Below are 115343 nucleotides of genomic sequence, written 5' to 3' on the forward strand. Positions count from 1 at the left end.
GCCCGAAGCGAGGCGGCGATCGTCCGCATAAGAAGACGACGTTCGGATCTGTCCTTGCGCACCTTCTGATTCACCTCGATGTGGATGAACTCCGCACCCCTGGCGCGGGCGGCGACGGCCTGCACGTTGGTGGTCGCGGCGAGCGCCTTGCACTTCTTCCCGTCGTAGGTGCAGGTGTCGAATCCCTCGTCCTCGAGGTCGGACGCAAGTCGACGCAGGGTCGGCGACGGTTCCGCCACCGAGTTCGAGAGGACGACGTCGCCGAAGTCGTCGTGATTGTCCGAGGAGAACCCGTGGATCTGCACGACGGTCATTCCCTTCTGGACCACCGCGTCATTGACCGCCGCGAAGGTGGAGTCACTGCGATGTGCCACATCGGCGCTGTCGTCGCCGGCATTGCGATGAGCGCCCGCCATCATGAACAGCCGCGCGCTGGACTGTGCGAACAACTGCGTGCCCATGTATTCGGAGTACCGGTCGGCGACCGGGTGCGGGATCTGCACGACCAGCTGCGACGTCGGTGCGCGACGCACGATGTACAGGCCGTTGCCTGCGGTTGGGTGGCCGCGTTCGACGAGTGCGACCACCGAGTCCGAACGTCCGTCACGCTGCTGCCCGGCGTTCGGCAGTTCCACCGGCACCTGGTCGTATGACTCCAGACTCGCCCGACCGGTGTTCATCAGCTCAGAGACCCCGGCGGCGATCGCCTGCCCAACAGCGGGTGACGGTGGCGCGTAGCTCGACGATTCGCGGTCGGGCGACGCCTTGATCACTCGGGACACCACCGAGCTGAGCTTTTCGGGCCGCACCTCGGGCTGCGTCTCACCCGCCCGCTGGCCACACGCGGTCGCGACCGTCATGATGATCACTCCTGCCGCCCTTGGTACCGAAGCCCGGCCCCCTCCACCGTATCCGACTGTCGGCCTGCAGGATTGCCGTGAGCCAATAAAATCTCGCGTTCATTGCCCCTCGATGGAACCGTCGCGCCGTGCCCGACGATGTCAGTCCTGCTGCGCACTCGGCAACCGCCACCCGAACGTCGCCGTCGGCGGCGCGTCCTTGGAATACAGTCGCGCCGGCCGTCCTCCGCCGACGCGGGTCGCGGGCTTGCCCTCCGCGTCGATCTCCGCGGCCAGCAGGGGTTGCACGCGACGATTGAACGAGTCGCGCATCAGACGGCGGCCCAGGATCGCCTCGTGGAGTTCCCTCAGCTCCGAGAGTGTGTACGGCTGGCGCAGGAGATTGTCCGGGTCGGGCTGGTCCTCGTAGCGCTCGCGCAAGTTGTCGGTGGCCGCTGCAATGATCTTCTCGTGGTCATAGAGCAAGCGCTCCCCTGACGTCAGGTGCCCGTCCGACGTCACCGGCTCGAGCTCGCCGACGACGTCCGACAACTCGTCAGCCGGTAGGGCCACGGCATGCGCGATCGAGATCGTCCACCCCCGGGGATCTCGGTCAGGATCACTGAAGACCGCGAGGAGATGCGGTCGGACGTGGTCGGGCGAGAGCCCCAGTTTGAGTTCGAGGACCTCCCGAACCGTCTCCTCGACGGTGTGGTGTTCCCGGACGAATCGTCCCGGCAACGCGACACCGTCAGCATCCTGACCGTGTTGGACGACGACGCGTAGTGCCCCGCCGATGACGGTGAGGACCGCGATGTCGACGGCCACGCTCGGACGCGGATAGTCGCTGAGCTGAGTGCGGGATCGAGCGCTCACAGACAAACCCTATGCGAATGTCTGCGCAAAGTAGTAAACTCACAAATGCGAAAAGTCACCGCCTCGGTCGGATGCCGGGTGGGAGAAAGGAATCACGATGAAACTCTCCGCCGCTCTCGACGTCGAGGTCGTGGCCCACGAGGCCGCCGACGAAGTCACCCTGCTGCTGGAACTGCAGGCTCCGGCCGGCGAGGTCGCCGACCGCACACCCACCGCCCTGCAGGTCGTCCTCGATCGCAGCGGGTCGATGTCGGGGCCTCCGCTGGAGGGCGCGCAGAAGGCTCTCGCCGGCGTGGTCGCCCAGCTCGATCCGGCCGATGTGTTCGGTCTGGTCACCTTCGATGACTCCGCGCAGGTCGTCGTGCCCGCCGGTCCGCTTGCCGACAAGCAACGAGCCGCGGGTGCGATCAGCACGGTCGTCCCCGGCGGCTGCACCGATCTGTCATCCGGCTACTTGCGTGGGCTGCAGGAGTTGCGGCGCAGCGCGGCGTCGGCGGGTATCCGCGGCGGCACGGTGCTGGTGATCAGCGACGGCCACGTCAATCGCGGAATCCAGGACCTCGACGAGTTCGCGAGCATCACCGCGAAGGCGGCTGCCGACGGCATCGTCACCTCGACTCTGGGCTACGGCCGCGGGTACGACGAGACGCTGCTGTCGGCGATGGCACGGTCGGGCAACGGCAATCACGTGTTCGCCGACGACCCCGATGCCGCGGGTGCCGCGATCGCGGGTGAGGTCGAGGGCCTGCTCTCCAAGTCTGCGCAGGCCGTCACGCTGACGGTGCGCTATGTACCTCAGGTGCAGGAACTCTCGCTCTACAACGACCTGCCGGCACATCAGACCGCCGACGGCGAGGTGATGATCGAGCTCGGCGACCTGTATGCCCTCGAGGAGCGGAAGCTGTTGCTGCGGATGAAGGTCGACGGCCTCGCCGCGCTCGGCCTCACCCAGATCGCCTCGTTGGAGCTGCGCTACGTGGAGACCGCCACCTTGACCGAACACACAGTGGCGCTGCCCATCTCGGTGAACGTCGTCCCCGGCGACGAACTCGGTCCGCGCGTCCCGAATCCGACGGTGCAGTCGGAGCGGCTGTACCAGGAGGGGCAGGCCGCCAAGTTGGAGGCGTCGCAGGCGTATGAGTCCGGCGACCTGGCCACCGGGCAGTCACGCCTGCGTGCCTCACACGAGCGGTTGCGGTCGGCCGCGATGTGCGCGAGTCCCGATGATCGGGCGGTCATCGACCGCGAGCTGGAGATGATCGAGGAGCTCGGCATCCAGGCGCCGCTCGCCGGCGCGGCCTACGCCTCCAAGGCGACCCGCGACTCCTACCACCTCGGAAACCGCAAGCGCGGTCGCCGGCCCTCTGCCGGTTGAGTGGCGACGAACGAGCGAAGCGAGCCCGACGCGTATCGAAACCACCCATCCCCGAAAGGCCCTCACTTGCCCCATTCCCTCCGCCTGTCGACGGCTCAACTCGACCGCGCCGCAGGCGTTCTCCTCACCACCGCCGTCGGCGACGCCCTCGGCGTCCCCTACGAGTTCGAGTCCCGTCGACTTCCCGCCGACGAGCCACCGCAGATGCTCGGGGGCGGTCTCGGCAACTTCGAGCCGGGCGAGTGGAGCGACGACACGTCGATGGCGATGGCGATCGCGCTCGTTGCGGCGACCGGTGCGGACCTCACCGCCGACGACGCTCTCGACGCGATCGCCGATAACTTCCTGCGCTGGTTCGACGGCAACCCACCGGACGTCGGCAACCAGACCCGCGCGGTGCTCGGCGCCACCCGACGCCGGCTCGACAGTGGTGAGAGCGGTGCCGGACGGGTGATGCGTGAGGAGTCCGACCGCTTCGCGCATGCTCACCCACGCTCCGCCGGCAATGGGGCCCTGATGCGCACTGCACCAGTGGCTTTGGCGCACCTCGACGATCGCGATCACATGGCCGAGGCGGCCCGCCGTGTCGCGGCGCTGACACACGGCGACGATCTCGCGGGCGACTCGTGCGTGCTGTGGTGCGAGGCGATCCGGGTCGCCGTGCTCGACGGACGCATCGACATCCGCGGCGGCCTCGACCTCATGCCCGCCCAGCGTGTCGACCAGTGGTCCGCGTGGCTCGACGACGCGGCAATCAACAGCCCGAATCTGTTCACACCCAACGGTTTCACGGTCACCGCCCTGCAGGCCGCGGCCTCCGCCATCACGCAGACGCCGATTCCGGAGTCCACCGCGTGTCTGCATCTGCAGGACAGTCTCGACACGGCCATCCGGATCGGCAACGACACGGACACCGTGGCCGCGATTGCGGGTGGTCTGCTCGGTGCACGGTGGGGCGCGAGCGCCGTGCCGTGGCGGTGGCGCCGTGCCGTCCACGGATGGCCCCGTGACGACCGGCCGAGCGACGCCCACGACCTCGTCGCCCTCGCCACCCTCACCGTCCGGGACGGACGACCCGACAGCACTGGATGGCCGACGACCGACGATGTCGTCTATCGCGAACGCGCCGCCACCGCCGCGATCCCGCATCCGTACGACGACGGCGTCCTGTTGGGCACTCACGCGACCACCGATCACCACGCCGACGCCGTGGTATCGATGTGCCGGGTCGGCCGGCGCCAGGCGTGCTTCGGCGGCGCGACCGACGTCGTCGCCTCCCGATTGATGGACTCCGGCGACCCCGCGGAGAACCCGAACCTCGCGTTCGTGCTCGCCGACACCGCCGACGCCGTCCGCGGGTTACGCGCGGAAGGGAAAACGGTTCTCCTGCATTGCGTTGCGGGACATCAACGCACACCGAGCGTTGCCGTCGCGTATGGCGTGCTGCTGGGTCATCCGGTCGACGAGGTCCGGGCAGGGGTGCTCGTGGCGATGCCGGATGCGCGTGGGCGCGGAGTGGTGTGGGACGCGGCCGGCGAACAACCTCACCTGATTCCGTCCGGTGGGCCATCATGATGCAAGAGCCAGCACCGACGACCATCGAGGAGTACGAGTTGTCCGACGTCGATCTCTCACTGTCAGAGCTCCAGATCTGGATCAGTTCGGCACTCGCGCCGCTCGTGGGTCATGAGGCCGTCACTGATGACGATGGCGATTTCCCGGTACTGCTGGACTCTGGAGTCGTCTACATCAGGGCCGTCGACGACGAGGAGGAGATCCACTTCTTCGCGCCCCTCGTCGAGAACGTGAGTCGGACCGACTACGCGTCGTTCGTGGTGCACGCGCTGAACAGGGCGCATCCCGTCATCAAGTTCTTTCTGAGTGGCAACTCGATTGGAGTCCGCGCGGTTCTCTACGCAGATCCGCCGATCGAGTCGCATCTTCTCCGGTGCATCTCTCAGTTCGAGGACGTGATGGCCCAGGGAGGCCAGATCGCGGACGACGTGGACGGCGTATTCGTCTGGGCCGGCGACTCGGCCATGGAGAGCGCGGGCTCTGCCGAGGGCGAGGAACTACCCACTCCGGTCATGGTGCTCGTGCAACTCGATGCAGAGGGTGATCATTCGTTGTCGCCGGCGGAGGTCGCGCGAATCTGCCATGACGACGCCGAAGCGATCCTGCAGTACATCCGCGTCGTGGAGGAGCAGATGATTACCTGGCGGACCCGCGCCGACGAGGCGGTCTCGTCCGGCGACTCAGAAGAGGCAGAGGCGTGCCTACACGAAGCGCAGGGGTGGGAGAAGACTGCACGCGATCTCCGGGGAGCCCTGCGACACGTCGCCTTGAACTGACTGGGATCGACAAGCTGCGCGGGCGCGTCACCCCCGCAGAATCGACGTCATCTTCTTTCCCTTCGCGACCTCGTCGACGAGCTTGTCCATGTACCGGATCTTCTGCATCAACGGATCCTCGATGTCCTCGACGCGGTGACCGCAGATCACGCCGGTGATGAGCTCGGCATTCGGATTGAAGTTCGGCGCCTCGGCGAAGAACGTCTCGAGGTCGGTTTCGTCGGCGAGCACCTTCTCGAGTCCGGTGTCGTCGTAGCCGGTCAGCCAGGTGATGACCTGGTCGACCTCCGCCTTGGTGTGGCCCTTCCGTTCGGCTTTGGTCACGTAAAGCGGGTAGATGCTGGCGAAACTGGTGGTGAAGATCCGATGCCCTGCCACGTCGGCCTCCTTTGTCGGGTGACGACGATTCTGCCAGGGTCAGATGAGCTCGAAGGTTTCGAGGTCCTCGACGAAGCTGCGCCAATCGGGGTACCGCAGATGCATGATCTGCTCGCTGGGTGGATTGCCCTCACCGATCCCGAGCTCGTCGGCCTCGTCGAAGTCGGCCCAATAGATCTGTCCGGCAACGTCGTCGGCGAGTCCGATGCAGAACGCTCCGCCGTCGCCGAGGGTCACGGGGTGATACCGCCCGGGGATCACCTCGTACTGGGTCGAGATCCCGTCCCGCAGGATCTGCTCGTCGTGGGGCGTCAACATGGTGTGCACGGAGCCGTTGTCGCCGGTGTCGGGCACGATCCGCTCGGCGATCGACCCTCCACCCAGCGTGAGCAGGTCGCCGCGGTAATCGGCGGGGAGCGGGTTGCCGATGCGCTCCTCGAGCGCCTCGACCTCGTCGGACGTCCACAGCACGGGCCCGTCGGTGAACTTCATGTCAGAGCACTCCCCTACTTCTTCGCGCCGCCGTCGTGGCCGATGGCTGTGTGGATGTCCTTGGGTACGAGTTGCATTGTGCTGCCGTCCTCGTTGTGATGCCAGACTCGATCGGTCGGCGGATTCCAGTTCGGATCGTTCAGTTGTTGGCGGACGATCTCGTTGGCCCGTCGTTTGTCGCTGGCCCGGTTGGTGAAACCGCCCGGCAGGTTGACCGTTTCGTCGGCGTACTCACCGAACTCGGGGAAACCTTTGTCGTTGAACTTCACGCCGTTCGGATATTTGGTCTTCAGATCGCCCGGCAACTCCATCCGCTCACCGGCGTAGCGCGAGTTGCGGGGGTAGTTGCCGTTGGGCAGTTTGTCGACGCTGGCCGGCGGAGGCGTTCCCGGCGGGATGACCACCGGCTTTTGCGGCGTGACCGGAGGGGCCTGAGGTGCGGCCGGTGCCTGCGGCGCCGGTGGTGCCGGTCGCTTCGGCGGCCCGGGGACGACCGGTTTGCGCGGCGCACCGGGCGCCGCTCCACCCGGCAAAGCGTTGCCGTCGGGGTCGGGCGCGGTCTGACCAAGAATGAGTCCGATCCAGCCGTGGCCACCGCCCGCTGCCTCGATTTGAGCAGCGTGGCGAGCCAAGTGGTCGAGAATGATCTTGTCCAGCTCCGGGTCGCCCGTGCTCCGATCGCCGAGATCGCCGCTCCGGACGATCTCCTGGATTCCGACGACGTTCCCGCTGAAGATGCTGAACCCGAAGTCGCTCTGCCCGCCGCCTGCACCGGAGTACGGCTTGAACCCGTTGTCACGCAGAACGTCGTCGACGGCCTGGTCGACGCGGTCGTCGTCTTTGTCGGAGATACCTGGCGCTGCCGGCTCGTCATCATCGTCGAGGAGTTGGACCGGCGGCTTCTGACCTGGACGATCGCCATCGGGCTTCGGGGTGCCGGTGATGTTCGGCGTGCGCGGATTCGGGTCGTCCGGGTCCGCCTTCTGCATCGGTGGGCTCAGAATTCGCGCGGGCGGGTCCTTGTCATCCCGGCCGGACTCGTCACGCTTCGGTGTGGGCGGTGTCGAGGTGCGCGGCGAGGCGTCGAGGTCCGGTTGATTCACCGTGGGCGGGGTGGCTTTCGGCGTGAACGGCACCGGCGTGTGATCTCGGTCCGGCCTCGAACGACGATCCGACTTGTCGTTGTCGCCGGGTCGCCCGCTGTCACGACGATCTGTACGGTCACGATCCTGGCCGCCCGGTCGGGCCGTGTTCGGTGCGACCTTGTTCGGTCCGCGGTTCTCCTGCGGCCCGGTCCGACGGTCGGACGTGTCGTCGCGGTCGGTCTTGTCCCGCGAGTTGCGGTCGCGAGAGTAGTTGTCGCGCAGCCCACTGCGTGAATCTTCGCGGTCATCCGAACTGTCGCCGCGTCGGCTGCCGCCCGGTGAATTGGTGCTGGGCGCTCTGGTGTTCGGCGAATACTTGTGGGGATCGCGATCAGGCTTGGGGATCGACTTGCGCGGGCCGGTCGGCTTCTTCGGTGTGCCCGGCGTGCTGCCGCCGGGCGAACTGTTTCCCGGCGAGCCGGCACCCGGTCCGCCCGGCGAGCTCGGCGCGGTGTTTCGGGGTGCGGTGTTTCCGGGTGCCGACTGTTGAGGCCGCGGATTCATCTTCCTGGCCTCGCCACCGTCGCGCTGCGACGGTTTGTTCTTGCCGGAACGGTCGCCGCCCGGTTGTGACGACGACCGGTCACTACCTCCCTTGTTGGGCTGCGCCGCCATCGCGTGGGTCAGTGGCAGCGCCCCGACCAGTACGACTGCGATCGCCGTGAGTAGCGCACGCACCAGCAGCGCCGTTCGTCCTGGATCTCGCATCACGTTGTCCCACTCCCACTTCGTTGCTGATCTCGCGTCGCTGCGACCGTACGGCCGCTGGCCCTGCACCTCGAGCGGTCGACGTCGAAGATGCTCTGCGCGAACGACATCACTGAAGCAATGCACAATGACCGGGAACATTTCGCGGGTGACGCCGCATCCAACCGGGTACGGGGACGGTGTGCTTGCTACCGTCACCGTGTGATGGACGGGTGCACTCCGGTGGCGTGGTGAGCGCGCCGGGGATGGATGAGCGAGTACGGCTGATGGCGGTCTCGGCCGCCGCGGTCGACGATGCACGCACCATTGCCGGTGACATCCGCATGCATGCGGATCAGGCGGAGTGGCTCGAGGTTCCCACCGGCGACAGCGGCCACCTCACGACGCTCGTCGCGCCCACCGATCCGACCATGCGCAGCGCCGACACGATCACCGTCACCATGACCCGTTTCATCGTCGACTGGGGTGTCGACGTCAACGACGGACTCGACGACGCGTTCGAGGATATGCGTCGGCTGCCAGGGTGGACGGAACACAGAGTCGAGCGGTTCCCGATCACCGCCACGACCGAGGGCGGCACGGTACAGGCCGGCACGTACATGGATGAATTGCGCGGCTGGGTGTACGCGGTGACGAAAATCGTTCTCTATCAACGTGGCAACGTCGTGTATCTCCTTCGATGCACCGGCTCCACGACGTCCGAGAGTGCAGGCCACCGCGAGTCGCTGGCTCGATCTGTGCGCTTCGTCCACCTGGACGACTGAGGAGACCACTCATGGTGACCCGTGCCAGTACCGTTCCCGACCTCGAGTCCGTTCTCGCCAGTTATGTCGTGTTCACACCAGACCCCCTCGACTGCGGGTGGTTTCGCGGCCGATGTAGCTCGACAACCCTGTATCTGCGCCTCGGCAACTTTCCCGACGAGCACCTCTACTCGCTCTACTTGGGTCACGGACGGTGGATGGATTTCACCGTGAGTCCGAACCTGTGGTCGGTCGAGGCGGCCGGAGGGTGGCCCGACAGCGCCCGCCCACGACTACCGAAGGGCCAGTTCCACGAGTGATCTACTCACGGGCTGTCGAGCCGGCCGCCAGCGTCGTGCAGAAGATGATGAGCGCCATGAAACACGAGCTCGCGATCAGCACGTTGTTGCCGTTGCCGGCGCTGTCCGACCACACGTACACCAGGACGGTGGTCACGACTGAGACGCCGACGATCGTCAGTACCACCCGACGGATCAGTGCGCGATGCAACGGTCGCTGGGCCGCCACCCCGATGGCCACCAGATAGCCGAGAGTGGTGAATGCGCCCAGAGCCGTTGTGAAGACGACGTTCTGCGGAACGTCCGCGACGAACGGGATGACGGTCAGCAGCACGGTCTGCACGATCCCGGCCAGCGCCAGGATGATGATCATCACCCGATAGATGCTTTCTCGGTCGATGCCATTCGGCCGCTGATCGTCGTTCGTCGTCATGACGCCAGTATCGCCGGGTCCGCAGGAGTCGGCCGTCGGCGGGCCAAGAATCGGAGACGTCCGACGTCGCGACTCAACCCGCCCCACTCGGGTCACGAACGACGATGTCCCCTTCCACGTACCTCACCCAACACGTGGTCCGGCCGGATGAACCGCGACCCGGTCCACTCGCTGTAGCGTCGCAGCACGTGTCGGTCGGACGGTCTCATCTGATCCGATTACTCCGCAGCGCACGGCGTCGCGTTGTAGCGTCCCGCTTGTACGGAACGGTCGGGGTTGATGTACGAGGAGAACCCATGTCGACCCGTCCTCCACGCTTCACGTCGGTGCTCATTGCCACCGTTGCAGCCGCATTCGCTGTCGGTCTGACAGCTCCGGTCGCGTCTGCCGCACCGCCGACCAGCTATCCGGTTGCCGGCACCGCGGGTCGCGGGATGTGTCTGGACGTGAACTCGTCGGAGGTGAAACGCGGACTCCGTGCGGTCGGCCCGCCGATTCGAGGCGCGAACGCTCAATGGGTGCTTCGTTCGAAGTCGATGGATCGCACTCCGAACTGCCCACCCCTCCTGTGGGCCGCGTTCGACACCTCGCGCGGCACGGCGTCGTCGCCGGCGGTGGTGTTGCTGTTCCGGCCGGGCAAGTATCTCGGCGCCACGAACCGACCGACCTCCTACATGACGGTCACGCAGTCGACCCCGGTCAGCGTCACCGTCAAGTACCGATGGCTGGGCCCGAATGATCCGAACGCGGCGCCGTCGGGCGGTCCGGTGTACTCGACGTTCGTCCAAGTCTTTGACCGCGTGTTCCGTTTCGGGGAGTTGCCGCCAGGGGTGTGAGAATCCCTGGCAGCCAAGGAAACCGACACACATCGACGACGGCGGTCGACTCACATCCCGACGACCGACCATGCGCCGACCGTGCCCGGTTTTTCGCCGAGTGTGCCCGCGGTGGGCACGCTCGGTGAAGTTGTGGACACGGTCGACGGATTGCCGTCAGGCTATGGCTGCGGTCAGTGGCTGCCGGTGACGAGGGGAGTGAGAACGAACCGAATGCGGCCCCGTCTGGCGGACCAGTGTCGTCGACATCAATTCCGGTCGTCGATCGCGCGTTCCCGTTCGGGGAGCTGCAGCCGGGATGTGAGCGCAGGGTGGTCCGCGGCTCGACTATTGATCCGCCTCAATCGGATCGGTCACACGCAGCCCCAAGTGCTCGGCGACATCCTTCATTTGTGCATCATGTGTGGCCACGGTGGCCGGCTCACCGATGAGCAGCGCCGTTGCGAGGTGCAGTGCATCAAGTGTCTTGACGTGCGGCTCGATTGATTCTGCAACTGTGTGGGTCTCGGGGCCGATCTCGAGCATGCCGACGCGATCCAACAGCGGTGCGGCGTCGGCGAGCGGCCGGCTCTCTCGACGCAGGACTCGGATCACCTCTGTACGCAAGAGCCGCGACGACACAAACGTCGTGCCTGGTGACTGCATCCACAACTGAATGCGCCGACGATCCGGCACAGCCAGAATCGTGCGGAGGGCCACCGATGAGTCGATGTACACCAATGCACCGGCCACTCTCAGTGATCCCCGCGCATCTCATCCAGCAAGGCTTCGACTTCCGCGTCGGTGTACTTCCGTCCGCCCGTCTGATCGGGCCACGGAGCCGGATCCGAGGACGCGGGCGTATATCGTCCCTCTCGCTCCAGCCGCGCGAGCGTTGATCCGTGGACTGTGACTGCACTGATTCGCCAACGGGGTTTGCCTCGTTCCGTGACCACCACGTCGTCCGTATCGCTGACCTGATCGAGTACGGCGGCGGTCTGTTGGTTGAGCTGCCGTTTGCTGACCGTTCGCATGGCGACAATTGTACTACTTATGTAAGACATGCGGGTCTTCGAGTAGGCCGACCGCGTGGCAGACGAGCAGCTCTCCAAGGATCTGCGCCCCTATCTGTGGTTCCTCGAGCAGGCGGCCGACGAGGGGCTGGCTCTGACCTCAGCCGGGTATATGAAGCCGGCCGATGTGACTGCGGCCAGCGAGGTTCTGCCCGCTATGCAGCGTTGGATCGGCACCAAGAACCGTGAAGTGCAATGCGCGCCGTCGCTGTACTTCCGGGAGTCGTTGCAGCACAACAAGCTGCGAAAGTACAAGGGTCGACTGCTCCTCACCCGCGTGGGCAAAAGCGTTGCCGGCGACCCCAAGACCCTCTGCGAGCACATCGCCCAGTCCCTGATCCCGACCACCGACGACCGTTTCACCGCGGAGGCCTGCTTCCTCTTACTGTTCTTCGCCGCGACCTCCGATGACGGGACGTTGCTTCTCGATCGGCTCGTCTCACTGCTCAACCATCTGGACTGGCGCCACCAGGACGGAAGTCCGATCATGGAGTCGGACCTTCATCACCTCGATGGGGATCCCTACGAGACGCTGAAGAATCTGTCAGAGCCGGTCAGATTCCGCGAACCACTGCGATTGAGCCCGACGGCGATCACCATCGCTCGGGCGGCCGTCACCGGACGGCCGGTGTAGACGGTCACCACGACAGGAGAGCCCGTCGGCGAGTTGTCGATATCGGCCGACGATCAGAACGGGTCCCGGCCGACACCTCAGTGCCCAGCAAACGCCTCCGCCAACCACCACGATCCACCATCACTGGTGATCTTCGCGTCGACGACCAGCGGCCGGTTCTGCGTGCCATCCTGATACCGCTCAACCCACTTGTGTACGGCAGCAAGGTCGTCGACCGTCCGCACGGTCACACCCGTCGCTCCGAATCCCTCTGCGATCGAGGCGATGTCGGTGTCCGGGAAGGTGACCGTCGAGTGGTCGCCGTCGGTGAAGTGATGCACCTCGGCGCCATAGGCGGAATCGTTGTAGACGATTGCCACCAGGGGTAGGCCGAGGCGTACGGCGGTGTCGAGTTCGGAGATGCTCATCAGGAAGCCGCCGTCGCCGGTACCCAGTACCGGCAGCCGATCCGGTTGTGCCAGTGCCCCTCCGATCGCCGTGTACAGGCCGAGGCCAATCGACTGGTATGCCTGCGTGAAGCAGAAGCCGAACTCGTCCGGCACCGACAGGTGGGTGGCCGGGTAGCCCATGAAGTTGCCGGAGTCGATGGCCACAATCCGGTCGACGGGCAGGATCTCGTCGAGCGCGATCGACAACACCCGCGGATCGATCTGATCGCCGGTCGACGAGTCATCGACCGGAACATCCTGCCACCGAGACGAATCCGATATCCGCTGTCGCACTGCGCCAGTGCGATACCGCATGTTCCCATCCCCGCCGCCGATCTCGGCAAGCACATCGGTCGCGGTGAGCGCGCAGTCGCCGATCACACCGAGGTCAACTGGCCGGTGGGCGCCGATCGCATCGACGTCGTCGTCGACCTGCACCACGGTGGCGTCGGCATTGATGAGGCGCCCCTGCCGCATCGTCCACATGTTGAGCGCGCAACCCCAGCCGACGATGAGGTCGGCCTCCGAGATGAGCTCAGCCGTCGTCGGTGACGAGAAGCCTCCGGAGATGCCGAGGGCGAATGGGTCGCCGACGAACAGTCCGTTCGCGACCGCCGACGTCGCGACCAAAGCGCCACTCGCTGCAGCGAGTTCGGCGATCTGCGGACCGGCACCACGACCACCCCTCCCAGCGACGAACACCGGCCTCGACGACGCGCGGATCGCCTCCACCAGTTGACCGACCGCATCGGTCGTCGGCCGCACACGAGGCTCCTCGTAACTCGCGCTGGTCGGCCCTTCCATCGAGGCCGGCATCGCAGCGACGTCGATCGCCACGTTCAGCACGACCGTCCGACGCTGGGTGACCGCAGTTCGATAGGCACGCATGACGTCAGCGACCACGGAGTCCGCCGAGTACACCCGCTCACTGACCGCACCGACGCTGCGCACCAACGAGTCCTGGTCGATCCAGAAGTTGGAGCGCAACGCGGCGGAGGGACTGTCTGCGGTGAGCACGATCATCGGGGTGCGACTCTTGGCGGCCTCGGTGATGCCGGTCATCGCGTTGGTCAGGCCGCAACCCTGATGCAGGGAAACAACTCCCACGCGTGACGACATCCGCGAATAGGCGTCGGCCATGGTCGCGGCCCCGCCTTCGTGGCGGGCCGCGGTGAACGGCACCCCACCCGCGCGCAGCGCGTTGGTCATCACGAAGTTGCCGCTGCCGACCACCCCGAAGCAGTGGCCGGCGCCGAGGTCGGCGAGGACGTGCCCGACGACGTCGGCGACCGTGGGACCGTACGAGCTCACGCACCCGCTCCGTCGCCCGCTGTCTCGTTGCCCGCCGCCTTGTCGACGACAGCCAGCACCCGCGACGGACTGCCCGTGCCGCCGACGATGGGCAGCGGGCTGACGACGATGAGCGCGCCGGTGGCGGGTAGGCGGCCGAGGTTGCGCAGCGAGGTGAGCCCGTACTTGTCGTTGCCGAGGAAGTGGTTGTGCACCGGGAAGGCGGGGTCGAAACCGCCGGCGAGTCCGGCGTCGACGCCGACGGTCTCCACGCCGAGCCCGGTGATCTGGCGCTGGGTGGCGAGCCATTCGGCGCAGTCGACCGCGACACCCGGGGTGTGCGAGCCGGTGTCGTCGGCGTTGAGGAACTCGGCCTCCGACCCGCCCCGCGACTCCCACCCGGTACGCAGCAGCAGCCATGCACCGTCGGCGAGCTGACCGTAGGTGGTCTCCCACCTCTCGACGTCGGCGATGGTCAGCAGGTAGTCGGGATCGTCGGCGACCTGCGCGGTGAGGTCGAGGACGGCGGCGGGCCCGATGAGTCGCTCGACGGGGATCTGGGAGACGTCGTCGCCGTCACGGCCGGTGATCCAGTGGACCGGCGCATCGAGGTGGGTGCCGATGTGCTCGCCGGTGTGGATGTTGTTATGCCGCCAGAACGGGCCGGGCTCGTTGTAGGCGCTGACCTCCTCGAGGCTGAAGTCGATGAGGTTGGCGAACGGATCGGGCAGGCGCAGGGCCGGGGTGGCGGCGCTGAGCGGGGTGGTCAGGTCGATGACCTCGAGGTCGCCAGTGGTCAGCGCGGTGAGGAAGGTGGAGATCGTCGTGGCGGGCATGAGGTCCTCTCGTCGATACCGAAACGTCGCCTCCCATCATTGTGGAGGCACACGTGCGGTAGCCGTCCGGATTGGCGGACACGGGGAGAACCACCTCCCGACGCCGTCACCTCGCCCGCACCGTCCCTGGAGCTCCCCACCCCGCCGCGGTGCCGTCGACGTGTTCCACCTCGGCCTCCCAGGGCACCGCGTACTCGCCCGCCATCAGGTCCCGCATGAACGTGTAGGGGCAGTCACCGGCACCGCCCGCCACCGCGGTGTAGCCGCGATGCCCCAGTTGATAGATGTTGTTCTCCACACCCCACGTCCGTCGGGCGTCGTCGGCGCGGGAGGGCACGACTTCGGCGGTGACGACCCGATCCGGGATTCCATCGCCCTGCACGAGGACCGTGCCGTCGACGTCACAGACCATGGCCTCGCCCTGCGACCAGATGTTGTTCTGATCCGGCCCGGCGAGTGCGACCGACGCGGTATAGGCGAGGTTGTGAAAGGCGTTGGCCTGATTGGTGATCTGCCATGACTGACGGATCGGGTAGGTGTATCCGGCGGTGCGCACGATGACGTTGGCGCCTTTGTATGCAGCTTCTCGTGCCATCTCGGGAAGCATGCCGTCGTGGCAGATGATCAGCGCCAGTCGGGAACCGGCGGGTCCGTCGCACACCGGGATGCCAAGGTCTCCCGGCGCCCACGGCTCGGCGGGAACCCACGGATGCATCTTGCGGTAGTAGAGCTTCTCGCGCCCCTGGTCGTCGACGATGAGGCCACTGTTCCAGGGTGCGCCGTCCGGATTGCGTTCCATGATGGAGAAGCATCCCCACACCCCCGCCTCACGGCACGCGTCGGCCAGGAGTGCCATCTCGGGACCGTCCCGGTCACACAGCAGGCTGTCGTCGAGCCACGTCTCCGGGTCCAGCCCGTTGATGCTGTACTCGGGCATGACGACGAGATCGATTGTCGGCATGCCCTTCTTGGCCCGCTTCACGACGTCGGCGAGTCTCTCCGCGGTCGTCTTCAGATCGGCGGGCTCGGTGATGGTGGGCACCCGCGCCTGCACCAACCCGAGTACGAGAGCTCCGGGAGTGGGGTTGAGTCCGTCGAGTCCTGTCATTGTCCCTGTCCTCTCATCGACTCAGTCCTGCCTCTTCGGTTCCGGTGGTCGGAGTCGCCGGCCACCGATCTCGCCACGGCTGTGTCCGTTCGAACGCTGCTGCCGCCGTCAGCACGTCGCCGTCGGCGAGGTGTCTCCCGACGATCTGCATGCCGACGGGGAGGCCGTCGGTGGTGTGGCCGGCCGGTACGGAGATGGCCGGTTGTCCGGTCATGTTGAAGATGTTCAAGAATCCCAGCCAGCTACCCGAATCCACCATCTGGCCGTCGATCAGCTCCGGCCCCTGCATGCCGACGGGGAACGCCGGAACCGCCAGCGTGGGGGTGATCAGCAGGTCGTGGTCGCGCATGAGCCTCGCCACCTGGTTGACCACACGCTTGCGCACCATCTGCGCGGTGGTGAGATCTTCCGCCGTCCAGGGATGTCGGATCAGCTCCACGAGGTGCGGGGACATCCGATCGCCGTACTCGGCAACCATGTTCCGCATCCCGACCAGATCGGTGTCGGCCATGACCATCGGCCAGAAGTGACGACGGGAATCCTCGATCCCCGTGTCGACCTCGGCCACCGTCGCCCCGAGTCGCTCAAGCGCGGAGACCGCTGAGCCCACGACTTCACGAACCGCGGGATCGACCGGTAGATAACCGAGGTCCGGCGAGTAGGCGATCCGAAGGCCGGCGACACGCTCGACGGAGTCGTCGCCGATGCAGCGAAGCCATTCCGTGTCACCGGCCGGCAGTGAATGCCGATCGCGCGGATCGGGTCCCGCGATCACCGACATCAGCAATGCCGCGTCGCCGACGGTTCGCGTCATCGGCCCGATGTGTTCGAGTGATTCCCAACTCGACACCCCCGGATACCGCTCGTCGCGGCAGCCGGGGTACAACGGCACCCGTCCCATGGACGCCTTGAAACCGACCAGCCCACACAGCGATGCCGGTATCCGAACCGAGCCACCGCCATCGCTGCCCAACGCCAGTGGCGCCATCCCGGTCGCGACGGCCACCGCCGAACCGGCCGACGACCCACCAGGAGTGAGGGCCGGATTCCACGGATTGCGGGCCGCCGGCGACACCGGATTGTGGCCGACTCCGCTGTACCCGAACTCCGGGACGGTTGTCTTGCCCAGGATCAATGCCCCGGCATTCCGCACGCGTTCGACGACGATGTCGTCCTCGTCGGGAACCCAGTCCTGGTATGCGACCGATCCGTTGCGGGTGACGATCCCGGCCGTCGCGATCAAATCCTTGATGGCGATCGGGATTCCGGCCAGCGGTCCGGGATCGTCCCCCCGCGCGACGGCGGCGTCGACCGCGGCCGCTTGTTCGCGGGCGAGATCGTCGGTGCGTTCGACAAATGCGTGGAGTTCGCCGTCGAGGGCGTCGACCCGGCGGAGGCAGCTGTCCGCCACCTCCGCCGCAGTCACCGTGCCGGCGCGGATCATCGCGGCGAGATCGACGGCCGACGTCCGTGTCAGGTCCAGTTCGGGGGCGAGAGTCACTGCGGCGCCTTGATATCCGACGCCGCCTTCTCCGACACCTCGATCTCCGTGGTGGATGTTGCCGCGGTTCGAGAGAGTCGTTCGGGCACGATCGCCTCGACGATGAGGTAGGCCACTGCCGCACACACCATTCCGACGATCGCCTCACTGAGCTGCGGCGCCCAGTGGTGCACCATGTACGCACACGCGGCACCGATGATCCAGGCGATGAACGGCTGCACCCGGAACGCCGTAGCCGCCCGCTGAGTCGCGCGGCGTGTGATCAGCTGATCGACGATCAGGACCGCACCGATCGACGGAACGAAGATCCCGAGCAGGTTGAGCCAGGTGCTGAAGTGACTCCACACACCGGCAAGCGCGATCGCCAGTCCGACGGCACCGAGGATGATGGTCAGCAGCCGCATCGTCGAGCCGGTGAGCTGGCTCCAGCCGACGGCACCGTTGTACAGGCAGTGGGCGCAGACGGATCCGAGGTTGACGAAGACGAACACGACGGCGAGAACGGTCAGCACCGGACCGTGTTCGGTCAGGATCGGCAGGAAGTCGCCACCGTTGGCGGCGGGGTCGACGGCTGCGCCGGCGGCGACGACGATGCCACCGACGACCATGGCGATCATGTTGGCGATCGGGAAGGCACTGAACGTCGCGACGACGGCTTCACGACCGTTGCGTGACCAGCGAGTGAAGTCGGCGGTCATGGTGCCCGAGTCGACGAATCCGGCGATGACCACGGTGATCGCGGCGCCCATCGACAGAACCGTGGCGCTGCTCGAACCCTGGAAGGAGGTGATCGAGCCGATACCGTCTGTGCGGGTGGCGATCACGACGGCCACGATTCCGAGTGCGATGAACAGCGGAGCGGCGATGAGACCGATCACGGTGAGCGCACGGATGCCGATGAAGGTGATGCCGATGTAGAGCAGCCCGGCGATCAGCGCCAGCAACGTGGCGTTCCATCCCAGGGACGTCTCGAGGGTCGCCCCGGTCAATCCGGTCTGGAAGGCGAACCAACCGATGACCACTGTCGACAGGAAGCCGGCGACGATCTTGGCACCGTTGCGGCCGAATGTCTCTGCGGCACTGAGGGCGAAGTTCTTACCGGTCTTGCCGGCCAGGTAGGAGAGCGATCCGACGTAGGCAAACAACACGAGGTTGCCGATCAGGATGGACAGAATGCCCTTCCAGAAGCCCAGTCCATAGACGATGGTCCCGCCGAAGATGGCCGAGGTGAGGACCATGGGGAATCCGAACCATACCGCGGACACCGAGAAGACAGATCTGCGATGAGAATCTGGGACGGGGACGTTCTCGAACTCGGCTTCGAGTCCATGGTGCCCTTCGTGTTCCGAGGTCGAGGGTGTCTCGATTCGCGTGGTCATAGCAGTCCCTTCTGGACTAATGCAGTGTGATTCGGGCGAGTGACCATCTCCATCTGCGCCGCACTCGGCGAGACGAAGCTGTAACCCTCGACGCTGAGGGCAGAACGCACCGCGTGAAGCAGCGTCGGCGCGTTCGGGGTATCGCTGTGCAGGCACACGGTGCGGATCTCTCCGCGGTGCGGCCCGTCCAGCTGTTCGAGAGTTCGGGCGACGACGACGTCGGCTCCCCCGATGAGTTGCGCGGTGCGGTCATACATCTGGACGTCGCCGTCGAGGTAGGGGCGATCGGCGAAGATCTCCGGGATGACCGACAGCCCATGCTCGACCGCGCAACGGTGAAGCGCCGACCCCGGCAGCACATACAGATACAGGGTTGGATTCCAGCTCTGGACTGCCCGACAGATCGCATCCGCCAGCGCCGCATCACGATTGACCATCATGTACAGCGCACCATGTGGTTTCACGTGTTGCAGGACCGTTCCGGCAGCGCGGACAAAGGCCTCCAGTGCGCCGACCTGGTACAGGCACAGGTCGTAGGCCTGTTGCGGTGTGGTCGGTATCTCCCGACGCCCGAATCCGGCGCGGTCGTCGAGGCCGACGTGTGCTCCGATGGACACACCGTGGGCCAGAGCGAGATCCACGGATTCCCGCATCACGGCCGGATCTCCCCCGTGTGCGCCGCAGGCGATGTTGGCGGACGTGATCAGCGGCATCATCTCCGGGTCTGCGCCGTAGACATAGACGCCGAAACTCTCACCCAGATCGCAATTGATGTCGATGTACACGGCTCAGCCCTCGGCGAGCAGCGTCGACACGGCCAGCCTTCTCGGGTTCGCATGCAGTTCCCAGGCACGGGCGAATCGCAGCAGGGCGCGTTCGGAGAACTGCCGTCCGAGAACCTCCATGCCGATGGGAAGCTCGGTATCGGTGAAACCGACCGGGATCGTCATCGCCGGAAGCGAGGTCTGCGACGCGATGACCGTGTTGGTCGGGAAATCCAATGCGGTCCAACGCTTCGCGGCCAGATCGTCGCGGGTCGGCGGCGGCACCTGGACCGTCGGGTACACCAGGAAGTCGACGTCGGCCGCGGCCATCATGGACACCAGCGTGCGGCGCCACTCCTCTTGGCGAACTCGGCCGCGCAAATAGTCCGGGTTGTCGTCGACGTCGTCGGGAGCATCCCCGATGTCCTGCATCAGGTCCGTGAGCGGGTGAAACGCCCCGGCGGCCACGATCTCCTTGACCGACGACGCCGGTGCTGTCGGACGGTCACGAAGGAAGGCATCGATATCCTGTTTGGAACGCAAGGAGTAGAGCGAGGTTTCACGAATCCAGTTCTGCAGATCACCGAGGTGGAGCTCGTCGACGATCGTCGCGCCGCAGGCGGCGAGTTCCTCGATGGCCGAGCGGACGACGGTGTTCGTCTGGCCCTGGTCGGCACCCTGGCCGAACGCGTCGGCGAGGACGCCGACACGGTACGACGCCAACGAGGACGATGCCACGTCATGAAGTGCGGCCCGGTAATCCCCGACGTCCGGGTTGGCGGTTGCGATGCCGGTGTAGGCGTCGGAGGGGTCGTAGCCGACGACGGTGTCCAGCACATGTGCCAGGTCGGTGACGGTCCGCGCCATCGGTCCGGGGGTGTCCTGGAAGTGCAGTAGCGGGGAGAACCCGGTGCGGGGAATGAGTCCGGTCGTCACCCGCAGCCCGAACAGGTTGGTGAACGACGACGGCAGACGAATCGAGCCACCGGTGTCCTCACCGATGCCGACGAGGCAGAGGTTGGCGGTGACTGCCGCCGCGGTACCGGCACTCGATCCGCCCGTCTCCCGACCCAGGTCGTACGGGTTCTTGGTGTGGTCGGAGCGCGAGGAGAAGGAGAACCACCCGGCGGCGAAGTCACACATCGTGGTCTTGCCCAGAATGACGGCGCCGGCCTCGCGGAGTCGTTCGACGACGGTGGCGTCAGCCTCGGGTACGTAGTCCGCGAACACCGTCGAGCCGAAGGCCGTCGGGATGCCCGCCGTCTCACCCTGGTCTTTGACCAGGATCGGGACGCCGTGCAGAGGGCCGACCAGTTCACCTGTCTTGGCATGGATCTCGTCGAGGTAGGCGGCCTCTCGGAGCGCCGCGTCGTTGACGGTCACCACCGAGTTGATCTGCAGCCCTGCGGGATTGTCGACGGAGTCGATGTCGTCGATCCGGCTGAGGTACCAGCTGGTCACCGCGGCGCTCGTGGTCTCGCCGCTCCGGATCATGCGGTGCAGATCATCGATGGTCAGTTCTGCGTAGTTCACGTGCTGCTCCTTGTCCGAGCCGAGTCCGTCGTCGAGAGCGCCGACGATGGCGTCCGCGGTGTGTTCGAGGTGATGTCGGGTGGCGTCGAGGAGTTCGTCGAGCTTGCCGTCGCGCATGAGGCCGAACATGTGCTCGTGCTGGCGTCGCGCTTCGTCCAGTGTGTGCGCCACATTCGCGTAGATGGCCATGTACGGCTGGACTCTGTCCCAGGTGTTCCGGATCAGTTCACCGAGGTAGCGGCTGTCCGCGCAGTCGTAGAAGGTCTGGTGGAACGCCCGGTTGAGCTCGCGCCACTCCTGCGTGGTGATGTCGGCGGACGACATCTGGTCGAGGATCTTGCGCATGGTGACGGTGGATTCGTGGTCGAGTCGAGGGAGGGCCCATTCGGTCGCCTGCGACTCCAGGGTCAGACGAATAGCGAAGAGTTGTCGGATCTCGCGCGCGCTGAGGCTCGTCACGGTGACCGCGCGGCGATCGAACTCGACCAACCCCTCCACGTGGAGGCGTTTGAGTGCCTCCCGTGTCGGCATCGTGGACACGCCGAGGGACTGTGCGAGGGACCGGATGGTCACCCGCGTACCCGGGGTGATGCGACCGTCGAGGATCTTGCGTCGAATCTCCTGGTAGACGCTCTCCCCGACGGTGGGCGCCATGACATCGGTAGCCACTTGTGATATCTCTCCGTCCCGCATTTCGTGTGTGATCACACTCGGACAAGAGTGGACTCAGTCGATGACACGCGAATGTGGAGTCTGTTACGGCTGCGTGACGTCTCGCGGCCCGCGGCGACGTGGCCACTCGCCTCAGAGTCGTTGACGCAGAGCTTGTCTCGAACACCTACGGCCGACACCCACACCGGACGGCCTATCCTGGAGCGATGAGCTCCGACAGTACGGCGACACGTCCGGCGACCCGGGAGTCGATCGCGGCTGCCATTCGCGACGATGTCCTCGACGACCGGTTGCGGCCCGGCGACCGACTCCCGGAGCCCATGCTGGCCGAGCGCTTCGGCGTCTCCCGCGTTCCCGTCCGTGAGGCATTGTCACAGCTGCAGAGCGAGGGCTTTGTCACGCTCGAGCGATACAAGGGAGCCACCGTCTCGGGCAGCTCGCGCGTCGACGCGCTCGAGTTGATGCAGGTACGTCGGGGACTCGAGGTCCTCGGCGCCAGACTCGCGGCCGAACGGGTCGGCGGCACCGTCGCCACCGAACTCCGCCTGGTCACCGAATCCGGCCGCGAGGCCGAGCGCGCCCATCAACACGCACAGGTGCCGCCGCTGGTGATGCGGTTCCACACCCTGGTCGCGCAGGCATCGGGCAACGGCGAGCTGGCCCGCACGCTGGACCACACGTTCCGCAGGATCGCGTGGGTCTTCGACCGCGACGTGCAGAGCCGGGCCGATGGCTGTTGGCGCGACCACTCCGCGATCGCCGGCGCCATTCTCGACGGCTCGCCCGTACAGGCGGGCTACCTCATGGACGAACACGTCCAGAAGGACGAGCAACTACTCCGCGAGCTTCTCTGACATTCGTTCGTATACGAACCTCGGCCGTTTTACCTGTTGGTTACACCAACTAACGATTAAGACACATGGAACGTATACGAATTACCCATGTCATCCACCTCCCCCACTGTCAGCACCGAGCCCGGCCGGCTCAGAGCATGGCAAACCGCCGTCTTCGGCGCCCAACACGTTCTCGTCATGTACACCGGCTGTGTCGCAGTGCCTTTGGTGTTCGGCGCGGCGATGGACCTGGACAAGCGCACGATCGGCATGCTCGTCAACGCCGACCTGCTGATCGCCGGGATCGTCACCATCATCCAGGCCGCAGGCGTCGGGAAGGTGCTCGGCGCCAAGATGCCGGTGGTGGCGGGCGCCTCGTTCACGGCCGTCACTCCGATGATCATGATCGGCCAGGAGTACGGCATCAACGCGGTGTACGGCTCCATGATCGGCGCCGGAGTATTCGGATTGCTTGTGGCCGTGCCATTCTCGAAGTTGTTGAAGTACTTCCCGCCGGCCGTTCGCGGTGCCGCTGTGACCATGATCGGACTCAGCCTCATCGGTAAAGCCGTGTCGATGACCTTCGACGACCAACCGGCCAGCGGCTCTCACCTGGCGCTCGCACTCGGCATCATCCTGGTGGCGGTCGCCCTGATGCGTTACGCCCGCGGCATTCTCCGGCAAGCTGCGGTACTGATCGCTCTGGTTCTCGGAACCGCTGTCGCAGCGCTGATGTCGTTGACCGACTTCTCCGGCGTCGGCGATGCCGCATGGTTCGGCATCCCGCAGCCCTTCCTCTTCGGTGCACCCACCTTCCCCGTGGCCGGCATCATCTCGATGAGCATCGTGATGCTGGTGATCTTCATCGAGTCGACCGCGTACATGATGGCCATCGGCGAGACCACCGGCACGGACGTGTCGCCGAATCGGATCGCGCGGGGACTCGCCGCCGACGGCGCCTCCGCCGTGCTGGCCGGATTGTGGACATCGTTCCCCGACACCATCTTTGCGCAGAACGTCAGCCTCGTGCGGATCACCAGGGTGGCGGCACGATCGGTGGTCGTGGTCGCCGGCGCCTTCCTCATCGTGCTGGCCGTGATACCGAAACTCGGCGAGACCATCGCCAGCCTCCCCGGGGTGGTGATCGGGTCAGTCAGCCTCCTCATGTTCGCCACCGTCGCCGGCACCGGCATCAGCACGCTCGCCCAGGTCGACTACCGCAACAACGACAATCTGCTGATCGTCTCCCTCGCACTCGGCGCCGGGATGATCCCGATCGTGTCGTCGGACATCTACTCGCAGTTCCCCTCTGAGGTGCAGATCATCTTCGGCAACGCCATCAGCAGCGCGGTGATCACCGCCTTCGTCCTCAATCTGTTCTTCCACCATCTCCCCCGTCGCCGACCCAGATCCGACAAGCACTCCCCGACGACGACATCCACGCCTGACAAGGAGGTCACGGTATGACCGGAGTCCGACTCCTCACCTTTCCCACCGCGGGACCCGACGACATCAGTGGACTACGACTGGCCGCCGAGCGCGGCGTCGACCCGCAGTCGATCCTGGCCGTCATCGGCAAGACCGAGGGCAACGGCTGCGTCAACGACTTCAGCCGAACCCTGTCTGCTGCCGCGTGGGAACCCCATCTGCGGTCCGATGCGGTGACCGTGTTCTCCGGCGGCACCGAGGGAGTGCTCTCCCCGCACGTGAATCTCCTGATCGCCGACGATGATTCCGACGACCGTTACGACCGGGGCCTGGTGGCCGCAGCAACGACCACCGCACCCATTCCGCTCGCCGATATCGGGCGAGACGGACAGATGGACGCCGTCCGCGACACCGTGGCGAAGATGATCGCGGATCTCGGTGTCTCGGCCTCCGATGTGCACCTTGTTCTGGTGAAATGCCCCCTTCTCACCTCCACCGACATCAACGAACTCCGTTCGCAGGGAATCGAACCGGTGTCGTCGGAAACCTACGAGTCGATGGGTCGGTCGCGCGCAGCGAGCTCGCTCGGGATCGCAGTGGCGCTCGACGAGATCGACCGGGATGCCGCGCGCGACGCGCTGGCCGGTCGCGGCGAGGCGTGGTCCAATCGCGCCTCCGCGAGCGCGGGAGCCGAGCTCGACTCCTGCCACATCCTTGTCGTAGCCGAGAGCTCGAACGCATCGAACCCATTGCGCGCGTTGCACACCGAGATGACGGACGGATTCGACCTCGGCGCGCTGACGGCGGCCGCCGATCTCATCGCCCAGCGTGGCGGAACGATCCGCCAATTGTTCGTCAAGGCCGAAGCCGATCCCAGCGGCAGTATTCGCGGTCTGCGCCACACCATGCTGACCGACTCGGACATCAACTCCACCCGGCACGCGCGCGCCGCCGTCGGTGCGCTGGCCGCCGCCGTCAAGGGCGACGGGGCGGTCTATGTGTCCGGCGGCGCCGAACATCAGGGTCAGCCCGGCGGCGGCAGCGTCACCTTCCTCTACGAACTCGGAGACCCGACATGACGACCACACCTGTTGATGCACATCCCTATTCGTGGCCGTACGACGGCGCGGTCGACATCGGCCGCACCGCTCTGGTTCTGATCGACTGGCAGGTCGACTTCTGCGGGCCGGGTGGCTACGTCGACTCAATGGGATACGACCTCTCGCTCACCCGCGCAGGTCTCGGCCCTACTGCCGAGGTTCTCGCGGCCTGCCGTGAGCAGGGCATGCTGGTCGTACACACCCGCGAGGGGCACCGGCCCGATCTCACTGACCTGCCCGAGAACAAGCGGTGGCGATCGGCGCGTGCCGGTGCCGAGATCGGCTCGGTCGGGCCGTGCGGCCGGATTCTGGTGCGCGGTGAGCCCGGGTGGGAGATCGTGCCGGAGGTGGCCCCGGTGCCCGGCGAACCGATCATCGACAAGCCCGGCAAAGGCGCCTTCTACGCCACCGACCTGGATCTGATCCTGCGCAGCGCCGGCATCACACACCTCATCCTCACCGGCATCACCACCGATGTCTGCGTACACACCACGATGCGGGAGGCCAACGACCGTGGCTACGAGTGTCTGGTCCTCTCGGACTGCACCGGCGCCACCGATCATGACCATCACCTCGCCGCGCTGAGCATGATCGCGATGCAGGGCGGTGTCTTCGGTGCCACCGCGACGTCGGCCCAGTTGCTGTCCGCGCTGGGTACACCTGTGCCCGCCGCGGCGTCGTGAGCGACGATCCACACGCCGTCCTGATCTGCGGAGTAGCCGTCGACCCACCCGTGTGGGATCGGACCGCAACAGCGTTGTCGCACCTGGGCTTTGCCGTGCATGTCCCGCTGCGACCACAGTCGGGTGATCTCGACACCGAACTCGATGCGCTGGCACCGTTGTGTGCGGGGGCGCTGGTGATCGGTGTGAGCGGGGGCGCGACGCTCGGACTCGAACTCGCTGCTCGTGGCGTCCCGATGTCGGCGGCGATCCTGCACGAACCGGCCGCCGGGTCGCTGGCCCCTGGACTGCTCGATGACGTGGTCGCCGGGTTCCATGCCGACGGCGTCACCGGTTTCGGCCGCGCGCTGTACGGACCGGAGTGGCATCCGGACATGACGACCGCCGATGCCGACACCGTGGGCCGCGAGCTGGCCATGTTCCGGGCGTTCGAGCCGCACCCGCCCGCGGTCGATCCGGCGTCGGTGTCGCTGACCGTCGGCGAGAGGTCACCCAGGGCGCGGCACGCATCGGTGCAGGCGCTGTCGGAGGCAACGGGCATCCGGTATCGCGTGCTGCCCGACACCGGGCATGCGGCGCACCTGCAGAACGCATTCGCGCCGCTGCTCGACGAGTGGGCGCTCGTCGAGTCCGGTGACGTCACCTACGCAAGGAGCCAATCCCGATGACCGATCGTGTGGACGCCTTCCTCGACGCCGTGACTGCGGTGGACCGACCGGAGGTGTGGATTCATCTGTCGGATCGCGATGCGGTCCGCGCCGAGTACGCCTGTGCCTCGGGACCTCTGGCGGGTCTGCTGCTCGCGGTCAAGAACAACGTCGACGTCGAGGGCTTTCCGACGACCGCTGCGTGCCCCGGATTCTCCACCACACCCGCATCCAGTGACGCGGTGGCCGTTGCCCGGTTGCGCGCAGCGGGGGCAACGGCGGTCGGCACGACGAATCTCGATCAGTTCGCCACCGGGTTGGTCGGGCAGCGCAGTCCGTACGGCGGCGTCCGCGATGCCCGACGACCCGAGTTCGTCTCGGGTGGTTCGAGTTCGGGGTCAGCGGTAGCAGTCGCGCTCGGGCTCGCCGATATCGCAATAGGCACCGACACCGCCGGTTCGGGTCGGGTGCCGGCGGCGTTTCAGGGGATCGTCGGCATCAAGCCGACGTTGGGTGTCGTATCCACGACCGGTGTGCTGCCCGCGTGCCGTTCATGGGACGCGGTCACCATCATGGCCCGCGACATCGACACCGCCAACGTCGCCATGTCGGCGATGGCCGGCGGTCAGGGCACCCGGCTAATTCCCTCGGACATCCCGCTCGCGGCGCCCACGAACGCCTGTGTCGCGATTCCGGATTCTCTCGTCGACATGGCCCCCGGAGGTGCCGCGGCATTCCAGCGGAGCGTCGACAGCCTGCGCCGAAGTGGGGTGGAGATACGGCCGATTCCGTTCGCGACCTTCCTCGAGTCCGCACAGCTGCTGTACGACGGGGCGCTGGTCGCCGAGCGCCACGCGTCGGTCGGCACTTTCGTCGACGACCATCCGGACGAGGTGGATCCAGTGGTGGGTCAGATCATCACCCGGGCGGGCAGCATCAGCGCGTCGCACATGGTGAACGATCTCGCCCGACTCGAGGAGCTGCGCGCGGAGAGCATGGCGCTGCTCGCCGACTGCGACGCGCTTCTCGTACCCACCGCGCCGGGTCAGCCGTCGGCGGCCGAGGTCGCAGACGATCCGGTCGGCCTCAACGCGTGGCTCGGTACGTACACCAACTTCACCAATCTGTTCGACCTGTGTGGGGTGGCGGTGCCCGCCGGCACCGTCGGCGACGGACAGTTCGGCGTCACCGTGCTGGCCCCGGCGTTCCACGATGCGGTGGCCCTGGACCTTGCCCGACGTGTGAATGAGACTCCGGTGCCGGTCGCGGCGCCGGGCTGCGCGTCGCCCTCGGCCGCGGGCGCACCATGGATCGAAGCAGCCGGTGCGCCGACCAAGGACCTGTTCGTCGTGGGTGCTCATCTGCCCGGTCAGCCGTTGGAGCACGAGCTGAGGAGTCGCGGGGCCCGATTCGTCGGACCTGCGCGGACCGCACCGGGATATCGCCTCTTCGCGCTGGATACGACACCGCCGAAACCTGGTCTGGTCGCCACACCGGGTACCGACAGCGTGATCGACGGTGGGGTGTGGCGCCTATCGCCCACTGCGCTCGCATCCTTCCTGGGCGAGCTGCTCGAGCCGATGAGCTTGGGATCGGTGGAACTGTCCGACGGACGACGTGTGGTCGGCTTCTCGTGCAGTCCGTCGGCGCTCGACGGCGCGGAGGAGATCACCGAGTTCGGCGGATGGGTGCGGTACCTCGAGCAGGCTCGCGCGGTGACTGCCCGATGAAGTCATCCGCGGTTCGCCTCCCAGCGCATAGCATCAGTCCGAAGGCGTAGCTCGATCACCGATCCGAGGAGAAATGCCATGTTCCGACGTCTGAGCCGCATGCTGGCGACGCTCACTGTTGCTCTCTGCGCCATCGGCATCACGCTCACGTGTGCGGTGCCGACCGCGCAGGCGGCGCCGCGGCCGACGATCGTGCTGGTGCATGGCGCGTTCGCCGACAAGACGAGCTGGGACGGTGTCGCCTCGATACTGCGGCGAGAGGGTTATCGCGTTGTGGCCGTGGACAATCCGTTGCGCGGCCCGGCACATGATGCCGCGGTGGTCGACCGCACCGTCCGCTCACTGCCCGGTCCGGTCGTCCTCGTCGGGCACTCCTACGGTGGCGCCGTCATCACCAACATCCACGACCCGAAGGTCACGCGCCTCGTGTACGTCGCCGCGTTCGCGCCCGGTGCCGGCGAGCCGATCGCGTCGGCGATCAACCCGCTGCAATACCCGGGTAGCCAGCTGCTGCCGCCCGCCTTGCAACTCAAGGTCGTGCGTGACGCCACGGGTGTCGGCGGATACAACCTCGACGCATACATCGAGGCGTCGGCGTTCCCGAAGATCTTCGCCCAAGATGTCAGCCCCACCACGATCAAGACGATGCTCGCTCATCAGAAGTCGTTCGCGGCCTCGGCCAACCTCGAACTCAGCGGGCGGCCGTCGTGGGCGACGACGACTCCGAGCTGGTACGTGGTGTCGGGGAACGACCGGGTGATTCCGCCCGCCGCCCAGCGCGACGCGGCCAAGCGGATACGTGCCCGTACGACGGAGATCGCGTCGTCGCACGCGTCGCTGGTCTCGCATCCGGCGGCCGTGGCGGGAGTGATCCGGCAGGCGGCTGGGTGATGCCGCGCTCACTGATTGCAGCGCCCTGAGCAGCCGATACTCGTGAACTGCTGACCCTGTCGCGGCTGACGTGCCACCATCCGAGATGGTGCACCGCGGCATCGAGGGGGTTCTCATGGTCGGTCGCGTTGGTCGCCGGGTGGCTCCCGGCCGTGGCTTTCTGGCGGCACTCGTCGTGTCGCTGCTCGTTGCTGTCGGCATGGTCGTCGGCCTGTCCCCGGGTGAGAGCCACGCCGCCCCGGTAGATCCTCGGCAACAGCGGCACTGTGCCGAACCGTCGGGCTCCGGCGACCCGCAGACGGCTGCTCCGTCGGCGGTCGGGCTGAACAAGTAGCGCCTCGACGACGCCATCGCGTTCGCCGCGTCGCGCATGCGCACCCACATCCAGGTGTTCCGCAACAACTGCCTCGTCGGGACCGGGCCGCTCAACTCGCTGACCGAGAACACTCCGTGGAATCTGTTCAGCTCCACCAAGAGCGTCGTCTCCATGCTCGCGGGAATCGCGTACACACAGGGCAAGCTCGACCTAGGCACCTCGATCGCGCGCTACCTCCCCGCCGGTGAGGTCGACAAAGCCCATGCCGCGATCACGGTGCGCGATCTGCTCACGCAGACATCGGGACTGCGGCAGTCCATCATCAGCGAGGCGCTGACCGCCGGCCTCGACGTCGACCCCAACATCGGCAAGGAAGCGCTTGCGCTGCCTGTCGAACATCGCCCGGGTACGTTCTTCGAGTACACCCAGCACGGCCCCGACCTGCTGGCCTACGTGGTGCAGCACGCGGTCGGTGAGGATCTGCAGGCATTCGCGCAGCGGAACCTGTTCGGCCCGTTGGGCATCAAGAAGAGCGACTACTTCTGGACCCGCGACCGCAGCGGCAACACCTATGGCTACGCCTTCCTGTTCATGCCACCCGCCGACTACTCCCGGCTGGGACTACTCATGCTGAACGACGGCGTGTGGCACGGCAAGCGCATCATCGACTCTGGGTACATCCGACAGCTGCGCAGTCCGTCGCAGGCCAATCGATGCTACGGATACCTGTTCTGGGTCAACAGCTCTCCGTGTGTGGGTCCCTCGTTCCCATCGCGGCAGACCTCGAACCTCGCGCCTCTGGAAGGCCTGCCGTCCGATGCCTACGCGATGGTGGGCTTTCTCCAGCAGAACAATTTCATCGTGCCGAGCCTCGGCCTGCTGGTGAGCTGGAACGGTTTCCTCGGCGACGTATCCCCCGACCCGGGCACCATCTTGAGCGCCAGCCTCAACAGCGAGCTGTACCGCAACTTCTTCCGACGACTCGCCGCGGCGTTCCAAGCGCCGCGTCTCCCCGATCCCGGGCCGTACCGGCCGACGATGAACCTCAACTTCGATCCCGTCCAGTTCGCCGACCCGAACGTGGCGCTGGGTGCGCTCGGCGTCGGACCGTTTGCGCCGAAGGACTGCACGGTGATTGCGTGTGGCTCGCGGCCGCTGCGGGCACCGCTGCAGGGCAATCCGGGTTGCTTTGCGGTGACGTGTGTTCCGGGGCTGCCGGGTTCGCCAGGCAGGAGGAGCGGGTGAGGCCATTGGCACTCGCCGACGTCGCCCGCGAAACCTACTCTGCACCAACTGAATTGGCGCACTTCACGCCCGACAGCCTCAGACGGATCCTATAGTCGGACCATGAGCGCATCCAAGATCCGCACCGTGGTGTCCGACATGACCTTCACCGAATGTCCGCGGTGGCACGACGGTCGTCTCTGGTTCGTCGACTTCTACACCCACACCGTGAACTCGGTGAACGAGGACGGTTCCGACCTGCGGACCGAACTCGAGGTGCCGGCGCAGCCGTCGGGTCTCGGTTGGCTGCCCGACGGCCGCCTGCTGGTGGTGTCGATGAAGGATCGGACGATTCTGCGGGTCGAGGCGGATGGATCGGTCGAGGTGCACGCGGATGTGAGTGAGCACGTCACCGGACATCCCAACGACATGGTGGTCGACGATCAGGGGCGCGCCTGGTTGGGCAACTTCGGCTTCGATCTGATGGCCGGCGCCGATCTCGATGTCGCAGATCTGCTGCGGATCGACCCCGACGGTACCGTCACGCCGGTCGCCTCTGGTTTGCACTTCCCGAATGGCAGTGTGGTCACGCCCGATGGTTCGACGCTGCTGGTCGACGAGACGTTCGGCAATCGGGTCAGTGCATTCACGATCAATCCGGACGGCACCCTGGGCGAGCGTCGGGACTGGGCCCGCTTCGGCGACCCTCCGACGACCCGAGTGCTGGCGGAGGCCCTGCCTCAGGCGGTCGTCGCACCCGATGGATGCGGACTCGATGCCGACGGTTGCCTCTGGGTCGCCGACGCCGTGGGTGGCCGCGTGATCCGGGTTCGCGAGGGCGGTGAGATCGTCGACCAGATTTCTCTGGACACCGGGGTCTTTGCCTGCATGCTCGGCGGCCACGCCGGCACCACGCTGTTCATGTGCTGCGCACCGGATTTCGATGAACATGCGCGTTCTGCGGCGCGGGAGGCGACGATCCGAGCTGTCGACGTTGGGGTTGGTCACGCGGGCACTCCGTGACCGGAGCTCGCAGCTGCGAGAGCCAAGGTGCGTGAACAGAGATGCCTGTCGCCCCACTACGTGCACGACTTTCAACTGAATGAACGACACCCTAACGGTGTTTCGGCGTCGTACCAGCGTGGGACACTCGCGAAGTTCGAATCGTTCCTCCCTCAGGAGTAAGAATCGTGAGTGTCATCAAACGTTGGATCGCCAGCATTGCCATTGCCGCCGCCGCGACCGTGAGCGGGACCGGGATCGCGCAGGCCGTCTCCCCGCTCGAGCTCAATGGTTCAGTCACCGACGCGAGCAGTGACACCGAAGTCGCCGAGTACGCATACCGCGATCTCACGATGAACAGGCTCTCTCACGACCAGGCCATCGAGTACGCCGCCGGCTACAAGACCGCAGTCCAGGCGACACGAACACTGAACATTCGCCTCGGTCGGTACTGCGCAGCGGCGCGACTGATCAGCAACGCATTGTCCGATCAGAGGTACAACAGCGCGACGATCCAGAACTTCTACTATCAGTCGGGTTGCATGGGGTCACCCCGCGTCACACATCAAGGACCGAAGTCATGAGATCTGCAGTACTCGCATTCGCCGCCGTCGCCATGCTGGGCGCGCTCGGCGCCGGCCCCGCCTACGCGGCGCCATCGTCAGTCCAGCGCGACGGCGGCCCCTGTTACGCGCATGAGATCGGGACGGACTCCGCCGACGGAACGATGTACTGCTCGGGCCTGAACGGGATATGGGAACCCAAAGCAATCCACCGTGCGCCCAAGGTGAAGCTCGGCGCACCATGTCCGCAGCTCGGGGCGCGAGCCATCGTGTTCCAGACAGACGGCCGGGCTACGTGCCGTCAGACGTCGGACGGACTCCGCTGGCAGTGGTAGTCACAGCCGTACGCAGACCACTCCGGGACGTCGGCCGATTCGCTCGAGCAGCTCACGTTCGAAGTGCGGCGCCAGAGGCCAGCTGTTGACGAACGAGAGTGACGCGTAGTTCGCGTAGCCCGCGAACTTATGTGGCCAGTTGCCGAGGAGATCGGCTTGACCGCAACTCGCGCAATTGACCTCAGGTTCGACCCGCGACATGTACCACCGCCGCAACGCGTCACCCGCCACATCGATGGCCATCCAGGAACCGCAGACCGGACAGGGCGGTCCTTCAAACCCATCGATGTTGTGTGAGACCTGCCAGCCGTGTTCCACTCGAACGCCGCCGAACAGCATCTGTTCGCCGCTCGCTCCGATGCTATCGGGGATCGACGCCGCGTCGAAAGCATCAACGCTACGAGGCCCTTCCCGGTAGGTGCCGTGAAACTCATCAGGGCGCTCGGAGTGCGCAATGATCTCGCGGTCGAGAAGCCACTGCACCTGAGCATAGATGAGTTGGGCGGCCTCTCGCTCATCCGCATCGAGAGAGAAGAACTCAATCCAATTGTCGGACACAGCAAGAGCGTAGTACGCAGTAGCACTTCGTCAGTACGCTGCAGTATGGTCGATGCAAAACCTGCGGGGGGGTGCTGATGTCTGATGATTTTTGCGACGCTCGTACAAGAAACGTGGGGCGCGAGGCACGGCTGTTGGTCCAGCGCTTTGACCACAACTCAGGTCTTCTTGAAGCAGGTGGCCGATGAGGCTATCGGCGTTGGAGACCCTTCGCGTATTGATTGTCGTAGCAGTCGGATCAAGGATCCGAAGCGGGCGGAAGCGAAGATTCGTCGGAAGTTGCGTGACGAGAGAATCACCGAGCTCCCATGTGATGGGGATTCAATCGAAGCCACCATCGCCGAAATCGTAGGTGTCAAGGTCCTCTGCAAGAGTACGAGAGACCTCGAGATCTTCAAAGAAGAACTGACTCAGTCAGTCTCAACCTCGGGTTATCGATTTGCCGAGCCTCCCGACGACTACGTCGCGGCGCCGAAGCCGAGCGGCTATCGCGCGTATCACGCGGTACTGGAAATCCCGAGCACGCTGGCCACCAAGACGCATCTCGTACGAGTCGAAGTACAAGTGAAGACCCGCCTCCAAGATTCTTGGAGCGAACTGACCCACGAGGACATGTACAAACCCGGCGAGGGCTTCAAACCCACGGGGTTCCATCGCAAGGTCGCGAGGACCATGGCCGACCTTTTGAGTACGGTCGATCAGCTGGCGGACGACCTTGCCGCGGAGCTCGAGACCCAGCAAGACCGAAATACAGAACCAACACCTGAAGAAGCTGCGTCAGCTGACACGACAGTCGTCACAGTGACCAGGTCCACTCCGCGATACGCACTCGCCATGGATCAGGACGGGCAGCGAGGCTTGATCCCCGCTCGATCCGTGAAGAGTCAGTTGGTCGACTCCGGTGTGATCGACCAGGACGATTTCATCGATGTCAGCGACCACATTGCTGAAGGAAACCGCCTCCACGTCGAACGCGTCGACAACGAGGACGGGGTCTTCTACTACCCGGTGAGCTTGCCGCCGGACGCAAGATCCGCCGGACCCAGCCTCCAGGGCAAGACTTCGGCGGGTGGCCACCACGGACCTGCCGATGGAATAGGTAGATCGAGCCATCGGAGAGCCTTGGTATTCTCCACATTGGCTCAGGTAGTGCACCAATTCTGTCGCTGTGGCCACCCGGGGGAAGAATGACGAAGTTCAGTATGAGTATCAGTGCCGTCGAGGGCGCCGCGAGCAAGGTCGACGGCCTCGCAGCCGAGATCCGCAACCTCACGTTGACCACCAAGATGTCGACGCTGGGCACGGCAATACCGGAACCCCCAACTGCTCGTCGCCAATGAAATCGGTCGCCGACGGCGCGGACGCCACCATCACCAAGTCTGTGTCGAATTGCGGCGGACAGGTTGAGGCGTTCGCCGCGCTGGTCAGGGTCGCGTCCGGGACCACTGAGCGGACCGACGGCTTCAACGCCTCGCGCTTCACCGGTGCCGGCGAGCTCCCTACGGTCGCGCCGTCCGACCCTGGCAACGTCAATCGTCCTGCTCCGCCGCGCTGACAGGTCGGACCGATGAGTACTCCTGCACGGATCGATGTCGACATGTGGCAGCCCCACGCCATGCTGCCTGCTGCCGCAGCGGCGCGTCAGATGGCCACGTCACTGGAGACAAAGGCCGGACTTGTCCGCAATGCCGTCGTTGCCGACCTGGACCGTACCTCCGACTGGGTCGGCCAGAGCCGAAACAGCGCAGACGACCGCGCCGAGGCCGAGAAGAAGTGGATGACGAATCTCGCGGACAACCTCGAGGATGTCGCGACCTCGATCGAGAAGGGTTGCGAGAACATCTCGAACCACAAGACCTTCTTGATCTCGATACAGAACGCAGCTTTCGACGCCGGCTACGACCTTGTCTCCCCCAGTGATCCACAGTGGAACCTGAAGCGTAAAGAGGGGCAAGAGGAGAAAGAGGGTGACGCCGCCGCGATGGAGTCGTGGCGGACACGACTCGTCGCTCAAGCCAACGCAGCCTTCGATGCTGTTCGGTCTGCTGCCGATTCACTAGGCTCAGAACTCGGCAACCTCACGACAATCACTCCGTCATCGCTGGCACTGAACGGAACAATGGGTGCTCGAGATGCGGGCCTCGCAAGCGATGGATTCTCGCCAGACGAACTACGCACCATCGGAGAGCATTTGAAGGAGGCGCAGTTGACACCAGAACAGCTGCGCGCCCTAATGAACGGAGAGAACGTGGCGGTGCCGCCAGGCGTCGTCTCGTATCTGCGCAATCTGTATGGCGGACTCAACCCGCAACAGGCACTTGAACTCCGGTACGGCCTCGACAAGAGCGACTCCACCGCGGGCACAGCGTTCGCCAACGGGATCAACACTCTCGGGAACGAGAGGGTCGGTGGCGGTGGAACGGCAGGCGGATTCAACGAGCTGCCCAGCTGGATGAGGGATATCGCGACCGAACGGGTCCCGACCAATCCTAAAGACGTCACCAGTCTGGATCCCTTCGCGCGGTCGTTTGTGCTGGGTCAACTGGTCAACGGCGCCACGACACCGCCCGGTACCCGCTTGGGCAGCGAGTTGATCCAGAAAACAGCGAATCTGACTGAAGCAGAGAGAAATAACCCATCGGGTGGATCGCCCTACATGTCGAATCTCGCGCTGTTGGGTCCGTGGGGTGTGGAGAATGGACTCAACGATCTCGTCGACACTGGGCATCCTGACAGTTCAGTTTTCAGCGGTCGCTATGAAGACACTCTTGAGAACCTCCTCGGTGCGGGGTCGTTGAGTCATGAGGCTTCAACGGCCATACTCAGCGGCCACGGTGGCGCCGAAGCTGGGCTGGGGCCCGACTACAACCGTGACGAAACCCTGAAATCACTCTTCGCACACGACTGGCGAGACAACGGCAAATCCGTCGGAACGTTGACCGACTGGATCGACGACTATGCCGCCGACCAAGGCAATTCGTACCGCGCAGGACTGTCAGCAGAAGCATTCCGCGGGATGTACGACTTCACCGACAAACCCGGCGAACTTCACATCCCTGATGGACACGAATGGCGGACATTCTGGATCGCTTGGCGACATCAATCCGGAGTTGGCACGAGCGATCGAGCAGGCCACCCGCCCGTACTTCAACGTCCTCTCAGGAGGAAATCCTCTGAACTACGGGTTCGATCAAGCTGCCGCAGAGCATCTTCGGAACTTTGGCGGTCCCGAGAATGACATCGGAAACGACCAGGAGTTCCAAGATGGCGTTCGTAGGCTGTTCGGGGTGATCTCGTCTGACGACGGTGCACGCGCCCAATTGATCAGGGACATCGGTCTGCAGCAGTCGTACAACGCAGCCCACGTACCCGATGCGCTGGCCGGCGGCCAAGGCTTCAGTGCTGACCTCGCAGCCAGAAATGGCTGGCTACAATCGCTCGCGCGTGACGGAGTGATGGCCGACATGCTCGACGACTGGCACGACGACCATCCGGGTAACGACGTCGATGCAGACACCTTCGGGTCGGTGAAATCGAACGCGAAGGATGTAGTGACCAGCCTGATCAGTGCAGTGCCGATTGTCGGGGACCCCGCTGCCCTCGGCACCGGTATGGCCATCGACTGGATCAACCCACCGGAAAGCGTCGAAGCCGACTCGGGCAGCCAGCCAACTCGAGCACCGATGAATGACACCCTGCTCGAACAACATTGGGCGGCCTGGGCGGCGACCAATCCGCAACCGTCCGGCGATCCCAACGATTCCTTACTCTTCGAACCGGACGGAACGATCAAACCATTGGCGAAGGTCCTTGAGGAAAGCAACTTCGACAACACCGAATCGGTATCGAGTAGTCCGGTGGCCCTGAGTGAGATCATGAAGAACAAGCTTGCCGACAAAGGAATTGATGTTACCAACTTCGACATTGTCTACAACAAGTTCGCTGGTGACGACAGTAACTCGATCGACTACGACTACTACAAACTCAATCTGCAAGGCGAGAAATGAAAAGAATCATTGCACTCGTCACGCTCCTGATAGCGATTTCCGCTTGCGCGAGCACACCGGACACTCCGAGCTCCCGTTCATCACGTTCAGTTGATCCAGCCCGGACCTACGAGTACCCGGCAAAGATGGGCCCGATGACAACGACGTGGCAAGCGTCGCCCGGAATCAAACTTTCCGATCCATTACCCACTCTGACCAGGGCTTTTTTTGAAAGTGCGTTCATCGCCGAGACGTATACCAAGGCAGATGCATTCCCTGGGTTCGTTCGGCTGTTTAACAAGAACGGGTACCAACTGATCGACGGCGGTGCACAAACCTACGCAGGCTGGACTGGCACGCGACGCCTCCGACTACAGTCGATCACCGAACACGATGGCATAGTTCGCGCAACGGTCTGCGACGACCGAGCCGGACTGTATCGGCAGAAGTTCGTCGGCAAGCCGCAGGAAGTTGTCATGCCGAAGAATCGATTTCGGTATGGACCCGGCAATCGTCCGTACATGGATGAACCCTACACGTGGTTCGTCGAGTTGTTCTCCGTGGACGGAGTGCGTCTAGGCCCAGCCGACCCCGCCATCGGAGATTCTCGAGCCCCCAATTGGGACGTCTTCCAAGGGTGGGATCTTGTTGATACCGGATGGGCCGAGTCGAACCAACCAGGAACCGCCTGCGACCAGTGGGCACACCAAAACTACCCTGGGCTCACTGACTCAGAATCTCCGCCATACCGCCTGTACCCCAATGGATTTCCTGATCCCGACTTTCAGACCACGTTGTCGCAGTCACCGGGTTGGACGCAGGTTGGTCAACCATAGATGGCTCGGCCGGCGCCGCGTACCTGCGCACTCGAGTGACCGATGAAACGGGCAGATACTGCTGACATTGCTTGTCGTGGTCACAATGTACGACTGCACCGGGCGAACGTCGCGACTGGGCCCGCCTCGGCGTCCCGCCGACGTCGTGAGCGCTCGCCGAGGTCCTCTCACAGTCCGTCGTCGCACCTGATGGATGCGGGCTCGATGCCGACGGATGTCTCTGGATCGCTGATACCCTGGGCAATCGCGTGATTCGGGTTCGCGAAGGAGGCGAAACCGTCGACCAGATCGATCTGGACACCGGGCGACCGAGGTGAACTCTTGAGTGCGATGGAGAGCGCACTAGGAAACGAGAAGCTGTTGGCATCGCTGCGGGCGGGTACCGGCACTGGAAACCACCAGGGAACAATGAATTTCGATCCCACTGACCCCGACAACTACGACGACATGATTCTGAACGGTTCGAGCTAGATGAAGTTGAAGTGCGGCGCAGCAGCGCTGGTCATCATGGCTTTGGCCACTGGGACCGCTTGTGCGACTCCGGATTCACCCGCTGAACAATCGCTCACGATCAGCTCGCGGACTGCACCCACTCCTGTCGCACCGCAGGATTACCGCTACCCCACCGACATCGCAGGTCCATACAATGTCGTCTGGTCAGCTGCCGACGGAATTGATCTGTACAGCAGACCTGCCGAACTCGCACGGGCTTATCTGGAGTCCTGTCAGCTATCTGTGTATGGGAGGAAGGCCACCTACCCCGGCGCTCTCAACGCCGCTCCACAGCCAAGCGTCGAGAACAGGATAGGTTGTCTCTACCCACCGAAAGGGCCTGAGGGTACGTTTCCCGCTCTCTTCGGCACCATGTACGCGCATATCGCGGAGATTCGGGCTTCGCACACAGAGGTGTCTGCACGCGGATGCTACCTGGGCAGCGGTAGAGCTGAGGTGGACACTTCGGAACCAGAGAGCGACTATCTCAGTGCCTACGAATTCAGCTTCACCGCCAAACTCCCTCCACAAGCGGTAGATCCGCGTGCGAACGTTCAACGCGAAGCCGCACCGGGAACAGGCACGCGTGCACCGCAGTTCGACGTGTTCTATCCGTGGAAGTTCGACGCAGTGCCATGGGCCGCAACCCGCACGCCCGAACCGCCCGTCAGCGAGCAACCCTGCACGATATGGGGAACAGGCATGCTCGATCAGATCCCGGCATACCGCGGCCAGAATCCTATTGCACCTGATGGTGATGTCGCACTGTTGATCCCGAAGCTGTTCGGCGATGAAGGATTTCCCACTCTGCCCCAATCGCCGGCGTGGCCCTCACCCTGACCGCTTGCAACCTGCCGACACAGCACCACGCCGACCCGGAGACAGAGCACATGGTTAAACACGAGCGCACATTCACCGGCGACTTCGACGAAGTCGTACGCGCAATCCACCGAGGCGTCGTCTCCGGTAGTTCGTCGGCGAGCTTCGAGGACTCGAGCGACCTCAACGTCGGTGACGTTCGTTGTTCGACAATGGTCTTCGAGCGCTACAGCATGGTCGGCGCCAACCGCCTGAGTCTCACAGTGACAGTGGTGGGACGCGAACGAGATCTTGGCCTCGCCGCCATCACGTCCGGCGGTAGCCAGGCGATCTTCTGGAAGGTCAACTCCTACGGCGAAGACGCGTTCCTGACGCAGTTCATCGGGCTCGTGAACACAATCGTCGAACGCCAGTCCGCCTGAGCCGCAACCTGGGCAAACAAAAGCGTCGGTTGAACCTAGGTGCCACTGCTCGTGTAGCTTCCGCCTCGTGGTGCATCCCGAGCGTTAGTCGTCTGGCACGAGATTGAACAGTGAACCCGAGGACAGTCGATTCACGGCGATGACACCACAGAACGATCCGTCGGCCGCGACTGCGTCGAGGGTGTCAGCAGCAGACGGTCGGCTCCGCCTGGACTCGCTCCTCACCGTCACGGCGCGGGGTTGATCTTCAGCTGGATGCCGATCGTTGGTGAGGGACGCTCGCAGCCACCGCCTGTTGACGACGACTGTCAGTGGGTCGCTTCGAGGCGAGGGCTTCTCGGGGTGGAAATCGGTGGTCACATCACGCCCGACCTACTGTTCGACCAGATGATCCACGATCGGCCACTCGGTTCCCCCGAGATGACCGAGAGGTTCCGGATCCAGCTCCTGTGGCGAGGTCGCGGCCATGCAATCGTTGGATAACGAGTAGGCTCAGCGACCGAACGCGCCGATTCAGACTCCCAACCGCCTCGCCACATCCGGTCCCCCGACCTCTCGAACAAAGTCACGATCGCCACACACGACGAGCTGATCTCGCGCTCGCGAAAGCCCCACGTACAAGCGCTCTCTCGACCGTTCACGAGGCTTGGACTCATTGAGCGCGAGCACAACGACACGTCGCTCGAGTCCTTTGAAACCGAGGACGTGACCGTAGAACACCTGATCAACATCCCAGAAGGTGTCCCAGTAGGACCTGTTGCCCTCGGCCTGACGCTCGACCTGCTCGGGATGACGGCTCCCCGTCGTCAGGAGTGCGATGTCCTCGGGCCGCCATCCCTCCTCGAGGAGGACGTCGATCTGGTCATCCGCCGCATCCTGTGCCTCCGTCGGGGCGCAGGCGACGAACCGCACTTCGGGACCCTCTCCGCCTTTCAGCTGCATGCCCTGTCCGACAAGCGGACTGAACGCAGTGGCGATCTGCCGCGTGTTGCGCAGGTTGTGATCGAGCACCAACGGGACCAGCGCTACAGGTGGCGAGCCCTGCCGGTCGAAGACTCGTTGTGACTCGTCACTGAAGACGTAGATGCCGCTGGTCTCCGGATCTCGTAGGCAGGTGAGCAGCCGCTTCCACCACTCGTCGGCGAAATCCTGCGCTTCGTCGACGACGATGGCGTCTAATCGGTGACCCGGATCAAGCCGCTCCGCCAGATCGAGCATCTGTCGTTAACCCGCGCTCCCAGAAGTCTCCTGTTCCTGATTGCGTTCTTGTTCTTCCGGTCTCTCGGCCTGCGTCCCGAGCAGTTCGGCTCAAAGTGGCACATGAGGTCAGGTTGCGGAAACGTAGCCTGACCTCATGGTATTTCGGGAGCTGCGACGAATTCTCTAGGATCGCTCCTTGTCGGGACGCTACCCGTGGCGGTGTCCCCGGCGAAGCTTCGTGAACTCGTTTCAGCCGCGCTCACTTCCCGGGCGGATGTGTGAGGCGTTTCACCACGGTCCAGAACCTCCCCGCCGCCCATGACCGCCTAGAACCCGCTGCACTTCCAGATCCACGTGCCTGACAACAGGAGGATTGTTGACTTCATGGGCTGGCAGAGATTGGGAAGCTGTTCCGGCGCAACGCCGGAGCCCTTACGCCCGACCTACTCTGCAGCACCTGCTGCCTTCTCGCGCAGCCATGCAACGTAGTCCGACCTGAACTGCCTGCTGGTCTTCGGGCGCCGGCCCGCATTGATGTCGCTGACGTACGTCGCCAGCTGTGCCGGGTTGCCGCCCGACCAGCCATGCGCGAGGGCCCACCCCTGCATGGCCTTGCCGTCCATCGGGATGCGAGCCGCTTTGAGCGCCAGCAGTGTTCCCACAACGTCGTCCTTCTCGTAACCGGCCTTGATCGTGTTGTTATGGTTGATCGACGAGGTGATATCTTTCAACGCCTCAACCACGACAGGATCAAGTGGTGGATCTAGCGTCTGCCATGGAGACCCATCACCGAGGATCACTGGCCGCGTCGCGGTGACCCACGGCCGTATCTCGTCGTCGTTCCAGGCGATGACGCACAGCGAGCGAATGCGCGGCGCTGAGCGCAGCAGTTCACCGATTCCGTCCATATCCGGCCACGCCATCAGCACCGGGCCGGTGCTGTGCAGGTACGACGACCCCCGGCCGGTCACGTGGGTGACATCGCTGTACCGGCGAACGAACCCGTCAAGGACCTCGCTATTGGCGAGGTTGGATTTCAATGACGTCCATACCGAGATCACTTCCCCTGCCTCGGCCTTGCCCGCAGACCATTCGATGGCGGCTGCCAACCCTTCGTCGTCGTAGCTAGCAACGGCCTTTGGGTAGTCAGTGGTCAGCTCGAACACGGTGCCTCCTCGGTTTCTGCGGCTGCCCCGGGATCAGGTACGAACGGTGGCCCTAGTCTCCCTCTGATTTCCGCTCGCATCTGTCCAGGTGACGACGCACTCGACGGCGTCCGGATCGCCCATTGCCAGGAGTAATGGGAATCGAGTCTCCTGTCCGGGGGGATGGTTCCGACCGGCCCCTCACCTCTATGGACTTGAAACAATGCACCCGCGGGCACGCCCTCAAAAGTGAAATCGACGTCTGACGCCGGACCCTTGGACATATTGTGGAGTATCAGCGACCACTTTCGCTGGATCTTGACGCGACCCTTGCTGTCGGTCTTTGGAAGTTCCCTAACCTCGACCCTGGGCCACACGCCCTCGGATGCGTCCGGTGCCGATTCCTCGCGCTTCGACGTCTCAACCGATTGCTGGAACTGGGCGGTTGCCCGACTCAGGAAGTTGTTGATGTGACCCATAAGATCGCCCTCGTGGGAGTACTCGAAGAGCAATGCCGACGTGCGTAGCTCCTTCAGGTAATCGTCGAGTCTGCGACGCTCGTCAAGTGCGCCCCCGCTCAGGGGAGGTCGTGGGGCGTTGCTCACGAGGACAGCGACCGACTTACCGGCCTTGACGAGAACGTCTATCTCCTCTGCCGTCCCCGACTTCGCCTCACCGGTCGGAGTGCCGAGTCGATCGAAGAACAGAGCGATGGCCAGATCGGATTCTTCGACGATCTGGTTGTTGAGGATGGCTTGCGGCCGTTCGCCGAACTCGGCCGCTGCGTGCTCGGTCCAGGAAACCGGAAGTACAGTGAGTCCGACTATGCGGCCGAGAGATAGGTTCCACTGGCTGATCGTCTTACGGACGATCGCCAGGTCGGCGGGTGGTACATCTCCTGGGGCCGATACGAGCAGGTGGAGGGCGAGAGTTGAGTACGCCATAAGGGTGGCGTACTCCTTCTTCATCGTGAGCCGTAGGTCCTGACCACAATTCTCGCAGCCGAGTCCAACATTCTGGCTCATTCCCCCTGTGGTTCATCCGTTCGGCCCCCATGCCATGTGGGGTGCACCCTGGATCAGCCAACACAACATCAGGTCGTCGCTGGGACCCGAGAACCCAGATCGAGCATCCCCCACACTGCTGCAAGCTGGCGGGCGTACGCACGAAAGGTGAAACATCACCGATCTGATGTCGTCCCAGTTCCTGCACCCGGCCGATAGAGTCACCGGCTAACGTCGTCGCTACGGGATGCACGCTCGCGGCTATGCGGAAGGAGATCGATGATGCCGGTGACCGCGGTTCGCGACATCCGCTTCACGTCGGCGATCTGCACTCCTGCCGAGGCGGCGACACTGGCCGAAATGCCGACAGGCACCGTTCGATCATGGACGCGGGCAGGAGTGAAGAGTAAGCCGATCGTCCACAGCGTCGAGGCCATCCGCAGTGGATGGCCGACACTTCCACTCGTGGGTGTCGTAGAGACCTGGTCGCTTCGTACGTTGCGGCGGTCGGGAGTACCGATGCAAAAGCTCCGCAGGGTGGCCGAGGGCCTGCAGTCCGAGTTCGACGATCCCTACGTTCTTGCACGCCCAGTGTTGTTCACTGACGGCATCGATCTATACCGCCGCGACCGTGGATATTTGTTCCGTGTCGAGGATGGACAGCAGCCCATCGAGGAGATCATCGCCGACTACCTTTCGCGGGTCGACCTTGACAATGACGATGACCCCACCGCCTTCCGAATACCCTTGACCGACGATGTGTCGTTGGTGATGGACCCGCGGTTCAATGCCGGTAGACCATCACTCCCCAGCTCTCGTGTCGCAGCCTTCGCCGTACTCGGATCTCTGGAGGCCGGTGAACCTACGCGCGACATCGCGGGCGACTACGGCATTAGCACGGAGGAGGTGAATGCGATCAATGAGCGCCGCCTCTGGATCTCGCGGTTCGCGTAACCGCCCCACCGTCCTGCTCGACAGATGTGTGCCCGAAGGCATCGGTCGAGCCCTCAATCACTTCGACATCGACTATGTGACTCTTGCCGACGCGTACGGCGCAGACCGCGCCCAGAACATCGACGATGTCGACTGGATCAAAGACAGTGCCGGCTACGGATGGATCGCGCTCACGCAGAACTTCAAAATCCCGCGTGTGGCCCACGAAGCAGATGCGATCCGCGACAGTGGCGCCCGGGTGTTGTGCTACCACCGTGCGAATCTCACCAAGGAAGCCAAAGCGCTGATCCTCGGGCGGCACATGCTCGCCGTGCGTCGTGTCATCGACCACCGTGGGGCGGCGTTCTGGCGCATCTCCACCAGGAACATCCTGCGAGACATCTGATTCGGCATTCGGAAACCACGACGCGAACTCTCCGAAATAATCCGATCCAACCTCTGATGCAACAGGCACTCCAAGACCGCAGGTGATCCCTCACTGGAGTAGTTGGTTATAGACGATGGTCCTGCGGGTTCTGTGGGTGCGACAGGCCTTTCCAAAAATCGGCGTGTTGCCTGTGGGGCTTCCACGAGCTTCGGAAGGATGTGCAATCCGGCCTTGCCGCGATCGACGATGTCATCGAGTGAGGCGATGACGTCGAGTACTGATCTGGGCTCGAACTGCCCAGCGATACGCTTGGCCTTGACTCGGACATTATTGGGGGTGGGCCCGGCATCGATGATCGAGTGGTTCCAGATTCGGCTGTGATGGGCGCAGCGGTTGCGCATGTAGACCAACGCCCGGACGCGGTACGCGAAACCTTTTCTGGCGACGCCGAGGCTGGTTGCTACCGCGTCTGCCAGGGAGCCCTGCGCGCCTCGTTCGATGCACTTCGATAGCGTCCCGAACGACCAGGCCTCGACGGCCGACCACACGGGTAGTTCGCCGAAGTCGGGCACTCGATCGCCGGGGACGACATACCGCAGGATATGGCGTTCCCGGCTTCGCTCGATGTCTCGCAGGCAGGACTCGACCGTCGGTTCGGAGCTATTGGCATCCGAGTAGAACTCGGCCCGCAAGTAGTGCCCGCATGGCCCATGGTCGTTGGCGATGACGTGTGCCGTGTGGGTGCGCAGGAGAAGTTCGGCGGTTGTGAGCTGCTCGGTGAGTGCTGAGCGCAGAACTTGGTCGCCATCGTAGAGCGCCCGGATCTGGTTGAGCGTGGTGCAGGGACGAAGTTGTCGTCGCCATGATGCGGCGCGATCTGGAAGTACCGCATGTAGCCCGAGAACCGGTAGTAGTTGTGGACAGACAGGAACTCGGCGCATTCACGCTCATCATCGATGTCGAGTCCGCGGCTGACAAGCAGGCTGACCTGCTCGTCCCACGACAACGACGGCTTCACTGCCTACCTCGGAAAGAAAGGCCCCTCCCATTTGAGCATCGCTGAGAGGCTTGGGAGGGGGTCGATTGCCACCAACGTAGCACCGCCGTCCGACAGTTGCCAATCCGGCTGCGGACCGTAGGGGCCGGCTATTCCACGCCGCGGCAGCTGCAACAGCCATGCTTGCCCTTGGCCCTGGACGTCGTGCAGACATTGGTGGCTTCAAGGCAACGCGTCGACGATCTTCATCGTCTCGACGGCGACAGTGGTGACCTTGCGTATGAGGTCGACGATGTAGGTCGGGTCGTCGTGCTCGTCGCACCAGTCGTTGGGGTCGTTGACGATCTTCGAGTCCTTGTCGGTCTTGACTTGGTATCGCTCGATGATCCAGCCGAGGGCAGTTCGTGAGCCGAGCAGGTAGCGTTCGGCCTCTTCCGGGATACCGCTGATGGTCACGTACGGGTTGTAGACGATTGTGGAGTGATCACTCTTGTTGCGCCACTTCATCTTCTGGACGCGCCAGGTGTCGGGATCATCCGCGTCGTGGCCCTTCTTCACCGAAACTTCCAGTGGGAACGGGTCGGCCTCTTCATAGTCGGCGTGCACAAACAGCAGTTGCCGGCCGGCGTTGGCGAAAGTGTCGAACTCGGCGCGAGACTCCGGTGTCGGGACGCGGGGCAGCATCTTCTTCAGGTCCGCGGCATAGGTGGCGCGGTAGGTGGGCGAATGCAGGAGCCCGTACACGAAGCAGAAGATGTCGTCCTTGCTTACGGCATCGCCGAGCTTCGACCTGTACAACGACTCGATCTCGTCGCTGATGTTGTCGACACGTTGGTAGCCCCAGTCATCCACCTCGTCCTCACCTGTCGAGAAATCCAGTGCTCCATCGGCAGCGCCGGGTTTGCGGTAGGTGTAGCGCGGGAAGAATTGTCCCGTATCCAGAGTGTGAAGGTACGGCAGACACTTGGTAGCAAACGGCGTGAACTCGAAGTGCGATGCTGGCGCCGTCAAGACGATCCCGATGTTCGCGTGATGTGGTGTCGGGAACATGGTTGGGAGTTGCGATCGTTCGTGGTTGAGGTATCTATCGAAGTAGACATGCTGTCGATCGAACGGACGGTACGTGCCAGTCGTGAACCATCCTGATCGCTCAATTACTCGACCTCGTGCGGCATGGGCGCGGAGGCTGCGCGCCCATTTGATCCGTGTTGGATCCGACGCCGCTGGCGAGGTCTTGAGGAAGTCGGTGACGGTCGCCTCTGTTGGCTTGGTGATGGCCCGTTCGGTGCAGTAGTTCTGGATGTCGCTGAGTGTCGCGTTGTAGTTGGTGATGAGCCGCTGAACGGATTCTTCGAGTGCGGTGCGACTGTAGTTGTACACCCAAGCATCACGGTTGGTTTGCAGCCCTGCGGAGAACGCGCGGAACACCGTGGTGTCATCTGGCGTCGCCTTCTTGTCCCCGATGGCGGGGTAGGTGCTGAAGGTGGCGTCGCGGTGGTTGATCCAGTCGCCTGCAGCGTTGGGGGTGATAGTGACCCAGTCGATGACCGGTAGCGGGTCGGTGTCGAGGATGCGGAGTTTGTCGTCGCGGGTAAGGTAGTCGCCGACATCGCGGTAGTGGATGGTGGCGGGACCGGTGTGGCTCGGGTCTTTGACCCCAATGAATATCGCGATCGTTGTCTGTGACCCGGCACCGAAAATCTGGCCGCCTTCGGCCTTCCAGTCGGGAGCCTTCATGTTTCCACGTAGGTTGTAGACGTAAATCGCGCTGTACTCGGCAGCGAACGTTAAGCGGACCCCGTCTGGTGTGTTTCCGTCAATCCAGCCTCCATTGGAGACAAAGGCGACGATGCCCTGGTCACCGATACGGTCCGTGGCCCAGCGAAAGGCGCGGTAGTAGGAGTCGTAGAGGCTGTTCTTGTTTCTCGCCGTCGATCGGGCGGCGTAGGTGGTCTTGATGTGACCGTCGAGGGTGGGGTACTTGATGTTGGCGTTGTTGTCGTTGGCACTGTCCTGGCCGACGGAGTAGGGCGGGTTGCCGATGATGACGTTGATCTTGGTGCCGAGCTGTCGGGTGATGCGGTCGTTGTTGGCCGGGAACATCTCGGCGTCCATGGTGTCATCGGCTTCGCTGATCTGAAAGGTGTCGGCGAGGACGATGCCGGGGAACGGCTGGTAGTCGGCGGTGTCGGCCTTGCCTACGAGGGCGTGGTAGGTGGCTTCGATGTTGACCGCGGCGACGTAGTAGGCGAGCAGCATGATCTCGTTGGCGTGTAGTTCCTGGGTGTATTTGCGCGCCAGATCATGGGGGGTAACCAAACCGGTCTGCATGAGCCTGGTGAGGAAGGTGCCGGTGCCGGTGAAGGGGTCGAGGATGTGCACGTTGTCGTCGGTCAGCCCTTTGCCGAAGTGCTCGCGGGAGACGGTGTCGGCGGCGTGCAGGATCCAGTCGACGACCTGGACCGGGGTGTAGACGATGCCGAGTTGGGTGGCCTGTTTGGCGAAACCGATCTTGAAGAAGCGTTCGTAGAGGTCGGCGATGATGCGTTGCTTGCCTTCGGCGCTGGTGACCTGGGAGGCGCGCAAGCGCACGGAGTCGTAGAAGGTGTCCAGGCTGGCGGTTTCGGATTCGAGCCCGCTATCACCGAGGGTGTCGATCATGCGTTGCATGACGATAGACACAGGATTGTGGGAGGCGAAGTCGTGTTCGCTGAACAGCGCGTCGAAAACGGGTTTGGTGATCAGGTGCTGGGAGAGCATGCTGATCGCGTCATCGGTGCTGATGCTGTCGTTGAGGTTGTCGCGCAGCCCGTCGACGAACTTGCCGAACTCGGCTTCGATTGTCGGATCGCCCTGGGCGAGAATTGCTTTGATGCGTGTTATTTGGGCAGCCGAGATGTCGGCGACGTCGTGGGCCCAGTCTTCCCAGTAGGTGCGGGTGCCGACCTTGTCGACGATGCGGGCGAAGATCGCCTGTCGCCACTGCGACAACGAGAACAGTGCCAGTTGGGAGGTGAAGTCGGCATCGGTAGTAGCGGACTGACCGTCGTCGGCGGGTCCGATCGTTTCGGTCTCGTCGGTGGCAGCGGGTCCGATGTGACCGCCCATCAGCGAATCGGTGCCGGTGCCGAGCTTCTTGACGTCGGCGGTGTTGAGGTTGATGGCGTTGACGTGGGCGTCGAATCGCTCGTCGTGGGATCGGAGCGCGTTGAGGACTTCCCAGACGACTTTGAATCTCTTGTTGTCCTGCAACGCTTCTGATGGGCTCATCTCAGCCGGCACGGCCACCGGAAGGATGATGTAGCCGTAGTCCTTGCCTTCGGACAGACGCATGACTCGGCCTACCGCTTGGACGACATCGACGATGGAGTTCCGGGGGTGCAGAAACAGCACGGCGTCGAGGGCGGGCACATCGACACCCTCGGACAGGCAGCGCGCGTTGGTGAGGATGCGGCATTCGCTGTCTGACAGCGGCGCGCTGATACCTTTGAGCCAGTTGATCCGCGAGGTGCGTTCCAGCGCGTTGTAGGTGCCGTCGACGTGCTCGACTGTGCAGTAGAGGTCGGTGTTGTTGGTGGCGGGGTCGTCACCGTCCTCGTCGTCGAGGGTGTCGCGGTAGGCGTCGACCACTGCGGGGAACATGCCGGCAACCGACTTCGACGATGCGATGTCTCGGGCGAACGCCACGGCACGACGCATCGGGTTCTCACCGGGCGAGAAGGTGGAGCCGTCGATGGCAGCTCCGGCGCGTTTGGCCAGCCCGTTCCAGCAGCCGACGATGCGGGTGGCGTCGTCGAGGCTCAGTTCGTTGTCGGGTCCGGCGAGCTGTTCCTGCATTGGGCCCGCGACCAGCGACTGGTCGACGGTCAGCACCAGGACCTTGTAGTCGGTGAGCAGCCCCTTCTCGACGGCCTCGCCGAACCCGAGGTGGTGAAACTCGGGTCCGAACAGTTCCTCGTTGTCCATGGACGCGACTTCGGCTGAGTGCTCTTCGGCCTTGTCCTTGAGCTTCTGGTCGTAGATGCGTGGGGTGGCCGTGAGGTACAGGCGTCGGGCCGATTTGAGGAAATCGGGGTCGTGAACTTTGACGAAGTTCGACTCATCCGCCCCGGTGAGGGTGACACCGGTGGTGCGGTGCGCCTCGTCGCAGAGCACCAGATCAAAGTCGGGCAGACCGTTGGCTTGGGCGTCGGAGACGACTGGTAGGGACTGGTAGGTGGTGAACACAACCGTCAGGCCATCACAGTCGTCGGCACTCGTGAGAGAAGCGGTCAGCTTCTTCGAGTCGGTGGTGACTGGGATAGCCACGTCGTAGGCGCGAGAGTCCTCGGCAGCTCGGGAGACCTTCTGGTCGGAGCAGACTGCGAACGCGCGCACCGGCATCGAGGCTTGCGCGGTCCACTCCCGCAATGTCTGGGACAGCAGCGAGATCGAGGGCACGCAGAAGACGATTCGTGCGCGTCCACCGTTTTCGGTGGCGGTGCGCTCGGCGATCTGGAGTGCCGTGAACGTCTTGCCGGTGCCGCAGGCCATGATCAGTTTGCCGCGATCATTGCCGGCGGCAAAGCCAACGAAGACCTTGTCGATCGCGCGCTGCTGATGGTCTTTCGGCTTGTGCCGGGTGAGCTGTTCCACACCGACAGTGAAGGTGTCGTCTGCCCACTCGATCTGCCAGTCAATCGGAGACTCGGCCAACACATCGAGTCCGATGCGCTGCACAGGTTTGGACTGGTCGTCCAACGCGTCTTCGGCGTTCTTGCCCCATCGGTCGGTGGTGGAAATGATGATCCCGCGAGTGAACGGGGCCTTGCCGAGGGCGGTGAAGTAGCTGTCGATGTCTCCCTTGGATAGTTGGTGTGCAGGCTCATAGAATTTGCACTGGATTGCCGTCATTTCGCCCGTCGCGCGGTCGCGGGCGACGAGGTCGATTCCCGTGTCAGGCTTGCCGTCGCGGCCGTCCCAGTCGATCCATCGGCACACAGACTCGTAGCGCTGTGCGAGCATCGGGTCCAGTTCGAAGTAGCGGACCATCAGCTTCTCGAACTTCGTCCCGCGCTCCGAGTTCGACGGCGCTTGCCTGAATGCGTCAATGACTTCGTGGATCGACCCCACAGTTGCGGCTCCCTCGGCTCGGCGATGACGAACTCATCTTGCCCTGCCCGTTGAGACGCACTCCGTCCGGCGCTCCGATCCTTGCCGATCGACCGAGCAACCGGGGGGTGAACAACCATCGCAATGCGCAAGGCCATGGCTCATGCCTCGCATCCGAGGTGAAGCTAGACCGTATCGAGTCCGACCTCATGGCCCGCTGGGCACGGGGCAGTCTCAACTTTGCGGTCGGTCTGACTCGGGCGGCGCTGCATGTCGGGTCACGGCACGTTTGTCACGACCGCGGTGGACTGGCGGCCCGCTGCCACAAAGCGGCGATCGGTGGTCGAGGGTCGATGGGCCACGTGCATGCGGTTTCTACGCCGGACCACCGTTACTGGTCCTCGACGAGCTTCGTTATCTACCGTCGCCCGCCGAGGCAGCGTCCGCCCTGTTTCGGGTTGTGGCGCAACGGTATTTGAAGATCTTGGTCGTGAACAACACCCACCGCAGGTCTCTGAATGGGAGAGGTTCTCGGCGACACCAATGTGGCCGCAGCCATGCTCGACCGGCTGCTTTACCGCTCAGCGGTACTCATAATTGACGGCGATTCCTACCGATTGCGAAACCACCACACCCCCCGATCAGAAAACCACCGCAATCCCGGCAGCTCGATGCGCCGGCCTCTACCCGTCTCGTGGCCATAGGTATCAGGAGCCCTTACTCGTCACCGCTACGCTGAACCTGGCACACCCGAACATGGGGAATTGCCTGATAGACACCCCTGGGGATTACGTGACTGTCGACAGTGTCAGGTGCGGCTCCGCAGGCGTTAACCACTGCGGCGATTGCGGCTGTCACAGGGGATTCACCCCGACTTGAGGCCCGAGCACATGGCGCTGCGGATGACGCCGTTCCAAAACTGCAGTCGATCCGATACCCAACTCTTGGAAGCCATCCGTCGAAGGGATCGGGTATGTCGTCGACTACGGCGGACTCGTCGGCAAGGCCGGAAGGTCCGCTTCCAGATGTGCTTCGATCTCCTCTGCCAAGGAGTACTGTGCTCGAATCCTGGGCCACCATCGGCTCTGTGTGGCCGGGTATGGCTCGTACGTTCCGTCCGCCATCCGTGTTCGCGTGACGACCAATCCGTGACGAGCCCTGGAGAGCATGACCAATAGGACGCGCTGCTCCTCGGCCAGAGCGTCACCCCGGCTGTTCCGCTTGCCCGGCAGGTGCCCTTCCTCCAGGCCGATGACGAACACCCAGTCGAATTGCTGGCCTTTGCCGGTGTGCGCGTTGAGCAGGTGGACGCCGGGGCCGATCGTCTGTTTGTGGTCGGACGCCCTGATCGACTTCACAGCCGCCTTCGCCGTGACTGCGTCGCGCTGCCGCTCCAGAGCGTCGAACGCGTTGTCGACCAGTTCGCGGGCGTCGACGTCGGCGGGATCGACGGCGTCGAGGACCGCCTGCCGCGCGTCCATGATGCTCGCTCCATGTGCCAGGGTCGCGACAGTCGACTGGATAAGGGCGACGATCCCAGGGTCGTCGATCGCGAGGTCCCAACGGCGGACTGGGAAGGACTTCTCCTCCACGAACGCCGCGTCGATGCTTTCCCTGCGCCATCCCGCACGAGCGATGATCCCGATGGATGCTTCAGGCATCCGGTCCAGGATCGACCCCGCAAGACGTCTCAGCAATTCCGCCTCGGCCGCGCGGTCCTGGAGCACAAGGGCGGCGGAGCAGCCCCTGCCCGGCCAACGCTCTGGCCGCGCGGACACCAGGTAAGAGTCCGGATCGACCAGTTTGCTCACGGAGTTGACCGTCTCTAGCACCTTCGGCGAGGAGCGGTAGGACTCGTGCAGCCTGATTGGCTCGCCGCAGGTCGTTTTGATTTCCGCCTCGACCTCGTCAGCCGCGGCCCCTGCCCACGAGTAGATTCCCTGGAGCGGATCCCCGGCGAACGTCCGCCTGGACGTACAGCTCAGCAGGGCGAGATCGAGCTGTTGCATCGAGAGATCTTGGAACTCGTCGACGAGTACCGCGCCGAAATGCGCCTGGTAGAGCCGCGCGACGGCGGGAATGCGGAGCAGGCGCTGTGCGTGCCGGAGGAGATCGTCGTAGTGCAGCTGGTTCGACTCCTGTCGCGACCGCTCCACCTTCTCCGCGAGCACGACCTCCGGCGCGGGATCTCGCTGCTGGATAGCAGCCAACACCTCGGCGTCCGAGAGCGGTCCTCGCTTGATCTCGCTCAGGATCTGCTCCGCGTCGTACATGGCGGGTCCGCCACCCGCAGTCTCCATCGCCCGCCGCATGGTGCTGGTCTTAGGCAGCTCCAGTTCTTTCATCTCGAGGCCGATGGTGCTGCCATGGGCGAGGACCACCTGCGTCGCGAAGCCGTGGAGGTTGCGGACGACGATTTGTCGACGCGCCCGTGCGTGGCCCAGCACGGAGCGGAGACGCTCCTCGAGGTTAGACCGAGCACGCTTGGTAAAGGTCAAAGCGAGTACGCGCTGGTTCTGCTCGAGGAAACCGATCTGATGAGCGACGCGGTGCGCCAGAACCTCGGTCTTGCCGCATCCGGGTGGCGCGATGATCAGGAGGTGCGCCTTCGTGGAGGCCGCTGCAGTGCGCTGCTCATCGCTGAGCGAGAACTCGCTCACTGCTTGCTCAGCTCGTCAAGCGTGCGCACGAGACGCGACACGCTGCCGATCTTCTCCGCCGCATCGGGCAGCAGTACTTCAGCGATGCATGTCGCCGCCTCGACTTTGCCCTTGCTTCTACAGAACTTCGCTACCGCCTCCGGACCGAGCTTCTCGATCGACTCAACGCCCGTCGATTGCAGCAGTCCCTGTTCCGTGCAGAGCTTTCCATCGATGAGGGCCTTTGCCGCAACCGGACCGCCGAGGGCGCGGGTGTACTCGTCTTCAAGGTCAATGTCGGAGATAAAGACCTTCTTGTCTACGACAGTGTTCCGCTTGCCTTTGAAGGCGTTGACCCACTTTCCGCTCTCCCGCTCGTCCACCAGTCCGAGCAGGGTCGGTCCAAAGCCGTCGGGGCCGAGGAGCGGGAAGACGTTGCTGAACTTGTCCGCTCCGTCCAGTTCGACAACCACAGCGCCGAGCCGGTCGAGATCGATGCCCAGCTTCTGTGCCACAGCCTCGACGATCACCCGGTCAGCGTCGCCCTCGACGAGGACGACGAAGCGCGCAGTCAGGGCCTCCAGAAGTCGCGGTGACCACCAGTGAGCGCGCACCTTCTCGACCTTCGATAGCTTGGCATCTCCGATCTGGCGGCACTTACCGTGGCGGTCGACCGCTATGACCTCCGAGGGTTCGAAACGATGGAGGATGTACGGCGAATGGGTGACAATGATCTTCTGATTCCCTTCGCCGCTCAGGAGTTCTGCTGCAGTCCGCTGGCTGGTCGGGTGCAGATGGATCTCCGGCTCGTCGATAGCGAGGACGTTCGCCGTTCCCTCGGCCAGGTCGAAGAGCGTCATAGACATGAGCTGGCGGACCCCGTCAGACTGCTCCGAAAGCGGGACCTGGCTGTCGCCGCGGTTGAGGAAGATCGTCACGTCCTGGAGGACGTCGCTGGACGGATCGGTCACGCTCCGGACCGAGAAGTCATCCTTAGTGACGTTCCGCGGCATCGAACGGCTGAGATGACTCGCGACGCGGCCGAGCAATTCCCCGACCGACTCGTTGCCCCCGAGTTCCTCGTTGAACTTGCCGAGGATGGCCTTCAAACCGTCCTCGTTTGCACCGAGATCGGCGGCGGCCAGGAGTGTCCGGACCGGGCTGTACGCGCCCTCCATCATCGACGCGCCGCGGGTCGCCTTCAGATAGCGCCAGCCGAACGCCTCCAGCTGCTCGCGGCTGGGTGCTCGTTCATGACCGCTCTCCGGGAACCAGCGGCGGATAGACACCGCTTCGTCGTCCTCTGGGTCCACCTCGATCACCATCTGGACCCAGAGGTACTCGCCGACCTCGTCTTTGGCGATGCTGATCTCCGAAGGGAAGACTCGACGATCCTCATCCGTGAATCCAGACCATAGAGCGTTTACCACGAGACGCTGTTCCTGATCGCGTAGGTCGCCGGGTTTGAGCGCCTGGTAGAGGCCAGCAGAGCTCGTCCCCAGGAGCAGGTTCAGCATGCGCAGGATCGAGGACTTGCCCACGTCGTTCGCGCCAACGATGACCGCGTGCCTGCGAACCTCGAAAGTCAGATCCTGGATCCGGCTGTGATTTGTGATTGCCACCTTGGACAGACGCATACCCGCTTCGCCCCCTCATGCTCTGGAGCGAAGGTCCTGCTCCGAATGTGCCTGCTACTGAACTCATTTAACCATTGAACTCGCCGGATCAAGCGGGACCAAGAATCGCGCAGACGCTCGTACAGGTTTCGATGTCGACTCACGGGCATGGACGGCTCCTCGTGCTCCAACCCGATCGTGTCCACTGCGGCGTCGGGAACTTCGAATGCTCGTCTCCATTCAACCCACCGACACCGTGCCGATCGTGGAGTACGTCGGTCGGTGTGTCACGGCCACGATGACTCGGATTCGACCTGTCAGAATCGCACCATGGCCCGCCGCGCTGACTCTGACGAGTACTACGTGCTGACCCTCTGCGACGAGATCCTCGGCGTTCCCGGGACTCGTCAGGCGAGATTCGACTGGCTGCGCGGCGATCCCTCACCCGCACGTTCGCACGGGACGATGCTCCCCGTGGACGGGTATTGGTCGGACCTTCGGCTCGTGGTCGAGTTCCAGGAGGAGCAACACTCGGCACCGTCCCCATTCTTCGACCGCCGGCATACCGTCTCGGGGATGGGTCGCGGTGAGCAGCGCCGCCGCTACGACGAGCGCAAACGGATGCTGATCCCCGAGCACGGACTGCGGCTCGTCGTGATCGAGAAGTCGGAGTTCCTGCTGAGGTCGCGGAGGATCGACCGTGACCATGCGCGGGATCTCCAGGTTGTCCGCCAATACCTTACGTAGTCCGGTGCATCCACTGGTGCCGCAGCAAATCTACCGGCGCCGGAGGAGACCTCGCGGTGCATGCCAGTTTGTCCGACGGTCGCCGCATGAAACCAGGCGACGAGGAGTGCCTACTCACCATCCCCGAGCGATCCAGGCTCCCCGGAAGGCACCGGCGGATGTCGTTGGACGAAGCTAATCTGAGTCCGCCTCAGCGTTTGTCGATCCGTCTTTAGAGTCCGAAGTGTAGGTCACCCGGTTCTGCGTGGGAACAAGGGAAGGACACAGATGTCGCCGCTGCGCCCATTACGGCGAATCGGGAACGCTCGCTGTCGAGGCCGAGTACCACTCCCGAAAGAGTGTTGCGGCTGAATCCGCTAGGTCTGGCAATCTGGCGGAGTCGACTGGCCGCGACTTCGGGCCGAGCGACCAGTCGAAGTACCCCTGCGCGATCCACGGCGTTTCAGGTAGGAACTTGGCGACTAGACCCAACTTGTTCTTACCAACCCCACTGCGGCCGTTCCTACAGGGAGTGGCTCGAATCTTGTAGCGACCAAGATCATCGCCAATCACCCGGTCGCGCAGCGTCTGGAGATGGTGGACCCACCCAGGAGCAGTGTCCGTGTCTTGGGCTACTGGGAAGTCGGCGAGCGAATCGCGCGTCTCAACCCCGACGTGAAACTCGAACTGCAGGTCGTCTTTGAACGCTGGCATCGCGCGCCCAGAAACCTGAATCTGTCCTCGTAATTGCCGATGGTCGGCCAGTTGGGGGCTCCAGATGGTGATCGCCGACATACCGCTACCACCTCGCCCAACGCGAACGTCCCAGCCTGCCCCGAGTTCCTCGCGAAGTGAAGGTGTGAGCTTCCGGAAGACGCGCTCAACCGCGACCTTTTGAGGCGGGAGTGATTCGATGTCCGCTGTCCAAATCCGAGATTCCCGAAAGGAGGAAATTGCTTCTGTCCAGGTCACAACACCGGAAACTTGATCGAGATAGTCTTCCGCGTCGATCGGTTCGAGGACCAGCAGAAATAGATCATCCACAGCCGCCTTCAGCTTCTCGACCTGGATACTTGTCAGCTCGTGGTCGAGTTTTGCCTCGATTCCGATTGTCGCTCCACCGGCTAGCCTGACTAGGACGTCAACCTTCGCGACGCTTTCACATTCAACGTGATCGACACTTGCACTGGACAATTCAACTCTGTCGCTGCGTTTCGCCAGCAGCGCAAGGAAGCCTTCTGGCCGCTGTCTGATCTCGGCGGCAAGTGCTCGTGTCAGCATCGGCTCACTCGTAAAAATATTGTCCCCCAACCGATCGACCTCCTAGTCGATTCACTTACTTTCGGAAGATTGAACAACGTGAGCAGTGTAACCTGTTCGAAGTCCTCAGGCGGAGGGTGACGTAGTCGATTGGGCGCACCCATCCATCGTGGCCCTCATAGCCGTGGACAACTACGAGATCACTAGAGGAAGATCGCGATCAGCTCTAAGTGTCCAGTAAGGATTCGACGTCAACCCGCCGATCTCCTCGGCCTGTGGGCTCGACTGCAGCCCGGCTCCCTTCGCACCGCCGACGGCGCGGACAACATGTGCGGACTGGCCCTCCTTCGGCGTGAACGACACGACTACCTGCACCATGTTCGTCAAGGTCTGATGGCGCTCGGATGGCTCCCCCGCATTGAAAGAGTCAACGAACGCGCGGGCGTTGCTCTTGCGATTGTCGGTCACGGTTGCCGAGAACTTGCCGCCCTTCGTGCGCACTTCCGTGAAATCGACCGTGAAGTAGCCGGGCCCCTGCTCGGCGCGTGTTGGGTCGTCGATCACGCGCGCCAACCCGACGTACAGATTGCTGCCGTTGGGAAGATCTGTCTGACCAGTTACCTGGACGCTGCTCCCTGCAGCGCGCGGATCGAAGGTCAGGGTGAACGGAGTGGCGGGGCGAACGGCCGCAGGCGCCGAGGATGCTGGCGCTGACGAGGACGGTGGCGCGAACATAACCGCAGGAGTGGATGGCACAGGACTAGCCTCCTCGGTCGAGCACGCGGCAACGAGCGCAATCGCGCTCGCGCACAGAACCATCCGACCGAGCCTCTTGATCATGCGGGCGACACTACCTGGCAGACGCCGAAGAAGCGCCAGATCACCCGTGACACTTTCGCGGTAATCCTGAGGGGTTTTGAAACTGGCAGGGCGGGTGACTTGCTATTCGTCATGCGCTCTCGATGAGGACGGGGTGACCATCCACAGGAAAGGGCCGGGTTGAGAGAAGATCGCTGATGCGTCGACGCGCGGGGTGGACGCGCCGTGCGCGAAGCCCTCTATCACTTTGCGTGTGGGGCTTGTCGATCCGTCGGCGCCTTTCCAGTAGCGATGGGAAGAATGGCCCACTCCACCAGGGTCAGCGACATGTTCAGCAGCGTCCCACTTCAGCCCGAAACCCCACCACTCCTTGGGACTCTCCCCGGGTACGGGCGGGGGACGTGGCGGGCACTCGCCACGCCGGCCGTGGGCATGGCAGTCTCTGGCTGGTGTTTCACCAACTAGCTACGCCCGAAGTTGCGCCGGCGTAGTAGAAATGTGCTTGTGAAGATCGTGTACGTGGCATCGCAACTACATATGAACGGTATTGACCACGTTGGTCGATCACTGACGCGGCACCTGGCGACGGAGCACGATTTGCGAGTCTGCGGTGCGATCGTTACGCCAGATTCGCCCCTTCGAAACGGCCGCGTGAGCGAGTGGGTCCTCTCATCCGACGACTTGCGAGATGTGGATGTTGTATACGTTGAGGGCGGATGGGTTGACATGGCCGCCGTCGAGAAGTTTCCGCGCTCGGCGGCAGAGGAGTTCGTGTTTGGCGGTGGGCAACTGATTGTCGCCGATGTCAACCGCAGCAATGTGATGACGCAGGTAGAACCCTTGCGTCAGGCTTCGCAACTGTTTGGATCTGCGCCTGACATGCTCGCCGATGGAGACGTTGCGGTCCGATACTTAGGCGATGTCGACGCTCGCGAGCAGTACGGCATCCGTTTCGCAACGGAGCAGATGTGGGTGTCTGAGTCTCTTCGACCGTCGTTTGAGGGGATCGATGCACTGCTCGGGGACTCCGTCGTTCTACTCCAACTTGGGGCGGGCCAAATTGCCGCGTCGGGAAACGCGACGACGCGTGTACTTTCACTCGACGAGTACGACGACCGTGGGCCCGTCACTCCCTGGGCAACAGTCAACGCCTACGGCTCAGGTCACGCGGTACTCATCGCCGGATGGGTCTCGCACGACCTCATTGTGGAGGCTTGCCCCGACAATGCCCGCTGGATCAGCAACCTGATCGCACTGCTTACGGACTGGACCCACGAGAGTGCCAGTTGGACAACGACACACAGTCAGTCCGGTCGAGCTGCTGCTGATCTTTCTGCTCTCCTGGATCAGGCTGAGTCGCAGAAACTTGAGCGCAAGTCTTCGTTTCTGATACCGGCTGATCCTTCGCGGGGAGATACGCCCATCGACGACATCCAATTTCAAGTCGGGAAATCGATCGTGGCACTCGCCAACACTGATGGCGGGCACCTGATCATCGGGCAGGCTGACGATCTTACGGTTTTGGGGCTTGAGCCCGATCTTTCCAAAGTGCGAAACGGCGACAGGGACGGCTTTGAACAGCGACTCGTCCAGTACGCCGACAACTTCCTATCGCCACGATGGGAAGTGCTGGGGCTCACGCTCCATTGGGTGAAGACACCTTCCGGCGACGTCGCGATCGTGGAGATCCCCGAGCAGCCAAGCGACAAGATCACCAGCATTAGAAAGACAAAGCGCGGAGACGACAGCGTCTACGTTCGGCGATCGACGCGTACAGACCGCTTGGAGGGAAGCAATCTCGCTCACTGGAGCGCAGCCCGGAGTCGCAGAGCGTGAATCGATCCGCCGCCTCCGTAGACCGAATTGAACCGCAGGCGCGCCATTTTCAGGACAATGCGTCATCCCGCACTTCGAGTCTCCCTTCGGCATAGAAGAGATAGACCGGACGTGCGCGACTGGAAATCGAAGTCAGAGCTTCGATGGCGCCATAAGAATGCGCCTCGCTTCGGGACACGAGATCGTTCCCGCACGAGGGATGACTGATTCATGGGGACGGTTGCGAGTCAGCGGGTCGCGTTAGTTAGTACGTCCGGCAATCGTCGGCTGGCGTCCACTCGGGGCCGTCCGTGCTCACGCCCGGCTGTTCGATTCCTGCCAATGACCAGCAAGCGACGTCCGGTTTACCTGAGTTCTTAAGCTTGTCCGGAGTGTAGATGTAGAAGTGCGGGTCGTTTTTAGGCGCGAGACATAGCTTGAAGCCTGCGGCTGTGCCACTGATCAGCGCGTCACGTGCTTCGTCGGGGTTGACCGCTCGTGCTTTGGGGTGGTGGACGGCGATGGTGCCCAATGGAAGCCTCCGATCGCCGATCTCGAGCTGAAAGTCTTTGACGAAATAAGTGACTGGAGCGCCGGTGCCAAGTCAACTTCGCCCGCGTCAAGCCCGTGATTTACGACTTCGCCTGACATGACATATGAGATCGGGGCTAAACACTTGGTGCTCACTCAGAGGAATCGCCGGGTTCGCCAGCCTGTAGGGCCGCGAGTCGCAATCTGAGTAGGCGCAGGCCGCCATCGCTGGACCGCGGCGGCGCGCAGGTCGTGCTAGCCCAAGCGATACCGCGTACCGCGCCATCGACGTCAATCTGTAATCAAGTGTAATCGGGAGGGACACCATCGCCGTCGACGCTAGCCTAGAAACTCGGCGGCGACGCAAACACCAAAAACACTGCGACCGAACCTGATTCGTTCAGATACCGATGAGGTAACCGCGAATCATAGGTCGCGCTGTCCCCCGTGCCGAGCTCAATCCGCTCCCCCGCAACCTCGACCACCATCGCACCACTCTCCACCACGACACACTCACTCGCCGGATGCGCATGCGGCTCCACGCTCGACACATCGTTCGGCTCCAGCCGCCCCCGCAGCACCTCGAGCGTCGCGCTCGGCGGTGACAACTTCTCGTAGGTCAACGACCCGGTCGGCGTAGTGACCGAGACCCGACTGCCGGCACGCAGCACGTTGACCGGGCTCGGCGCGCCGTCCTGGAACAGGTCGAACAGCGGTACCCCGAGCGCCTCGGCGAGGCGCCTCAACGTCTCCAGGCTCGGGTCGGCCCGCCCGTTCTCCACCTGACTGATCAGGCCTTGCGAGACACCGGCCTGCTCGGCAAGCTGCACCATCGTCAGCCCGCGCGCCTTGCGCACCTCGCGAATCGTCGTACCTAGCACACGAGCATCATTGCAGGCGACCGAGCGAACCGGCGGGTGGACCCAGATTAATATTCCGATTGACAGGGTTAATACTGTGCCGCAGGATTACCCCATGACCACAGTCCAGGAAGCCACCACGTCGGCGACCGAGCAGCTTGCCGCGTTTCGCGGCCGGTTCCCGCACCTCGACGACGTCACGCACCTCGCCAGCTGCAGCCAAGGCGCCCTGTCTGTCGACCTGCAGCGCCGACTGCAGGACATGCAGGACGACCTCATCGCCGACCCCGCACCATGGGGCCGGTGGATGGAACTCGTGGAGAACCTGCGCGCACGGTTCGCCGCCCGGATCGGCGCCGCACCCGAGCAGGTCGCCATTGCACCGAACGCGTCAATCGCCGCCTACCAGGTGCGCTCGACCATCCACGCCCGCGGCAACAAGGCACTGCTGACCAGCGACCACGAGTTCCCCTCTGTGGGCCACGTGTGGCGCGCCTCTGCCGATGGCACACCGATCCGCTCGATCGCCGCCGACGACGTGCTGACCGCATCGGCCGGGACAGCACAGATCGACGACACCGTCGGACTCGTCTCCGCCCCGCTCGTCTCCTACATCAACGGCACCCGCCCACCGGTCCGCGCCATCGCCGACGCGGCCCACGCGGCCGGCGCCGCGATGTTCGTCGACGCCTACCAGGGCAGCGGCGTCGTGCCGTTCACCGTCGACGAGCTGGGCTGCGACTTCCTCGTCACCGGCACCCTCAAGTACATGCTCGGACTGCCCGGTCTCGCCTTCCTGTACGTCCGCCATCCCGAAGAACTCGACAATCCTGCACTGACCGGATGGTTCGGACGTAGCAATCCGTTCAACTTCGACCCCGCCAACATCGAAGCCCCCAGCACCGCAGCCAAATTCGAGACCGGCACCCCGGGTGTCCCATCGGTGTACGCGGCGCTCGGCGGGCTGGATGCCCTCGACACCGTCGATGCCGACGCCGGATGGGCACATGTGCAGCGACTCGCCGAGCGCACCGCCACCGAACTCCGCGCGCTCGGCGAACAGATCGACCGGCCGGAGGACCCCACCTTCGCCGGACCGCAGGTGGCCCTGGTCGACGACGACCCCGACACCCTCGCCGCCTGGCTGCTCGCCGAACACCGCATCAGCACCGCGCCACGCGGGAAGCGACTGCGAATCTCGTTCCACTACTACAACACCGACAACGACGTCGACCGCATCATCACAGCGCTCGCGGCCTACCGCCGCCCCTGACATCGGAGTCCCCATGGAAACCACCGCCACCCCCGGCCGCCTCGAGTTCCGCGGCGGCATGTACGTCGCGTTTGTCGCCCCGGTCATCTTCCTGGCCGGCGTGATCGCATACTTCATCGCGTTCAACGTCTTCGACATGAACGCGCTCACCGCTTCCGGACTGGTGGGCCTCCTCATCGGGGCGCTGCTCGCGCGGAAGTACTCCAGCTACTGGGATGCGGCACTACGGGGACTCTCGTCGCCGACGGCGAGCACGTTGCTGATGATCCTGCTGGCGGTCAGCCTCTTCTCGATGCTGTTGAGCGCATCCGGCGCGGCCAACGGATTGATCTGGGCCGCACAGGAAGCCGGCGTGTCGCCGAGCCTGTTCCCGGCCATCGCGTTCGCGATCGCCGGCGTGATGTCGATGTCGACGGGGACGTCGATCGGCACGCTGTTCACCGCGTTCCCGGTGATCTTCCCGGCCGGCACCGCACTCGGCGCACATCCGCTGCTGCTCGCCGGGGCCATCCTCTCCGGCGCGCTGTTCGGTGACAACCTCGCGCCGATCTCCGACTCCACCGTCGTGTCGTCGGCGACCCAGCGGTTCCGTCGGAAGGAGGGCGTCGCCGACATCGCCGGTGTGGTCCGCTCCCGCGCCCGCTACTCGCTGACCACCGCCGCCATCGCGCTCGTGCTGTATGTCGTTGTCGGCCTGCTGCTCACCTCCGACTCCGGTGTCGCGACCACACCCACCGATGTCGGCCCGAAGCCGCTGATCATGCTCGTCGCCGTGGTCGCCCTTCTCGCCGTGGCATTCTGGAAGCGGGACCTGTTCCTCGCGACCACCGTCGGCCTGGTCGTCGGCACGGTCATCGGTTTGGCGTTCGGTCTGATCACCCCCGCCGACATCATCTCCGCGAAAGACGATGCGGCTGCAGGATTCCTGGTCGACGGCATCACCGATGTGCTGCCGTTGATCGGGCTGGGCATCATCGTGTTCGCCATCATCGGCGTCCTGGAGGGCTCCGGGGTGTTCGACGCCATCGTCGAAGCCGTCACCGCCTCACGCTTCACCGCCACCCCGCGCGGCACCGAGGCCACCATCGCCATCGGCGCGATCGTGTCCGGCGGACTGTTCGCCGGCGTCAACGGACCCACCATGATGTTCTACGGTCCGCTGGTCGACCGCATCGGTTCACGCGTCGGGCTGCATCCGTACCGACGGGCCAACGTCATGGACTGCAATGTCCTGGGGCTCGGTTCGGTTGTCCCGGTGGTCAGTTCATTCCTGCTGATCGCCAGCATGCTCACCGAAGGCCCGAACGAGGTGTCGGCGCTGGCCCTGTTCGCGGTCACGTTCTATCCGCTGGTGCTGAGCGTCGTGATGGCGTTCTCCATCGTCACCGGGTGGGGCCGGCGGTTCGAGGGGCCCGATGGGGAGCCCGTGCGGGAGCCTGTCGAGATCGAAGATCCTGCCGTCGACACTGCCAATGCTCAGGCACCCCACTCGGTCCCGAGCACGACCACGGTTGGCGCGAGCGGCTGACGCCTCACTCCTGCTCGAGTCTCTTCGCGAGCGGCGCAAGCGCATCCAGGTAGATCGACGCCAGCAGATCCGACTCGTCGGCGGTGGTACGGATCCGGTCGGCCTCGGTGGTGTCCCGCTGGGCGTCGACCTCGTGCTCGAACTCGTCGATGGCGCTGACCCGGTCGAGCCACTCCCGCTTGTCCAGTCGATGTTGAATGGCGGCGACGATCTGCTGGTACTCCGCCAGCGCTTCGAGCCGTTCGACGAGCCCGTCGAGCCGCCGCGACAGCAACCGAGCTTTGGCGGTGTAGGTCTCGACGATGTCGTGGTCGGTCCGCAGGTGTGTGGGTGGCTGTCCGAGGAGCGTGACCTGCTCACGAACGTTGGCCGCCGACGTCGCGAGCGCGACGACTTCGGCAGCCAGGTCCACGCGGACGCCGTGCCGATCGAAGAAGTCCAGCTTCCAGGCCGGATAGTCGGTCACGCGGTCGGCGACCATGCCTGCGGAGACGGCGACCTGCCCGATCGAATCGTTGCGCAGTCGGTCCCTGTCTGGCGAGGCCCCGGGCCAGTTGTCGACGGCGAGGTCCAGATATCGCCGCGACTCGGTGGGTCCGGCGAGTTCCTGGATCTCCCGGCATCGCGCCAACCGGCGGGTGCGGGCCGTGCGTAGATCGTCGGCCAGTGTGGCGAGGGCGTCCTCGGAGGCGGAGTCCTCATTTGCGCCAGCCGTGGGCAGCTCGGGGTTCGTCTCGCCGGCTGGGTCGCCGCCGCGTATCAGGCGTCCGAGTCCGGCGCCCAAGGATCGGGCACCGTTGGCCACCCATGAACCGATCACGACCAACGCAACCGCGATCGCCGCCGCGACGACGACGATCACGAGGAGCTTGATCATTTCTCCAGTACAGCACGATCTAGCGCGTTGCTGAGCTCGCGGACGACGACAGCGCTGGTGGCGGAGGCGGTCGTCGACGCCTGATCGACCACCAGAGGCCGAGGAGGAAACGACTGCCGAAGCATGGCTGGGAGTCTTGACGACTCGAGCGCAGGGCCCAGGGCTCGCGCCGCTACCGCAACTGCGCAACTCCCTCGCCGTCGAGGTCGGCGATCCCGGCCGCACGACCGGTGAGCGCCAGCAGCAACGCGTCCGCTGAGCCCTCGACAACCGGTCCATCACCAGAGGACCAGTCCAGGTCTGTCGCCACCCAGCGCACCGTCGTCGGAACCTTTCCGAAGATGCGCGAACTCTCGGGGCGGATCAGGAAGTCGAGGACCACACGGGTGCGGTCGGGATCAAGGGTCGCGGGAATGCCGAGGGGTCGTCGGATGTCGAGGCCGTGCACGATAACGTCGGTGAGCGGTGCACGCGGCCCCTGCCCCGGCGGGGTGAACCGCTTGTCCGCCTTGTCCCGCAACCCCTTCGGCAGGTTCGCATACTTCGCGCTGACCTTGGCTGCCGTAGCGATATTGGCGCGATCGAAGTTGCCACTTGCTCGCAGCATCGCCAGTCCGAATGCCGGTATCGACACCACCAGCGGCACCAGCAGGTGGGCGATCACGTCGCGGCAGGTCCAGCCGGCGCACAGCGACGGAGTGGTCCATTGGTCGTCGGTGAAGGTTTCGGCGAGGTCGGCGAGGCGTCGGCGCTCGTCGGCGATGGCGGCAAAGATGTCGTCGTCGTTCACGGTGGCACCGTCGCTTCCATCTCGAGAGCGGCTGTCCGGTCGACGTCCATCGTCACACGAACCAACGAGATCCGACGGGAACATCGACCACAGGTCAGGACGTCAGACTGTCACGCCGACCCCACTGCTCTGCGAGGTCGCGCGACACACGTGCCGGTCACACGATCGGCCGAGGCGACCGACGAAGGACACCGCGATGATCCCCGACACCACTCCGACTCAGGACCCGGTGACGCGGATCGTCGTCGTGTTCACCGTCCTCGCGACCTGCTGGTTCGGCACGCTGCTGATCAACGGCTGGCTGGCCGTCGGTGTGGCCGCCCTCATCATCGGTTGGGTGGTGGGTGCCTTTGCCCGACATATCAAGGCGCCAATGGCGCTGGCGGTCTTCATCGGCGCGTGCGCGGCTGGCGGAGCTGGCCGATGGCTCCTACTCATTCTCGCGTGGGTGTGAGGACCCCTCAATCACTTCGCGGTCTGGGCTGTCGTGTCCTTCGCACCGCGCTTCGGGATGAGATGCATGATCGCCACGATGATCGCACCGATCAGCAAGCCCACGAGCGCCGAGACCACCGTCCCCGCGGTCCACGACAGGACGCCGCCGAATCCGTGGGAGAGTTCCGCAAACCAGTGCTCGATGTCGTGCAGACGGTCGGCCGGCCAATGGAATCCGGCCTCGCCGACGTTGACGATCAGGATGTGGCCACCGACCCACAACATCGCGGCGATACCCACCACGGTCAGGGTGGACATGATCTTGGGCATCGCCTTGACCAGGCCGCGTCCGATTCGTTGGCTCGCCGTCGACTGCCGTTGCGCCAGGGCCAGGCCCACGTCGTCCATCTTGACGATCAGGGCCACCACCCCGTAGACGAGTGCGGTGATGAGGAAGGCCACGACGATGAGCACCAGCAACCGGGTGAGGAACGGTTCGGATTCGACCGACGACAGCGAGATCACCATGATCTCCGCCGACAGGATGAGGTCAGTGCGGATGGCGCCGTTGACCATCGACTTCTCGAACTCCGGGCCCTTCTCTGCCGCGGGCTCGTCGCCGGTGTGGTCGTGCCCGTGCCCGCCGCCGAGGGCCTCGTACACCTTCTCGGCACCTTCATAGCTCAGGAACAGACCGCCGGCGATCAGCAGATACGGCAGGGCCTGCGGGAGGAACTGACTGAGGATCATCGCCACCGGCAGGATGATCAGCAGCTTGTTCCGGATCGATCCGACGGCGATCTTGCGGACGATCGGCAGTTCGCGGTCGGGGGTGAAGCCGTGGACGTAGCGCGGCGTCACCGCGGTGTCGTCGACGACCACGCCGGCTGCCTTGATGCTGGCCTTGCCGGCTGCGGCGCCGATGTCGTCGATCGACGCCGCGGCCACCTTGGTCAGGGCCGCGATGTCATCCAACAGAGCGACGAGGCCACCGGCCACAGGAACCTCCAGACGAGAGATGCACGAATCAGAAACAAGTATGCCCTGCGGTGGGTGGGGTCGGGAGGTGCGTGGAGGGTCGAGGGATCGTGCAAAGCACTCGGGTCGTCCCGCATCGATCACCATCCGCTTGGCGTTCCGCGGAACGCCGCTTCTGCGTTTCCTGTGCTAAACGAAGGCTCCGCATACCCTCACTTATTAGATAAGTGAGGGTATGGTGTTGTCATGCCTTCACTTGCGCCGGGAGGCAGCGCGGATGGCTGGCCATCGCTGACAAGCGAGATCATCGAGTGGACGCCGACAATCCCGGCTGACCTACTCACGCGGGCTCAGCGTGAGCGCTATCGAGGCCCCTACCGGGCAGCGCTTGTCCCGCATATCGCCACCCTGGCCCCGCACCTCACTCCTGCGACCTCAGCCCTTGCCGCCGAAGCAAGCTCGGTGATCACTCGGTTCGATGCCGAACTCGGCGATGAACTTGCACCTTTCTCCGCGATCCTCCTGCGGTCCGAATCCGCCTCGTCGTCGCAGATCGAGAATCTGTCGTCTGGAGCGAAACAGATAGCACTTGCCGAGCTGGGGAGCCGCGAGAAGCGCAACGCCACGGAGATCGTCGGGAATGTCGCGGCCATGAAGGCAGCACTCGAGTTGGCAGACCACTTGGATGCCCCAGCCGTCCTCGCGATGCACCGTGCTCTGTTGGAGGCGACCAATCCGCAGATCGCTGGGAGATGGCGAGACGATCAGGTATGGATCGGCGGCACCAGCATCGGTCCGCACGACGCGGACTTCGTCGGGCCCACAGCGACGCGTGTTCCCGGTCTGATGGACGATGTCATTGCGTTCGCGCGCCGTGACGACATTCCGCCACTCGTCCTTGCCGCTGTTGCGCATGCCCAGTTCGAGACCATTCATCCGTTCCCGGACGGGAACGGTCGTACAGGTCGCGCCTTTGTTCAGGCCATGCTGCGCGCGAGCGGGCTGACCCAGAATGTCACCGTGCCGGTGTCGGCCGGGCTGCTCGCCGACACGAAGAAGTATTTCGCGGCGCTGGATACTTACCGGGCGGGTGACCCGTCGGAGATCGTTGAGACATTCTCGTACGCAGCCCTTTCCGCCGTCGAGAATGGCAGCACGCTGCTCGCAGACCTGCGCCACATCCGCACGCAGTGGAACGACCGAGTTCGCGCCCGGCGGGGCTCAGGCCCCCAGCGGCTCATGGACCTACTGCTACGACAACCTGTGGTGGATCGGCAGACGGTCGCCGCGGCTCTGGAAATCTCCCCCGACAATGCGGGTAGGGCCATCGACCCCCTTGTCGACGCCGAAATCCTCAACGAATTCACCGGATTCACTCGGAATCGGATGTGGCACGCCGCTGAGGTCACCGATGCGCTCGATCAGTTCGCGACCAGGGCGGCGCGACGTGGTCGGTAGAACCTGCATGCGACATGTGACCGTTGCCAGACGATTGCACAGAATGGTGTCATGACCGCACTTGCTGACGAGGTTCTCCCGCTCATCAGAACGCGCGCCGACATCCACAGCTGGCGGGCGTCCAACGCCCACGGCGCCCAAATGGAGGTGGCGGTGGGCATTCTTCAGGAAGCCGCAGCCCAGGGCGATCCCGCCGAGGTCTTCGCGGTGACCCAGAAGGCCATCGCGTCGGCGCTCAAGATCATCATGCGCGCCGACGATTCCAGCGGCATCATCGGTGATGCGATCCGCGAACTGCTGATGCTGCACGCAGAAACGTCGTCTCCAGCTGGGGTCGCACCGACGAAGCTCGTCGACTGGATGATCAACTTCCAGTTCCACAACGAGTGCGGCTTCTACACCATCGACCCGGTTCGGTACGCGGCTGCGATGGGCGACGTCGGGATGGCGCGCTATCGGAAGCGTCTCGAGGAGATTCGAGACGACCTGGGTCCGGCGTCCGATGACATTCTCGATCAGTACAGTCACGCCCGAATCACCCTGCAACACAACGATCAACGCTTGGCCGTATACGACCGGGACGTCGCCGCGATCATTCGTACGCATGCGCGGGACGAACAGGTTCCCGCCTGGCTGGATGACACCGCGAAGGCACTCGCCGAGATCGGCGAATACGACCTAGCGATCGAGTGGGCGCAGCGAGCCGCGATGCTCAACCACAGGCATCAAGCACTCGCGGCGGCAGACACCTGGTGCGCGTTGGTCGCTGCCCATCGGCCAGAACAACTCCTCGCAGTGCGACTCGAAGTGTTTCGTCGATGGCCTACGTCGAGCACGGCGTCTCGACTACACGCGACCGCCGGCGACAGCTGGGCCGACCTGCACGACGAGGTCACCGACACACTCAGTGCGCGCCCGCGTGACGCGGTCCTGTTCAGCCTCAACACACTTCACGACCCTCAGCGCGCCTGGGATTCGGCCCACTCACTGGAGATGACCGACGCCGACGTATGGCTGGACCTGGTCAAGAAGTACGAGAAGATCGACCGCCTGGCCGTACTTCCTGCGTTGGAAGCGCTGGCTCGGAACGAGCTGGAGAACGTCGGCGCCGGTCACTACCGAACAGCGGCCCGCCACCTCAAACGGATGCGGCGGCTGGCCACGAAGACCGCGCGTGCCGACGACGTCGACGCGTTGATCGAGGAACTCCGGCAAGCTCATCGCAACCGCCCACGCATGCAGGCGGAGTTCGATAAGGCGGGGCTGCCGTGACTCCACTCTCTGCCCACGCTTACACACATTCCCGAGCCGATGGAACCGATGCCCCCACGAGTGCGTCTAAGTGGTTGAGGAAGCGAAGGTGAACTTCGTCGGGTCGGGTACACCTGATGGCAGCTGACCTGGTAGAAAACGGTTCGGGGGAAGGACACAGAGTGACGGATTTCCATGTCGATCCAGCAGAGCTGCGTACAGCCGGGAGCCAGATCGGGAAGAGTCAGACCGGCGCAGACACAGCCGCGACCAGCGCGGCTCCGATCCGTCAGGCGGCAGCAGGTCTCAGCGGCACCGACACTGCTCGGGCACTCTCTGCGGCAGCGGGTTCAGCCGAGTCGGCAATCGAGGTAGTGCAGTCTCGGATCGGCGCGTGGGTCTCGATCCTCAACGAGTCCGCGGACACATTCGACGGTACCGATAAGCAGAGCGCGGAACGCCTCAAAGCGCTCGGCGACTTCAACCAGGCACCCAACCGCTAATGCGTCCCACACGTTCGCAGGTCGACGCATTCGACTTCGGTGCGGCTCCCGCGGCCGCAAAGGCTGCCGACACCCTCGGGAGCCACATTGAGAAGGATGGCGAGAACATCCACCGGACCATCTCGGGCATGGACTGGTCCGGTGACTCTCGCGCCGCGGCGGACTCCCGCGCCGCTGCCGAGAAGGTACAGCTCACCCGCGTAGCCGACGCTCTTGAGAGAGTCTCGGCCGCAGTCAACCACGGGACCGCCTCGATGTCACACATCGCCGACCGACTCACGGCCGACGCTGCCGGTTACGAAGGCGACGGTTATGCGGTCGCAGATGACTGGAAAGTCACCGACGCGTACAACTACGGCCTTGCCAGCCTGATGACTGCCGGCGACGCGGAAGCTCAGCAAAGACTCGCCGACCTTCAACGGGCACGAGCGAACGCGGCCGCAAATGCGACCGCCGCGTTGAATCGTCTGGTGTCTGAGTTCGACCACGCGGACAGCGCATGCGCGGGCGCCATCGACGCGGCAAGCGCAGACGTGAGTGCGCTGGCACCGGTGTCGTCGGCGCTGGGTGGTCAAGTTGGCGACCGAATCGCAGACAAGCTCTCCGAGGGGCGACCTCTCACGCCGTTCGAGCGCCGCGTTCTGGAAGAAGGCACCAAGCTGACACCCGACCAACTCGAAGCCCTACGTAACGGAGGCACTGCCACGTTGCCGCAGGGTCAGTTCGACTTCCTGCGCGAACTGACAGCCGAGTTGGACGGAAAGTCGATGGACTCGATCCTGGCCTTGGGCGAGGGTACTCAGCATGACGAGATCCAGAGCAACCTTGCCAATGCATCGCAGATACTCGGCATCCCCAACGTCCGAACTGGCGCCGGCGATCACGGAGGAATGCAGGCGCTGCCCGCGAACATTCGATCCCTGTTGACCACCAACATGGTCACTGGGACCAATCCTTCTGTGGCAGAGCGCCTCTTGGTAGGTGGAAAGCCCCGGGTCAAGAATCTTGATGAGTTCTTCAAGATGACCGACTTCATGGGTAAGAGTGACGAGGACCTGCGGGTTGGGTCCGACGTGAACCGCGGGATTCTCAAGCAGGTTGCGGAAATCTCAGCTGTTGGCGAATCACCGGGATCCGGCAACAACATGACCGCCGCTGAATTCGACCGGGCTCTGGACAAGGCCCTGGCGGCCGCAGCAACTGATCGCATCGCTTCGCACGATTTCATGACCGGTGCCAACATGGACGTAACCTGCGCCGACGGTGGACGTTACAACGCAGGCATCCATCTCAACGGACTGGTCAGTCAAGAATGGGAGCACGGCAACTCTGGCCTACACAAACTGTTCGATTGGGTCGGTGACGAAGCCGGTTCCGCGAACCCCTATCAAGCCACGATGGCCCGTGAGGCCGCGAGCTCTCTAGGCCATTATCTCGGCTCTCCCGGCGATCTCGCTGTAAACGAGGGGTTGGGTGTGCGGAACCCAGAGATGGCCCGAATCTTCGCCGATGCGCTGAGCCCCTATCTGGGAGACTTCAGTGGAATCGATGAGACCAGCGGCGGGATCTATACTTTCGGTGCTGACAGACTCACCCCGGGTGAGTTGGAGAACATCTTCCGCTCGCTCAACACTGATGGCGAGGCGGCAGCCACATTGAACTCTGCTGCATTCAAATGGCAGAACTTGATGGCTGTCCACTACGGGCTGGATACATACCATAGCTCACTGGCCGAGAGCGCTGGTGTGCTGTCCCAAGCGATGACCGACGGCAACGGACATGCGGTGGACTACCTGTCCGATTCACAGTTCGAAGAACGAATGCGAACCTACAACAATCAAATGTTGGCGTTCGGGACGGTCAAGGACGCAACCGGACTCCTTCCCTTCGGCTCTCAGATCGGGCCGCTCATGCAGCAGCCGCTGGCTGATGCAATCTTTGGCGAGCAACCCGTGCGAGAGGACGCAGCCAATCAAGGCAACGACCCGGAATGGGTGGCTCAGCTCAACGATTCGAAAGTGCAGCAGTTCTACCAGTTCTCAGGGTATGTGGCTGACCATCCCGAGCTGAGACAAGAGCATCCAGAATGGTTCAGACCGAACGGCGAGCCGGATTGGGACCAGCTCAAAGACAATAACAGGTGGTCAAACTGGATGTCAGGACTGTCTGACAGGTGGCAAGACAGCTACGAACGCGGACAAGACAGGCCGGATTGGCCGGCGGGACCAGACAATCCGAAGCCAGAGAACCCCAACGACCCCGCACATAAACCGTGAATACGAAGAGGATCGGCTTGGGGTGGCGCGCTGCAAGCGTTGTCATGTCCACCGTCGCAGTTGTTCTACTAGCCGCCTGCAGTCCCGGCGACGGTGGCTCACCCGCGAGTAGTTCGTCTGCGCCAAGCCCAACGATCGAGGACTATCCGATCGTTTGGCTCGGCACTCCCAACCTAGACCTCGACAGTCCCGACGGAACGTTCGTCCGCGGAATTGCCGAATCCTGGTATCTGCGCTCGCAACTCGGGCCCGAGGCCTTCTTCCCCGGATATCGCGAGGCATCGGTATCCGCGTACGTGTGGTCCGACGACCTTCGGCCACGCCACGACCCACCACACACGACCTACATGTGGGTAGCACCGTTTCCCGAGCCCGATCCGCAGAACAAACATGACTGGCGCCCTCGATCACCCCAGGTCGGCGGTGTCGCCGTCTGTGGCACTTCTCCGGGGACTCCGCTCGCTGATGATGCACTGTTCTTCACCTATAGCCGCAGTGGCCAACCTCCGCCCGCAAACCAACATGGCCCTCGACAAGCACCCGTCCGCAACATCTTTGGGGACTGGAGAGGACTGGATTACATCGATCCAACCGACCTACGCATGCAACGTTGCAGCCACCGACCGGGTCCGTTGCCTGCACTCCGCACCTCGAGACCCGGCTGGCCGTCCGAGAGTGAGTGACGCCAATGACTGACCCGAGCTACCAGTTCCCACCGCACATAGTCGCTGCGCTGCGCGCCCCCGAGGGCACGACGGTAGAGGAGATCTACGCACGGTTCCCTGATGCCGCGCCAAAGCAATACCCTGCCGAAACAATGCAGCCTCCTCCCGACGATGCAGACTTCAGGGCCAGGTACCAAGACGCGGTCGATGACTGGCACAGCCGGAATGGGTGGAAGGCGATGCCGCATCACATCGCACTGCAACTCGCCGAACAAATTCGCACCGACATTGTGTGGGAACGCAGAAGTCGCGGGTAGCGTTGCGGGACTGGAGCATCTCGGTCAGTTGTGACATCCCGGGCTTCGACGCGACCTATAAGGGTCCATCCCGATGACACTTCGCCCATACTCCCTGGAGCTCTTCCTGATCTCGATCCCGATCAGCTACATCACCTTTATGCTCGTCGTTTGGGGAGTCGGCGTCCTACCTCACGTCGGACCCGGAAGCCCCAGCTTGGCGGCTGGGTTCGCGGTGGTGAGCTCCTGGTACGCCCTGTCCTGCTATGTGTGGATTCCCGTGACCTGGCTGGTCGGCTCACTGGCGATCACGGTCGTCCGTCGACGTTCGCGGTAGTGCCGAGACGTGGCGAATCGCCCTCCAGATACGACACAATGAACAGGCCGAACGATCGAATTGCGCCGACCCCGGGAGGTCACATGCTCCCGATCCTCCACCCCGACGATGTCTTCCCGCGGCCCTGCACCGACTACACCAGCCATATCGGTTCTCGACAGGCACACGCCTTTTCACTCCTGTGGAATCTGCACGCCGCCGACGACCCCATGATGGACGCCGATCACGCCGCCTGGTACATCCATCAAGCGAACGTCGCCAACGATGACCTGTTGGTCGCGCCGCGACACCTTCGGCAAGAACTGTTCGACGCCACCACACACGTCGTGACCAACTACCGACGACCGGGTCCGTTCGAGGCCATCACGTCGCAGGACATCACCTACATCGAACTGTTCTCCATCATCGCAGGTTGGCAACACGAGGTCATCGAACAGAACATGGCTGCCTTCATCGGCAGTCTGTACGAGCGCTGATCATGACGGGGATTCGATGACGCCGCCGAACTACTACTACGGTCCAGTTCCGCAGTCGGCGATCGTCATCGACGCCCAACACTTTGTGCTCGCGTTCCTCTTCGCCTTCGTCCGCCCCAAGATCTTTGTCAACGGATGGGAGGTCCCGCACACGCGCTGGGGCCACAACGTCATCCTGGTACCGCCCGGCAACCACCACCTGCAGGTCTACGTGCCGTATTACCTGCCGTCGCGGGTTGGGCCGGCAGAACTGACCGTCAGCGTTCACCCGCACCAACCGACTGTCGTCGAGTACCGGGCACCGGTGTGGACTTTTAGCCGTGGCGCGCTCGGGCCGAGCCCTCAACCATGGAACGGATTCGGCATCATCATCGGTGTCGTCGGCGGAATGGTGTTGTTGGGACTGGTGTTCGGACTGGTTCCGTACTTCCTGCTGGCCTAGGCTGACCGTTGATGCCGCCTCTCACCGATCCGCTGACGCTCGGCCAGAAGTTGGTCGCGGTGCTCGAGAGCGGTCGTCGCACCGCCACCTACAAGCTGGCCGTGCTGATGGCGCTGCTGGACCTCGCGGTCGAATCCGTGCCCGACGATGCGGACGCCGCCGTGGACATCGACCTCGACGATCTCACCAACCGCGTCATCGAACTCTACTGGCGTCAGCTGCGACCACTTGATGGTCGCCGGCTGCTGCAGTCCTCCGACGGCCGCGGAGTCATCTTCGAGGCCGTCGCCCACCTCCGCTCGTCTGTCAGCGCGCATCGGACACCGTCGGTGGATCTGGTTGTCGCACAGGGATCGGCTGAGTACATCGCGGCACACGCCACGGTGAAGCAGACGCTGGTTCGCTATCCGCTCAAGCTGCTGCAGAATCTCACCACCGGTGCAGACAACGAACGCTTTCTGTATGACGACTCGTGGATGGGCACCGGGTCGAAGCGGGTGATCGCCGACCACGGCAACGTACTGACCCTCTTCCCCGGCGTCTGCGTGACCCTCGCGCGTCTCGCGCCACTACTCAAGCCTGCATTTCAGCTCGCCTGGGTCGACGACGTGCGGCGCATGAACAGGTCCGTTCTCGACGACGGCCCCGACCTCGCTCACCACCTCTTCGGCGCGGATCGGGTCTCGCTGCAGCGTGCCGGCGACGCACTCACTCAGGAGTTCGGCGCGTCATGCTTCTACTGCAACGCATCGGTCCGGGCGGGCCGTCACGTCGACCATCTCCTGCCGTGGTCGCGAGTCGGCATCGACGGCCTGACAAATCTGGTGTTGGCCTGCGCGGGCTGCAACTCGAGCAAGTCCGACCTACTGCCCGCGCCTGAACACGTCGGACGGGCGCTCGCGCGTGGCCGTACAGCGCTCGATCAGCTTGCTGTAAAGATCAATTGGCCTAGTCAATACGCCCGTGTCGTGTCTGCCGGGCGGGGCCTCTACACGACGCAGCCGACGAGCACGCCGGTGTGGCAGGGACGCAACCAGATTGAGATGTTGACTCGAGTCGACTTCGAATGGCTTCTGTGAGGACGTGAACACCGAGATGACGACACGAACACTTGAGGTCAATGGCATCGACCTCTCGGTCACCGAACAGGGCAGCGGCGATCCCGTCATACTCTGTCACGGCTTCCCCGGACTCGGCTACTCCTGGCGGCACCAGCTCCCGGCAATCGCCGACGCCGGCTGGCACGCCATCGCCCCCGACATGCGCGGCTACGGTCGCAGCAGCCGACCGACCGACGTCGGCGCCTACGACCGCGCCACCACCGTCGCCGACATGGAAGGAGTGCTCGACGGGCTGGGCGTCGAGCGTGCGGTCTTCGCCGGCCACGACTTCGGCGCGCACCTGGTGTGGGATCTGGCTCGCTGGATTCCCGAGCGCGTCGCCGGACTGATCCAGCTGAGCGTTCCCCTGACACCACGAGCACCGATGCGTCCCAACGAGATCTCCGCGTTCCTCGCCCGTGACCACTTCTTCCACATGCACTACTTCCAACAGCCCGGTGTCGCCGATGCGGAGCTCGGCACCAACGTCGACGAGTTCCTCCGTCGGGTGTTTTGGGCTCTGAGTGACACCGACCGCTATCTCACCTGCTGGGAGCATCCGACCGCCGATAACGGCTATCTCGATGTGCTGCCAACGGCTCCGCCGCTGCCCTGGGAATGGCTGTCTGTCGACGAGTTTCAGTACTACGTGGATGAGTTCACGCGGACCGGATTCACGGGCGGACTCAACTGGTATCGGACCGCCGACCTCGTGTGGGAACAGAACGCTGAGCTGCATGACAAACCGGTTCTCGCGCCGACTGTCTTCATCGCGGGCGACCGCGACCCCGTTCTCGCGATGATGGGCCGCGATCCACTCGCGGCGATGACTTCGCTCGTCCCCGATCTACGCAACGTCGAACTCATCCCGGGCGCTGGTCATTTCGTGCAGATGCAGGAGCCGGATCCGGTCAATGCGGCGATCGTGGAGTTTCTTGGTGGGTTGTGACGCCCCATCCTGTCGAGTCGGTTGAGCGTCATCCGGATGGAACTGCCGATGAACTCGTCGGACCGCACTCCGTCGGTGAGCCACCAACCCACAGTTGTCGGATGATGTCCGAGGCAAGCTGTCGATGTCCGCGCAGGGTCGGGTGTGCGCCGTCGGACTCGAACAGCCGCGGGTCCGACAGCCAGCGCAGTTCGATGGGGTCGATGAACTGGACTTCTTTCGCCGACGTCGCCTGTACCAGCGCGTCACGGACCCGCTCGAGCTGAGGCAACGTAACCGCCGGCACCTGGACCGGGCCGACCGCGACCAGACGTGCATCGGGAAGGGCTGTGCGGACCGCGTCGTAGGTGCGTTCGGCCGCTCGGGTGATCTGGTCGGGTGGGTATCGAATGTCGTTGTCGCTGCCTTGGATCAGGACGATGCGCGGGTGTGCCGTCACTGCGCGCGAAACTCGCTCGAGGTAGGTCGACTGCCCGTTCTTGCGCGAGCCCGGATTGACGTACCCGGTGCCGTCCTCACCGTCGACCTCCACGTCCCAGCACGTCCGGTCTTCGATGACCTCGGGATAGGCGTTGTCCTCGCCGTGGGTGAATCCCGTCGCATAGGAGTCGCCGAGAACGTAGAGGACGGGCGCACCAGTCGTCGGTGTTGGTTCGGGCTCGGGTGATGCTGTGGCGCAACCGGCGAGGAGCAGCGCTGTCACGAAGCACAGAAATGGGCGGAGCCTGTGGTCTCGCGGGGTTCGGCGGTCAGGCGTCGACGCAGTCGCTGTGGCGGTCGACGACGGACTCATGTGTTCACGAAAGCACAGTTGGCGAGTGGAGGGGCGGATCGTGAGCTGTCTCGGCACCCTCGTCAGATTCATGATTTGGCTGACGGCTCGTTTGGCGCGACGTCATCGACTGCGTACGACGATCGACCGTCGGCTCAGATGACTCAATTTGGTTGAACTAGCTGCCGACGTCGGACGAGGACCACACGGCGTTGCCGACAATATTCTCTGTCGAGGACGGCGGAGAAGCGGCCTGCGTCTCCGACACCTGTTTCGGTTTGATCCTCCAGCAACTCTTCACCATGCGCGTACCATCCAGTTCACCATTGCCTCGCAAGGAACCATTGCTATGAAGCCTCGCAGCGCGCTCGCCGCTCTCGTATCTGCAGTCGCCCTGACCGCGACGATCGCCTCGACCAGCGCGGCTGGCGCCGCAGTACTGCCGCCAGGGCCCCAGGTAGATGGTGCTGCTTACGGCGTGGTGCGAGGCTGTAGCTACACCGTTAGCGCTTCGGTCGACGGTGACGAACCGGTGTACTTCCAAGCTTCAATGCCAGGATATTCCGAGTTCATCGGCTACGCGCAAGTGGTCAACGGCCGGGCGACCTCCTCAAACAAACTTCAGCCGCCGGTTGCGGGAGAATGGACGTTGTTCGCCTCGCAGGGCGAGCAGTATCCACCGCTTAGCACCCCGGTAACCGTCGTCGAGGGCCTGAATTTCGGCAGCATGTGCGTGGGGTTCTAGCTGCGTCGGTTGTGATACCGCTTGGATCTCAGCAGGTGTGGCGCGGCGACCGTCGACATGCCAGATCTGCAGTTGCTCGAGGGTAGAGAGCAAGGTGTTGAAATCCAGGCCGTATGGGCGATGCAACAGGCGACGAGGGCGGCGGCTCACGCCGGGACTGGTGAGCTCGATCGCGGGTACGGCGTTGCTCGTGACCATGAAACGGATTGTCGTCGAATCGAAGTCGAACGTCATGCCGTCGCCGAACCGGATCGACTCGGGGCCGACGAGCAGCGGACCGCGTTCTCGATAGGTGAAGAAGAGCAGCACGGGGATCACAGCGGCACCCATCAAAGACGGAACCAACATTCGTCCGGCGTCGCCGTAGCCAAGGAACACTGCTGCGAGCGACCCGCCGAACATGATCCCGATGACCGCAGACAACGTGATCCCCGCATGTGCGTAGAACGGCTGTCGATGAACCGCGACAGAATCGCGCCGAATCACCAGTTTGGTACGGACGGGCGCGCGAACCACGATCGGCAACAACGCAACTCCGACAGAGAAGATCACCATCGCCGGCATGGACAACGCCACCGAGACGACGCCGCACCACACTGCGATCACAAGAAGCCCGATACCCGACGCGCGAGACTGCTGATAGACCCAGTCGGTCCGCTTCGTCCAGATGAAGCGGAAATCGCGCCCTGCGTTCATCGACACGGTGCGGTCGATCTCATCATCGCCAGAGAGTACGAGAATCCGAACACCGATGACCAGCGGGACAATTCGGACACTGGCCGATCATCCTCAAGTGCGCTCCGCCGGTGCGCTAGAAGCCGCCCAGGTCGATGACCAATGCGATCGGTGCGGCGATGACGAAGATCGGCGTGAATCCCGCCCAGAAGGCACCGAGGAACCATCGGCACCTCGGGAAGCGCCCGAACGCGACGCTACCGACCCCGTACACAAGCAACGGCAGCAGCGCCCAGACCAACCAGAACACGAGCGGCGGGTCCGACACGTTCGAGTTGTGGTAGTCGGACGTCTTTGCCCCGGTAACGAGCAGCGGCGGAGTGATTGTGGACGCCACGTACGGCAAGTAGACCCCGAGACCGGTTCCCGCGAGGAAGACGAGGCCAGGTATCGCGATGTCGACGACATCCAGCCACCGACGCCTATCCGGAACGCTTCTCAACGGCTACTCCGTATTCACCCACCATGGTGGGACCGGTGTCAATCATTGCCTCAGCACGTCCCGACTCCCCGACAATGGCAGGATCTGGTGGACTGTCGCAAGGACAACCGCGACGAGTGCCATCGGGACGGCGACGAGGAGGAGAATCCAGAATCCCGCCCAGTTCGCGACACCCGCGAACGACAGCCCGCCGTACGCTGCGACCGCCAGCCAGGAACTCCATCGTCGCATCACCAGTGCGGCCACCAACGCCGGCGCGCACAGAAGCACTGCGAGCACAACGAACGGCCAGGCGCCAAGGACTTCGATCATCGGGGTGTCGCAATCGGCTCCGGGCGCGCTGTCGAAATCGAGTCGCCCCGTCTTGGAGCAGCCCAGCGACACGGTCGACATGGGCTCTCGGGTGCTCGTCACGGCATACACCAGTGCGAGCACAGCAATGAGTGACCACACGACACGCATGATTCTCACGCGCGAAGTCTATGGTGCCGGTGATTGCGTCTCGAGTCACACGGGCGTCGTGCCGTGCCTGTTCATAACGACGGCAGATTCGCGAAGAAGTCATCGATATCGATGAGGTACCGCCACGCCGTGTCTTTCTCCCGATCGTCAATCCAGTTGCAGACTTCGAATCCATCGGCACCGTGTCCGATCAGCACTCGCGGGATCTGCATTCCCGGTGCACCGAAGACGATGTTGTGTGTCGAATTGTATTGATAGAGCGCCTTATACACCAACAAAGCGAGGTCGACGTCCATGTCGTCGTCGATGAATTCGTAGCCACGTGCCAGAGTTTGCCCAATGGTCTCGCCCGGCAGCTGGGTCATCACAGGCGGGTCATCGCGGATCAACGCCTCGTTCGTTTCGAGCCATTCGAGCATCGGTTCGAGAAACAGATCCGCCTGAATGAGCACCTGGGCTGGCTGGTCGTCCAACTCCAGGAGGATCAGGGACAGATCCGGACACATTGTGCCGAATCTCGGGTTGTCCTGCCGGGCCGTCTTCTCCACGAACCGGAGACGTCGCACAGGACCGCTGGCGTCGCTCACGAAAAGTCACCTCTCAACATCTTCTTCATCTGCGCTGTTGTGATGTCGCCATGGTCCCTCAGGGTCTGCAGGGCCTTACCGGGGACGTCACTCGGCTCAGTCGCCGGATATCCGTGGTACCCGCCCGCCCCATCTGGCTGGAACACGTAGACCTTTCCATCGCGAACCCCATACCGCTGTTTTCCCGACTCCACCGAATTGTCGAGCACTTCCTGTGCCTCTTCGTCGGACAGATCCATCGGGGTGCCCTGCCGTCCATGATGAGGCATGCTCGTGTCGTGTTTGGGGCTCGGGACGTACTTGGGTGAGTCGTCCGACTCATCGATCGTCTCCGCGGTCAGCATCGCGAGGTGCTCGAGCGCACCGGCGGCCGTCAATCCGTGTGCACCGGCGAATGCGCCCGCACCTGCGACTCCCGCGCCGGCGAGTACAACGAGGAGTCGGCTGCCCGTGATCAGTCCCCGGATGGCGGTCGCGGCTTCAGCGATCATCGCGGCACCCGAGGCCGTCCCGGCGGCTGCTCCTGCCTCATCCGCACCTGCGAGGCTCAAGCCGCCGGAGAAGACGGTCAGCAGCACGAGCCCGACAACGACAGTTGCGGCCAACGCGCCGAGGGCGATCAGAAGCTGATGTGACCGATCGCCAACCGAGGTGCGGAGTTCGCCCAGCGCGCTGCTGTGGCTGCTGACCGGTGACGCCATTGCTGACGCGTATCCCGCCATCGAGGTCGCGGCACCCTTGAGGTTTTGCAGGTGCTCCCGGATGCTCTGTGCGTCATCGGCGTGCTCGGCGTCGAACGAATCATGCAGCCCCTGAAGGGTTGTGCTCGCTCCGCTGATGTGGTCGTGTGACGCGAAGTCGCTCCATGCGGTCGACGCTTTGGCCAGCTTCCCGGTGTCGCCGTTGGGCACAGGGATACCGATCTTCTCCAGTAAGCCCGGGACGTCGGTGTCGAGGCCGTCACCGTTGGAACCGACCGAGGTCGGCGGCAGTGCCGTCGCACCCGAGTAGAGCGGCCCACGAGATCGCGCCGGCGCTACTGGCCGGGGTCCCTTGTTCGGGTCCCGGTTGGCGTCGTAATTGGCGACTGCCCAATCGTGGCCGGCAACATTGACGACATCTCCGAAGTTCTCCAACGCATTCACGAGGAGTTGGGCGGAGTTCAGGAAATCCTTGGTCTTGGTGTCGTAACTGCCGCCCCACGACTGGGCCTCGGAGTAGTCGCCTGCCATGCCGCTGCATTGACCGAGCGACACCCGCAGGAGACCGATCTGGGCGCTGACATCCCCAGCCATCTGCCTGCAGGCACTACCCGCCGCGAAGTAGGTATGCGGATTGACGGTAACCACGTTCGTTACCTCAGCATCCGTGAATTGACCGCGTGGGCTGCGGAGTACCGCTCGTGGGCATGTCTCGCGGCAGCCTTCATCTCATCTACTCCGCGCGCGAACTCTTCGGCTCCGGCGACCCACTCCCGGTGTGCCTCCGCGTAGGCGTCGCTCGCATCGCTGGACCATGACGTCGACACCAAGCTCGCGGCCTGGGTATCGATACTGCCCAGCTGATCGCTCAACAGCTTGGCGTAGTTCGCCAGTCTCGCAATGGTGGCGTCGAGCTCGTCCAGATCTACGTGGAACGAGTCGCCCATCAGACGATCCTCAGGTCGACAGATCCTGCATCATGATCAGAGGTCTCGTAGCGCTCCGCCGCTCCATGGAGTTTCCCGGACAGTGTTGTGAGTGCGTGCAAGATCTCTCGACCACCGTGCTCACAGTCGGCCCACCCGTGACTGAATGCTCGCGCGGCATCCCCGCTCCATCCGGATGTCAGCAAGGTATCCACATCGTGCCCCGTCGCAGCGAGCGCTTTCCTCAACTGTTCGGCCGCTTGTCCGATCGCATGCCCGACCTTTGCTACTTCGTCCGGCACCACGTCAACGTGCGGACCTGCCGACCCCCCGACTGTCATGAGCAAAGGGTACGAGTGTGCCAATATCGTTGCCCACCCGAACAATTCGGACAAACGAGGCGAACCGGCTCCAGCGGCGGTCGAATCTCGGCATCTGCCTGTGAATGGCTACCGACTTCATCCGATCAAACGACAATCCCTGTCATTCACGCGCGCGACAATCAGCCTATGCGTCCAGGACTTCGTATCGTCGGCAGGCGGATCGCCCTCACCGTGGCACTCGCCGCAGGAATCGTCGCACCCGTTACCGGCCCCGTGTCGGCGGCTCCCGCACCCACCGTCATCCACGACTGCTCCGGCAAAGCCTTCGTCGAACCCGAGATGATCAACTCGATCTTCTGCGCCGACGTCGGCATCATCGTCACCGATATTCGGTGGTCACGATGGACAGCAGAGCTCGCCGTCGGGAACGGCGTCGAGCACCGCAAGACGTGCGTACCGAACTGCGCCGAGGGGCCGATCGCGGTGCAGCCTGTCGACGTCACCTTGTTCGCTCCGGAGAATGGCGAGTTCACCCAGATCCGACTCGGCGACGAGTACGGCGTCAGCAACACCTACGAACTCACGGGCACTCTGCGGCGGTAGCCCTTCACGAATCAACCGGTCTTCGTCCGGCTGGACGCATGACCGATCCACACAACCGCCGCACCGATCCCCGCCGCGACCGCGAACACCAGCCAGAGCGCCACCTGTTCCAGGAGCGCGCCGACCAACGCGCCCACCAGGATCGCGACGATGGCCGCAAGTCGGCGATTGACGATCGTTGTGCGTTGGGGCCGGGCGAACATGTCGGTGGCCCAGACAGTGATGGTCGACGTCACGACGACCGTGGTGACGTCGGCGACCCCGACCTTTCGTGCCGCCGCGGCCTGCATCCCCATGGCGCACGCGGTCATCGCCGCGGCAACGATCACCACCGTCGAATCGGTCGAGGTGATTGCGAGCATCACTGCCGTCGCAGCTACGAGGAGAACCGACGTCACCGCCACGGCAGTGAGTCGCGGACTCCATCCGGTCGGTGATGAGCGCATCGACAACCCGGCGAGGCCGGCTCCGAAGATGAACGTTCCCAGCGCAAGTGCTGGGCCTAGCACGGGCAATCCATCAGCCCCGGCGGCTCCCATGCCGAGGATCACGACGTTCCCGGTCATGTTCCCGACGAAGACCCGATCCAGGCCGAGGTAGCCGCCGGCGTCGACAAGACCGGTGACGAAGGTCAGCGCGAGCATCAACCCCAGGTGGCGGGAGGCGTCCTCCATTCGAGCGAGCGTTGTCATCGGAGATCGGCGGGTGGTGGGTGTGAGGGTCATGGGGTGGCCCTTCGTGACGCCCGCTCGTTCCTCGCAGGCTCCTCAGGGACCGAGGTCTGCGACCGCAGTCCCGAAGCCGGAACGGCCTCCGCAATCAACGCAACTTCGACCGGCGCACCGCCGGGTAACGCGTAGACCCCGACGGCGCTGCGAGCGGGCAGGCCTTCGGAACCGAACTCGACGGCAAGCACATCGGACGCACCGTCAGCCACCGCCGACAGCGCGGTGAACTCACTGCTACAGGCGACGTACACGGTCATCTCGACGCAGCGCAGACGCTCCCCGCCCTCGAGCAACGATCGGGCGGCAACGACTGCATTGCGGACGGCAACGGACGCGGCATCGCGCGCGGCGGCAACGTCGACTTCGACTCCGACTCGACCCACGATCTGCAACTGACCGTCGCGGCGCGGAGTCATCCCGGCGGTGCGAATCGTGGACACGCTACGGGTCGCCGGAACGTACCGTCCCTGAGGCTTCGGAACATTTACGGTGGCAATCTCATTCGAGGCCAAGTGCCACCCCCTCCTGCCGTGGATCACTGCCACCGATCAGAAGCCCTTGTGGATCCATCGAGATCACCTGGGCGCTGCCGGCTTCGCCGAAGGGCGTCATGTCCCGCACATCAAACCCTCTGCGACGCAGTTCATTGCGCGTGTCGGCGGCCACCGTGGTCTCGATGCGCAGCTCGGACTCCTTGCCGACGGCATTCGCGTCCGAGCCGGGGAAGACGGTGAATCTGGGTGCGGACACCGCTTCCTGCGGGTCCAAACCGTGGTCGAGCAGATGAGACAACAACTGCATGTTCCACTGCACCTGACCATCACCACCGGGGGTGTTACCGACCGCCATGAGGTGTCCGGAAGCGTCGGTCGCGACCCAGGCATTCAAGGTGTGCAGGGGCTTTCGTCGCGGCTTCACTTCATTGGGGTGACGGTCGATCAGATAGGCGCCGCGGCCCAATCGGTTGTTCAGCACGATTCCGGTATCCGGCACACTGAACTTGGCACCGAAGGTGAACGCCAGGGAGTGGATGAGACTGACCGACCTGCCGTCGTCGTCGACCACAACCAGAGACGTGGTGTCGCCTGCTGCGACAGCGAACTCACGGGTGCTCGCCGATCGTCCTGCCATACGCCGGCGGCCTTCCGCGATCATGTCGGCAGTGAGTGTGCGCTCCAGGCCGTCGTTGTCGGATCCACAGAACGCGAACCGATCCTCGAACGCCACCCGAGCCGCCGAAGCCATCCGATCGATCGCGTCCGCGCTCATCCATGGAGTCAGTCCCAGCTCGGGTCCGCACAGGCCCGCCTGCTGGAGCACCATCCACCCCGCCGACGGCGACGGCGTCTGATGGATCACCGCACCTCCGTACTCGGTGGTCACTGCCGCCTCCGGCGCAACGGAACCGGTCACCTGCCACTCGTCACCGCTGAAGGGCGCTCCGCCTTCCGTGAGCGCGGTGACACATCGCTGAGCGAGTTCACCTGTGTAGAACGACGCCGGGTCGGCCGCCAGCCGCCGGATGGTCTCGGCGAGGTCGGCCTGTGCCCGCCGCGATCCGATCAGTGGCACGCGACCGCCGTCGGTAAAAGCGGTGCGCAGGTTGTCGTCGTTCCGGATCGCGGTGAGGGCGTCGCCGACGTCGTCCCGGGTTTTCGCAGAACACGGCAGTCCACGCTCAGCGATGCGGGCGGCAGGCTCCCACAGGTCTCCGAGACTGCGGGTGGCACCGTTCGCATGCAAGGCGGCAAGCGCGGCTGGTGCGCCCGGAACTGCCACCGCCAGTGGGCCGTCCAGAGGTATCGCCGACAACCCGCGCTCACGGTAGAAGTCGGGCGTCCCACCGTCCGGCCCGAAACCGCTTCCGTTGACGGTCCACACCGATCCGTCCGGCTCGGCGACAACCGCGAACGCGTCGCCACCGATCCCGCACTGGCCCGGCAGAGTCAACCAGGTGATCGCGGCGGCGGCCAACGCGGCGTCGACCGCGTTGCCACCCGACGACAGCACCTGCAATCCGGCGGCACTGGCCAATGGATGGCTGGTGGCCACCATTCCTCGAGTGGCGATGGTCGGTGGGCGTTGCGGAATGCCGGTCATGAGGAGGCCCGGAGCTTCCGGCGTCGCGGCCCCTCCGGCGGCTCGGTCGGATCGATGCCCACAAAGATCTCGCCATCCCGCTCTTCGCACGGATAGGTCTTGATCGGTTCAGTGGCCGGAGGGCAGATCGGCTCACCGGTTTCGAGATCGAATGCGCTTCCATGGCAGGAGCATCCGATGCCATCCTGGACCAGCTTGCCCGACGAGAGCAGACAGTCCAGATGTGAGCAATAGTTCGAGGTGGCGTAGGCCTTGCCGTCGAGTCGCGACACGGCGACCTCGTACTCCTCCGCGTAGAACCGCCGGACGATACCTTCGGGAACCTGACCCGACCGGGCAACCCGCTTGAATTCCATGGCATTTCCTCTATCGAAAGTCGGTCCGTCAGCTGGTCGGCGTCAGGTAGATGGTCTTCTCGGACTGGTAGAACTGCATCATCGACGGTCCGGCCTGCTCTTTGAACGTCTGGGTACTCGACGCCTTGTACCCGCCGAACGGCGCATTCATCGCCATGCCGGTGGTGGGCTGGTTGATCTTCACCAGACCGGTCTGCGATGCGTGTGCGAACTCCATGGCCCGCTGCAGATCCCGAGTGATGATGGCGGCGCTCATCCCGAATCGGGTGGCATTCGCCAGGTAGATCGCCTCCGCATGATCGCGTGCTCGTTGGACCGCCAGCACCGGGCCGAAGATCTCTTCGTGCACGATGCGCATGTCAGGGGTGGCTTCGGTGAAGACCACAGGTCGGGCGAAGTAGCCTGTGCGGTGATCGGATTCAGGTTCCGGAGTCCGCAGGACGGCACCCTCGGCGAGCCCGGAGGCGACGTAGCCTCGGTACTTCTCGAGCTGAGCCGCACTGGCCAACGGCCCCATGGACACATCACCATTCAGACCCGCACCGACCACTAGTTTCGCCACTCGCTCGACGATCGCATCAACCAGCGCGTCATGGATCTCATCGACGACGATCAGTCGGCTGGTACCGGTGCACGCCTGCCCGGACAGCCCGAACGCACCCTTGACGACGGTCGCTGCAGCCATCTCGATGTCCGCGTCGCCGAGTACGACGGTCGGGTTCTTGCCACCCATCTCCAGTTGCACACGGCGCTGCGGTCCGACCTGGCGATGTATGGCGTGGCCGACGTCCGTGGAGCCGGTGAACGTCACCGCGTCGACCCGCTCGTCGGCGGCCACCGCGGCGCCCGACGAGCCACCACCCTGGACCAGCGCGATGGCTTCCACCGGGAGTCCCCCGGCCAGGAGTGCTTCCACCAACCGCTGGCCCATCAGCGGGGTGACCTCGGACGGCTTGAACAGCACGGTGTTTCCCGCGGCGAGCGCCGGCCCGATCTTGCGAGACGGGATGTTCAGTGGGAAGTTCCAGGGCGTGATCGCTCCGACGCATCCGACCGGTTCGCGGACGGTGTACACCAGACTTCCGGACGCCGCCGGGTACGTGGTGCCGCCGGACCGGACGGCCTCTGCCGCGTAGAACCGCAGATTCATGGGCGTGCGGCCGACTTCCATGGTCGCCTCGGCACGCGTCTTGCCCTCCTCCCGCACCATCTCCTCGATCAGCTGGGACGCATGGGATTCGAGTTCTGCCGCCGCGGCCTCGAGGACGCGAGCGCGTCGCTCGGGTGCGGTGCCGGCCCAATCGGACGCGCCCTTCGTGAGGGCGTCGACAGCGGCGTGGACGTCCTCGGCGGCGGAATCGGGGAAGGTGCCGATGACCTCAGCGGGGTCGGCCGGATTCACACTGACGAAGGTCGCACCGGAGGCTGCGGGAGCCCACTCGCCGCCGATGAAGTTCGCGCCGTCTACAGGGGTGTGTTCGGTCATGCCGGCACCTCTTCCTCACCGAGTTCCCACAGGTCGATGTCCTCATCGGCCAGCACTGCTCGATCGACCGGGCGGCCGATCATCTCGCGGGCGGCCATGATGTCTTCACCACGGTCGATGGCGAAGGCACCGCAGATCTGGCCCTCGCGCAGGTAGAAGGCCGAGAACTCGCCGTCGTCGACGCTGCCGCGAAACACCAGATCGTCGACTCCGGCACAGGTTCCGGTGAACTGCAGGTTGAGGTCGTACTGATCGGACCAGAACCAGTGCGCGCTGTCGTCGGGCCTGTCCTCGCCGAGGACCGCACGGGCGACCACCGCGCCCTGACGGTTGGCGTTGTCGACATGCTCGACCCGCACATGGCGGCCGGCCGATGCGGAGAACCGGGCGGCCACATCTCCGACGGCGAAAATTCCCGGCACAGAGCTGCGGCCACAGGCGTCGACGACGATCCCGTTGTCGACGGTGAGTCCGGCGGCGCTCGCCAGTTCGGTATTGGGCACGATCCCGATGCCCACGATCACGTCGTCGACATCGAGCACGGTCCCGTCCGACAAAGTGAGCTTCGCGCCCGTGTCGGTGACCTCCGAGGACGTGACGCCGACACCACATCGCAGGTCGACGCCCTTGCGCCGGTGGATGTGGGCGCACAGATCGGCGATTCGGGTTCCGAGGCGTGGCTCGAGAATCTGAGTGCCGCTTTCGATCAGGGTCACGTCCAGTCCGAATCCTCGAGCGGTGGCAGCGATCTCCAACCCGATGAACCCACCGCCGATGATCGCCAGACGCGCACCATGTCGGAGCCGATCACGAAGCCGTTGCGCGTCGTCCAGGGTGCGCAGGTAGTGCACGCGCGGCGACGACCCGATCGCGAATCCGGGCAACAGGCGCGGGCGTCCGCCGGTGGCGATGACGATCGCGTCGGCGGTCAGGGTGTCGCCGTCGACGAGTCGGAGCGCTCGACACTCGACGTCGATAGTGTCGACGCGAGTTCCGGTCCGGATGGTGATGTCGTTGTCGGCGATGACCTTCGGGGTCAGCAGCGCCATCGAGGTCTCGTCGGACGTTCCGGCCAGAAACTCCTTCGACAACGGTGGTCGCTGGTAGGGTGCGTGGAGTTCGTCGCCGAGAAGTGTGATGGCGCCATCGAATCCGCGTCGTCGGAGCGTGCGGGCGGTGACGGTTGCGGCGTGCCCGGTGCCGACGATCGCGACACTGCTGATGCTCATGAGATCGTCCTCTCCTGGTCGACACCCGTGCGCTGGGCGGCCAGGTCCACATAGATGGTGTCGTCGACCACGCGCACGGGATACGTGGGTTGGCAGACGTCCTGGTCCGCTTCGTACCCGGTGTCCAGATCGAATCGCCACTGGTGACCCGGACAGATCACGCGGCCGTGCAGCAAGGTGCCCTTGGCCAAGGATCGGTCTTGATGCACGCACAGGTCAGCGAAGGCGTAGACGTTGTCGCCGACTCCGAAGAGTGCGATCGCAGTGCCATCCAGATCCACGCGTAACTTGCGTCGGCGCTTCAGTTCTCGTGTGGTCGCGGCGGCCAGCCATTGGCCGGTCTCTGACACCGCGGTCGACGAATCCTCTGCCATGTGGTCTCTTCCCTCCGGGGCTCGCCGCCGTGAGGGTCCCGATGATCGGGGCCCTCACGGCGTGGTGCCGCGCTCGGAACCGTCGTCAGACTCCGGCCAGTTCCAGGTCGGACGCGACATAGGCGTCGTACAGGCCCTTGGTGTAGGAGAACCGCATCTCGGCTCCCCACCGCACCAACTGCAGGCACCGCTCCTGGAGCTGAGGGGTGTCCGCACAATCGAGGACGATCTGGTAGCCGCGCTCGCCGTGGACGACATCCGAGGTGATGTGCAGGTCGAAGAACTCGATCTCGTCCTCGGTGAAGCCGTACACCTCGCGCAGCGGGATGATCTGCTTCTTGTAGATGCTCGGGACCTGAGACTCCAGGCCGACGACCAGCGCCGCGGTGGCGACGACGAAGTGTTCACGCTGCGACACCGCGTAGCACCAGGACTGCAGCCCCCGCGTGATCGCATTCATGTTGCTCGGGTCCTCGATCCGTTCCCGGGTGGTACCGCACGCCTCACCGAACTTGATGAGCAGGTCGGTGTGCCGGATGTCCGCCAACTCCTCCTCGTACATGTTCTGCAGGGTGAAGTCCTTGGCGTCGGTGAAGTGGTCCGGGGTGTTGGCGTAGATGTTGGCGAGGTAGTCGGCGAACGGACCCACGTAGTGATAGTGGTTCTCCGCCCAGCGAGCGAAGTGATCCTTGGTGAGCTTGCCATCCGCCCACGCCTTGCTGAACGAAGCGTTCTTAGCCTCGCGGCCCTTGATGGCGTTCTCGAGTGCGGCCCGGAACTCGTCGCGTCCCATGAGAGTGGTCATGGTGGTGTCCTTTCGGAATTGCTGTCAGAGAATGAATTTGGGCTGGATGGTCGATATTCGTCCCGCGTCGATGCGGGAAGCTGCCGAAAAGCGTTCACCCAAATGCGCTTTCGACACTCGCGACACTATGAGCGGCCCAGGGGTGTCGCCACGGTCACTGTGTCCGCATATCGGCGGCCGATTCGGTGAAAGTGCACGTCTCAGCTGACACCGGCAGACACGACGGCCTCGAACTCCGCGAGCATGGCGGCCCCGACGGCCTTGTCCTGCTCGCCGTTGCCACCGCTGATCCCGACGCCGCCGACGATCTGTCCGTCGTGGACCAGCGGAAATCCGCCGACGAACGTGGCGAACTTGCCGGGCAGCATGTGCGAGATCCCGAAGGCCTCATTGCCGGGGAGTGCGGGGCCGTTCGGCGGCTCGTTGAACAGGTGGGTGGCACGCTCGTGTCCTGCCGCCGTGTAGGCCTTCGCCATCGAGATCTCGACACCCGTGATACGGGCGCCGGGAAGTCGGTGCAGGGCAATGACATTACCGCCGTCGTCGCAGACGCAGAGCGTCTGCTTGACGCCGATCTCCGACGCCTTGGCGGCGCCGGCCGCGAGAATCGGGAGTGCGTCGTCGAGAGTGATCCGCAGAATCCGATGCATGTGAGTCAACCTTTGATCGCGTGGTGGGGCTGGGTTGTCGCCGGTCGAGTGCGGCGTAGTGATCATGAAACCGGATCCGCCGCGCTCACGAACGTGTCAACATGACCTGAGAATGTGCGATTCGTTGACTACTCTGCACATAGTGATGGTGTGAGTGCCCTGGTAACTGAACAGGGACCACACTTTCGTGTCAGGTGCGCAGCCCCGCACCGCCCTACCGACAGCCCGGTGAAAGCAGGTCCTGATGGAACCGCACCCCCGTCTGACCCTCGGCGGTCTTCTCGACGAAGCACTCATGGAGGGCGCGCGCGTCATCTCCGATCACGCAGACAGTCAGGCCCCGGTGACCTGGGCGTTGCCGTTCGCCGAGGTGATGACGCGGTACGACGACCTCGCCGCAACGGTTGTCTATGCGCGCCCCGAATCGCTGGCCGCGAAGCCGTCGAGCATGAGTTCCCTTGCTGCACGTGGTGCTTCGGCAATCATCGTCGACGGCCCCCTACCGCCGGCGGTCACTCGCGAACAGATTCCGGGTGATCTCGTGGTGATCGAGATGGGATTCCCCATCGGGTTCTCGGCGCTCAATCGGCTCCTGGCAGAACGGACGTTGACGCAAGAGGTGCACGTGATGCGCTACGCGACGCACGTGCACCAGTCGCTGGCAGGTCTGCTGCATCGCGGTGCAGGCATGTCGATGCTGTTGCGTGAGGTCTCCGCACTGTCGCATTCGCCTGCGCTGGTGTTCGACGCCCGATGCGAGGTCGTCGCCCACAATGGCCTGGAGAGAACCGCACTCGACCTGCTGGCGCCTCCTCTGCGCGAACGCCTCGCCGAGCGCGAGGACATCCGCGACCATCACGACGCCGCGACGCTGACGGTGCCCACATCGGACGGCGACTGGACATGCACCGTGGCGCCGATTCGTCTCGGCAAGTATTTCGAGGGATGGGTTGCGATCCTGCATCGCGGCGACCGGCCCGGTGTGCACGAACTGGCCCAGCACGAGGTGGTCGCGAGTCAGGCCACCGCCATCATCGGTTCGGAGATGTTGCGGCAGCGCAGCGTCGAGGAGGCCGAGGAGCGGGCCCGCGGCGACTTCGTCCAGGCACTGGTTCACGGCGGATTCGGCTCCGAGTACGAGATGCGCACTCGTGCCGGGTATCACGACATCGATCTCGACGCGACCTTCGCCGTCTTCGCCACCCGGACATCGGTGTCGCGGACCGAAGGTGCTGAGCCCCAAGCGGATCGGACGCTCCTGCGGCTGGCGCGGTATGCAGCGAGTCTGATGCCGCGCAAAGGCGTTCGCTCGTACATCACCGTGCTCGGCGACATCGTGGTGGTGGTGCGCACGGTCCGCGGAACCACCCCGGCCGAGGTCGACGAGGAGGTCCGCGAGTACGCGGTGGCCATGGCCGACGATCTGACCGCCCGTGGGCACGCGTTGTCGGCGGTCGCGTTCGGCGCGGCTGCCGTCGGCGCGACGCAGATCCGGGAGAGCTACCGCGAAGCCCGTGTCGCCCTCGACATCGCCGACCGCATGCACATCACCGGTGCCATCGCGCACCAGGAACTGCGGTCATTCGGGGTGCTCGAGCAGATCGCGGATACCGAACGCAGTCGTCAGTTCACGTCCGATGTGCTGGGGCCGATCCGACTTGGTACGGAACTCCACACGATTCTTCTCGCCTACCTCGAGCACGGCGGCAACGTGAATGCCGCGGCACGTGCGCTGAACATGCACCGAAACACCATGCTGTCGAAGATCGACCGCCTGTCACGTGCCTGCGGCTGTGACATCCGGGTTCCCGAGAACCAGTTCACGGTGTGGCTCGCCCTCCGACTGGAGTTGCTCGACAGTCTCGGGTCGTCTCTCGCCCGCGAGATGAGTTATCGCTGACCGGCGAGCTCGGGTTCGGCCCTGTCGACGGCCTCCGGATCGGTACCGAGGAACGACGCCGCCAACCCGCATGCGGCAATGACCGTGGTCAGGGCGAACAGCACGGGATAGTCCCAGCGATGCAGCGCCACCGACACCCACGCGGCGCCGAGTGCCGAGCCGCCGAATCGGAGCAGATTGAACAGGCCGAGTCCGGTGCCCTGCGCACCGGCAGCGGATCGGGTGGAGCCGGCAGCCGCCGGCGTCTGCACCAGGGCGACGCCGATACCGGTGAGGACGAGGACGGTGGAGAGCCATCCGATCTCCACCGCGACGCCGGTCGCCAGCGCCATCGCGGACTGGGCGACGATGAGGACGACCAGCCCCGTCCGAAGGATCGGCCGAGCTCCGAATTGGTCGCTGACCCGTCCCACGGGCGGCGCCAGGATCGCCATCGTCGCCGGTAGGGCGAACAACAGCACCCCTGCCACCGTTGTGCTCGCACCCTGCGCCACGGCATAGAGGGGGACCGCGAGCAGCGTCGCACCGAGCGCGAACATCTGTGCAAATGCCGCGCCGGCGCTCCGCGCGAACCGCGGCTCGGTGACGGCGCGCATGTCGATGAACGGGACCCGGACACGCAAGCAATGCCAGATGGCAAACGCGAGCAGGATGGTCGACGAGGCGAGCAGCGCGGCGACCACCCATCCGGCAGCCGACTCCGCCCCGATCAGCGTGACTCCGAGGATCAGCAACCCTGAGCCGAGGGTGATGGCGACCGCGCCGACGATGTCGAGCCGCATCACCTTGCCCGGGAAGCGCGGCACTCGCCGCAGGGTGAGGACTAGACCGAGCAGGGCGATCGGCGCGAGCGGCACGAATACCCATCGCCATCCGGCGACATCGGCGAGCAGCCCACCGACCGATGGGCCGACCGCCTGGCCGATCCCGTTCACGCTGGCCCAGGCGCCGACCGCGCGGGCTCGACGTCGAGGGCCGAACAACCACGCGATCAGACCCATCACCGCCGGTGCGAAGACGGCGGCGGCCAGGCCCGCGAGCGCCCGCCACGCGATCAGGATCTCCAGCGTGGGGGCCGTCGCCGCCCCGATCGAACAGACCGCGGTGATCACGAGGGCGGCACAGTAGACGCGTCGCCGGCCGAATCGGTCCCCGACGTACCCGGCCAATGGCATTGCGGCCGCGAATGTGATGAGGAATCCGACGACGACAAACACTCCGCTGCCGAGTGGGGCGTCGAAGTCCGCAAGGATGGCCGACAGCGGCACATTGACCACACCATTGCTCAGCGTGCCGACGAATGTGCCGGTGAGCAGCGCCGCGAGGGCCAGCGGGGTCCCGGAGTCGTCGCCGACCGTTGTTCCGGGATCGGATCTGCGTGCCGTCATCGCTTCCTCTGCCTGGTGTCGCGGATTCTCGAAATCAAGGTCTCAAACCCTGATTGGTGGTCACGATGTTTCCACCCGGACGTGAGGATAAGAACTCGTGCACACCCACAGCATGCACACGGATTGTCGCGGTCCCCTGTGCACAGTGACCATCGACATCGTCGGAGTTGTTGCTGCCACGACCTGGGGCGAAACAACCCGTTCGCAACCGGGTTACACGCAGGTCACAGGACGCGACGAAACTGCGAAATCAGTTCAGTGTGCACACGAAACCCGGGAGCTACGTGTGCATCGTTCTGATTGACCGGTGAGGAAGGCGGGTGGAGTGTCTTCACCACCACAGCCCCGTTCGTTCCTCTCCCGTTAAGGACCTTCACTGTGCAGCCCATAGATCTCACTGCCGCCCATTGGGTATATCTGGCCGGCGTCATCGTCATCATCGCCACCATGGTCATGCGCAAGAACATCGTCGTTCCTGCCGTCATCGCAACGTTTCTCACGGCGTTCGCGTTCTCCGACAGCATCGTCACGGCGATCGCGTCGATCTTCAACGCCAGCTTGGTTGCCGCGAAGGAGCTGTTCAACATCTTCCTGATCATCGCGTTGGTGACCGCGATGTTGGGCGGTCTGCGCCAGATGGGCGCCGACCGACTGATGATCACTCCGTTCCGCAAGATCATGCGCAGTCCGACAAGCAGTTTCATCATTCTTGCAGTCGTGACATACGTGATCTCCCTGTTCTTCTGGCCGACGCCCGCCGTTCCGCTGGTAGGCGCCGTGCTGATCCCGGTGGCCATCCGTGCCGGCCTGTCACCGATGTCGGTGGGAATGGTGATCGCCATTGCGGGACAGGGCATGGCACTGTCGTCGGACTATGTGATGAAGGTGGCGCCTGGCATCTCGGCCAAGGCCGCCGGCATCGACGTCGACGGGGTCGCCGACAAGTCGCTCATCTTGTCGCTCATCGTCGGCGGGGTCGCCGTCGTCATCACGTGGTTGATGCAGCGTCGAACCTGGCGCGCTCCGTCGGCCGAACTGCTGACCGAGTGGGAGAACGAGGCCGACCGCCACGTCGAGTCATCGGACACAACCGCAGGCGACAACCATGCCAGCGGTGAGATCGAGGTCGTCTCTGCGGGCGGCGGAACGGCGGGGCACTCTGCCACCCGGTCGGCCGGTGCCTCAGGCGGGTCCGGTGACACACCATCCGGCTCACGTGGATCAACCGGCACCGCGGTGATCGATCCGGCTCCGCCGGCCAATGGCGGGGCCGATGGTGAACCCAGCAACAAGGCAAGAATTTTCGCCTGTCTCGTACCGCTCGCATACTTGGCGTTCATCGTCTACCTCGTCCTCGGCAAGATCGGGGTCGTCCCGTCGCTCGAGGGTGGTGACGCAGCCGCCATGGTCGGTGGCATCGCGGCGCTGCTGCTCTTTGCCGTCTGCGCCGCAGACGAACCCAGTAAGTTCCTCGAGACAACTGCGGACCACCTCGTCGACGGATTGGTCTTCGCGTTCAAGGCCATGGGTATCGTCCTGCCGATCGCCGGATTCTTCCTCATCGGCAGCTCCGACTACGCCGCGGAGATCCTCGGCCTGCCCGACGATGCCACGGGCCCGGCATTCCTCTTCGATCTCGTCAACGCGGCACAGTCGCACCTGCCCAATATTCCGATCGTCACGTCCTTCGGCGTGCTGATCGTCGGACTCGTCGCGGGTCTCGACGGCTCGGGTTTCAGCGGGCTGCCGTTGACCGGTGCGCTCGCCGGGGCATTGGCGCCCGGCTCCGGAATGGACCCGGCCACCTTGGCCGCGATCGGGCAGATGGGCAACATCTGGTCGGGCGGCGGAACTCTCGTCGCCTGGTCGTCACTCGTCGCGGTGGCAGGTTTCGCTCGAGTGCCTGTTCTCAGCCTCGCCCGAAAGTGCTTTGTCCCTGTGATGAGCGGTCTGATCATCGCGACGGTGATCGCGACGTACTTGTTGTAGGAGTTTATGTTTCGCTGTCCGTGGCCCCACCGCTATAGATGCGGTGGGGCCACGGTCGGGTTGACGGGTCGGTCCTGCACACGACGGCCCGCCCGATCACCGATTTTCACGACGTCCTCCAGACACTCCTAGCTGGCATGTCCGCGACCAACCGCTCCGCCGATGGCGCCCGGGCACAGTCGGCGAAATTCAGGGCACGATCGGCGAATACTGGGCACAGTCGGCGAGATTCAGGGCACGGTCGGCGAATTCTGGGGCACAGTCGGCGAGTTCTGGGGCACGATCGGCGAATTCTTGGGCACGGTCAGCGAGTCGAGGGCGGGGGCTGGGCTGGGCTGGGACAGCGACGTTCTCACGTCCCCGGAAACCCCTTCGGCAGCGGCGCCGGATAGTCGAGCTTGAACCGCGGACCCGGCGACGCTCCGCGCAGCACCGCGCTGATCCAGGCCTGCGCCGGCATCCAGCCCACCGCCGCGTTGGTGACGTGTTCGGGCAGCGGAATCGTCACGAAACGTAAGTCTGCGCCGGCCTGCCAATACTTGCGGACCACAGGTAGCACCACCGTCGACGGCGGGATCAGCTCATCCCAGATCCCGTGGAACCACAGCACCGGGGTATCGGGAATGTGCTTGTCCAGACTGAGGTCTCGCAGGAGCGGCATCACGCCTGGAGCCTTCTCGAGCGTCTTACCGGGTTGGAAGTAGTCGCGGATCGGCCGCCACATGCCGGTCATCGCAGCGGTGTACACGCAGCGGTCGCCGAGGTCGGCGACGATCTTCTGTCCCGCAGGCGTGAGGAGCCGCTTCGCGTCGAAGATCTCCGGATACTCGCGGGACAGCGCGGCGAAGCCGAGCCACATGGTGAAGTTGCTGATCCCGGTGACTCCCGGCTGCGCGCCCGTCGCGTAGCGGGCCTGCGCGGTCAGATCCGCAGGCGCGCCGCCCATGGCGGTGCCGAGGATCGTCACATCGGGGGCGTAGGTCTTGCGCAGGCCGGCCGCACGGATGGAGCCCGATCCGCCACCGGAGTATCCGTACAGCGCGAACCCCGACCGCCGCAGACCAAGCGTCGTGTCGTTCTTCACCGCGCGCAGACTGTCGAGCACCATCTTGCCCTCGTCCCAGGTGCTGAACGTGTTGAACTTGCCGTCGAAGTCGGGGACGTTGACCGCGAAACCCTGAGCGAGCCAAGACGTTGCGAGGGTTGCCTCCTTGAAGGTGCCCGTCTGCAGGGTGTGCGACGGGTTGCACGCCGAACTGGTGGAGTCGATCGCCTCCTGGAAGGAGACCACCGGACGCGGACTACCGGTCCATGGGGTGCCGGGGATGATCACCGACGTAGCGGTCACGATCGGCCGGCCGTGTGCGTCCTCCGACCGGTACAGCAACTGCTTGGTGTGCACCGGGAACGGGATGCCGAGAATCCGGGTCTGAACCACCCGCGTCCGCACGATCTGGCCAGGCCGGTAGGCGCCGATGTTCGGCGGATCGCGGTACCACGGGTCCGTGTCCGGGGTGGCGATCGGCAGGGCGCGATAGATGTCCGGCTCGCGTGGCAACTGCGGCAACTGGTTCTGGTGCGGCGGAAAGCTGTGCGGGAAAGCCGGATTCGCACCGGCTGATCCGGGCATCAGGAGACCAACGCCCACCACGGCGGCGACAGTCGCGAGCACGACGATGCGCCGCCATGTCTTGTGCGGCGCCCCCCGATCATGCGTGTTCGCGGATCGCTCCTGATCGATGTGCTGGATCTCCACGCGTTCTCCCCCGTCGTCGGTGATGCCGGTCACAGCAGTACAGCACACGCCCTTGTTTTGAACAAGAGCTCTTGTTGGTAATTGCTTCTACACTTCGTCAGGTGACCGGAAAAGCACGAAGCGCGGGGAAGCAGTCCCCCGCCGGCCGTCGTATCAAGGGGCTCGACGCGACGGAGCGGGCGCAGCAGCGACGTGAACTGATCCTCGACGCGGCGCTCGACCTCTTCACCCGGGACGGTTACGCGAACTCGTCGATCGAGACGATCTGCCAGATGGCATATGTCGGGAACAAGGCCTTCTATGAGCACTTCTCCACCAAGGAGGCGTGCTATCTCGAACTGCTGCAACGCAACACGCACATGATCTTCGAGAAGCTCTACGCGGCACCCGACGACGCCGACGACACCGAGGCCACCCTCACCCGTCGGTTGCTGACGATGTTCGTCGACGCCTTGGCCGACGATCCGCGGATCGGCGTGATCACCTTCGGCCAGTCAGGCGGCATCTCCCCCACCGTCGAACGGCAACGGCGCGCGAACCGTCGTCAGGCCGCCGACCTCATCCGCTCGGTGTGGTCACGCTTCGACAAGGGTCCCGCCGCCGCGGGCGAGCACCTGGCGATCGCCGTGACCGGCGGCCTGTTCGACCTGATCGCCGATGCGCTCGACCAATCAGACGGCGAGCTCACCGGCCGGACGCGCACGCAACTGGCCGACGACATGACCGACTTCGTGCTCACCGTGCGGGCGGGTATGCGCGGCGAGCAACCCTGATCTCCCTCCGACGAGCCGCATTCGGGCAACTCACCCTCCTCACCTTCGGTGAAGTGCGACGCTCAGAGGGACGCATCCGGCCCGTCAGGATCGAGGAGACCCATGCTGAGCACCATGCAAGACGCCCCGCTGTCCATCGCGCAGCTGCTGCGTCACGGCAGCACCGTCCACGGCACCGCCGAGGTGGTGACCTGGACCGATTCCGGTCCTCGCCGCCGCAGCTACGCCGAGACCGGCCGACGATGTGCGCAGCTCGCGCACGCGCTGCGTGGTCTCGGCATCACCGGCGACGAGCGGGTGGCGACGTTCATGTGGAACAACGCCGAGCATCTCGAGGCCTACCTGGCCGTCCCGTCGATGGGCGCGGTGCTGCACACCCTCAACATTCGACTGTTTCCCGAACAGCTGATCCATGTGGCCAATCACGGCGAGGACCAGATCATCATCGTCGATCCGACGTTGCTGCCGCTGCTCACGCCTCACCTACCGCACTTGAGCACGGTGAAACATGTGATCGTCACCGGCGATTCGACCGATGGGATCGACGTGCCCGACGGGGTGCAGGTGCATGCGTACGAGACCCTGATCGCCGAGGAGCCCACCGAGTTCGATTGGCCGGAGGTCGACGAGCGGTCGGCGGCCGCGATGTGTTACACCTCGGGAACCACAGGTGACCCGAAAGGTGTTGTCTACTCGCATCGTTCGATCTACCTGCATTCCATGCAGGTGTGTATGAGCGAAGGCCCGGCCCTCAAGCAGGGCGACCGAGCGTTGGCGATCGTGCCCCAATTCCATGCGATGGCATGGGGATTGCCGTACGCGGCCTTCATGATCGGGGCGTCGATGATCATGCCCGACCGCTTCCTGCAGCCCGAACCTCTGGCCGCGCTGATCGCTGCGGAACAGCCCACGTTCTCGGCCGCGGTGCCGACCATCTGGCAGGGACTGCACCAGTATCTCGAGCAGCATCCGCAGGACATCTCGTGCATGCATGACGTTCTCATCGGCGGTTCCGCCGTGCCGCCGTCGCTGATGCACACCTTTGACGAGGATCACGGCATCCAGGTGCTGCAGGGGTGGGGCATGACCGAGACGTCGCCGCTCGGCTCGGTGTCACGCCCGCCCGCCGGCACCGAGGGTGAGGAGCGGTGGCGCTACCGCTATACCCAGGGGCGATTCCCGGCGTCGGTGCAGGCGCGGCTCGTCGACGACCTCGGCGCGGTCGTGCCCAGCGACGGCAGATCGGTCGGCGAGGTCGAGGTCCGCGGCCCCTGGATCACCGGTTCGTACTACGGCATCGACGCCGCCGACAAGTTTCACGATGGCTGGCTGCGCACCGGCGACGTCGGGACCATCACGCCCGACGGTTATCTCACCCTCACCGACCGCACCAAGGACATCATCAAGTCCGGCGGCGAATGGATCTCCTCGGTCGATCTCGAGAACGAGGTCATGGGGCATCCGGACGTCATCGAGGCGGCCGTGATCGGCGTGCCCGACGCGAAATGGGACGAGCGGCCCTTGGTGGCCGTCGTGCTGCGGGAGGGTTCCGCCGCGAAGGTCGAGGATCTCCGAGAGTTCCTGTCCGACAAGGTCGCCAAGTGGCAGCTACCGGAGAACTGGACGGTGATCAACGAGGTCCCGAAGACGAGCGTCGGCAAGTTCGACAAGAAGCGGCTGCGATCGCAGTACAAGGATGGGGAGTTGGACGTCACGCGGGTGTGAGGAGCGGGCTCATTCGGGGTTCGCGGACTCGCCGGTGGGGTTAGCGTGGGTCGCATTCACCGCGCGCCTGGCCCTGGCGTCATCAGACTTCGGCGTCGGTCAGCTTCCACCGCGCCGAAGCATCCTGTCGGTCCCAGAAGGTAGCGAATCGTCCACCCGCAGCCAACAACTCCTCGCGAGTACCTGACTCCACAACTTTGCCGCCCTCGAGCACGATCACCCGGTCCGCGTGACGAATTCCCGCCTGACGATGCGCGACGATCACGCGGGTGCGATCGGTGATGTCGACCGACAGAGCATCCACCACGGCACGTTCGTTCTCGTTGTCCAACGCACTGGTCGCTTCGTCGATCAACAACACCGGCGCGGGTTTCACCAGCGCACGCGCGATGCTGATGCGCTGACGTTCACCGCCCGACAGCACCGAACCGGCCTCCCCCACACGAGACTCCGCACCATCGGGCAGCCGGCCGGTGATCTCGTCCACTCGGGCCAACCGCATCGCGGCGTCGATCCGCTGCGGCGACGCGCTCGGATCGCCGGCCAGAACGTTGTCGGTGATGCTGCCCTCGATGAGGTACGGCTGCTGAAAGACCACACTCGCGAGCGCGCGCCGGGTGTCGTGGTCGAGACTGGCCGCATCCACCCCGTCGAACAGAATGCGACCTGTGGTGGGTGTGTACAGGCCGGCAATCAGACCAAGCACCGTGCTCTTGCCCGATCCCGACGGTCCGATGATCGCGGTCGTCGATCCCGCTTCCAGCAGAAGATCCACACCGTCGAGCACAGGCTGGTCGGGGTCACCGTAATCGAATCCGACATTCTCGAACTCGATGCGCGGCGCCATCAGTGCACGGTGCGACACATCTCCACTCGGATCGACCGGCGCGTCGATCACCGCCTGGATCTTGCCGAGCACGCCACGCGCATTCTCCAGCCCCGATGCCAGATCACCCAGTGCAGCAAATGGTTCCAGGTACCGCACCGCCACGACGATCAGCGCGACCGCCTCTGCCACCGACAACGTGCCCCGGACCGTCAACCATGCCGTGACGCCGGCGAGCGCGAACAGCGCGAGCTGACCGGCAATGCTGAACAGCACCTGTCCGGGAATCTGCAGTGCCAGCAGTCGCGTCGTCGCACCATGTTGTCTGGCGAGTGCCGCGCCCGCCAGGCTGCGCTCGGGCTCCACTCGACGCGCCACGCGCAGCGCCTCCTGAGTACGCGCGAACTCGACGATCCGCTCGGTCAGTTCCGAATTGGCCTCGTCGGCAACGCGATCGGCGCGGCGCGTCATCGCGCCGGTCGCCCACAGAGCGCCGAGCAGCAGCGGTACTCCCGCCAACGCGACCACAGCGAGTTGCCACGACACCCCAAACAACACGAGTCCGATGGCGACCGGCAACAGCACGGCATTGACCACCGGCACCAGCAGGTACACGACCACACCGACGAGGTCGGGACCAGTGGCGGCGATCGCCTGCCGGGCAGTGGCGGTGTTGGCGGCGGTGAACCAGCTCAGCTGGATACGCGAAAGCCGCTCAGCCACTCGATGTTGTGTGGTGTCGAGAAGCGTGAAGCCCATCAGCGAACCCACTTTGGAGGCTGCGGCGTCGACAAGCCATCCGAAGAGCGTCACAACAGTCAATCCGGCAAGCCACAGAAGTGCGGTGCCGTGTTCACCGTCGACGAGGCCGGCGATCAGCGGCACCAACATCACCACGCCGACGGCACGCAGCAGGACCGACAGGATCGCGAGCCCGAAGAAACGGTTGATGGCGGGCCGGGACTCAGGCGGTAGTAGTGCGAGAAGAGTGCGGATCATCGCGATCATCGGTCGATTCCTGCCGTCTCGTTGTGCTTGGCCCCTAACGATTCCTGCTGCTCGCCTGCATTCCGCTCTAATGATTCCCACAGCGCCGCGTATCTGCCCCCACGCTCGACCAGGTCGCCGTGACGTCCTTCTTCGACGATCCGCCCGCCGTCGAGCGCGACGACGGTGTCGGCATCGACAACGGTGTGCAGTCGGTGCGCGATCACCAACACTGTTCGATCGGCGGCCAGTCGACTCAGGCTCTGCTGCACCAGATACTCCGACTCGGGATCGGCGAAAGCAGTTGCCTCGTCGAGGATGATCACCGGGGCGTCGGCAAGCAATGCACGCGCGATGGCGAGGCGTTGACGTTCACCGCCGGACAGCGCGGCATCGGGCCCGAGGACCGTGTCGTAGCCCCGCGGCATCCGTTCGATCCGGTCGTGGATGTTGGCGGAGCGAGCAGCTGCCTCGATACGTTCATGTGAGGCGTCGGGGACGGCGAGCGCGATGTTCTGCGCCACCGTTCCATGCACCAATCGGGTCTGCTGCAACACGAAACCGAGTTGCTGATACAGCTCATCGGACTCGAACGAGCGAATGTCACGGCCCCCGATACGTATTGCACCGGAGTCGACATCGTGGAATCGGGCGAGCAACGCGGCAAGCGTCGACTTGCCTGACCCGGACGGTCCGACCAGCGCGGTGACGGTCCCCGGTTTCAGTCGCAGTGAGATGCCCCGGAGAACCGGACTGTCCGGGCGATAGCCGAAGGTCACGTTGTCGAAGGCGACCGCGCCGGCGGCGTCGTCGATGGTCTCGATCGGCTCTGTCGACAGCTCTGCGGCATCGATGGTCTCCTGGATGTCGCGAGCCGCGATCATGCCCGATCTGAGACTCTGCAGACCGAAGCTGATACCCAGCAGCCGGGCCCCGAAGGTGGTGCCCAACAGGAGGAATGGCAGCAGGTCAACGGGATCCGCCCACCCCCACACCACGAAGAAGGTGCCGACCACCGCGATCAGCCACAGGAACGTGGTGGGCCGCGTCATCAGGTCCATCACGGTCTTGGCGGTGATGAACGGACGCTGCCAGTTGTTGAGGAACGAGAGGTAACCGTCGAGGTTGTGACGGAACCGCGAGGACATCACCCCGCCGAACGTCCGGATCACCGGCTGCGCTTCGAGATAGGCGGCGGCTTCGCCGTTCATTCGTTCGGCCCAGGTCTGCGCCAGGGGAATCTTGGGCCCTGACACCACCATCATCCGCGCCAACGTCACGATGTAGGCGAGCACCGGGATGAGCAGGAACAACGCGATGCGCCAGTCGACGACGAAGAGATACACGAGCACCGCGACCGGTGCCACCACCGCCGCCACCGCGTCGGGCACCGCATGTGTCACCAGATAGTGCAGGGAGAGCGTGTTGTCCTGGACGAGTGTTTTGATACTGCCCGCATTGCGGTCGGTGAACCACCCCAGCGGGAGGTGAGACAGCTTGGCCAACAGTCGTTGCCGCAGGTCGCGGGAGAACGAACCGTCGACGGAATGCAGCCAGATCAGCAGCGCCGACTCCAGTAGGGTACCGACTCCCAGCAAGACGACGGCGACGATCCCCAACAGCCACAGTTCCGACGAGTCGGCGCCGCCGAGGAGACGTCGCCCGAGTTCGACCAGCAGCAGATACGGGGCCAGCTGGATCAGTGTGACGATGGCCTGCAGTACGCCACCGGCAACGAGTGTGCGTTTCAGCGGTGCCAGCAACCGACCGGCGCCCGCGGCACGCCAGGTGCCCTGCGTCGGGAGGTCGCCCGTGGCGCTCGCTGCGATCACCGCCTCGGGTTCGTCGGCGACGATCTCCGGCTCGATCGTCTCGACGTCCGGCGCGGCGGCCTCGGCGTCGGGATCGCGCTCCTTACCCATCGCCTTGCCCTGCACCCAGTAGGCCTGTGCGTGGATCTCCGACTTGGGGAAGCCGAACTCTTTGATCCGCTTGCGCAGTTCTTTGAGCGACGCCGACTCCGGTCCCAGCCACGCGTACCAGTTGGACCAGTCGCGCGTCTCGAGGGCTGCGGCGACCGACGCGGCATCGGCCCGTTTCACCCAGTGGATCCGCAGCCGCGGATGCTCGGCGAGAGGCAGGTCCCGATCGAGCGCATCGTGCTCTTCGAGGTACAACTCGATGGGCAGGTCGTCGGGAACGATGTCGATGATCGTGCGGATGGCCGGGATGGACGCCGAGTCGCCGATCAGCAAGTACCCCGATGGTCGATTCTCATCGGGAATCTCGAACGGCAACGAACTCATCGAGGTCATCTCGATCGATGCGCCCACTTCGGCTTCTCTGGCCCATTGAGACGCAGGACCGGCGGGTTCGTGCAGAACGAAGTCGATGGCGAAATCGCCTGTCTCCGGATCGGCCTCGGCGAAGGTGTAGCCGCGTTGGAACTCTGTGCCCTTGTCATCCGGGAACCACGCCCGAATCCAGCTGGTCGGCCCGAACACCAGGTCGTCGAACAGGGTGTCCGAATGAAAATGCACGCGCACACAGTGCTCGGTGAGTTGCACCGACCCGGTCCTCGTCGCCGCGTGGTCGATCGCACCGTATGCGCGCATCACCGCGCCGGTGAATCCCCGTCCAGCCATCTGCACCCTCCGGTCTCGCTCCGGAGTGGCTTCGCGGTGTCTGATCAACACACGCACGTGCTCGTCACACGCACCACAGAAGCCACCCCTGGTCGAGATCAGGTTAGTGCGGCCTAAGTAACCGGGGATAGTCCCTGATCTGGTGACTCCGGTCGGTAAAGCCGCTCGCAGGTGTAGTCAAACGTCTCTCTCTGCGAGACGATCTACTACACCTGCGGGCGGCCTGGGTGGTCAGTAGTCAGGCAGGCGCACCCGCCACAGCCCGCGACTCATCGATCGCAACAGGAGTGCCGTCGACGGCGGCCTCGACCGGAGCCGGCTCGGCACCGGGTCCGAAGTGGGCGAACTGCTCGATGTGCTGGTCGAGCGACAGTGGGCTCGGGGTTCCGTAGGTGAAGTAGGTCTCCCACGGGAGCTTCGCGCCGCCGACAGCGAGGCCGGTGTCGATGTCGGACATCTGCCACGTCTTGGTCTCGGCGTCGGGGTCGAGGTGCAGGTAACCTGCCTCGCCGAAGAGTTCGATACGGTTGCCGCCGGGTTCGAAGACGTACAGGAACTGGCCCTGCGTGATGCCGTGGACGTCCGGCCCCGCCTCGATCTGGATGTCGTAGTCGCGGAACATCTCTGCCGCGTCGACGTTGTGTTGCCCGGTGCCGTAGTAGAACGCGACGTGGTGCAGTTTGCCGCGCCCGCCGGTCATGTCGCGCATGCAGGCGACCTCGTGGCCGAGGATGTTGGAACTCATCCACGCACCGATCTCCACCTCACCGTCGACGACACGTTCGGTGGTGCGGAAGCCCAGATGCCGCTCGAACTCGTTCTTGGTCGCGGACACGTCCGACGACATGAGGTTCAGATGGTCGATCCGCTTGACCGGGATGCCCGACAACGGCTTCTTCGACGGCCGTGACAGGATCTTGCTGCGCAATTCTTCTGGTGCAACGTACTTTTCGGCCTCCCACAGCAACGAGAGGTTGTGCCCGTCGGTGGACCGGTACTCGAAGGTCTTACCGAAGCCGAAGTGATCCTCCGTCCAGCCGCCGTCGACGTTGCCGTCCTTCAGCGATGCGACCCGACGTTCCAGCGCCTCGGGCGAACTCGTCCGAAGCGCCGCATGTCCCATGCCGGCCTCGGCCGACTCGGTGACCTTCAGGCTCCACTGATACGGGTCCTCGTAGCCACGCAGATACACCGACTGCCCTTCGCGGTGGGTCACATACATGCCGAGGAACCGGGTGAAGAAGTCCTCGGTCTCCTGCGGCTTCGGGCTGAACAGCTCGACACGCGCCAGGTGGGCGATCTCGAAACGGGTGGGGTTCTCGCTCATCGGTGCTCCTGAACTCAATCGTCCGGCACCCGGGTTCCGGGGCCGCTCCATCGGTGGATGACCCGAGCATGCCGCTTCGCTGTGACCGCAGTCACGCATGTTCGAGATGGCCGAACACACCCCTCCGACGACGCGCCGGTATCCGGACTGCCCGGTAGAGGCCCCGATCATCCGGCGAATCTTCGTACGGTCGGGCGAACGCGACAGCGAGTGGAGGAGATGAGAGATGAGTCGGTTGACGGCCGCCATCGTCGGTTCCGGGAACATCGGCACCGACCTGATGTACAAACTGCTGCGATCCGAACACGTCGACCCGGTGTCGATGGTCGGTATCGACCCGGACAGTGAAGGTCTGGCACGCGCCCGACAGGAGGGGCTGGAGGCCTCGGCCGGTGGGATCGACTGGCTGCTGGCCCAGTCGGAGCTCCCCGATCTGGTGTTCGAGGCGACGTCGGCGAAGATCCACGCGGCTGCCGCGCCGCGGTATGCCGACGCCGGGATCGTGGCGATCGACCTCACGCCGGCGTCGGTCGGACCGTATGTCGTTCCTGCGGTCAATCTTTCCGACCATCTACGAGCGCCGAACGTCAACATGGTCAGTTGCGCCGGGCAGGCGACGATCCCGATCCTGTACGCGATCAACGAGGTCGCCGACGCCTCCTACGGGGAGATCGTCGCGGCGATCGCCTCGAAGAGCGCAGGCCCCGGGACGCGACAGAATCTCAGCGAGTTCAGCGAGAAGACCGGTCGGGCACTGGCGCAGGTGGCGGGTGCCGACCGCGCCAAGGCCATCTCGGTGATCAATCCTGCGGAGCCGCCGATGAACATGCGCGACACCGTCTATGCCCGTGTGCGGCGTCCCGACGCCGACGCGATCGAGCGCGCCGTCGTCGACATGGTCGCCGAGGTGCAGCGCTACGTGCCCGGGTACTCGCTCAAACTCGTCGACGTCGACGGGGATCTCGTGACCGTGATGCTCGAGGTCGTCGGCGCGGGAGACTTCTTGCCCACCTACGCCGGCAACCTCGACATCATCACCGCCGCCGCCGCGCAGGTCGCGGACGTGATCGCACAGCAGAATCTCGTGACGGGAGCAACCCGATGACCAACCGCACCATGACACCTCGGTCCGTGACCCTGGTCGACACCACCCTTCGCGACGGCATGTCGAGCGTGTCGCACCAGTTCACCACCAGCGACGTCGCCGCCATCGCGGCCGGCCTCGATCGTGCCGGAGTGTCGACCATCGAGGTCGCACACGGCATCGGTCTCGGTGCATCGTCGATCCAGTACGGCTTCGCCGCGGCAACCGATCCCGACTATGTGCGGGCCGCCGTGGACGCAGTCGACACAGCAAGCATCGCTGCACTCTACGTCCCGGGCATCGCCACCCTCGCCGAACTCCAAGGCGCCATCGACGCCGGCATCTCGACCGTGCGCGTCGCCGTGCACTGCACCGAAGCCGACTGTGGGCAGCAACCGGTCGAGTGGGCGAAGAGCAAGGGCCTCACCGTCATGTGCTTCCTGATGATGAGTCACAAACTCGAACCGGAGCGGCTCGCCGAGCAGGCGGTGAAACTCGACTCCTACGGCGCGGACGTCGTGTATGTCGTCGATTCGGCCGGTGCGATGGTGCCCGATCAGGCAGGGGCGCGTGTCGCCGCGCTTCGTGCTGCGATCGGCGCCGACATCGGCTTCCACGCTCACAACAATCTCGGCGTCGGGATCGCCAATGCACTGACCGCCGCAGAGAACGGCGCCACCTACATCGACGGATCGCTACGCGGCCTCGGTGCCAGCGCCGGCAACGCGCAGACCGAAGTGCTCGCAGCGGCATTCGAGCGCGCCGGGTGGCAGACGGGTGTCGACCTGTTCGGACTGATCGACACGGCCGAGAACGTCGTCGCACCGTTGATGAAGGAACCGCAGATCGTCGACGAGACGGCGCTCGTCCTCGGCTACGCCGGCGTCTACTCGACGTTCTTCCATCCGACCAAACGTGCGGCCAAGAAGTTCGGGGTACCGACCCGCGACATCCTGCTGGAACTCGGGCGACGCGGCGTCATCGGCGGCCAGGAGGACATGATCATCGACGTCGCGTCCGAGTTGGCCGGACGCGCATACGAAACACCGGAGGTGGCAACGGTATGACCACATCGACCACACCGATCGAGGTCCGACATCTCATCGGTGATCAGTGGAAGCAGTCGTCCGACGGGGCGACGTTCCAGACACGCGATCCGCACGACGGGACGCTGCTCGGGACCGTTGCGCAGGGGACCGCCGACGACGGCGCGGAGGCGATCTCTGTTGCGCGTCACGCGTTCGACGAGGGAGCCTGGCCGCAGATGGCCCCGAAGGAACGCGCGAAGATCCTGCATCAGGTGGCCGATGCGGTCGACGAGCATCGGGAAGAGCTGGCGCTGTTGGAGACCCGCGACGGCGGGAAGACCATCACCCAGTCGCTGCATGCCGAGATCCCCCGAGTGGCGCACAATCTGCGGTTCTTCGCCGACTATGTGTCGATGGCGGCCAATGAGGCCTACCCCGATGGCGACCTGCTGTCGTACGTCCTCTATCCGCCCGCTGGTGTCGTGTCTGCCATCAGCCCGTGGAACGCTCCGCTCATGCTGGCCACCTGGAAGATCGCTCCCGCGTTGGCCTTCGGCAACACAGTGGTCCTCAAACCGGCGCCACAAACCCCACTCACCGCGAACCGGTTCGCCGAGATCGCCCTCGCCGCCGGCCTGCCGCCTGGTGTGCTGAACGTGGTGCACGGATTCGGCGGAGAGGCGGTGGCGGGGCCACTCACCTCGGACCCACGCGTGGATCGCATCACCTTCACCGGATCGAGCGCCACCGGCGTCAAGATCCTGCAGGCCGCCGCCGCCAACCACACCCCGGTGTCGGCAGAGATGGGCGGCAAGTCCGCCAACATCGTGTTCGACGACGCGGACCTCGATGTCGCCGTGCCGATGTCACTGCGCGCCATCTTCGGCGGCAACGGACAGGTCTGTCTGTCGGGCACACGCCTCCTCGTCCAGAACTCGATCCGGGAGGAGTTCCTCGAGCGGTTCGCCGACGAGGCACGCAAACTCGTCGTCGGCGACCCGAAGGACCCGGCCACCTTCATGGGTCCGCTCATCGAGCAGCGCCATCTCGAGAAGGTCCACGGCTACGTCGAACTCGCGCAGGAAGAGGGCGGCAAGGTCATCACCGGCGGCGAACGACTCACCGGCGGCGACCACATGAACGGTTTCTACTATCCACCGACCATCATCACCGGACTCGACAACCAGTCGCGCACGGCCCGCGAGGAGATCTTCGGGCCTGTGGAGACCGTGATCGGATTCGACACCGAGGACGAGGCTCTGCGTATCGCCAATGATTCCCCCTACGGCCTCGCCGGAATCCTGTTCACCGAGAACCTCAATCGCGCGCACCGGTTGGCCGCTCGGTGGAAGGCCGGGACGGTCTGGATCAACACCTTTTTCGAACGTGACCTGCGCCTGCCGTTCGGCGGCGAGGGAATCAGCGGACTGGGTCGTGAAGGCGGACAATACTCGCGCGAGTTCTTCACCGAACCCCGCGCGGTGACGATCCGGCTGCACCGGTGAGCGAGCTTCCGATGCCGTCACAGGAGACATGTGTCGTCGTCGGCGCGACCGGTGCGATGGGTTCGACGATCACCGAGCGCCTCGCCGGACGGGGGTATCGGGTCGTCGCCGTCGCTCGCGGCGCCGACGATCTGGACAAGCTCGCCACATCGAGCGACCGGATCGTGCCATGCGTCGCCGACATCGCGTCCGACGACGCGGTCGAGACCATCCGGGGCCGACTCGACGGTCCGGTCCGGATGGCCTTGTTCGCGGCCGGCCTGCCTGTGCGCGGATCAGTAGACTCCATCGAGCCGTCCGCCCTGGCACTGGCCGCCGACATCAAGGTGTCGGGCACGGTGCGCCTCCTACATGCTGTGCGTGATCATCTCCGGGTCGGCTCGAGCTTCATCGCGATCGCCGGTTCGCTCGGGTGGGAACCAGGCCCGCTCGACGCCGGGCCGGGCACGGCCAACGCCGCCCTGTTCAATCTCATGCGACAGATCAGCAGGCTGTACGGGCCAAAAGGTGTGTGCGCCCACACGATCGCACCTGGGCCCATCGACACCCCGCGGCTGCGCTCACTCGTTGAGACCCAGGCGGCCGAGACCGGACGTGACGTCGCCGACGTGTGGGCCGGCTATCTTGCGAAGACGTCGCTGGGGCGCCTGCCAACACTCGACGAGATCGCGTGGCTGGTCGACATGCTGCTCGCACCCGAGGCCGCCGTTCTGCACGGCGCCGTCGTGGCTGCCGATGGCGGCGTGCGGCACTCGATCATCTGACCCCGGAGGAATCATGCCCGTCGCACACTTCCATCTCCCGCGCGACCGATACACATCCGAACAGGAGCGCCGACTCGTCGTCGACGCGAGCATTATCTATGCGCGAGTGCTGGATTCACCGATCGAGCGGGTGCGCGCGTTTGTCGTTCACTACGAGCCCTCGGCCGTCGCCGTCGGGGGCGAACTCGTCGCCGACGGAGCGGCCGTGTCCCCCTATTTCACCGCCATCGTGCTTACCGGGCGACCGGTCGAGCAGCGCCAGGAACTGCTTGCGCAGTTCACCGACCTTCTCGTCGATGCTCTCGGTGTCGAGAAAGCTCATGTCCGCGGTCAGATCGTCGAGGTGGCGCCAGAGAACTGGGCGATCGGGGGCATACCAGCTGCCGCCGTGCGATCGGCGGAGATCGGTGCGCGGGCGGGTGCTAGCTGAGTGTTCGGGGTGAGGTCGCGGGTCTCGTGGCCTCGATACTGCTCGGGCCCGCACGCTCGCTCGCCCCTACTCGGCCAGCAGGAGGAGAGCCTCTCGGGCGGACCAGCACCGGTCACCGAGCGGCCACCGCGGCAACGGTGAACTCCTCCCGAAAGATTCGGCGTGGTGCCATCCGACGCCGCTTCAACGACTTCACCGCGGCCTCGATCATGGCCGGCGGACCACACAGGAACGCGCTCAGCCCCTTGCAGCTGCTGAAGTCGGCCAGGACGACGTCGGTGACCAGACCCGTCGCGCCCGTCCACGTCTCCTCGCTGAGCGCAGGCCGGTAGTGAAAGTGATCGTGGCGTGCGGCAAGGTCGGTGAAGAACTCGACGTCGTAGAGGTCCTCCTGACGTCGCCCACCGTGATAGAGGAACATCTCGGGGACCAGGTCGTTGTCGAGGGCATGTCGCACAATCGATTTCAATGGAGCGAGTCCCGTGCCGCCACCGACCAGGATGGCCGGCTCCGATTGTGGATGCACGATGTGGAACTGACCGAGAGGTCCACGGAGATCGATGCGGTCCCCCACCGACAGTGAGCCGAAGATCCATCCTTCGGTCGCCAGACCACCGGGAGAGAGCTTCACATGGAACTCGAGGCACCGACGTTCGCTGGGTGGATTGGCCATCGAATACTGTCTACCCACAGCGGCTCCGGGAACGAGGAGTTCGCAGTACTGGCCGGCGTTGAAGGTCATCTCCTCGTCGAGTTCGACGACGAGCCGGCGGGTACCGGCGGCGATGTCCGACAGTTCGATCACCTCACCGACGAAGTCCCGCAATGGATGGTGCGGAACACCGTCGTCGACCGCGCCGGTCGGCTCGACGACGAGATCGGAACACGGTTTGGCCATGCAGGCCAGGGCGAGTCCTCCGGCGCGTTCGGTCGCTGTCAGGGTGTACTCAGGCGAGTCACCGTGATCGACCGATCCGGACAGAACCTTGAGCTTGCACGTACCGCAGGTGCCCTGCGTGCACGAATGCGGAATCCAGGCGTTGGCGCGCAGCGCGGCGTCGAGGATCGATTGGTCCTCGCCGACCTCGAGGACCGCGTCCGCGCCCGTGATCTCGACCCGATGGCACATTCGGGTGGCCGTCACCTCACACCTCCCAGGTGACGTGCAGCTCGGTGGGTCCGCGGAATCCCCAGCCCCAGAAGTTCACCTCGTGGGCGGGATCGAGCTCGATGTTCGGGATGGTCTCGAACAGCTCCTCGAGCGCGATGCGGACGACTGCACTGGCGAAATAGGTTCCGGCGCAGGCGTGCACGCCGCCACCGAAGGTCATGTTGGGGATGACGGCACGATCGAGATCGTAGCTGGTGGGTGCGTCGTACGCGCTTTCGTCGTTGTTCGCCGACCCGTACGACAGCATCACGAGCGAGCCGGCCGGTAACGTGACGTCGCCGACGGTGACCTCGCTGGTGGACAGCTTGACTGCCGCCGACCAGATCGGCGCCACCCAGCGCATCCCCTCGCCGACAGCGCGCGGAATCAGCGCCGGATCGTCGATGACCCGTTCCAATTGTTCTGGCCTGCTGAACAAGCCGGCCAGTGTCGTGCCCATCGCGTGCCCCGGTTCCTGCATCGCGCCCAGCAGGAACACGTAGAGGTTGGGGTAGATGACCGATCGGTCGCGGGTCTGTCCCTCCGGCATGCCGTCGTGGAGCCAGTGGGAGATCGCCGTGTGATCGGGATGTGTGATCCAGTGGTCGATCTTCGGGTCGAGGTGCGCGATGATCTCGGCCTTGGCCTCGTCTCCCGGGATGAAGCCGTCCGGGTTGGCGAACTCGCCGTCTGGGGTCATGTCGGCGTTGGTGAACGAGACGCTGAGTTTGTGGAACCAGTCCCGCAAGGTGTCGGTGCTGACGTCGTCGAGCCCGAGCAGATCTCCGAGCGACCGGACGCTGACCGGTTCGAAGTACTCGGCCACGATGTCGGCGCTACCGTTCTCCTCGATGGCTGCCAGCCGCTCGCGGGCGAACGGCCGGACCAGGTCGTCGATGTAGCCGTCGACGGCCGAGGGCTGCAGGTGAGGCTCCACCATCCCCCGCAGGTCGCGGTGCTGGGGACCGTTCGTGTTGAGGATCGCGCCCTCGCCGAATGTCCGGCCTCCCGCCGGTGAGATGACCGCGGGCCAGTTCGCCGAGTCCTTGGATATCTCCATGCACAGGTCGCGCGTGGAGACGATGTGCAGGCCCAACTGCGGGATGTAGGCGATCGGGGCCTCGGCCCGGAGCCGCTGGTAGATCTGATGCGGATCGTTCTCCAGCTGTTCCATCGTGATGTCCTCGACCCATGCGGGAGTCAGAGATTGTGCAGTGGTCATGGCTTTCTCCATTCGGATATGCGGGATCGCGGCCGGAAACGGCGGGCAGGCGGTCCGGCGATGACGTCGGCCAGGCTTGATCAACCCTGTGATCTGGAACACTATGTCCAGGCGGAGGGAGTGAGAATGACCGATAGTGCACCGTTCGTTGATCCCGTGCGCACGGCGCCGGGTTCTGCGACGACCGTGGCCTTGAGCACCCGCCATCTGACGACCAGCGAGCAACGCGAGGTGTGGGCGGAGACGCTCGATTCGACGTACTGCGAGATGGACGTCGACTGGCCGTCCGGCAGCGACGCGTTCGCGGCCGACATCGTCGCGCGATCGGTCGGCAGCATGTCGGTGAGCGTCGTTCGGGCCGACCCGCACACGGTCGTCCGGACACCGACGATGATCGACTCCGATCCCGGTGACGATCTGCTGCTGTGCCTGATCACCCGTGGTACAGCGACGATTTCACAAGACGGTCGCACCGGTGTCCTCGACGGCGGTGCATTCGGGTTCGTCGACTCCGCGCGACCGTTCGTCGTACGCGGTGACACCGAGTTCGAGCAGATCGTCGTTCGGCTCGGCCGCGACCTGCTCGCACCGCAGGTTGCCGAGAACAAGCTGGATCACTCTCTCGGCCAACGGTTTGCTGCGACGGGCGGGATCGATCGCGTGGCGTCACACCTGCTGGTGGACTTGGCGTCGCACGACGACGAGTTCACCGCCGGCGACCTCACGGCAGTGACATCTGCCGTGCTCGACGTGATCGCGGCGGCGGTCAACACCCGTGTCTCGATCGGGTCGCTCACCGATCAGGCCCACGATGCCGACCTCCGCAGGGTGCAGCAGGTGATGATGCGTGAGATCAGCAATCCGGATCACCGGCTCACCGACGTGGGCGCCGAGGTAGGGATGTCGGTGCGCTACATCCACAAGCTGTTCAGCGCCGTCGGTACGACACCGCGGACGTGGCTGTACACCAAGCGTTTCGGACGTGCACAGGCGTTGCTGCTGCAGACCGACCTGCCGGTCTCGGAGATAGCCGAACAGCTCGGCTTCCGGGACGTGTCCCATTTCAGCCGGGCGTTCAGCCGCCACCACGGGACCAGTCCTGGCCGTTATCGCACCGAAAATGGTTGATTGGCAGTCAATTCGGTGCGGTGCTGCGCCGTTCGGCGATCGTGACGTCGCCGGCGGCGAAGTGCGTGGACGGCACCTCACGGACGACGACACGAATCGTGGCGGCCGGCGCTCCGACCGCCCGTTGGGCCGCGGCGGTCAGTTCGTGGATCAGGTCGCGTACCTGCTGCGGTGTACGCCCCTCAGCGAGGGTCACATCGATGAACGGCATGTCAGCCTCCTGTGATGGTGATCGAGCCCAACGTGGTGAAGTGGGCGGCGATGCGCGCGCCGGGTTCCACGGCGATGGCGTCCGTCATGCCGCCGGTGAGGACGGTCCATCCGGCCTCCAGCTGGTGACCACGGTCCCCGAGCGTGTTCGCGGCAAACGCAAGGGCTTCCGCCGGATGACCGAGAACGGCTGCGCCGGTGGCGCTGTCGATCACATGTCCGTCGACTTCGAGAAGACAGGCCTCCAGCCCGAGATCGAGGTCGGCAACACGGCGCATCACCGGTCCGGTGACGTACGCGCCGGACGAGTTGTTGTCGGCGACCGCGTCAGCGAGGGTGAACCTGAAACCGGAGTAGCGGCTGTCGATGATCTCGATCGCACCGACGACGGCGTCCACTGCGGACAACGCCTGGGCTGCGGTCACACCGGGACCCTTGAGCGGTTTCCCGAGGACGAAGGCGATCTCGGGTTCGATGCGCGGATGGATGAGCTGGGTGCGCGGAACCGGGAGCCCGGCCGGCAGAGCCATGGCGTCGGTCAGCCACGCCACCGACGGACTGTCGACACCCATCTGCTGTTGTTTTGCCCGCGATGTCAGGCCGAGCTTCACACCGGTGATCTTCTCTCCGCGCGCGAGGCGATCGGCCAATGCCACATCCTGGGCGGTGTAAGCGATCTCGAGGTCGAGATCCGGCCACTCGGCCTGGATCGACGTTCGGGCGGTGCGGGTGCGTTCGGCGGTCAGCAGGACGTCCGCGACCCGCGCGGCGCTCCACTCCACGCTCGACGACAGATCTGCGGTCATCAGCTCACTTCCTCTCCGAGAACGGCGGTGACGCTGCCGACGCCGGCGATGTCGGCGACGACCGCATCCCCCGGGCCGATCGGCACCGCCCTGGTCATGGATCCGGGCAGTACCACGTGCCCGGGTTCGAGGGTGACCCCCAGCGGGCCGACCGTATTCGCCAGCCACACCAGCGCGTTGAGCGGCGATCCGAGAACCGCACCCCCGGCGCCGGTCGCGACGAGGGCCCCGTTGACGTGCAGGGTGCAGCCCGCCAACCGGAGATCGACGTCGCCGAGCCGGACCGGGCGGCTGCCGAGAACCACGCCGCCGGACGAGGCGTTGTCGGCGACGGTGTCGAAGATCCCGATCGTCCAGTCCTGGATGCGAGAGTCGACGATCTCCAGTGCTGGTAGGCAGAAGTCCACGGCAGCAGCAGCTTCGGCCACCGTCACTCCGGGCCCACGGAGGGGTTTCCCCAAGACGAATGCCACCTCCGGTT

Annotated in this window: 107 protein-coding genes and 4 pseudogenes (2 of these 111 cut by a window edge); 55 read left to right on the plus strand and 56 right to left on the minus strand. The window is 64.5% G+C overall.

Annotation, left to right across the window (positions count from 1 at the left end; translation table 11 throughout):
- Together EEB19_RS09780 and EEB19_RS09785 are read right to left on the minus strand one after the other, a co-directional pair.
- Positions 1-860 carry the 5' portion of a hypothetical protein gene (locus EEB19_RS09780; protein WP_187585624.1) on the minus strand. 16 nt of this gene lie to the left of the window's left edge, so only the first 860 of its 876 coding nucleotides appear in the window; the start codon lies at positions 858-860; the stop codon falls past the left edge of the window.
- 141 nt (positions 861-1001) lie between these two features.
- A complete protein-coding gene (locus EEB19_RS09785; protein ID WP_187585626.1) occupies positions 1002-1715 on the minus strand; it encodes an NUDIX hydrolase in 714 nt (237 codons plus the stop codon).
- 97 nt (positions 1716-1812) lie between these two features.
- Here EEB19_RS09785 and EEB19_RS09790 point away from each other — a divergent pair, with 97 nt between their 5' ends.
- The 3 genes from EEB19_RS09790 (at position 1813) to EEB19_RS09800 (ending at position 5441) form a co-directional block, all read left to right on the plus strand.
- A complete protein-coding gene (locus tag EEB19_RS09790; RefSeq protein ID WP_187585628.1) occupies positions 1813-3090 on the plus strand; it encodes a VWA domain-containing protein in 1278 nt (425 codons plus the stop codon).
- A 66-nt stretch (positions 3091-3156) separates the two neighbouring features.
- Complete coding sequence (locus EEB19_RS09795) at positions 3157-4665, plus strand: ADP-ribosylglycohydrolase family protein (RefSeq protein WP_187585630.1); 1509 nt, start codon at positions 3157-3159, stop codon at positions 4663-4665.
- Positions 4662-5441, plus strand: coding sequence for a hypothetical protein (locus EEB19_RS09800; RefSeq protein ID WP_262365549.1), 780 nt, complete (start codon positions 4662-4664; stop codon positions 5439-5441). The genes EEB19_RS09795 and EEB19_RS09800 overlap by 4 nt, the downstream gene beginning before the upstream one ends.
- Positions 5442-5468: 27 nt before the next feature.
- Here EEB19_RS09800 and EEB19_RS09805 read toward each other — a convergent pair whose 3' ends face one another.
- The 3 genes from EEB19_RS09805 to EEB19_RS09815 are packed head-to-tail and all read right to left on the minus strand — an operon-like array spanning position 5469 to position 8164.
- Positions 5469-5819 carry a DUF2200 domain-containing protein gene (locus EEB19_RS09805; RefSeq protein ID WP_187585632.1) on the minus strand — a complete coding sequence of 117 codons (351 nt, stop codon included), beginning with the start codon at positions 5817-5819 and terminating at the stop codon, positions 5469-5471.
- Between the two features lie 39 nt (positions 5820-5858).
- On the minus strand, positions 5859-6311 hold the full coding sequence (locus tag EEB19_RS09810) for an SMI1/KNR4 family protein (protein WP_187585634.1): 453 nt from the start codon (positions 6309-6311) through the stop codon (positions 5859-5861).
- Positions 6312-6325: 14 nt separating this feature from the next.
- Complete coding sequence (locus EEB19_RS09815) at positions 6326-8164, minus strand: HNH endonuclease (protein ID WP_187585636.1); 1839 nt, start codon at positions 8162-8164, stop codon at positions 6326-6328.
- A gap of 245 nt (positions 8165-8409) precedes the next feature.
- Between EEB19_RS09815 and EEB19_RS09820 the strand changes: the two genes are divergently transcribed.
- Both EEB19_RS09820 and EEB19_RS09825 read left to right on the plus strand, forming a co-directional pair.
- Complete coding sequence (locus EEB19_RS09820; RefSeq protein ID WP_187585638.1) at positions 8410-8928, plus strand: hypothetical protein; 519 nt, start codon at positions 8410-8412, stop codon at positions 8926-8928.
- 11 nt (positions 8929-8939) lie between these two features.
- Complete coding sequence (locus EEB19_RS09825) at positions 8940-9227, plus strand: hypothetical protein (protein ID WP_187585640.1); 288 nt, start codon at positions 8940-8942, stop codon at positions 9225-9227.
- Position 9228: 1 nt separating this feature from the next.
- On the opposite strand, the gene EEB19_RS09830 is transcribed toward EEB19_RS09825, so the two are convergent.
- On the minus strand, positions 9229-9639 hold the full coding sequence (locus EEB19_RS09830; RefSeq protein ID WP_187585642.1) for a hypothetical protein: 411 nt from the start codon (positions 9637-9639) through the stop codon (positions 9229-9231).
- 296 nt (positions 9640-9935) lie between these two features.
- On the opposite strand from EEB19_RS09830, the gene EEB19_RS09835 reads away from it, so the two are divergent.
- Positions 9936-10475, plus strand: a complete 540-nt coding sequence (locus EEB19_RS09835; protein WP_187585644.1) for an LppP/LprE family lipoprotein — start codon at positions 9936-9938, stop codon at positions 10473-10475.
- 327 nt (positions 10476-10802) lie between these two features.
- Here the strand turns inward: EEB19_RS09835 and EEB19_RS09840 are convergent, their stop codons facing one another.
- Together EEB19_RS09840 and EEB19_RS09845 are read right to left on the minus strand one after the other, a co-directional pair.
- Complete coding sequence (locus tag EEB19_RS09840) at positions 10803-11207, minus strand: type II toxin-antitoxin system VapC family toxin (RefSeq protein WP_187585646.1); 405 nt, start codon at positions 11205-11207, stop codon at positions 10803-10805.
- Between the two features lie 2 nt (positions 11208-11209).
- On the minus strand, positions 11210-11488 hold the full coding sequence (locus tag EEB19_RS09845) for a type II toxin-antitoxin system Phd/YefM family antitoxin (protein ID WP_187585648.1): 279 nt from the start codon (positions 11486-11488) through the stop codon (positions 11210-11212).
- A 55-nt stretch (positions 11489-11543) separates the two neighbouring features.
- Between EEB19_RS09845 and EEB19_RS09850 the strand changes: the two genes are divergently transcribed.
- A complete protein-coding gene (locus EEB19_RS09850; RefSeq protein ID WP_187585650.1) occupies positions 11544-12161 on the plus strand; it encodes a hypothetical protein in 618 nt (205 codons plus the stop codon).
- 77 nt (positions 12162-12238) lie between these two features.
- Here the strand turns inward: EEB19_RS09850 and EEB19_RS09855 are convergent, their stop codons facing one another.
- The 7 genes from EEB19_RS09855 to EEB19_RS09885 all read right to left on the minus strand — a co-directional run bounded on the left by EEB19_RS09855 (position 12239) and on the right by EEB19_RS09885 (position 21654).
- Positions 12239-13900 (minus strand): thiamine pyrophosphate-binding protein, encoded by a 1662-nt coding sequence (locus EEB19_RS09855; protein WP_187585652.1) that lies wholly within the window; start codon positions 13898-13900, stop codon positions 12239-12241.
- Complete coding sequence (locus tag EEB19_RS09860) at positions 13897-14715, minus strand: cyclase family protein (RefSeq protein WP_187585654.1); 819 nt, start codon at positions 14713-14715, stop codon at positions 13897-13899. The genes EEB19_RS09855 and EEB19_RS09860 overlap by 4 nt, the downstream gene beginning before the upstream one ends.
- 106 nt (positions 14716-14821) lie before the next feature.
- Positions 14822-15823: a formamidase gene (locus tag EEB19_RS09865; RefSeq protein ID WP_187585656.1), complete on the minus strand. Its 1002-nt coding sequence runs from the start codon at positions 15821-15823 to the stop codon at positions 14822-14824.
- Between the two features lie 13 nt (positions 15824-15836).
- Positions 15837-17324, minus strand: a complete 1488-nt coding sequence (locus tag EEB19_RS09870) for an amidase (RefSeq protein ID WP_187585658.1) — start codon at positions 17322-17324, stop codon at positions 15837-15839.
- The gene (locus EEB19_RS09875; protein WP_187585659.1) at positions 17321-18703 is read right to left on the minus strand and encodes a cytosine permease; all 1383 of its coding nucleotides are present in this window, start codon (positions 18701-18703) and stop codon (positions 17321-17323) included. Before EEB19_RS09875 ends, EEB19_RS09870 begins: the two co-directional genes overlap by 4 nt.
- Positions 18700-19488 (minus strand): 5-oxoprolinase subunit PxpA, encoded by a 789-nt coding sequence (locus tag EEB19_RS09880; RefSeq protein WP_187585661.1) that lies wholly within the window; start codon positions 19486-19488, stop codon positions 18700-18702. Before EEB19_RS09880 ends, EEB19_RS09875 begins: the two co-directional genes overlap by 4 nt.
- A 3-nt stretch (positions 19489-19491) precedes the next feature.
- Positions 19492-21654, minus strand: coding sequence for an amidase family protein (locus EEB19_RS09885; protein ID WP_187585839.1), 2163 nt, complete (start codon positions 21652-21654; stop codon positions 19492-19494).
- Positions 21655-21878: 224 nt separating this feature from the next.
- On the opposite strand from EEB19_RS09885, the gene EEB19_RS09890 reads away from it, so the two are divergent.
- The 12 genes from EEB19_RS09890 to EEB19_RS09940 all read left to right on the plus strand — a co-directional run bounded on the left by EEB19_RS09890 (position 21879) and on the right by EEB19_RS09940 (position 32424).
- Positions 21879-22526 carry a GntR family transcriptional regulator gene (locus tag EEB19_RS09890; protein WP_187585663.1) on the plus strand — a complete coding sequence of 216 codons (648 nt, stop codon included), beginning with the start codon at positions 21879-21881 and terminating at the stop codon, positions 22524-22526.
- Positions 22527-22613: 87 nt separating this feature from the next.
- Complete coding sequence (locus EEB19_RS09895; protein ID WP_187585665.1) at positions 22614-23972, plus strand: nucleobase:cation symporter-2 family protein; 1359 nt, start codon at positions 22614-22616, stop codon at positions 23970-23972.
- On the plus strand, positions 23969-25012 hold the full coding sequence (locus EEB19_RS09900) for a ring-opening amidohydrolase (protein WP_187585667.1): 1044 nt from the start codon (positions 23969-23971) through the stop codon (positions 25010-25012). The genes EEB19_RS09895 and EEB19_RS09900 overlap by 4 nt, the downstream gene beginning before the upstream one ends.
- On the plus strand, positions 25009-25716 hold the full coding sequence (locus EEB19_RS09905) for a cysteine hydrolase family protein (protein ID WP_187585669.1): 708 nt from the start codon (positions 25009-25011) through the stop codon (positions 25714-25716). The genes EEB19_RS09900 and EEB19_RS09905 overlap by 4 nt, the downstream gene beginning before the upstream one ends.
- Positions 25713-26384, plus strand: a complete 672-nt coding sequence (locus EEB19_RS09910) for an alpha/beta fold hydrolase (RefSeq protein ID WP_187585671.1) — start codon at positions 25713-25715, stop codon at positions 26382-26384. Before EEB19_RS09905 ends, EEB19_RS09910 begins: the two co-directional genes overlap by 4 nt.
- Positions 26381-28093: an allophanate hydrolase gene (atzF, locus tag EEB19_RS09915; protein ID WP_187585673.1), complete on the plus strand. Its 1713-nt coding sequence runs from the start codon at positions 26381-26383 to the stop codon at positions 28091-28093. Before EEB19_RS09910 ends, atzF begins: the two co-directional genes overlap by 4 nt.
- Before the next feature lie 78 nt (positions 28094-28171).
- The gene (locus EEB19_RS09920; RefSeq protein ID WP_262365550.1) at positions 28172-28984 is read left to right on the plus strand and encodes an alpha/beta fold hydrolase; all 813 of its coding nucleotides are present in this window, start codon (positions 28172-28174) and stop codon (positions 28982-28984) included.
- A 70-nt stretch (positions 28985-29054) separates the two neighbouring features.
- The gene (locus tag EEB19_RS26865; protein ID WP_262365551.1) at positions 29055-29318 is read left to right on the plus strand and encodes a hypothetical protein; all 264 of its coding nucleotides are present in this window, start codon (positions 29055-29057) and stop codon (positions 29316-29318) included.
- A 36-nt stretch (positions 29319-29354) separates the two neighbouring features.
- Positions 29355-30545, plus strand: coding sequence for a serine hydrolase (locus EEB19_RS09925; protein WP_262365552.1), 1191 nt, complete (start codon positions 29355-29357; stop codon positions 30543-30545).
- Positions 30546-30647: 102 nt separating this feature from the next.
- On the plus strand, positions 30648-31547 hold the full coding sequence (locus EEB19_RS09930; protein ID WP_187585675.1) for an SMP-30/gluconolactonase/LRE family protein: 900 nt from the start codon (positions 30648-30650) through the stop codon (positions 31545-31547).
- A 167-nt stretch (positions 31548-31714) separates the two neighbouring features.
- Positions 31715-32110 (plus strand): hypothetical protein, encoded by a 396-nt coding sequence (locus EEB19_RS26870; protein WP_262365553.1) that lies wholly within the window; start codon positions 31715-31717, stop codon positions 32108-32110.
- Positions 32107-32424, plus strand: coding sequence for a hypothetical protein (locus EEB19_RS09940; protein WP_187585677.1), 318 nt, complete (start codon positions 32107-32109; stop codon positions 32422-32424). Before EEB19_RS26870 ends, EEB19_RS09940 begins: the two co-directional genes overlap by 4 nt.
- Here the strand turns inward: EEB19_RS09940 and EEB19_RS09945 are convergent, their stop codons facing one another.
- Positions 32425-32982, minus strand: a complete 558-nt coding sequence (locus tag EEB19_RS09945; protein ID WP_187585679.1) for a hypothetical protein — start codon at positions 32980-32982, stop codon at positions 32425-32427.
- A 147-nt stretch (positions 32983-33129) separates the two neighbouring features.
- Between EEB19_RS09945 and EEB19_RS09950 the strand changes: the two genes are divergently transcribed.
- The 8 genes and pseudogenes from EEB19_RS09950 (at position 33130) to EEB19_RS09985 (ending at position 39537) form a co-directional block, all read left to right on the plus strand.
- The gene (locus EEB19_RS09950) at positions 33130-34173 is read left to right on the plus strand and encodes a GTP pyrophosphokinase family protein (protein WP_187585681.1); all 1044 of its coding nucleotides are present in this window, start codon (positions 33130-33132) and stop codon (positions 34171-34173) included.
- A gap of 11 nt (positions 34174-34184) precedes the next feature.
- On the plus strand, positions 34185-34322 hold the full coding sequence (locus EEB19_RS09955) for a hypothetical protein (protein WP_187585683.1): 138 nt from the start codon (positions 34185-34187) through the stop codon (positions 34320-34322).
- A complete protein-coding gene (locus tag EEB19_RS09960; protein ID WP_187585685.1) occupies positions 34319-34537 on the plus strand; it encodes a hypothetical protein in 219 nt (72 codons plus the stop codon). Before EEB19_RS09955 ends, EEB19_RS09960 begins: the two co-directional genes overlap by 4 nt.
- Before the next feature lie 12 nt (positions 34538-34549).
- Positions 34550-36220 (plus strand): hypothetical protein, encoded by a 1671-nt coding sequence (locus tag EEB19_RS09965; RefSeq protein ID WP_187585687.1) that lies wholly within the window; start codon positions 34550-34552, stop codon positions 36218-36220.
- 49 nt (positions 36221-36269) lie between these two features.
- The gene (locus EEB19_RS09970) at positions 36270-36989 is read left to right on the plus strand and encodes a hypothetical protein (RefSeq protein ID WP_187585688.1); all 720 of its coding nucleotides are present in this window, start codon (positions 36270-36272) and stop codon (positions 36987-36989) included.
- 1006 nt (positions 36990-37995) lie between these two features.
- A pseudogene (locus EEB19_RS26875) lies at positions 37996-38121 on the plus strand (gluconolactonase); the annotation flags it as partial.
- Between the two features lie 631 nt (positions 38122-38752).
- A complete protein-coding gene (locus EEB19_RS26880; RefSeq protein WP_262365554.1) occupies positions 38753-39136 on the plus strand; it encodes a hypothetical protein in 384 nt (127 codons plus the stop codon).
- On the plus strand, positions 39121-39537 hold the full coding sequence (locus EEB19_RS09985) for a DUF6054 family protein (RefSeq protein WP_262365555.1): 417 nt from the start codon (positions 39121-39123) through the stop codon (positions 39535-39537). Before EEB19_RS26880 ends, EEB19_RS09985 begins: the two co-directional genes overlap by 16 nt.
- A gap of 513 nt (positions 39538-40050) precedes the next feature.
- On the opposite strand, the pseudogene EEB19_RS09990 reads toward EEB19_RS09985, so the two are convergent.
- The 3 genes and pseudogenes from EEB19_RS09990 to EEB19_RS10000 all read right to left on the minus strand — a co-directional run.
- A pseudogene (locus tag EEB19_RS09990) lies at positions 40051-40780 on the minus strand (ATP-binding domain-containing protein); the annotation flags it as partial.
- Positions 40781-41180: 400 nt separating this feature from the next.
- Entirely contained in the window at positions 41181-41903 is a 723-nt protein-coding gene (locus tag EEB19_RS09995; protein ID WP_187585690.1) for a hypothetical protein, read from the minus strand.
- The gene (locus EEB19_RS10000) at positions 41891-42850 is read right to left on the minus strand and encodes a hypothetical protein (RefSeq protein ID WP_187585692.1); all 960 of its coding nucleotides are present in this window, start codon (positions 42848-42850) and stop codon (positions 41891-41893) included. The genes EEB19_RS09995 and EEB19_RS10000 overlap by 13 nt, the downstream gene beginning before the upstream one ends.
- A 315-nt stretch (positions 42851-43165) precedes the next feature.
- Between EEB19_RS10000 and EEB19_RS10005 the strand changes: the two genes are divergently transcribed.
- Both EEB19_RS10005 and EEB19_RS10010 read left to right on the plus strand, forming a co-directional pair.
- Entirely contained in the window at positions 43166-43840 is a 675-nt protein-coding gene (locus tag EEB19_RS10005; RefSeq protein ID WP_187585694.1) for a hypothetical protein, read from the plus strand.
- Positions 43806-44225 (plus strand): hypothetical protein, encoded by a 420-nt coding sequence (locus EEB19_RS10010; RefSeq protein WP_187585696.1) that lies wholly within the window; start codon positions 43806-43808, stop codon positions 44223-44225. The genes EEB19_RS10005 and EEB19_RS10010 overlap by 35 nt, the downstream gene beginning before the upstream one ends.
- A gap of 404 nt (positions 44226-44629) precedes the next feature.
- Here EEB19_RS10010 and EEB19_RS26885 read toward each other — a convergent pair.
- Positions 44630-45148: pseudogene (locus EEB19_RS26885) on the minus strand (Abi family protein); the annotation flags it as partial.
- A gap of 278 nt (positions 45149-45426) precedes the next feature.
- Positions 45427-50316, minus strand: coding sequence for a DEAD/DEAH box helicase (locus EEB19_RS10020; protein WP_187585698.1), 4890 nt, complete (start codon positions 50314-50316; stop codon positions 45427-45429).
- 215 nt (positions 50317-50531) lie between these two features.
- Here EEB19_RS10020 and EEB19_RS26725 point away from each other — a divergent pair.
- Positions 50532-50999: pseudogene (locus EEB19_RS26725) on the plus strand (ATP-binding protein); the annotation flags it as partial.
- 279 nt (positions 51000-51278) lie between these two features.
- On the opposite strand, the gene EEB19_RS10025 reads toward EEB19_RS26725, so the two are convergent.
- Together EEB19_RS10025 and EEB19_RS10030 are read right to left on the minus strand one after the other, a co-directional pair.
- Positions 51279-52955 carry a UvrD-helicase domain-containing protein gene (locus EEB19_RS10025; protein WP_187585700.1) on the minus strand — a complete coding sequence of 559 codons (1677 nt, stop codon included), beginning with the start codon at positions 52953-52955 and terminating at the stop codon, positions 51279-51281.
- A complete protein-coding gene (locus tag EEB19_RS10030) occupies positions 52952-54571 on the minus strand; it encodes an ATP-dependent endonuclease (RefSeq protein ID WP_187585702.1) in 1620 nt (539 codons plus the stop codon). The genes EEB19_RS10025 and EEB19_RS10030 overlap by 4 nt, the downstream gene beginning before the upstream one ends.
- 309 nt (positions 54572-54880) lie before the next feature.
- Between EEB19_RS10030 and EEB19_RS10035 the strand changes: the two genes are divergently transcribed.
- The gene (locus EEB19_RS10035; protein ID WP_187585704.1) at positions 54881-55297 is read left to right on the plus strand and encodes a hypothetical protein; all 417 of its coding nucleotides are present in this window, start codon (positions 54881-54883) and stop codon (positions 55295-55297) included.
- 285 nt (positions 55298-55582) lie between these two features.
- On the opposite strand, the gene EEB19_RS10040 is transcribed toward EEB19_RS10035, so the two are convergent.
- Both EEB19_RS10040 and EEB19_RS10045 read right to left on the minus strand, forming a co-directional pair.
- A complete protein-coding gene (locus EEB19_RS10040) occupies positions 55583-56557 on the minus strand; it encodes a hypothetical protein (protein WP_262365556.1) in 975 nt (324 codons plus the stop codon).
- A gap of 171 nt (positions 56558-56728) precedes the next feature.
- Positions 56729-57376 carry a hypothetical protein gene (locus EEB19_RS10045; RefSeq protein WP_187585708.1) on the minus strand — a complete coding sequence of 216 codons (648 nt, stop codon included), beginning with the start codon at positions 57374-57376 and terminating at the stop codon, positions 56729-56731.
- A 483-nt stretch (positions 57377-57859) separates the two neighbouring features.
- Here EEB19_RS10045 and EEB19_RS10050 point away from each other — a divergent pair, with 483 nt between their 5' ends.
- The gene (locus tag EEB19_RS10050; protein WP_187585710.1) at positions 57860-59191 is read left to right on the plus strand and encodes a helix-turn-helix domain-containing protein; all 1332 of its coding nucleotides are present in this window, start codon (positions 57860-57862) and stop codon (positions 59189-59191) included.
- An 854-nt stretch (positions 59192-60045) separates the two neighbouring features.
- Here the strand turns inward: EEB19_RS10050 and EEB19_RS10055 are convergent.
- Positions 60046-60582, minus strand: a complete 537-nt coding sequence (locus EEB19_RS10055; RefSeq protein ID WP_187585712.1) for an XRE family transcriptional regulator — start codon at positions 60580-60582, stop codon at positions 60046-60048.
- Positions 60583-60676: 94 nt separating this feature from the next.
- Here EEB19_RS10055 and EEB19_RS10060 point away from each other — a divergent pair, with 94 nt between their 5' ends.
- Both EEB19_RS10060 and EEB19_RS10065 read left to right on the plus strand, forming a co-directional pair.
- The gene (locus tag EEB19_RS10060) at positions 60677-61834 is read left to right on the plus strand and encodes an aminotransferase class V-fold PLP-dependent enzyme (RefSeq protein WP_187585714.1); all 1158 of its coding nucleotides are present in this window, start codon (positions 60677-60679) and stop codon (positions 61832-61834) included.
- 13 nt (positions 61835-61847) lie between these two features.
- Complete coding sequence (locus EEB19_RS10065; RefSeq protein WP_187585716.1) at positions 61848-63362, plus strand: Na+/H+ antiporter NhaC family protein; 1515 nt, start codon at positions 61848-61850, stop codon at positions 63360-63362.
- 4 nt (positions 63363-63366) lie between these two features.
- On the opposite strand, the gene EEB19_RS10070 is transcribed toward EEB19_RS10065, so the two are convergent.
- Together EEB19_RS10070 and EEB19_RS10075 are read right to left on the minus strand one after the other, a co-directional pair.
- Positions 63367-64239, minus strand: a complete 873-nt coding sequence (locus EEB19_RS10070) for a hypothetical protein (protein WP_187585718.1) — start codon at positions 64237-64239, stop codon at positions 63367-63369.
- 172 nt (positions 64240-64411) lie between these two features.
- Positions 64412-65029 carry a maleylpyruvate isomerase family mycothiol-dependent enzyme gene (locus EEB19_RS10075; protein ID WP_187585720.1) on the minus strand — a complete coding sequence of 206 codons (618 nt, stop codon included), beginning with the start codon at positions 65027-65029 and terminating at the stop codon, positions 64412-64414.
- A gap of 196 nt (positions 65030-65225) precedes the next feature.
- Between EEB19_RS10075 and EEB19_RS10080 the strand changes: the two genes are divergently transcribed.
- Positions 65226-65483, plus strand: coding sequence for a hypothetical protein (locus tag EEB19_RS10080; RefSeq protein WP_187585721.1), 258 nt, complete (start codon positions 65226-65228; stop codon positions 65481-65483).
- 11 nt (positions 65484-65494) lie between these two features.
- Here EEB19_RS10080 and EEB19_RS10085 read toward each other — a convergent pair whose 3' ends face one another.
- Positions 65495-66463 (minus strand): DUF808 domain-containing protein, encoded by a 969-nt coding sequence (locus tag EEB19_RS10085; protein ID WP_187585723.1) that lies wholly within the window; start codon positions 66461-66463, stop codon positions 65495-65497.
- 225 nt (positions 66464-66688) lie between these two features.
- Here EEB19_RS10085 and EEB19_RS10090 point away from each other — a divergent pair, with 225 nt between their 5' ends.
- The 9 genes from EEB19_RS10090 (at position 66689) to EEB19_RS10130 (ending at position 76195) form a co-directional block, all read left to right on the plus strand.
- Entirely contained in the window at positions 66689-67900 is a 1212-nt protein-coding gene (locus EEB19_RS10090) for a Fic family protein (protein ID WP_187585725.1), read from the plus strand.
- Between the two features lie 51 nt (positions 67901-67951).
- Entirely contained in the window at positions 67952-69172 is a 1221-nt protein-coding gene (locus tag EEB19_RS10095; protein WP_187585727.1) for a DUF6880 family protein, read from the plus strand.
- Positions 69173-69333: 161 nt separating this feature from the next.
- Entirely contained in the window at positions 69334-69654 is a 321-nt protein-coding gene (locus tag EEB19_RS10100) for a type VII secretion target (protein ID WP_187585729.1), read from the plus strand.
- Positions 69654-71930, plus strand: coding sequence for a hypothetical protein (locus EEB19_RS10105; RefSeq protein WP_187585731.1), 2277 nt, complete (start codon positions 69654-69656; stop codon positions 71928-71930). Before EEB19_RS10100 ends, EEB19_RS10105 begins: the two co-directional genes overlap by 1 nt.
- Positions 71931-72985: 1055 nt before the next feature.
- A complete protein-coding gene (locus EEB19_RS10110) occupies positions 72986-73228 on the plus strand; it encodes a hypothetical protein (RefSeq protein WP_187585733.1) in 243 nt (80 codons plus the stop codon).
- An 83-nt stretch (positions 73229-73311) separates the two neighbouring features.
- The gene (locus EEB19_RS10115) at positions 73312-73704 is read left to right on the plus strand and encodes a hypothetical protein (RefSeq protein ID WP_187585735.1); all 393 of its coding nucleotides are present in this window, start codon (positions 73312-73314) and stop codon (positions 73702-73704) included.
- Positions 73705-73720: 16 nt separating this feature from the next.
- The gene (locus EEB19_RS10120; protein WP_187585737.1) at positions 73721-74146 is read left to right on the plus strand and encodes a hypothetical protein; all 426 of its coding nucleotides are present in this window, start codon (positions 73721-73723) and stop codon (positions 74144-74146) included.
- 11 nt (positions 74147-74157) lie between these two features.
- A complete protein-coding gene (locus EEB19_RS10125; protein ID WP_187585739.1) occupies positions 74158-75225 on the plus strand; it encodes an HNH endonuclease in 1068 nt (355 codons plus the stop codon).
- Positions 75226-75241: 16 nt separating this feature from the next.
- Positions 75242-76195, plus strand: a complete 954-nt coding sequence (locus EEB19_RS10130) for an alpha/beta fold hydrolase (protein ID WP_187585742.1) — start codon at positions 75242-75244, stop codon at positions 76193-76195.
- A gap of 28 nt (positions 76196-76223) precedes the next feature.
- Here the strand turns inward: EEB19_RS10130 and EEB19_RS10135 are convergent, their stop codons facing one another.
- The 8 genes from EEB19_RS10135 to EEB19_RS27180 all read right to left on the minus strand — a co-directional run bounded on the left by EEB19_RS10135 (position 76224) and on the right by EEB19_RS27180 (position 81906).
- Positions 76224-76898 carry an SGNH/GDSL hydrolase family protein gene (locus tag EEB19_RS10135; protein WP_187585744.1) on the minus strand — a complete coding sequence of 225 codons (675 nt, stop codon included), beginning with the start codon at positions 76896-76898 and terminating at the stop codon, positions 76224-76226.
- A gap of 679 nt (positions 76899-77577) precedes the next feature.
- A complete protein-coding gene (locus tag EEB19_RS10140; RefSeq protein ID WP_187585746.1) occupies positions 77578-78414 on the minus strand; it encodes a hypothetical protein in 837 nt (278 codons plus the stop codon).
- Positions 78415-78523: 109 nt separating this feature from the next.
- On the minus strand, positions 78524-78784 hold the full coding sequence (locus EEB19_RS10145) for a hypothetical protein (RefSeq protein WP_187585748.1): 261 nt from the start codon (positions 78782-78784) through the stop codon (positions 78524-78526).
- A 147-nt stretch (positions 78785-78931) separates the two neighbouring features.
- Positions 78932-79360: an ABC transporter permease gene (locus EEB19_RS10150; RefSeq protein WP_187585750.1), complete on the minus strand. Its 429-nt coding sequence runs from the start codon at positions 79358-79360 to the stop codon at positions 78932-78934.
- Positions 79361-79422: 62 nt separating this feature from the next.
- On the minus strand, positions 79423-79938 hold the full coding sequence (locus EEB19_RS10155) for a hypothetical protein (protein WP_187585752.1): 516 nt from the start codon (positions 79936-79938) through the stop codon (positions 79423-79425).
- Positions 79935-81233: a hypothetical protein gene (locus EEB19_RS10160; protein WP_187585754.1), complete on the minus strand. Its 1299-nt coding sequence runs from the start codon at positions 81231-81233 to the stop codon at positions 79935-79937. The genes EEB19_RS10155 and EEB19_RS10160 overlap by 4 nt, the downstream gene beginning before the upstream one ends.
- 59 nt (positions 81234-81292) lie before the next feature.
- Complete coding sequence (locus EEB19_RS10165; RefSeq protein ID WP_187585756.1) at positions 81293-81586, minus strand: WXG100 family type VII secretion target; 294 nt, start codon at positions 81584-81586, stop codon at positions 81293-81295.
- The gene (locus tag EEB19_RS27180) at positions 81586-81906 is read right to left on the minus strand and encodes a WXG100 family type VII secretion target (protein WP_187585758.1); all 321 of its coding nucleotides are present in this window, start codon (positions 81904-81906) and stop codon (positions 81586-81588) included. The genes EEB19_RS10165 and EEB19_RS27180 overlap by 1 nt, the downstream gene beginning before the upstream one ends.
- A 168-nt stretch (positions 81907-82074) precedes the next feature.
- On the opposite strand from EEB19_RS27180, the gene EEB19_RS10175 reads away from it, so the two are divergent.
- Positions 82075-82491 (plus strand): hypothetical protein, encoded by a 417-nt coding sequence (locus EEB19_RS10175; RefSeq protein ID WP_187585760.1) that lies wholly within the window; start codon positions 82075-82077, stop codon positions 82489-82491.
- A gap of 11 nt (positions 82492-82502) precedes the next feature.
- Here EEB19_RS10175 and EEB19_RS10180 read toward each other — a convergent pair whose 3' ends face one another.
- From EEB19_RS10180 to EEB19_RS10220, 9 genes are all read right to left on the minus strand, one after another.
- Positions 82503-83165 carry a YoaK family protein gene (locus EEB19_RS10180; protein ID WP_262365557.1) on the minus strand — a complete coding sequence of 221 codons (663 nt, stop codon included), beginning with the start codon at positions 83163-83165 and terminating at the stop codon, positions 82503-82505.
- Positions 83166-83212: 47 nt separating this feature from the next.
- Entirely contained in the window at positions 83213-83758 is a 546-nt protein-coding gene (locus EEB19_RS10185; RefSeq protein WP_316245466.1) for a RidA family protein, read from the minus strand.
- Positions 83718-85319: a gamma-glutamyltransferase family protein gene (locus EEB19_RS10190; RefSeq protein WP_187585764.1), complete on the minus strand. Its 1602-nt coding sequence runs from the start codon at positions 85317-85319 to the stop codon at positions 83718-83720. The genes EEB19_RS10185 and EEB19_RS10190 overlap by 41 nt, the downstream gene beginning before the upstream one ends.
- Positions 85316-85675: a non-heme iron oxygenase ferredoxin subunit gene (locus tag EEB19_RS10195; protein WP_187585766.1), complete on the minus strand. Its 360-nt coding sequence runs from the start codon at positions 85673-85675 to the stop codon at positions 85316-85318. Before EEB19_RS10195 ends, EEB19_RS10190 begins: the two co-directional genes overlap by 4 nt.
- Before the next feature lie 28 nt (positions 85676-85703).
- Entirely contained in the window at positions 85704-87161 is a 1458-nt protein-coding gene (locus tag EEB19_RS10200; RefSeq protein WP_187585768.1) for an aldehyde dehydrogenase, read from the minus strand.
- Positions 87158-88390: an NAD(P)/FAD-dependent oxidoreductase gene (locus tag EEB19_RS10205; protein ID WP_187585770.1), complete on the minus strand. Its 1233-nt coding sequence runs from the start codon at positions 88388-88390 to the stop codon at positions 87158-87160. The genes EEB19_RS10200 and EEB19_RS10205 overlap by 4 nt, the downstream gene beginning before the upstream one ends.
- Complete coding sequence (locus tag EEB19_RS10210) at positions 88387-88764, minus strand: Rieske 2Fe-2S domain-containing protein (protein ID WP_187585772.1); 378 nt, start codon at positions 88762-88764, stop codon at positions 88387-88389. Before EEB19_RS10210 ends, EEB19_RS10205 begins: the two co-directional genes overlap by 4 nt.
- Before the next feature lie 85 nt (positions 88765-88849).
- Positions 88850-89569 (minus strand): TenA family transcriptional regulator, encoded by a 720-nt coding sequence (locus EEB19_RS10215; protein ID WP_187585774.1) that lies wholly within the window; start codon positions 89567-89569, stop codon positions 88850-88852.
- Between the two features lie 200 nt (positions 89570-89769).
- Entirely contained in the window at positions 89770-90219 is a 450-nt protein-coding gene (locus tag EEB19_RS10220) for a heme-binding protein (RefSeq protein ID WP_187585776.1), read from the minus strand.
- A gap of 244 nt (positions 90220-90463) precedes the next feature.
- Between EEB19_RS10220 and EEB19_RS10225 the strand changes: the two genes are divergently transcribed.
- Positions 90464-92119 carry a CdaR family transcriptional regulator gene (locus EEB19_RS10225; protein ID WP_187585778.1) on the plus strand — a complete coding sequence of 552 codons (1656 nt, stop codon included), beginning with the start codon at positions 90464-90466 and terminating at the stop codon, positions 92117-92119.
- Here the strand turns inward: EEB19_RS10225 and EEB19_RS10230 are convergent.
- Positions 92110-93507, minus strand: coding sequence for an MFS transporter (locus EEB19_RS10230; RefSeq protein ID WP_187585780.1), 1398 nt, complete (start codon positions 93505-93507; stop codon positions 92110-92112). The two genes, EEB19_RS10225 and EEB19_RS10230, sit on opposite strands and share 10 nt — an antisense overlap.
- Positions 93508-93885: 378 nt before the next feature.
- Between EEB19_RS10230 and EEB19_RS10235 the strand changes: the two genes are divergently transcribed.
- Positions 93886-95496, plus strand: a complete 1611-nt coding sequence (locus tag EEB19_RS10235; protein ID WP_187585782.1) for a hypothetical protein — start codon at positions 93886-93888, stop codon at positions 95494-95496.
- A gap of 352 nt (positions 95497-95848) precedes the next feature.
- Here EEB19_RS10235 and EEB19_RS10240 read toward each other — a convergent pair whose 3' ends face one another.
- Complete coding sequence (locus EEB19_RS10240; protein ID WP_187585851.1) at positions 95849-97126, minus strand: lipase family protein; 1278 nt, start codon at positions 97124-97126, stop codon at positions 95849-95851.
- Positions 97127-97353: 227 nt separating this feature from the next.
- Between EEB19_RS10240 and EEB19_RS10245 the strand changes: the two genes are divergently transcribed.
- Together EEB19_RS10245 and EEB19_RS10250 are read left to right on the plus strand one after the other, a co-directional pair.
- On the plus strand, positions 97354-98025 hold the full coding sequence (locus EEB19_RS10245) for a TetR/AcrR family transcriptional regulator (protein WP_262365558.1): 672 nt from the start codon (positions 97354-97356) through the stop codon (positions 98023-98025).
- Positions 98026-98127: 102 nt separating this feature from the next.
- The gene (locus tag EEB19_RS10250) at positions 98128-99750 is read left to right on the plus strand and encodes a fatty acid--CoA ligase (RefSeq protein ID WP_187585784.1); all 1623 of its coding nucleotides are present in this window, start codon (positions 98128-98130) and stop codon (positions 99748-99750) included.
- A gap of 82 nt (positions 99751-99832) precedes the next feature.
- Here EEB19_RS10250 and EEB19_RS10255 read toward each other — a convergent pair whose 3' ends face one another.
- The 3 genes from EEB19_RS10255 to EEB19_RS10265 form a co-directional block, all read right to left on the minus strand.
- On the minus strand, positions 99833-101575 hold the full coding sequence (locus EEB19_RS10255) for an ABC transporter ATP-binding protein (protein WP_187585855.1): 1743 nt from the start codon (positions 101573-101575) through the stop codon (positions 99833-99835).
- Between the two features lie 5 nt (positions 101576-101580).
- Complete coding sequence (locus EEB19_RS10260; RefSeq protein WP_262365559.1) at positions 101581-104208, minus strand: ATP-binding cassette domain-containing protein; 2628 nt, start codon at positions 104206-104208, stop codon at positions 101581-101583.
- 238 nt (positions 104209-104446) lie between these two features.
- Complete coding sequence (locus tag EEB19_RS10265; protein WP_187585786.1) at positions 104447-105535, minus strand: VOC family protein; 1089 nt, start codon at positions 105533-105535, stop codon at positions 104447-104449.
- Positions 105536-105761: 226 nt separating this feature from the next.
- On the opposite strand from EEB19_RS10265, the gene EEB19_RS10270 reads away from it, so the two are divergent.
- Genes EEB19_RS10270 through EEB19_RS10290 form a run of 5 tightly spaced genes read left to right on the plus strand, consistent with a single transcriptional unit; the run spans position 105762 to position 110346 of the window.
- A complete protein-coding gene (locus tag EEB19_RS10270; RefSeq protein ID WP_187585788.1) occupies positions 105762-106640 on the plus strand; it encodes an acetaldehyde dehydrogenase (acetylating) in 879 nt (292 codons plus the stop codon).
- The gene (dmpG, locus tag EEB19_RS10275; protein ID WP_187585790.1) at positions 106637-107686 is read left to right on the plus strand and encodes a 4-hydroxy-2-oxovalerate aldolase; all 1050 of its coding nucleotides are present in this window, start codon (positions 106637-106639) and stop codon (positions 107684-107686) included. The genes EEB19_RS10270 and dmpG overlap by 4 nt, the downstream gene beginning before the upstream one ends.
- Positions 107683-109152 carry an aldehyde dehydrogenase gene (locus EEB19_RS10280; protein WP_187585793.1) on the plus strand — a complete coding sequence of 490 codons (1470 nt, stop codon included), beginning with the start codon at positions 107683-107685 and terminating at the stop codon, positions 109150-109152. Before dmpG ends, EEB19_RS10280 begins: the two co-directional genes overlap by 4 nt.
- 11 nt (positions 109153-109163) lie before the next feature.
- Positions 109164-109916: an SDR family NAD(P)-dependent oxidoreductase gene (locus EEB19_RS10285; protein WP_187585795.1), complete on the plus strand. Its 753-nt coding sequence runs from the start codon at positions 109164-109166 to the stop codon at positions 109914-109916.
- A gap of 13 nt (positions 109917-109929) precedes the next feature.
- The gene (locus EEB19_RS10290) at positions 109930-110346 is read left to right on the plus strand and encodes a tautomerase family protein (RefSeq protein ID WP_187585797.1); all 417 of its coding nucleotides are present in this window, start codon (positions 109930-109932) and stop codon (positions 110344-110346) included.
- A gap of 112 nt (positions 110347-110458) precedes the next feature.
- On the opposite strand, the gene EEB19_RS10295 is transcribed toward EEB19_RS10290, so the two are convergent.
- On the minus strand, positions 110459-111475 hold the full coding sequence (locus tag EEB19_RS10295) for an NADH:ubiquinone reductase (Na(+)-transporting) subunit F (protein WP_187585858.1): 1017 nt from the start codon (positions 111473-111475) through the stop codon (positions 110459-110461).
- A gap of 16 nt (positions 111476-111491) precedes the next feature.
- Positions 111492-112718, minus strand: a complete 1227-nt coding sequence (locus EEB19_RS10300) for a cytochrome P450 (RefSeq protein ID WP_187585799.1) — start codon at positions 112716-112718, stop codon at positions 111492-111494.
- Positions 112719-112844: 126 nt separating this feature from the next.
- On the opposite strand from EEB19_RS10300, the gene EEB19_RS10305 reads away from it, so the two are divergent.
- Positions 112845-113846 carry an AraC family transcriptional regulator gene (locus EEB19_RS10305; RefSeq protein WP_187585801.1) on the plus strand — a complete coding sequence of 334 codons (1002 nt, stop codon included), beginning with the start codon at positions 112845-112847 and terminating at the stop codon, positions 113844-113846.
- 7 nt (positions 113847-113853) lie between these two features.
- On the opposite strand, the gene EEB19_RS10310 is transcribed toward EEB19_RS10305, so the two are convergent.
- The 3 genes in view from EEB19_RS10310 to EEB19_RS10320 are tightly spaced (at most 1 nt apart) and all read right to left on the minus strand, a layout consistent with a single transcriptional unit that may run on beyond the window.
- Positions 113854-114057, minus strand: coding sequence for a tautomerase family protein (locus EEB19_RS10310; RefSeq protein WP_187585803.1), 204 nt, complete (start codon positions 114055-114057; stop codon positions 113854-113856).
- Position 114058: 1 nt separating this feature from the next.
- Positions 114059-114862 (minus strand): 2-keto-4-pentenoate hydratase, encoded by an 804-nt coding sequence (locus EEB19_RS10315; RefSeq protein ID WP_187585805.1) that lies wholly within the window; start codon positions 114860-114862, stop codon positions 114059-114061.
- Positions 114862-115343, minus strand: the 3' portion of a protein-coding gene (locus EEB19_RS10320) for a 2-keto-4-pentenoate hydratase (protein WP_187585860.1). The gene runs 310 nt beyond the window's last position; the window shows 482 of its 792 coding nt (coding positions 311-792); the start codon falls outside the window, past its right edge — the gene reads right to left on this strand; it ends in the stop codon at positions 114862-114864. The genes EEB19_RS10315 and EEB19_RS10320 overlap by 1 nt, the downstream gene beginning before the upstream one ends.

Source organism: Gordonia sp. OPL2 (assembly GCF_003797825.1).
In the GTDB taxonomy this organism is placed as follows: Bacteria; Actinomycetota; Actinomycetes; order Mycobacteriales; family Mycobacteriaceae; genus Gordonia.

Bases quoted from the DNA above. Each gene is read 5' to 3' on its own strand.
- EEB19_RS09790 (WP_187585628.1), top strand. From the start codon at position 1,813: ATGAAACTCTCCGCCGCTCTCGACGTCGAGGTCGTGGCCCACGAGGCC.
- EEB19_RS09800 (WP_262365549.1), top strand. From the start codon at position 4,662: ATGATGCAAGAGCCAGCACCGACGACCATCGAGGAGTACGAGTTGTCC.
- EEB19_RS09810 (WP_187585634.1), bottom strand. From the start codon at position 6,311: ATGAAGTTCACCGACGGGCCCGTGCTGTGGACGTCCGACGAGGTCGAG.
- EEB19_RS09815 (WP_187585636.1), bottom strand. From the start codon at position 8,164: ATGCGAGATCCAGGACGAACGGCGCTGCTGGTGCGTGCGCTACTCACG.
- EEB19_RS09820 (WP_187585638.1), top strand. From the start codon at position 8,410: ATGGATGAGCGAGTACGGCTGATGGCGGTCTCGGCCGCCGCGGTCGAC.
- EEB19_RS09825 (WP_187585640.1), top strand. From the start codon at position 8,940: ATGGTGACCCGTGCCAGTACCGTTCCCGACCTCGAGTCCGTTCTCGCC.
- EEB19_RS09830 (WP_187585642.1), bottom strand. From the start codon at position 9,639: ATGACGACGAACGACGATCAGCGGCCGAATGGCATCGACCGAGAAAGC.
- EEB19_RS09835 (WP_187585644.1), top strand. From the start codon at position 9,936: ATGTCGACCCGTCCTCCACGCTTCACGTCGGTGCTCATTGCCACCGTT.
- EEB19_RS09845 (WP_187585648.1), bottom strand. From the start codon at position 11,488: ATGCGAACGGTCAGCAAACGGCAGCTCAACCAACAGACCGCCGCCGTA.
- EEB19_RS09860 (WP_187585654.1), bottom strand. From the start codon at position 14,715: ATGCCCGCCACGACGATCTCCACCTTCCTCACCGCGCTGACCACTGGC.
- EEB19_RS09865 (WP_187585656.1), bottom strand. From the start codon at position 15,823: ATGACAGGACTCGACGGACTCAACCCCACTCCCGGAGCTCTCGTACTC.
- EEB19_RS09875 (WP_187585659.1), bottom strand. From the start codon at position 18,703: ATGACCACGCGAATCGAGACACCCTCGACCTCGGAACACGAAGGGCAC.
- EEB19_RS09885 (WP_187585839.1), bottom strand. From the start codon at position 21,654: ATGGCGCCCACCGTCGGGGAGAGCGTCTACCAGGAGATTCGACGCAAG.
- EEB19_RS09890 (WP_187585663.1), top strand. From the start codon at position 21,879: ATGAGCTCCGACAGTACGGCGACACGTCCGGCGACCCGGGAGTCGATC.
- EEB19_RS09895 (WP_187585665.1), top strand. From the start codon at position 22,614: ATGTCATCCACCTCCCCCACTGTCAGCACCGAGCCCGGCCGGCTCAGA.
- EEB19_RS09900 (WP_187585667.1), top strand. From the start codon at position 23,969: ATGACCGGAGTCCGACTCCTCACCTTTCCCACCGCGGGACCCGACGAC.
- EEB19_RS09905 (WP_187585669.1), top strand. From the start codon at position 25,009: ATGACGACCACACCTGTTGATGCACATCCCTATTCGTGGCCGTACGAC.
- atzF (WP_187585673.1), top strand. From the start codon at position 26,381: ATGACCGATCGTGTGGACGCCTTCCTCGACGCCGTGACTGCGGTGGAC.
- EEB19_RS09920 (WP_262365550.1), top strand. From the start codon at position 28,172: ATGTTCCGACGTCTGAGCCGCATGCTGGCGACGCTCACTGTTGCTCTC.
- EEB19_RS09925 (WP_262365552.1), top strand. From the start codon at position 29,355: ATGCGCACCCACATCCAGGTGTTCCGCAACAACTGCCTCGTCGGGACC.
- EEB19_RS09930 (WP_187585675.1), top strand. From the start codon at position 30,648: ATGAGCGCATCCAAGATCCGCACCGTGGTGTCCGACATGACCTTCACC.
- EEB19_RS09940 (WP_187585677.1), top strand. From the start codon at position 32,107: ATGAGATCTGCAGTACTCGCATTCGCCGCCGTCGCCATGCTGGGCGCG.
- EEB19_RS09955 (WP_187585683.1), top strand. From the start codon at position 34,185: ATGAGTATCAGTGCCGTCGAGGGCGCCGCGAGCAAGGTCGACGGCCTC.
- EEB19_RS09960 (WP_187585685.1), top strand. From the start codon at position 34,319: ATGAAATCGGTCGCCGACGGCGCGGACGCCACCATCACCAAGTCTGTG.
- EEB19_RS09965 (WP_187585687.1), top strand. From the start codon at position 34,550: ATGAGTACTCCTGCACGGATCGATGTCGACATGTGGCAGCCCCACGCC.
- EEB19_RS10000 (WP_187585692.1), bottom strand. From the start codon at position 42,850: ATGAAGAAGGAGTACGCCACCCTTATGGCGTACTCAACTCTCGCCCTC.
- EEB19_RS10005 (WP_187585694.1), top strand. From the start codon at position 43,166: ATGATGCCGGTGACCGCGGTTCGCGACATCCGCTTCACGTCGGCGATC.
- EEB19_RS10010 (WP_187585696.1), top strand. From the start codon at position 43,806: ATGAGCGCCGCCTCTGGATCTCGCGGTTCGCGTAACCGCCCCACCGTC.
- EEB19_RS10030 (WP_187585702.1), bottom strand. From the start codon at position 54,571: ATGCGTCTGTCCAAGGTGGCAATCACAAATCACAGCCGGATCCAGGAT.
- EEB19_RS10035 (WP_187585704.1), top strand. From the start codon at position 54,881: ATGGCCCGCCGCGCTGACTCTGACGAGTACTACGTGCTGACCCTCTGC.
- EEB19_RS10040 (WP_262365556.1), bottom strand. From the start codon at position 56,557: ATGCTGACACGAGCACTTGCCGCCGAGATCAGACAGCGGCCAGAAGGC.
- EEB19_RS10045 (WP_187585708.1), bottom strand. From the start codon at position 57,376: ATGATCAAGAGGCTCGGTCGGATGGTTCTGTGCGCGAGCGCGATTGCG.
- EEB19_RS10060 (WP_187585714.1), top strand. From the start codon at position 60,677: ATGACCACAGTCCAGGAAGCCACCACGTCGGCGACCGAGCAGCTTGCC.
- EEB19_RS10065 (WP_187585716.1), top strand. From the start codon at position 61,848: ATGGAAACCACCGCCACCCCCGGCCGCCTCGAGTTCCGCGGCGGCATG.
- EEB19_RS10070 (WP_187585718.1), bottom strand. From the start codon at position 64,239: ATGATCAAGCTCCTCGTGATCGTCGTCGTCGCGGCGGCGATCGCGGTT.
- EEB19_RS10080 (WP_187585721.1), top strand. From the start codon at position 65,226: ATGATCCCCGACACCACTCCGACTCAGGACCCGGTGACGCGGATCGTC.
- EEB19_RS10090 (WP_187585725.1), top strand. From the start codon at position 66,689: ATGCCTTCACTTGCGCCGGGAGGCAGCGCGGATGGCTGGCCATCGCTG.
- EEB19_RS10095 (WP_187585727.1), top strand. From the start codon at position 67,952: ATGACCGCACTTGCTGACGAGGTTCTCCCGCTCATCAGAACGCGCGCC.
- EEB19_RS10105 (WP_187585731.1), top strand. From the start codon at position 69,654: ATGCGTCCCACACGTTCGCAGGTCGACGCATTCGACTTCGGTGCGGCT.
- EEB19_RS10110 (WP_187585733.1), top strand. From the start codon at position 72,986: ATGACACTTCGCCCATACTCCCTGGAGCTCTTCCTGATCTCGATCCCG.
- EEB19_RS10115 (WP_187585735.1), top strand. From the start codon at position 73,312: ATGCTCCCGATCCTCCACCCCGACGATGTCTTCCCGCGGCCCTGCACC.
- EEB19_RS10120 (WP_187585737.1), top strand. From the start codon at position 73,721: ATGACGCCGCCGAACTACTACTACGGTCCAGTTCCGCAGTCGGCGATC.
- EEB19_RS10125 (WP_187585739.1), top strand. From the start codon at position 74,158: ATGCCGCCTCTCACCGATCCGCTGACGCTCGGCCAGAAGTTGGTCGCG.
- EEB19_RS10130 (WP_187585742.1), top strand. From the start codon at position 75,242: ATGACGACACGAACACTTGAGGTCAATGGCATCGACCTCTCGGTCACC.
- EEB19_RS10160 (WP_187585754.1), bottom strand. From the start codon at position 81,233: ATGGCTGGGGATGTCAGCGCCCAGATCGGTCTCCTGCGGGTGTCGCTC.
- EEB19_RS10165 (WP_187585756.1), bottom strand. From the start codon at position 81,586: ATGGGCGACTCGTTCCACGTAGATCTGGACGAGCTCGACGCCACCATT.
- EEB19_RS27180 (WP_187585758.1), bottom strand. From the start codon at position 81,906: ATGACAGTCGGGGGGTCGGCAGGTCCGCACGTTGACGTGGTGCCGGAC.
- EEB19_RS10175 (WP_187585760.1), top strand. From the start codon at position 82,075: ATGCGTCCAGGACTTCGTATCGTCGGCAGGCGGATCGCCCTCACCGTG.
- EEB19_RS10180 (WP_262365557.1), bottom strand. From the start codon at position 83,165: ATGGAGGACGCCTCCCGCCACCTGGGGTTGATGCTCGCGCTGACCTTC.
- EEB19_RS10190 (WP_187585764.1), bottom strand. From the start codon at position 85,319: ATGACCGGCATTCCGCAACGCCCACCGACCATCGCCACTCGAGGAATG.
- EEB19_RS10195 (WP_187585766.1), bottom strand. From the start codon at position 85,675: ATGGAATTCAAGCGGGTTGCCCGGTCGGGTCAGGTTCCCGAAGGTATC.
- EEB19_RS10200 (WP_187585768.1), bottom strand. From the start codon at position 87,161: ATGACCGAACACACCCCTGTAGACGGCGCGAACTTCATCGGCGGCGAG.
- EEB19_RS10205 (WP_187585770.1), bottom strand. From the start codon at position 88,390: ATGAGCATCAGCAGTGTCGCGATCGTCGGCACCGGGCACGCCGCAACC.
- EEB19_RS10210 (WP_187585772.1), bottom strand. From the start codon at position 88,764: ATGGCAGAGGATTCGTCGACCGCGGTGTCAGAGACCGGCCAATGGCTG.
- EEB19_RS10215 (WP_187585774.1), bottom strand. From the start codon at position 89,569: ATGACCACTCTCATGGGACGCGACGAGTTCCGGGCCGCACTCGAGAAC.
- EEB19_RS10220 (WP_187585776.1), bottom strand. From the start codon at position 90,219: ATGCATCGGATTCTGCGGATCACTCTCGACGACGCACTCCCGATTCTC.
- EEB19_RS10225 (WP_187585778.1), top strand. From the start codon at position 90,464: ATGGAACCGCACCCCCGTCTGACCCTCGGCGGTCTTCTCGACGAAGCA.
- EEB19_RS10230 (WP_187585780.1), bottom strand. From the start codon at position 93,507: ATGACGGCACGCAGATCCGATCCCGGAACAACGGTCGGCGACGACTCC.
- EEB19_RS10240 (WP_187585851.1), bottom strand. From the start codon at position 97,126: ATGCCCGGATCAGCCGGTGCGAATCCGGCTTTCCCGCACAGCTTTCCG.
- EEB19_RS10250 (WP_187585784.1), top strand. From the start codon at position 98,128: ATGCTGAGCACCATGCAAGACGCCCCGCTGTCCATCGCGCAGCTGCTG.
- EEB19_RS10255 (WP_187585855.1), bottom strand. From the start codon at position 101,575: ATGATCCGCACTCTTCTCGCACTACTACCGCCTGAGTCCCGGCCCGCC.
- EEB19_RS10260 (WP_262365559.1), bottom strand. From the start codon at position 104,208: ATGGCTGGACGGGGATTCACCGGCGCGGTGATGCGCGCATACGGTGCG.
- EEB19_RS10265 (WP_187585786.1), bottom strand. From the start codon at position 105,535: ATGAGCGAGAACCCCACCCGTTTCGAGATCGCCCACCTGGCGCGTGTC.
- EEB19_RS10270 (WP_187585788.1), top strand. From the start codon at position 105,762: ATGAGTCGGTTGACGGCCGCCATCGTCGGTTCCGGGAACATCGGCACC.
- dmpG (WP_187585790.1), top strand. From the start codon at position 106,637: ATGACCAACCGCACCATGACACCTCGGTCCGTGACCCTGGTCGACACC.
- EEB19_RS10280 (WP_187585793.1), top strand. From the start codon at position 107,683: ATGACCACATCGACCACACCGATCGAGGTCCGACATCTCATCGGTGAT.
- EEB19_RS10285 (WP_187585795.1), top strand. From the start codon at position 109,164: ATGCCGTCACAGGAGACATGTGTCGTCGTCGGCGCGACCGGTGCGATG.
- EEB19_RS10290 (WP_187585797.1), top strand. From the start codon at position 109,930: ATGCCCGTCGCACACTTCCATCTCCCGCGCGACCGATACACATCCGAA.
- EEB19_RS10295 (WP_187585858.1), bottom strand. From the start codon at position 111,475: ATGTGCCATCGGGTCGAGATCACGGGCGCGGACGCGGTCCTCGAGGTC.
- EEB19_RS10300 (WP_187585799.1), bottom strand. From the start codon at position 112,718: ATGACCACTGCACAATCTCTGACTCCCGCATGGGTCGAGGACATCACG.
- EEB19_RS10305 (WP_187585801.1), top strand. From the start codon at position 112,845: ATGACCGATAGTGCACCGTTCGTTGATCCCGTGCGCACGGCGCCGGGT.
- EEB19_RS10310 (WP_187585803.1), bottom strand. From the start codon at position 114,057: ATGCCGTTCATCGATGTGACCCTCGCTGAGGGGCGTACACCGCAGCAG.
- EEB19_RS10315 (WP_187585805.1), bottom strand. From the start codon at position 114,862: ATGACCGCAGATCTGTCGTCGAGCGTGGAGTGGAGCGCCGCGCGGGTC.